This window comes from Vibrio sp. 1F263 (genome assembly GCF_041439035.1).
Taxonomy (GTDB): Bacteria; Pseudomonadota; Gammaproteobacteria; order Enterobacterales; family Vibrionaceae; genus Vibrio; species Vibrio tasmaniensis_A.
The window spans coordinates 1-89,962 of record NZ_JBGONI010000017.1; the positions used below are offsets into that span (position 1 = coordinate 1).

The 89,962-nt window shown below is 45.1% G+C and carries 91 protein-coding genes and 1 riboswitch; of the genes, 47 read left to right on the forward strand and 44 right to left on the reverse strand.

Annotated elements, in window-relative coordinates; all coding sequences use genetic code 11:
- The first annotated feature begins 108 nt into the window (after positions 1–108).
- Positions 109–654 (forward strand): gamma carbonic anhydrase family protein, encoded by a 546-nt coding sequence (locus tag ACED25_RS12310; protein WP_012605080.1) that lies wholly within the window; start codon positions 109–111, stop codon positions 652–654.
- On the opposite strand, the gene ACED25_RS12315 is transcribed toward ACED25_RS12310, so the two are convergent.
- The 4 genes from ACED25_RS12315 to ACED25_RS12330 all read right to left on the reverse strand — a co-directional run bounded on the left by ACED25_RS12315 (position 651) and on the right by ACED25_RS12330 (position 3,340).
- Positions 651–920: a DUF1488 domain-containing protein gene (locus ACED25_RS12315; protein ID WP_017109651.1), complete on the reverse strand. Its 270-nt coding sequence runs from the start codon at positions 918–920 to the stop codon at positions 651–653. The genes ACED25_RS12310 and ACED25_RS12315 overlap by 4 nt on opposite strands.
- Positions 921–937: 17 nt before the next feature.
- Positions 938–1,768, reverse strand: a complete 831-nt coding sequence (gene aroE, locus ACED25_RS12320; RefSeq protein WP_371695387.1) for a shikimate dehydrogenase — start codon at positions 1,766–1,768, stop codon at positions 938–940.
- 77 nt (positions 1,769–1,845) lie between these two features.
- Positions 1,846–2,763 (reverse strand): oxygen-dependent coproporphyrinogen oxidase, encoded by a 918-nt coding sequence (hemF, locus tag ACED25_RS12325; protein ID WP_269337194.1) that lies wholly within the window; start codon positions 2,761–2,763, stop codon positions 1,846–1,848.
- A 19-nt stretch (positions 2,764–2,782) separates the two neighbouring features.
- On the reverse strand, positions 2,783–3,340 hold the full coding sequence (locus tag ACED25_RS12330; RefSeq protein WP_029223376.1) for an L-threonylcarbamoyladenylate synthase: 558 nt from the start codon (positions 3,338–3,340) through the stop codon (positions 2,783–2,785).
- 195 nt (positions 3,341–3,535) lie between these two features.
- Here ACED25_RS12330 and purE point away from each other — a divergent pair, with 195 nt between their 5' ends.
- Positions 3,536–4,021, forward strand: a complete 486-nt coding sequence (purE, locus tag ACED25_RS12335; protein WP_004735777.1) for a 5-(carboxyamino)imidazole ribonucleotide mutase — start codon at positions 3,536–3,538, stop codon at positions 4,019–4,021.
- A gap of 5 nt (positions 4,022–4,026) precedes the next feature.
- Positions 4,027–5,157: a 5-(carboxyamino)imidazole ribonucleotide synthase gene (locus tag ACED25_RS12340; RefSeq protein ID WP_371695388.1), complete on the forward strand. Its 1,131-nt coding sequence runs from the start codon at positions 4,027–4,029 to the stop codon at positions 5,155–5,157.
- 87 nt (positions 5,158–5,244) lie between these two features.
- Here the strand turns inward: ACED25_RS12340 and ACED25_RS12345 are convergent, their stop codons facing one another.
- From ACED25_RS12345 to ACED25_RS12360, 4 genes are read right to left on the reverse strand one after another with little or no spacing between them, the layout of a single operon-like run.
- Positions 5,245–5,814, reverse strand: coding sequence for a type I DNA topoisomerase (locus tag ACED25_RS12345; RefSeq protein WP_371695389.1), 570 nt, complete (start codon positions 5,812–5,814; stop codon positions 5,245–5,247).
- Between the two features lie 12 nt (positions 5,815–5,826).
- A complete protein-coding gene (locus ACED25_RS12350; protein ID WP_059022081.1) occupies positions 5,827–6,303 on the reverse strand; it encodes a DUF494 family protein in 477 nt (158 codons plus the stop codon).
- Positions 6,304–6,306: 3 nt separating this feature from the next.
- Positions 6,307–7,419 (reverse strand): DNA-processing protein DprA, encoded by a 1,113-nt coding sequence (gene dprA, locus ACED25_RS12355; protein WP_004735773.1) that lies wholly within the window; start codon positions 7,417–7,419, stop codon positions 6,307–6,309.
- Complete coding sequence (locus tag ACED25_RS12360) at positions 7,416–8,507, reverse strand: LysM peptidoglycan-binding domain-containing protein (protein ID WP_371695390.1); 1,092 nt, start codon at positions 8,505–8,507, stop codon at positions 7,416–7,418. Before ACED25_RS12360 ends, dprA begins: the two co-directional genes overlap by 4 nt.
- A gap of 140 nt (positions 8,508–8,647) precedes the next feature.
- Here ACED25_RS12360 and def point away from each other — a divergent pair, with 140 nt between their 5' ends.
- The 6 genes from def (at position 8,648) to ACED25_RS12390 (ending at position 15,158) form a co-directional block, all read left to right on the forward strand.
- Positions 8,648–9,160 (forward strand): peptide deformylase, encoded by a 513-nt coding sequence (def, locus tag ACED25_RS12365; RefSeq protein ID WP_004735769.1) that lies wholly within the window; start codon positions 8,648–8,650, stop codon positions 9,158–9,160.
- 38 nt (positions 9,161–9,198) lie between these two features.
- The gene (gene fmt / locus ACED25_RS12370; RefSeq protein WP_017103142.1) at positions 9,199–10,164 is read left to right on the forward strand and encodes a methionyl-tRNA formyltransferase; all 966 of its coding nucleotides are present in this window, start codon (positions 9,199–9,201) and stop codon (positions 10,162–10,164) included.
- A gap of 119 nt (positions 10,165–10,283) precedes the next feature.
- On the forward strand, positions 10,284–11,564 hold the full coding sequence (gene rsmB / locus ACED25_RS12375; RefSeq protein ID WP_371695391.1) for a 16S rRNA (cytosine(967)-C(5))-methyltransferase RsmB: 1,281 nt from the start codon (positions 10,284–10,286) through the stop codon (positions 11,562–11,564).
- 80 nt (positions 11,565–11,644) lie between these two features.
- Positions 11,645–13,051, forward strand: coding sequence for a Trk system potassium transporter TrkA (trkA, locus tag ACED25_RS12380; RefSeq protein WP_371695413.1), 1,407 nt, complete (start codon positions 11,645–11,647; stop codon positions 13,049–13,051).
- Positions 13,052–13,131: 80 nt separating this feature from the next.
- Positions 13,132–14,577, forward strand: a complete 1,446-nt coding sequence (locus ACED25_RS12385; protein WP_009848099.1) for a TrkH family potassium uptake protein — start codon at positions 13,132–13,134, stop codon at positions 14,575–14,577.
- Between the two features lie 26 nt (positions 14,578–14,603).
- Positions 14,604–15,158, forward strand: a complete 555-nt coding sequence (locus ACED25_RS12390; RefSeq protein ID WP_009848100.1) for a DUF3157 family protein — start codon at positions 14,604–14,606, stop codon at positions 15,156–15,158.
- A gap of 22 nt (positions 15,159–15,180) precedes the next feature.
- Here ACED25_RS12390 and ACED25_RS12395 read toward each other — a convergent pair whose 3' ends face one another.
- Both ACED25_RS12395 and ACED25_RS12400 read right to left on the reverse strand, forming a co-directional pair.
- Positions 15,181–15,834, reverse strand: a complete 654-nt coding sequence (locus ACED25_RS12395; protein WP_371695392.1) for a hemolysin III family protein — start codon at positions 15,832–15,834, stop codon at positions 15,181–15,183.
- A gap of 173 nt (positions 15,835–16,007) precedes the next feature.
- Positions 16,008–16,799, reverse strand: a complete 792-nt coding sequence (locus ACED25_RS12400; protein ID WP_009848102.1) for a sporulation protein — start codon at positions 16,797–16,799, stop codon at positions 16,008–16,010.
- Positions 16,800–17,082: 283 nt separating this feature from the next.
- Here ACED25_RS12400 and ACED25_RS12405 point away from each other — a divergent pair, with 283 nt between their 5' ends.
- The 6 genes from ACED25_RS12405 (at position 17,083) to ACED25_RS12430 (ending at position 22,197) form a co-directional block, all read left to right on the forward strand.
- Positions 17,083–17,250, forward strand: a complete 168-nt coding sequence (locus ACED25_RS12405) for a hypothetical protein (RefSeq protein WP_009848103.1) — start codon at positions 17,083–17,085, stop codon at positions 17,248–17,250.
- A gap of 131 nt (positions 17,251–17,381) precedes the next feature.
- Positions 17,382–17,645, forward strand: a complete 264-nt coding sequence (locus ACED25_RS12410) for a YihD family protein (RefSeq protein WP_371695393.1) — start codon at positions 17,382–17,384, stop codon at positions 17,643–17,645.
- A gap of 326 nt (positions 17,646–17,971) precedes the next feature.
- Positions 17,972–19,390, forward strand: a complete 1,419-nt coding sequence (gene ccoG, locus ACED25_RS12415) for a cytochrome c oxidase accessory protein CcoG (RefSeq protein ID WP_017098109.1) — start codon at positions 17,972–17,974, stop codon at positions 19,388–19,390.
- 74 nt (positions 19,391–19,464) lie between these two features.
- Positions 19,465–20,451, forward strand: coding sequence for a serine/threonine protein kinase (locus tag ACED25_RS12420; RefSeq protein WP_009848107.1), 987 nt, complete (start codon positions 19,465–19,467; stop codon positions 20,449–20,451).
- Positions 20,452–20,504: 53 nt separating this feature from the next.
- On the forward strand, positions 20,505–21,104 hold the full coding sequence (locus ACED25_RS12425; protein WP_012605095.1) for a thiol:disulfide interchange protein DsbA/DsbL: 600 nt from the start codon (positions 20,505–20,507) through the stop codon (positions 21,102–21,104).
- A 139-nt stretch (positions 21,105–21,243) separates the two neighbouring features.
- Positions 21,244–22,197: a DUF2860 domain-containing protein gene (locus tag ACED25_RS12430; protein ID WP_371695394.1), complete on the forward strand. Its 954-nt coding sequence runs from the start codon at positions 21,244–21,246 to the stop codon at positions 22,195–22,197.
- A 141-nt stretch (positions 22,198–22,338) separates the two neighbouring features.
- Here ACED25_RS12430 and ACED25_RS12435 read toward each other — a convergent pair whose 3' ends face one another.
- Entirely contained in the window at positions 22,339–23,862 is a 1,524-nt protein-coding gene (locus ACED25_RS12435; protein ID WP_371695395.1) for a YifB family Mg chelatase-like AAA ATPase, read from the reverse strand.
- A 471-nt stretch (positions 23,863–24,333) separates the two neighbouring features.
- On the opposite strand from ACED25_RS12435, the gene ilvG reads away from it, so the two are divergent.
- From ilvG to ilvA, 5 genes are read left to right on the forward strand one after another with little or no spacing between them, the layout of a single operon-like run.
- Entirely contained in the window at positions 24,334–25,980 is a 1,647-nt protein-coding gene (gene ilvG / locus ACED25_RS12440; protein ID WP_012605098.1) for an acetolactate synthase 2 catalytic subunit, read from the forward strand.
- 1 nt (position 25,981) lies between these two features.
- Positions 25,982–26,266: an acetolactate synthase 2 small subunit gene (gene ilvM / locus ACED25_RS12445; protein WP_009848112.1), complete on the forward strand. Its 285-nt coding sequence runs from the start codon at positions 25,982–25,984 to the stop codon at positions 26,264–26,266.
- A 12-nt stretch (positions 26,267–26,278) separates the two neighbouring features.
- Positions 26,279–27,247: a branched-chain amino acid transaminase gene (locus ACED25_RS12450; RefSeq protein WP_371695396.1), complete on the forward strand. Its 969-nt coding sequence runs from the start codon at positions 26,279–26,281 to the stop codon at positions 27,245–27,247.
- Positions 27,248–27,280: 33 nt separating this feature from the next.
- The gene (gene ilvD, locus ACED25_RS12455) at positions 27,281–29,122 is read left to right on the forward strand and encodes a dihydroxy-acid dehydratase (protein ID WP_102558253.1); all 1,842 of its coding nucleotides are present in this window, start codon (positions 27,281–27,283) and stop codon (positions 29,120–29,122) included.
- A gap of 2 nt (positions 29,123–29,124) precedes the next feature.
- A complete protein-coding gene (ilvA, locus tag ACED25_RS12460) occupies positions 29,125–30,669 on the forward strand; it encodes a threonine ammonia-lyase, biosynthetic (RefSeq protein ID WP_371695397.1) in 1,545 nt (514 codons plus the stop codon).
- Between the two features lie 96 nt (positions 30,670–30,765).
- Here ilvA and punR read toward each other — a convergent pair whose 3' ends face one another.
- Positions 30,766–31,680 (reverse strand): DNA-binding transcriptional activator PunR, encoded by a 915-nt coding sequence (gene punR, locus ACED25_RS12465; protein WP_012605101.1) that lies wholly within the window; start codon positions 31,678–31,680, stop codon positions 30,766–30,768.
- A 163-nt stretch (positions 31,681–31,843) separates the two neighbouring features.
- On the opposite strand from punR, the gene punC reads away from it, so the two are divergent.
- The gene (gene punC, locus ACED25_RS12470; RefSeq protein ID WP_017099678.1) at positions 31,844–33,055 is read left to right on the forward strand and encodes a purine nucleoside transporter PunC; all 1,212 of its coding nucleotides are present in this window, start codon (positions 31,844–31,846) and stop codon (positions 33,053–33,055) included.
- 123 nt (positions 33,056–33,178) lie between these two features.
- On the opposite strand, the gene glmU is transcribed toward punC, so the two are convergent.
- The 23 genes from glmU to ACED25_RS12585 all read right to left on the reverse strand — a co-directional run bounded on the left by glmU (position 33,179) and on the right by ACED25_RS12585 (position 53,368).
- Positions 33,179–34,540, reverse strand: coding sequence for a bifunctional UDP-N-acetylglucosamine diphosphorylase/glucosamine-1-phosphate N-acetyltransferase GlmU (gene glmU, locus ACED25_RS12475; protein ID WP_029222948.1), 1,362 nt, complete (start codon positions 34,538–34,540; stop codon positions 33,179–33,181).
- Positions 34,541–34,722: 182 nt separating this feature from the next.
- Positions 34,723–35,145, reverse strand: a complete 423-nt coding sequence (locus ACED25_RS12480) for a F0F1 ATP synthase subunit epsilon (RefSeq protein ID WP_004735742.1) — start codon at positions 35,143–35,145, stop codon at positions 34,723–34,725.
- Positions 35,146–35,163: 18 nt separating this feature from the next.
- Complete coding sequence (atpD, locus tag ACED25_RS12485) at positions 35,164–36,567, reverse strand: F0F1 ATP synthase subunit beta (protein WP_009848119.1); 1,404 nt, start codon at positions 36,565–36,567, stop codon at positions 35,164–35,166.
- Positions 36,568–36,601: 34 nt separating this feature from the next.
- Positions 36,602–37,468 carry a F0F1 ATP synthase subunit gamma gene (gene atpG / locus ACED25_RS12490; RefSeq protein WP_009848120.1) on the reverse strand — a complete coding sequence of 289 codons (867 nt, stop codon included), beginning with the start codon at positions 37,466–37,468 and terminating at the stop codon, positions 36,602–36,604.
- A gap of 48 nt (positions 37,469–37,516) precedes the next feature.
- Positions 37,517–39,058 carry a F0F1 ATP synthase subunit alpha gene (gene atpA / locus ACED25_RS12495; protein ID WP_009848121.1) on the reverse strand — a complete coding sequence of 514 codons (1,542 nt, stop codon included), beginning with the start codon at positions 39,056–39,058 and terminating at the stop codon, positions 37,517–37,519.
- A gap of 13 nt (positions 39,059–39,071) precedes the next feature.
- Positions 39,072–39,605 carry a F0F1 ATP synthase subunit delta gene (gene atpH, locus ACED25_RS12500; protein WP_009848122.1) on the reverse strand — a complete coding sequence of 178 codons (534 nt, stop codon included), beginning with the start codon at positions 39,603–39,605 and terminating at the stop codon, positions 39,072–39,074.
- Between the two features lie 15 nt (positions 39,606–39,620).
- Positions 39,621–40,091, reverse strand: coding sequence for a F0F1 ATP synthase subunit B (gene atpF, locus ACED25_RS12505; RefSeq protein ID WP_010433231.1), 471 nt, complete (start codon positions 40,089–40,091; stop codon positions 39,621–39,623).
- Between the two features lie 59 nt (positions 40,092–40,150).
- A complete protein-coding gene (gene atpE / locus ACED25_RS12510) occupies positions 40,151–40,408 on the reverse strand; it encodes a F0F1 ATP synthase subunit C (RefSeq protein ID WP_004411110.1) in 258 nt (85 codons plus the stop codon).
- A gap of 49 nt (positions 40,409–40,457) precedes the next feature.
- Positions 40,458–41,255 (reverse strand): F0F1 ATP synthase subunit A, encoded by a 798-nt coding sequence (atpB, locus tag ACED25_RS12515; protein WP_009848124.1) that lies wholly within the window; start codon positions 41,253–41,255, stop codon positions 40,458–40,460.
- Between the two features lie 8 nt (positions 41,256–41,263).
- Positions 41,264–41,653 carry a F0F1 ATP synthase subunit I gene (locus ACED25_RS12520; RefSeq protein WP_008221392.1) on the reverse strand — a complete coding sequence of 130 codons (390 nt, stop codon included), beginning with the start codon at positions 41,651–41,653 and terminating at the stop codon, positions 41,264–41,266.
- 192 nt (positions 41,654–41,845) lie between these two features.
- Complete coding sequence (locus ACED25_RS12525) at positions 41,846–42,727, reverse strand: ParB/RepB/Spo0J family partition protein (protein WP_012605105.1); 882 nt, start codon at positions 42,725–42,727, stop codon at positions 41,846–41,848.
- Between the two features lie 23 nt (positions 42,728–42,750).
- Positions 42,751–43,524 (reverse strand): ParA family protein, encoded by a 774-nt coding sequence (locus tag ACED25_RS12530; protein WP_009848126.1) that lies wholly within the window; start codon positions 43,522–43,524, stop codon positions 42,751–42,753.
- Between the two features lie 14 nt (positions 43,525–43,538).
- Positions 43,539–44,171 carry a 16S rRNA (guanine(527)-N(7))-methyltransferase RsmG gene (rsmG, locus tag ACED25_RS12535; RefSeq protein ID WP_009848127.1) on the reverse strand — a complete coding sequence of 211 codons (633 nt, stop codon included), beginning with the start codon at positions 44,169–44,171 and terminating at the stop codon, positions 43,539–43,541.
- A complete protein-coding gene (gene mnmG, locus ACED25_RS12540; protein WP_012605106.1) occupies positions 44,171–46,066 on the reverse strand; it encodes a tRNA uridine-5-carboxymethylaminomethyl(34) synthesis enzyme MnmG in 1,896 nt (631 codons plus the stop codon). Before mnmG ends, rsmG begins: the two co-directional genes overlap by 1 nt.
- Positions 46,067–46,546: 480 nt before the next feature.
- On the reverse strand, positions 46,547–46,981 hold the full coding sequence (mioC, locus tag ACED25_RS12545) for an FMN-binding protein MioC (protein ID WP_371695398.1): 435 nt from the start codon (positions 46,979–46,981) through the stop codon (positions 46,547–46,549).
- Between the two features lie 50 nt (positions 46,982–47,031).
- Complete coding sequence (gene mnmE, locus ACED25_RS12550) at positions 47,032–48,393, reverse strand: tRNA uridine-5-carboxymethylaminomethyl(34) synthesis GTPase MnmE (protein WP_371695399.1); 1,362 nt, start codon at positions 48,391–48,393, stop codon at positions 47,032–47,034.
- Positions 48,394–48,522: 129 nt separating this feature from the next.
- Positions 48,523–50,142: a membrane protein insertase YidC gene (gene yidC / locus ACED25_RS12555; RefSeq protein WP_009848131.1), complete on the reverse strand. Its 1,620-nt coding sequence runs from the start codon at positions 50,140–50,142 to the stop codon at positions 48,523–48,525.
- 2 nt (positions 50,143–50,144) lie between these two features.
- Entirely contained in the window at positions 50,145–50,402 is a 258-nt protein-coding gene (gene yidD, locus ACED25_RS12560; RefSeq protein WP_004735802.1) for a membrane protein insertion efficiency factor YidD, read from the reverse strand.
- Positions 50,369–50,692, reverse strand: a complete 324-nt coding sequence (rnpA, locus tag ACED25_RS12565; protein WP_029223763.1) for a ribonuclease P protein component — start codon at positions 50,690–50,692, stop codon at positions 50,369–50,371. The genes yidD and rnpA overlap by 34 nt, the downstream gene beginning before the upstream one ends.
- A 45-nt stretch (positions 50,693–50,737) precedes the next feature.
- Complete coding sequence (gene rpmH, locus ACED25_RS12570; RefSeq protein WP_004735800.1) at positions 50,738–50,872, reverse strand: 50S ribosomal protein L34; 135 nt, start codon at positions 50,870–50,872, stop codon at positions 50,738–50,740.
- A gap of 206 nt (positions 50,873–51,078) precedes the next feature.
- Positions 51,079–51,816 carry an amino acid ABC transporter ATP-binding protein gene (locus tag ACED25_RS12575; protein WP_009848133.1) on the reverse strand — a complete coding sequence of 246 codons (738 nt, stop codon included), beginning with the start codon at positions 51,814–51,816 and terminating at the stop codon, positions 51,079–51,081.
- On the reverse strand, positions 51,813–52,484 hold the full coding sequence (locus ACED25_RS12580; protein ID WP_009848134.1) for an amino acid ABC transporter permease: 672 nt from the start codon (positions 52,482–52,484) through the stop codon (positions 51,813–51,815). Before ACED25_RS12580 ends, ACED25_RS12575 begins: the two co-directional genes overlap by 4 nt.
- A 134-nt stretch (positions 52,485–52,618) precedes the next feature.
- Positions 52,619–53,368 (reverse strand): amino acid ABC transporter substrate-binding protein, encoded by a 750-nt coding sequence (locus tag ACED25_RS12585; protein WP_029223762.1) that lies wholly within the window; start codon positions 53,366–53,368, stop codon positions 52,619–52,621.
- 309 nt (positions 53,369–53,677) lie between these two features.
- Here ACED25_RS12585 and dnaA point away from each other — a divergent pair, with 309 nt between their 5' ends.
- From dnaA to ACED25_RS12610, 5 genes are all read left to right on the forward strand, one after another.
- Positions 53,678–55,099, forward strand: a complete 1,422-nt coding sequence (dnaA, locus tag ACED25_RS12590) for a chromosomal replication initiator protein DnaA (protein ID WP_009848136.1) — start codon at positions 53,678–53,680, stop codon at positions 55,097–55,099.
- A gap of 81 nt (positions 55,100–55,180) precedes the next feature.
- Entirely contained in the window at positions 55,181–56,281 is a 1,101-nt protein-coding gene (dnaN, locus tag ACED25_RS12595; RefSeq protein ID WP_010433159.1) for a DNA polymerase III subunit beta, read from the forward strand.
- A gap of 74 nt (positions 56,282–56,355) precedes the next feature.
- Positions 56,356–57,435 (forward strand): DNA replication/repair protein RecF, encoded by a 1,080-nt coding sequence (gene recF / locus ACED25_RS12600; RefSeq protein ID WP_371695400.1) that lies wholly within the window; start codon positions 56,356–56,358, stop codon positions 57,433–57,435.
- Positions 57,436–57,452: 17 nt separating this feature from the next.
- The gene (gene gyrB / locus ACED25_RS12605; protein WP_009848139.1) at positions 57,453–59,870 is read left to right on the forward strand and encodes a DNA topoisomerase (ATP-hydrolyzing) subunit B; all 2,418 of its coding nucleotides are present in this window, start codon (positions 57,453–57,455) and stop codon (positions 59,868–59,870) included.
- A gap of 504 nt (positions 59,871–60,374) precedes the next feature.
- Positions 60,375–60,809, forward strand: coding sequence for an Hsp20 family protein (locus ACED25_RS12610; RefSeq protein ID WP_009848140.1), 435 nt, complete (start codon positions 60,375–60,377; stop codon positions 60,807–60,809).
- Positions 60,810–60,928: 119 nt separating this feature from the next.
- Here ACED25_RS12610 and ACED25_RS12615 read toward each other — a convergent pair whose 3' ends face one another.
- Positions 60,929–62,179, reverse strand: coding sequence for a valine--pyruvate transaminase (locus tag ACED25_RS12615; protein WP_371695401.1), 1,251 nt, complete (start codon positions 62,177–62,179; stop codon positions 60,929–60,931).
- Positions 62,180–62,510: 331 nt separating this feature from the next.
- Between ACED25_RS12615 and ACED25_RS12620 the strand changes: the two genes are divergently transcribed.
- The 14 genes from ACED25_RS12620 to ACED25_RS12685 are packed head-to-tail and all read left to right on the forward strand — an operon-like array spanning position 62,511 to position 74,002.
- On the forward strand, positions 62,511–62,729 hold the full coding sequence (locus tag ACED25_RS12620) for a Flp family type IVb pilin (protein ID WP_009848142.1): 219 nt from the start codon (positions 62,511–62,513) through the stop codon (positions 62,727–62,729).
- Between the two features lie 3 nt (positions 62,730–62,732).
- Positions 62,733–63,170 carry a prepilin peptidase gene (locus ACED25_RS12625; protein WP_017099669.1) on the forward strand — a complete coding sequence of 146 codons (438 nt, stop codon included), beginning with the start codon at positions 62,733–62,735 and terminating at the stop codon, positions 63,168–63,170.
- A gap of 7 nt (positions 63,171–63,177) precedes the next feature.
- Positions 63,178–63,966, forward strand: coding sequence for an RcpC/CpaB family pilus assembly protein (locus ACED25_RS12630; protein ID WP_371695402.1), 789 nt, complete (start codon positions 63,178–63,180; stop codon positions 63,964–63,966).
- Positions 63,967–63,976: 10 nt separating this feature from the next.
- Positions 63,977–65,296 (forward strand): type II and III secretion system protein family protein, encoded by a 1,320-nt coding sequence (locus ACED25_RS12635; protein WP_009848145.1) that lies wholly within the window; start codon positions 63,977–63,979, stop codon positions 65,294–65,296.
- The gene (locus tag ACED25_RS12640; protein ID WP_371695403.1) at positions 65,293–65,811 is read left to right on the forward strand and encodes a hypothetical protein; all 519 of its coding nucleotides are present in this window, start codon (positions 65,293–65,295) and stop codon (positions 65,809–65,811) included. Before ACED25_RS12635 ends, ACED25_RS12640 begins: the two co-directional genes overlap by 4 nt.
- A gap of 24 nt (positions 65,812–65,835) precedes the next feature.
- Entirely contained in the window at positions 65,836–67,059 is a 1,224-nt protein-coding gene (locus ACED25_RS12645) for a P-loop NTPase (RefSeq protein WP_371695404.1), read from the forward strand.
- Between the two features lie 9 nt (positions 67,060–67,068).
- The gene (locus ACED25_RS12650) at positions 67,069–68,352 is read left to right on the forward strand and encodes a CpaF family protein (protein ID WP_135382196.1); all 1,284 of its coding nucleotides are present in this window, start codon (positions 67,069–67,071) and stop codon (positions 68,350–68,352) included.
- Positions 68,353–68,361: 9 nt separating this feature from the next.
- On the forward strand, positions 68,362–69,282 hold the full coding sequence (locus tag ACED25_RS12655) for a type II secretion system F family protein (protein WP_371695405.1): 921 nt from the start codon (positions 68,362–68,364) through the stop codon (positions 69,280–69,282).
- Positions 69,282–70,187 carry a type II secretion system F family protein gene (locus ACED25_RS12660; RefSeq protein WP_371695406.1) on the forward strand — a complete coding sequence of 302 codons (906 nt, stop codon included), beginning with the start codon at positions 69,282–69,284 and terminating at the stop codon, positions 70,185–70,187. Before ACED25_RS12655 ends, ACED25_RS12660 begins: the two co-directional genes overlap by 1 nt.
- The gene (locus tag ACED25_RS12665; protein ID WP_371695407.1) at positions 70,180–70,959 is read left to right on the forward strand and encodes a tetratricopeptide repeat protein; all 780 of its coding nucleotides are present in this window, start codon (positions 70,180–70,182) and stop codon (positions 70,957–70,959) included. Before ACED25_RS12660 ends, ACED25_RS12665 begins: the two co-directional genes overlap by 8 nt.
- Positions 70,949–71,434, forward strand: a complete 486-nt coding sequence (locus tag ACED25_RS12670; protein ID WP_371695408.1) for a TadE/TadG family type IV pilus assembly protein — start codon at positions 70,949–70,951, stop codon at positions 71,432–71,434. Before ACED25_RS12665 ends, ACED25_RS12670 begins: the two co-directional genes overlap by 11 nt.
- Positions 71,409–71,987 (forward strand): tight adherence pilus pseudopilin TadF, encoded by a 579-nt coding sequence (gene tadF, locus ACED25_RS12675; protein WP_009848153.1) that lies wholly within the window; start codon positions 71,409–71,411, stop codon positions 71,985–71,987. Before ACED25_RS12670 ends, tadF begins: the two co-directional genes overlap by 26 nt.
- Positions 71,988–72,003: 16 nt before the next feature.
- Positions 72,004–73,311 (forward strand): hypothetical protein, encoded by a 1,308-nt coding sequence (locus ACED25_RS12680; RefSeq protein WP_371695409.1) that lies wholly within the window; start codon positions 72,004–72,006, stop codon positions 73,309–73,311.
- Between the two features lie 49 nt (positions 73,312–73,360).
- A complete protein-coding gene (locus ACED25_RS12685) occupies positions 73,361–74,002 on the forward strand; it encodes an OmpA family protein (RefSeq protein WP_371695410.1) in 642 nt (213 codons plus the stop codon).
- A gap of 15 nt (positions 74,003–74,017) precedes the next feature.
- Here ACED25_RS12685 and ACED25_RS12690 read toward each other — a convergent pair whose 3' ends face one another.
- The 4 genes from ACED25_RS12690 to glyQ form a co-directional block, all read right to left on the reverse strand.
- Positions 74,018–75,400 carry an ATP-binding protein gene (locus ACED25_RS12690; protein WP_371695411.1) on the reverse strand — a complete coding sequence of 461 codons (1,383 nt, stop codon included), beginning with the start codon at positions 75,398–75,400 and terminating at the stop codon, positions 74,018–74,020.
- A gap of 1 nt (position 75,401) precedes the next feature.
- Positions 75,402–76,082: a response regulator transcription factor gene (locus ACED25_RS12695; protein WP_009848157.1), complete on the reverse strand. Its 681-nt coding sequence runs from the start codon at positions 76,080–76,082 to the stop codon at positions 75,402–75,404.
- 110 nt (positions 76,083–76,192) lie between these two features.
- Positions 76,193–78,259 (reverse strand): glycine--tRNA ligase subunit beta, encoded by a 2,067-nt coding sequence (gene glyS / locus ACED25_RS12700; RefSeq protein ID WP_017111755.1) that lies wholly within the window; start codon positions 78,257–78,259, stop codon positions 76,193–76,195.
- 2 nt (positions 78,260–78,261) lie between these two features.
- On the reverse strand, positions 78,262–79,176 hold the full coding sequence (gene glyQ / locus ACED25_RS12705) for a glycine--tRNA ligase subunit alpha (protein WP_009848159.1): 915 nt from the start codon (positions 79,174–79,176) through the stop codon (positions 78,262–78,264).
- 210 nt (positions 79,177–79,386) lie between these two features.
- A riboswitch (yybP-ykoY riboswitch) is annotated at positions 79,387–79,562 on the forward strand.
- A gap of 34 nt (positions 79,563–79,596) precedes the next feature.
- Between glyQ and ACED25_RS12710 the strand changes: the two genes are divergently transcribed.
- Together ACED25_RS12710 and ACED25_RS12715 are read left to right on the forward strand one after the other, a co-directional pair.
- Positions 79,597–80,151, forward strand: coding sequence for a TMEM165/GDT1 family protein (locus ACED25_RS12710; RefSeq protein ID WP_009848160.1), 555 nt, complete (start codon positions 79,597–79,599; stop codon positions 80,149–80,151).
- Positions 80,152–80,302: 151 nt separating this feature from the next.
- Positions 80,303–80,557: a hypothetical protein gene (locus ACED25_RS12715; protein WP_009848161.1), complete on the forward strand. Its 255-nt coding sequence runs from the start codon at positions 80,303–80,305 to the stop codon at positions 80,555–80,557.
- Positions 80,558–80,640: 83 nt separating this feature from the next.
- Here the strand turns inward: ACED25_RS12715 and tusA are convergent, their stop codons facing one another.
- The gene (gene tusA, locus ACED25_RS12720) at positions 80,641–80,892 is read right to left on the reverse strand and encodes a sulfurtransferase TusA (RefSeq protein WP_004736675.1); all 252 of its coding nucleotides are present in this window, start codon (positions 80,890–80,892) and stop codon (positions 80,641–80,643) included.
- A gap of 149 nt (positions 80,893–81,041) precedes the next feature.
- Here tusA and ACED25_RS12725 point away from each other — a divergent pair, with 149 nt between their 5' ends.
- Together ACED25_RS12725 and ACED25_RS12730 are read left to right on the forward strand one after the other, a co-directional pair.
- Entirely contained in the window at positions 81,042–81,227 is a 186-nt protein-coding gene (locus ACED25_RS12725; RefSeq protein ID WP_004736674.1) for a hypothetical protein, read from the forward strand.
- Between the two features lie 156 nt (positions 81,228–81,383).
- Complete coding sequence (locus ACED25_RS12730) at positions 81,384–82,325, forward strand: LysR family transcriptional regulator (RefSeq protein ID WP_012602956.1); 942 nt, start codon at positions 81,384–81,386, stop codon at positions 82,323–82,325.
- 103 nt (positions 82,326–82,428) lie between these two features.
- On the opposite strand, the gene ACED25_RS12735 is transcribed toward ACED25_RS12730, so the two are convergent.
- From ACED25_RS12735 to fadB, 3 genes are all read right to left on the reverse strand, one after another.
- Positions 82,429–83,409: an MDR family oxidoreductase gene (locus ACED25_RS12735; protein ID WP_371695412.1), complete on the reverse strand. Its 981-nt coding sequence runs from the start codon at positions 83,407–83,409 to the stop codon at positions 82,429–82,431.
- Between the two features lie 243 nt (positions 83,410–83,652).
- Positions 83,653–84,816, reverse strand: a complete 1,164-nt coding sequence (fadA, locus tag ACED25_RS12740; RefSeq protein WP_061025197.1) for an acetyl-CoA C-acyltransferase FadA — start codon at positions 84,814–84,816, stop codon at positions 83,653–83,655.
- A gap of 26 nt (positions 84,817–84,842) precedes the next feature.
- Positions 84,843–87,014, reverse strand: a complete 2,172-nt coding sequence (gene fadB / locus ACED25_RS12745; protein ID WP_102451428.1) for a fatty acid oxidation complex subunit alpha FadB — start codon at positions 87,012–87,014, stop codon at positions 84,843–84,845.
- Between the two features lie 228 nt (positions 87,015–87,242).
- On the opposite strand from fadB, the gene ACED25_RS12750 reads away from it, so the two are divergent.
- From ACED25_RS12750 to hemG, 3 genes are read left to right on the forward strand one after another with little or no spacing between them, the layout of a single operon-like run.
- The gene (locus ACED25_RS12750) at positions 87,243–87,866 is read left to right on the forward strand and encodes a YigZ family protein (protein ID WP_016767552.1); all 624 of its coding nucleotides are present in this window, start codon (positions 87,243–87,245) and stop codon (positions 87,864–87,866) included.
- A gap of 34 nt (positions 87,867–87,900) precedes the next feature.
- Positions 87,901–89,358 carry a TrkH family potassium uptake protein gene (locus tag ACED25_RS12755; protein WP_010433127.1) on the forward strand — a complete coding sequence of 486 codons (1,458 nt, stop codon included), beginning with the start codon at positions 87,901–87,903 and terminating at the stop codon, positions 89,356–89,358.
- 9 nt (positions 89,359–89,367) lie between these two features.
- On the forward strand, positions 89,368–89,895 hold the full coding sequence (hemG, locus tag ACED25_RS12760) for a menaquinone-dependent protoporphyrinogen IX dehydrogenase (RefSeq protein ID WP_017103118.1): 528 nt from the start codon (positions 89,368–89,370) through the stop codon (positions 89,893–89,895).
- The last annotated feature ends 67 nt before the right edge of the window (positions 89,896–89,962 follow it).

Consider the following 89,962-nt stretch of genomic DNA (forward strand, 5'->3'; position numbering starts at 1 on the left):
ATTTTTCTTACTTTTTTGATTGTTCGAGCGTTTTTTGTTCAAAACACCCCATTTTCACTAGTATTCCCCTTAATTAAAGGCTTAAGGTGCCTATATAAAGGAGGATTTATGAGTTCAATACGCAGTTATAAAGGAATATCCCCTCAGATTGGACAAGGTGTTTATATAGATACAAGTTCTGTGCTGGTTGGTGATATCAAAATCGGTGACGACTCTAGTGTGTGGCCTTTAGTTGCTGCTCGAGGAGATGTGAACCACATTCATATTGGAGATAGAACAAATATCCAAGACGGCAGCGTTTTGCACGTCACCCATAAGAATGCAGAAAACCCAGAGGGTTATCCTCTACTAATAGGTAATGATGTCACTATCGGGCATAAAGTAATGCTGCATGGCTGCACCATTGAAGATCGTGTACTTGTTGGTATGGGAGCTATCGTGCTCGATGGCGTGGTTATTAAAGAAGATGTGATGATTGGTGCTGGTAGCTTGGTTCCGCCTAATAAGGTACTTGAAAGCGGTTATCTCTATGTAGGAAGCCCAGTAAAACAAGCACGCCCATTAAATGATAAAGAGCGTGCCTTTTTACAGAAGTCAGCTGACAACTATGTTCAGAATAAAAACGACTACCTAGACTCTGTGTTGCCAGTCTAAAGCACTTTGATCTGAATCCGATTAGAGGAGTCATACTCCTCTTCTTCTATTAACTCTTCAGCTAGATCTTCAATATCAAAACGTAACTCTGAAAAGATAACTAAAGCTTGATCGCCTTCTTCTATATCTCTACCTGCCAATCGAGACAGCTCTTCAATAGACATAACACACTCAATCAGTGCGCCAGACTGCTGTGCTGGGAAGATGATTGATTGACTTTCTTCATCCCAATCTTGGATATCAGGAAATAGAATTGATTGATTCATTTTTTATAAATACCTCATTACATCTCTAGGTTTTTACGTAGTTCTCTTAAAATCTGCTTTGTTCCCGGACGAAGGCCACGCCAAAGCATAAAGCTCTCTGCTGCCTGCCCCACTAACATACCCAAGCCATCATAAGCAGCATGAACACCATTATCTAATGCCCACTGATTGAATACCGTGGTGCCCGATCCGTAAACCATGTCATAAACGGCGCTATTCGAATTGAAGATAATCTCAGAAACTTCAGGAAGTTGACCACTTAGACCAGACGAGGTCGAGTTAATGATGACATCAAACCCTTCATTAACATCGCTTAACCCCATTCCTTTGATGTTTCCATGTGAAGAAAACATCTCGGCCAGAAGTTCAGCCTTTGAACTGGTTCGATTAGCGACTACCAACTGTTGTGGCTTTTGGTCGAGAAGAGGTTGAATTACTCCTCGAGCAGCACCACCAGCGCCAAGCAGAAGAACGCGAACCCCTTCGAGCATAACTTGATGTTGAAGAAGGTCTTGAACTAAACCCTCACCATCGGTGTTATCACCAATGATGTCTCCATCATCGAGCTTCTTAAGTGTGTTTACAGCACCGGCTAGTTCAGCTCTTTCAGTCAGGCGATTAGCGAACTGATAAGCATCTTCTTTAAATGGCGCTGTGATATTACACCCTCTACCACCTTCATTAAAAAAAGCTTGAGCAGCAGTGATGAATTCACCTTGTTCTGGCTGGAGTGCTGTATAGGTAAGTTGTTGGCTGGTTTGGCGAGCAAATAATGTGTGAATGAATGGCGATTTGCTCTGCCCAATAGGGTTACCGAAAACGGCATAACGATCTACTTGCTGTGTCATATCCTTACCTAACAGAAATAATAAAAAGGGTCATCTATATAGATGACCCTATCACTATCCCTATAAGGAAGGAAGAACTACCAAACTCGAGGTTTTAGGTAGTCACTATAAAGCAGAGCTTCTGGTGAGCCTGCTTGTGGCTCGTAGCGATATTCCCAACGAGCCAACGGCGGCATAGACATCAATATAGACTCTGTACGCCCACCGCTTTGTAGACCAAATAGGGTGCCACGGTCGTACACTAAGTTAAATTCAACATAGCGACCACGACGATAAAGTTGGAAGTCACGCTCACGCTCACCATAAGACGTCTCTTTGCGTCGTTCTACAATGGGTAAATAAGCGGCTGCAAAACCTTCACCGACCGCCTGCATATAAGCAAAGCTCTTATCGAAACCCCACTCATTCAGATCATCAAAGAACAGACCACCCACACCACGTGTTTCATCTCTATGTGGAAGATAGAAGTACTTATCACACCATTCTTTGTGCTCTTGATAAACATCGTCACCAAATGGCGCACAAAGATCTTTGGCTGTTTGATGCCAAGATTGGCAGTCTTCGTCGACAGGATAAAATGGCGTTAAGTCAAAACCACCACCAAACCACCAAATCGGATCTTCCCCTTCTTTTTCTGCTATGAAGAATCGAACATTCGCGTGTGAGGTAGGGATATATGGGTTTTTAGGGTGGATAACTAATGAAACCCCCATCGCCTCAAACTTACGTCCGGCTAATTCAGGGCGATGAGCTGTAGCTGAGGCAGGCATAGCCTTACCCGCTACGTGAGAGAAGTTAACCCCACCTTGCTCAAAGACCGCACCGTTGGTCATCACGCGAGTTCGACCACCGCCACCAAGGCGTTCGCCAGATTCACGCTCCCATGCATCTTCTTCAAACAGTGCTGTGCCATCAGCTTGCTCAAGCTGTTGGCAAATCGAATCTTGTAGGCTCAGTAAAAACTGTTTTACTGCTTCTTTATCAATTGCTGACATCTTTCTTCCTTTGCAGGGTTTAACCCTGTCTTAATATTTTCGACGTTTTTGCATCTCTAATTTCGCTTGGCTTCTCACGACCACCCGTTTGACCTTCGAGAATGGCCACCAAATGTTGACCCAGTTGCTGTTGAACTTCTTCAGTCGTCATACAAGGTGGTTCACCTGTCAGGTTAGCACTGGTCGAGGTTAACGGCTTACCGAATTCATTACACATTCTTTGAACCAAAGGGTGATCCGTCACTCGTACCGCGATAGAATCGAACTGGCCGCTGACCCAGTCAGTCACTTTGCTGCTGGTTGGCATGATCCAAGTGACTGGACCTGGCCATGTTGCTTTTACAGTCGCTAACTGCGCTTCCGTCAACTGGCTTTCGTCAATATAGGGCAGCAACTGCTCGTAACTCGCAGCAATTAGGATCAACCCTTTCTCCATCGGTCGCTGTTTTAAATCGAGCAATTTCTTGATGGCTTGTGGATTATCGGGATCACAACCGACCCCAAAAACGCCTTCTGTCGGGTAAGCAATGACTTCACCTTGTTGTAATGCCTGCAAAGTATGTTGAAAGTTATCCAAGGGTTGCCTCATTAATTCTGTTATCGAACTCACTAAGTGTACAAATTATCATTCACTGTGACTAAAGCTATTTGTTTATAAAATGTATCAATTAACAACTTAGACTGACGCAAACGTTTTCCTTGGGCAGTTTTACCCGTATAATGCGCGCAAAATATCTAATCACTAATTAAATCGTACCTGAAGGAGTTTGAGATGACTGTCGGTATTATCATGGGTTCTAAATCTGATTGGCCAACAATGAAGCTAGCTGCAGAAATGTTGGATCAGTTTGGCGTGGCGTACGAAACAAAAGTGGTTTCTGCTCACCGCACACCTCAGTTGCTTGCTGACTACGCAACCAGTGCGAAAGAGCGCGGTATTAAAGTGATTATTGCTGGTGCTGGCGGTGCTGCGCATCTTCCGGGCATGGCTGCAGCTTTCACAAGCGTACCTGTTTTAGGTGTTCCTGTTCAGTCTAAAGCACTGAAAGGCATGGACTCACTGCTTTCTATCGTACAAATGCCAAAAGGTATCGCGGTAGGTACTCTGGCTATCGGTGAAGCTGGTGCTGCTAACGCTGGCATCCTAGCCGCTCAAATCATTGGTACACACAATGAAGAAGTGATGGCGAAAGTAGAAGCGTTCCGCTCTGAGCAAACAGAAACGGTTCTTGCTAATCCAAACCCTGCAGAGGACTAATTCCCATGCATGTTCTTGTGTTAGGCGCAGGCCAACTTGCTCGCATGATGTCCCTAGCTGGGGCACCGCTGAATATTGAAATTTCTGCTTTTGATGTTGGCAGCAAAAATATTGTTCACCCATTAACGCAAGCGATTCTAGGCAGCGGCTTAGACAATGCGATTGAGCGTGCGGACGTCATTACTGCTGAATTCGAGCATATCCCTCATGATGTACTTGAGGTGTGTGAGCGCAGCGGTAAGTTCTTACCGACAACAGAAGCAATCAAAGCTGGCGGTGACCGTCGCCTCGAAAAAGCCCTATTAGGCGAAGCAAGCGTGAAAAATGCTAAGTACTACGTGATTAACTCTCACGAAGACTTTGACGCTGCGATTGCTCACGTAGGCTTGCCAATGGTCTTGAAGAGCACACTTGGCGGCTACGATGGCAAAGGTCAATGGCGCTTAAAGACATTAGACAATGTTGATGCGACTTGGACAGAAATGGCCGAGTGCATTGCCGCAACAGACAACCAAGCCATTGTGGCTGAAGAATTCGTTCCGTTTGACCGCGAAGTATCACTGGTTGGTGCTCGTGGTACCAATGGCGAGATTCAAGTGTATCCACTGGCTGAGAATGTTCACACCGACGGCGTGTTGAGCTTATCAACAGCCATTGATGACATTGAACTGCAAGAGCAAGCGAAAACCATGTTCACCGCTGTTGCAGAACGTTTGGATTACGTTGGCGTGCTAGCGTTAGAGTTCTTTGATGTTAAAGGTTCACTGCTGGTTAACGAAATTGCACCACGTGTTCATAACTCTGGCCACTGGACACAGCAAGGCGCTGAAACTTGTCAGTTTGAGAACCACCTACGTGCTGTGTGCGGTATGCCACTAGGCAGTACTAAACTGATTCGCCCAACCGCAATGATCAACATTCTTGGTGAAGATACCCTACCTGAGGCTATTCTGGCTCAAGGTGGCTGTCATGTTCATTGGTATGGCAAAGAGAAGCGTGCAGGTCGTAAGATGGGCCACATTAACGTGAGCGCTGACTACAACGCAGAGCTGCAAAGAGCGTTATGCTCACTGGCAGACATTCTCGATAAGCAAGCCTACCCTGCTGTGCATGAGTTTGCTGAGCAAATGCAGTAAGCCTACATTGGCTTATTGATATAAAAAGTTCATTGGATATAAAAATGGCGCTCAGTGAGCGCCGTTTTTTTTGTCTATAACATCAGGTTATTGAGATTGAATGTGATGACACTTGCGATCAGCACATTGCTTCTTAGTGCCACTGGCCGTTTTCTTCTCCAGCAACAGCGGGAACTGACACTGTTCACAACGACCAATAACAGGTGGCTGATTAACGGCGAACTTACACTTAGGATAGTTATCGCACGCATAAAAGGTTTTGCCATAGCGAGATTTACGCTCAACCAAATGGCCTCTGCCACACTCAGGGCAAGCAACAAGTGGCTGCTCTTCAGGTTGTTCTTTTGGTTGGTCCAAAGATTCGATGTGATTACACTTTGGGTAGCTACTACAACCAATGAACATCCCAAAGCGACCTTGCCTTAATACCAGTTCGTTTTGGCATTTAGGACACGGCACACCCAGCTCTTTCACTACGTGGCCATCGTTCTGATGCAGAGGCTTGATGTAATCACAGCTAGGATACTGCTTACAGCCTAAAAATGGGCCGTGCTTACCATGGCGAAGCTGAAGCTCTCCACCGCACTGTGGACATGGTTCATGCTCTAATGCATGTCCATGTGCTGAAAAAAGCTGATTATCAATCTTACTACTCATGACAAGCCTGTATTAATGCAAGATACCTTGCTCTTTGGTGTACAACAGCTCTTCCATTTGCGTGTAAGCACTTTCATTACCCGGCACATTAAATAGCACCATTAAGATAATCCATTTCAGATCATCCAATTCAAATTCGTTTGTCTCAAGCCCCATCACACGATCAATCACCATTTCACGAATCTCTGTCGTGAGTACGTTGATCTGTTCAAGGAACAATAAGAAACCTCGGCATTCCATATTAATACGTGAAATCTCTCGACTGGTATAAATACGCATCGAGGTATTGGAACACATAGTAATTGCCGCTTGGTTCTCGGTATCTTGCAATGCCGCAAGATCTTCTAACCAATGGAGGGCCTTATAAATATCATCTTGGTGAAACCCTGCTCGAAGAAGCTCATCTTCCAGCTCATCTTGATCCACCTGCAATTCAGAATCGCTATGGATGTAGGTTTCAAACAAGTACATCAGTATGTCCATCATCATAGCTTAGCCTCTCCCCTTTCGAATATAGCCACCGGAAACTGCAACAACATGCCCTGAGAGCTCAAGCTCTAAAAGCTGCATCATGACCTCATGCACAGGTATATGGGTTCTCTGTGCCAAAATATCAACGGGTGTCGCCTCTAACCCTACGTTAGCTAACAGCTGTGGAAATGGCAATTGTTCATTTTCCCCCATACTGGGCGTAGGTTCGAACAAGCTGGGTTGCTGATCGATAGACCAGTCTAACAGACTCTTTATTTCAATCAGAACATCTTGTGCACTCTGTACCAAGCATGCTCCAGCTTTGATTAAGCTATTACCTCCACGGCTGGTTGGGTTATGAATAGAGCCAGGAAGCGCAAACACCTCTCGGCCTTGCTCCATGGCATAGCGAGCTGTAATCAAAGAACCACTCTTCTCAGCCGCTTCAACCACCAAGGTTCCGAGCGATAACCCACTTATAATACGGTTACGGCGAGGGAAATGTTCAGGTCGTGGTTTGGCACTTGGGCGAAACTCTGAAATCAATGCGCCATTTTCACAGATCCTATCGGCTAAATTTCTGTGTCGCGCAGGATAAATGGAATCCAATCCAGAACCCAATACAGCAAAAGTTTCCCCTCCTTTATCTAGAGCACCATCATGAGCATAGCCATCGATACCGAGCGCTAAGCCACTGGTGACAATCAAACCGTTTTGGACGAACTCTTTGGCGAACGACTTCGCGGTTTGCAACCCTTCGAGACTGGCATTGCGACTGCCGACCATAGCGATTTGAGGCTCAATCAGTTTTTCAACGTGACCTTTAACGAAAAGCACGCTTGGCGCGGAGGCGGTCTCATTCAGCAGTTTGGGATAATGCGAGCAATTCGGGGTAATGATGTGATGGTTGGGTTGTCTTGCTTGCCACTCTAGGCAAGCCTCCACTTCTCTTGGGGCTTGCTCTCTTAGATAGGCAATTTGCTTGGCAGACAAACCAAGCGCTTGCAGTTGCTGACTTGAGTAACCAACAATATTCGAAGGGGAATCAATACTCAGCAGTCGAGAAAGGCGCTTGCCACCCAATTGCGGAACAAAACTTAGAGTTAACCAAGCACTCAGTTGTTGCTCATTCACTCGGTGCCCTTAGCTTCTTCCTTCAAAGCCAGATCCAAAGGCGATACCGCCAGAATATCATTACTAACCGGTTTTGAGCTCTGAGTGATCAAGGCCAAGCTAAAATACTCATAAGGACGAATGACCATCAAACTACCAAGTGAGGTACTTGGCAACTGCACCTTATCGCTCGCAGCAGACTCTTTGTAGCTGTATTCGCCTTGCTTACCAAACACCACAGCGCCGCTTTCACTGAGCGTAAACATAGAGCCTTGGCGAAGATTGTCCTGTGAGCCTCTATTAATAACGACCACTTGATTCTTTGCACTGTATTGGCTGCCATCTAATGAACCCAAGATATTAGCAAACTGCCCCGCAGCACTAGGCGCTGGATAAAATGTGGTTGAGAGCTTCACCTGAGCAACGCCAAGTTCTGGTAACACGAGGTCATTAAGTAACACCTCTTGCAGTTGAGTCTCTATCTGTAAACTACTGAACTCAGCATCCACCTCTTTCAAGCGCGCCGTGGCGACCAAACGCAAAGAGGTAATACTCGCTTGATGTTGTTGCCTTTGATAAGTCTCGACGGCACGGTAGATACCCCATTTTTGATGCTGCTGGTTTCCCGAAATAAACAATCGGTCTTCACCCGATAAGAAGCGTTTGCCATCACTGGTCCCTAACACTCGTTGCGCTGACTGGATATCTTGCTGCTCAACCAAGCGGTCAGATTGTAGATACGGTAGAACAAGCCCCTCATTCACGGTAGGTACTGCTTTCTTCTCTGATACACGAATCTTAGGGCTTAGCTTTATGACGGGTTTGAGGCTCAACACAGGCTCGCCATTAATCCAAACTAGAGACAATTTATCTCCAGGGTAAATAAGGTGAGGGTTTTCTATTTCAGGGTTTACCTGCCATAGCCTTGGCCACAACCAAGGGCTATCGAGATACATCGCGGAAATATCCCATAAGGTATCCCCCTTAACCACCACATATGCCTCGGGTGCGCCTTGTTTAATGGTTAAAGGTTGCTCACTATTTTTAGCCATAACGGCGAACGAAAGCGAGGCACAAATAAGAGAAAAAGTGGGAGAAAAATGACGCATGACCTAGGTTCCTTGGTCTGAATATATGACATCTGATTAGAGAATTAACTTCAGGATGCTGTCATTTGACCTCTAAAATGTCTAGAATTGAGCCAACAAGGTTTAAGCTGTTTCGGCACAGTTCAATATTTCGAGTGTATATGTCTGTATTACAAGTATTAACATTACCAGATGATCGTCTACGTACCGTGGCGAAACCGGTAAAAGAAGTTACCCCAGAGATTCAAAAGTTCGTTGATGACATGATTGAAACCATGTACGACGAAGAAGGTATCGGCCTTGCTGCAACGCAAGTAGATTTCCACCAGCGCATCGTTGTTATCGATATTTCAGAAACACGTGACGAGCCTATGGTTCTGATCAACCCTGAAATTACCGACAAACGTGGCGAAGATGGTATCGAAGAAGGCTGTCTATCTGTACCAGGCGCTCGAGCTCTAGTCCCTCGCGCTGCAGAAGTAACGGTTAAAGCATTAGACCGTGAAGGCAACGAATTCACATTCGACGCTGACGACCTTCTGGCTATCTGTGTTCAGCACGAACTTGACCACCTAGAAGGCAAGTTGTTTGTTGATTACCTATCGCCACTAAAGCGCAAACGTATTCAAGATAAGCTAGCGAAGATTAAACGTTTCAACGAGAAACAAGGTTAATAACCGCTGCTATTACTAAATTAAGAAGGAAGTCTACCTTGGGTCAATCTTTAAGAATTGTCTTCGCAGGTACTCCGGATTTCGCCGCCCGTCACTTGGCGGCGTTGTTGTCTTCGGAGCATGAAGTTATTGCTGTTTACACACAGCCAGATCGTCCAGCAGGCCGCGGTAAAAAACTGACTGCGAGCCCAGTAAAAAACATCGCACTTGAAAACAATATTCCGGTTTACCAACCAGAAAACTTCAAGTCAGATGAAGCTAAGCAAGAGCTAGCAGATTTGAATGCTGACATCATGGTTGTTGTCGCTTACGGCTTGCTTCTTCCACAAGCTGTATTAGATACGCCTCGCTTGGGTTGTATCAACGTGCATGGTTCTATCCTACCGCGCTGGCGTGGTGCTGCTCCGATCCAACGCTCTATCTGGGCGGGCGATAAAGAGACTGGCGTAACGATCATGCAGATGGATATCGGCCTAGATACCGGGGATATGCTAAGCATCGCAACGCTACCAATCGAATCTACAGATACCAGTGCGTCAATGTACGAAAAGTTAGCTGGTCTTGGTCCTGATGCGCTTGTTGAGTGTTTAGCTGACATCGCTTCTGGTAAGGCTGTTGCTGAGAAGCAAGACGACGAACTTGCTAACTACGCGAAGAAGCTGAGCAAAGAAGAAGCTAAAATTGATTGGAATGACAGTGCAGAACACATCGAACGTTGTGTGCGCGCTTTCAACCCGTGGCCAATGAGTCACTTTGCGATTGTTGATAGCAGCTCTAATGATGAAAAAAGCATTAAAGTTTGGCAGACGCGTGTTGATGAAGAATCGACATCTGCGCCAGCTGGCTCAATCATCAAAGCAGATAAGACTGGTATTTATGTTGCGACTGGCGACAAAGTACTAGTATTGGAACAGCTACAAGTTCCAGGCAAAAAAGCTATGTCAGTTCAAGACATCTTGAACTCACGTGCAAGCTGGTTTGAAGTTGGTACTCAACTCTCTTAACCGCTTTAAAGCTACTCAATAGGCACTTAAAAACGTGTAGCTTGTAAAAACACAGTTTAGAAAACCTTTACGAGGGCAGAGATGCCCTCATGTATTCAAATAAATATTCGGTACCCCTCATGAATGTTCGCGCTGCTGCTGCAAATGTCCTATTCCAAGTTGTCGATAAAGGCCACTCTCTTTCACACGCTCTCCCTGCGGCTCAAAAAACGATCCGTCCGCGAGACCATGCTCTACTGCAAGAGATTTGCTACGGCGCACTTCGTTACCTGCCTCGCTTGGAGTCAATCGCTAACGAACTGATGGAAAACTCGCTTAAAGGTAAAAAGCGCGTATTCCACCACCTGATCTTAGTAGGCATTTACCAGTTGAGCTTTATGCGCATTCCTTCGCATGCTGCCGTTGCTGAAACAGTTGAAGCAACCAAAACACTGCGCGGCCCAAGCCTGAGTGGTTTGATCAACGCAGTGCTTCGCAGCTACCTGCGCGATCAAGAAGAGCTAGATGAGAAAGCCGTTAGCCACAATGCGGGCAAATACAGCCATCCAAGCTGGATCCTAAAAATGCTTCAAGAAAGCTACCCAGATCAGTGGGAGCAATTGGTTGAAGCAAACAACAGCAAGGCACCAATGTGGCTGCGCGTAAACCGCCAACACCACACTCGTGACGAGTATATTGAACTGCTTAAAAACGAAAACATTGAATACACACTGCACCCTGAAGCAGCTGATGCCATAAAATTAGCCTCACCTTGTGACGTTACTTTGCTTCCTGGCTTCGACAGAGGCTGGGTATCGGTGCAAGATGCTGCAGCTCAGCTTTCCGTTGATTTCCTAACACCAAAAGATGGTGAGCTAATCCTAGATTGCTGCGCAGCACCTGGTGGCAAAACTGCACACATTCTTGAACATACTCAAGACACTGAAGTGGTTGCAATCGACAGTGATATTAAACGCCTAGACCGCGTTTACGATAACCTTGAACGCCTACAACTGCGTGCCGACGTAATCTGTGGTGATGCTCGCTACCCTGAAGAGTGGTGGACAGGCAGTCAGTTTGACCGCATCCTACTTGATGCTCCGTGTTCAGCGACGGGTGTAATCCGCCGTCACCCTGACATTAAGTGGCTACGCCGTGCCTCTGATATCGATGCACTAGCAGAGCTGCAAAGTGAGATTTTGGATGCAATGTGGCGCCAGCTAAAAGAAGGCGGCACCATGGTTTATGCGACATGTTCTATCACGCCGCAAGAAAACGTGCTGCAAGTGAAAGCATTCTTAGAGCGCACCGAGAACGCAACGCTAGTTGGGTCTGATATCGAAAAACCGGGTCGTCAAATACTACCTGGTGAAGAAGATATGGATGGCTTCTACTACGCAGTTCTAGTAAAACAGGCATAACAACTAACAGCGGCTAAGAATTTATTTCTTAGCCGCTGTTTCTTTCTAGTGCATTATCAAAGCGAAATGAGAGCACTAGAATTACAACGGCAAAAAATAAGAGAAAGGCTATGAAGATCATTATTCTAGGTGCTGGACAAGTTGGCGGTACCCTTGCTGAAAACCTAGTGGGTGAAAACAATGACATCACGATCGTCGACCGTAATGCCGACCGACTGCGTGAACTTCAAGACAAATACGACCTTAGGGTTGTAAACGGTTATGCCAGCCACCCGAACACACTACGTGAAGCGGGCGCGCAAGATGCCGACATGTTGGTTGCCGTAACCAACATGGATGAAACCAACATGGCCGCATGTCAGGTTGCCTTCTCTCTGTTTAATACGCCAAACCGAATTGCACGTATTCGTTCTCCAGAATATCTGGAAGAGAAAGAAGCGCTCTTCAAATCAGGCGCTATTCCTGTCGATCACCTGATTGCACCCGAAGAACTCGTAACCAGTTACATCGAGCGTCTGATTCAATATCCAGGTGCATTGCAGGTTGTGAGCTTTGCTGAACAGAAGGTTAGCCTAGTAGCAGTAAAAGCTTACTACGGTGGCCCACTGGTCGGTAACGCACTGTCTGCTTTGCGTGAGCACATGCCGCACATTGATACTCGTGTAGCCGCTATCTTTCGTCAAGGTCGCCCTATTCGCCCACAAGGCACGACCATCATTGAAGCCGATGATGAGGTTTTCTTTGTGGCTGCGAGTAACCATATCCGCTCAGTGATGAGTGAGCTTCAGCGCTTAGAGAAACCGTATCGTCGCATCATGATTGTTGGTGGTGGTAACATTGGTGCAAGCTTGGCAAAACGCCTTGAACAGAGCTACAGCATTAAACTTATCGAGCGCAGCTACACTCGCGCCGAGAAGCTATCTGAAGAATTAGAAAACACCATCGTATTCTGTGGTGATGCAGCCGACCAAGAGCTGCTGACCGAAGAGAACATCGATCAAGTAGACGTATTCATTGCCCTAACCAATGAAGATGAAACCAACATCATGTCAGCCATGCTGGCGAAGCGAATGGGTGCCAAGAAAGTAATGGTGCTGATTCAACGTGGCGCTTATGTCGACCTTGTTCAGGGTGGCGTGATTGATATTGCGATATCTCCACAGCAAGCGACGATTTCTGCGCTACTTACTCACGTTCGTCGTGCTGATATTGTTAACGTATCCTCTCTACGTCGCGGCGCTGCAGAGGCGATTGAAGCCATTGCTCACGGTGACGAGACCACCTCTAAAGTCGTTGGCCGAGCGATTGGCGACATCAAACTGCCACCGGGCACCACTATTGGTGCGATTGTTCGCGGAGAAGAGGTGCTTATCGCGCACGATAGAACCGTAATCGAACAGGATGACCACGTAGTGATGTTCCTAGTGGACAAGAAATACGTACCGGATGTTGAGTCTCTATTCCAACCGAGCCCGTTCTTCTTATAGCCTTGTTCTCGTAAGCTTCTTCTCGCAGCTTTCTTCTTGTGAGAACGACGCTCCGGCTCAAAGCGATGGTCAATTAAGCTATGGTCAACTTTCGTCCGATATTATTAGTGATAGGGTTAGTGTTATCAAAACTCGCCCTTTTCATGTACATCCCTACATTGGTTGCCTTTTTCACAGGCACCGGTGGCTTCCTCGAGTTTGGTCAATCGGTAGTGATCACGCACATTGTGGCGTTCATCTGCTTGAGCTTGGGCCGCTCCGCTAAGTTCCGACTTGGGGTGCGGGACATGTTCCTTATCACCTCTTTGGTTTGGACAATTGCCAGCGCCTTTGCCGCCCTGCCATTTGTCTTCATTAACCACATCAGCTTTACAGATGCCTACTTCGAAACCATGTCAGGTATCACCACGACAGGCTCAACCGTATTAAGCGGCTTAGACAGCATGGCACCAAGTATTCTGTTGTGGCGTTCTATACTGCAATGGTTAGGCGGTATCGGCTTTATCGTGATGGCGGTAGCGGTTCTACCAATGCTCAACGTTGGTGGTATGCGCCTGTTCCAAACTGAATCATCCGATTGGTCAGATAAAAGTAGCCCACGAGCGAAAACAGTCGCGAAAAACATCGTGGCGGTTTATTTGGTTCTGACTGGCTTATGCATCATTAGCTATCTGTTTGCAGGCATGGGCATCTTTGATGCGATCAATCACGCGTTCACAACACTGTCGACGGGGGGGTACTCAACATCAGATGGATCAATGAACCACTTCTCCAACAGTGCTCACTGGGTAGGAACACTGTTCATGTTCCTTGGCGGCCTGCCGTTCTTACTGTTTGTTAGCGCACTACGAGGCCGAAAGCTCTCAATACTCTACAAAGATGCGCAAGTAAGAGGTTTTACATACCTATTCTTGGTCACCAGCGCCGTAATATCGACATGGCTGGTGGTTAGAGATGGCTACACTGTTATGGATGCGATGCGTGTTTCGATGTTCAACATCGTATCAGTCGTCACCACAACCGGTTTTGGCTTAGAAGACTTCACCGCGTGGGGTGCACTGCCAACCACCTTGTTTGCATTCCTAATGATGGCAGGCGCTTGCTCGGGTTCAACCTCTGGCGGTATCAAAATCTTCCGCTTCCAGATCGCGATGACCATGCTCCACAAACAAATGATGAAGCTAATTCACCCATCGGGCGTCTTTGTTCAACGCTACAATCAGCGACCTGTGAATGACGACATTGTGCGTTCACTCGTGGCATTTGGTTTGATGTTCTTTATCACGATTATCTTAATTGCTGGTGGTTTGAGTGCGATGGGGTTAGACCCAATAACAAGCATCTCAGGCGCTATCACAGCCGTTGCCAACGTGGGCCCGGGAATGGGGAGCGTGATCGGTCCAACCGGGAACTTTGCTCCACTGCCAGACGCCGCTAAATGGTTGCTAAGTTTAGGCATGCTAATGGGACGACTCGAGATACTGACGCTCATTGTTCTATTTTTCCCAGCCTTTTGGCGACGCTAATTCCGCGAATATTTAAGGAAACACAGATGAAATCATACGTACTTCTCGCTAGCGCATTGCTCGCAAACTCAGTATTCGTAAGTTCTGCCTTTGCTGATCAAATGGTCACATTGTCTGATGGTAAGCAAGTGTTACTAAAAGACGATTTTACTTGGCAGTATGTGAGTAACGCATCATCGAATGCAGAGTCAGCATTGACGAGTATTCCTGTAGCCAAAAACACACGCGGTACCACAATCAAGATTGGAGACACCAAGCCAAGCTTGCAGCTTTCCAAATCAGGTGTGGACGTTTTGATTGGGGCAGGACTCTACGAGAATGAACAGCTAATCTTACCAATTTCAGTCACTAACCAAAGCACAGAAGCCGTCGTGCTAGTGACGCTAAATATCACTGTCTACTCACCAACGGGTGAGCTGCTGCATCAAGGCAGTATCAACACTTGGCAATCCATTAAGCGCCTTGCTGATACCTACCTTCGACCACAAACTTCGGCAGAAGGTAAATACTTAGCGATCGATGTTGATAAGTATCCTGAATATAAAATAGACGTGGAGATCACTGACGTTTCTACCCGTTAGGGGCATACCGGTTCAATCAAAACTAAACCGGTGTCACAAACAGATAGATAGCGAAGAAATGGCAAGCGCAGCCCGCCAATACAAACAAGTGCCAGATGGCATGGTTATAAGGGATGCGTTTTGCCACATAGAAAATCACACCCAGCGAGTAAATCACTCCGCCAACTGCCAGTAACACCAAACCACCTATATCGATATTCATCGCTAATTGATAAACAACTATCAAAGATAGCCAACCCATCGCTAGGTAAATGAACAGCGATAAACGCTTGAATCGATAAACGAAGGCTATCTTCATGATGATGCCCACTAGCGCAATCCCCCAGATCACCACCATCAAGCCCATCGCTAATGGAGTTCTTAAGCCCACTAAGAGAAACGGCGTGTAACTGCCCGCAATCAACAAATAAATAGCACAGTGGTCAAGGGTTTTGAGTAAGCGCTTGGTTTTCTCAGTGGTGATAGAGTGGTACAACGTGGAGGCGAGAAAGAGCAGAATAATACTGCTGCCATACACCGCCATACTAGCAACAGTTAGCATGTCGGCTTGGTAATCAAACGCACGAATAAGCAGCAAGATCAGACCAACCACGCCGAGCACAACGCCCAAGCCATGGGTTATTGCATTAGCGCGTTCTTCGATGTCACTGTATTCGCTGGCTGATGATGCAGACATGAATATCCTACTAGAGTAAATGTTCGATTGACCCAGTATTGCACATTAAGCTTACACGTGTAAGCTTAAATTTTTATGACACCTTTTATGACATTAATGGCGCCTGAAATATGTAATGAGGCTAAAAGATCCAAAACTAAATAACCAAAGAGTTAATTAAAGGGTTATAGGAACTAAGAGGCGTTATCTAGATATTCAAGTACCATCTTGCCAGCATCTTGTGGTGAGGTATCCAGTGGCACACTCAATTGACGCTGTAGCTTACCAACGCCTAGCAAGCTAGCTAACATGCCTTTTGCACCATCGCGATTTCTATCAATCTCGAACCACAACTTCAGCTCTGTTTCATCACGATGAGCCACCACTTCCAATTCACGCCAACGGCCATGATAAGGACCCGTCGTCGGCACAAACTCAAACTCTTGTACAAACGGCAGTTCAAAGCCTTTGACCGCTTCACATTCCACTTGACGAATACGCAGGCCTTGAGCTTCAAGCTCGTTAAAAATACCATCGAGCAGTGGGTCGGGACGAACCGTTAAGGTGTCTTTATCCGATGGGTCAATCGCCATCGCAATATCCAACCCGGTTTCCAGCCATACCTTTGAATCACCAATCGTAACCGGTGTGTTCAGTGGCACATCAAACTCACATTCAAAGTCACGGGTTTCACCCGGTTGAATCACAAAGGCATACGGCAAGCTCCATTTTGCCAGCGAGTATGTCTGGTGCATTCGGCGTTTATGACCGCCCTCTTGCCCTTGCGAGTTCGCGGTAACTTCTTTGACGTAGCGACAGCATAAGTTGAGATCAATGTTATCGATCTCCTGCGGCTGAGCACCTCCGTAGACATGTACAATAATGCTCGCCTTCTTACCTGGATAAAGCACTTCCTGTTGCAATACAGAATCCACCTTGGCAGATCCAATTCCAAAACTTGCTAACGTTTTCTTTAAGAACGACATATGCACCTCCTTTAAAACATCATCTTAAGCCTGAAAGAGGTTCAAACTCAAATATACTGCTCACACTATTTTAGCTCTAATATCGTTTAATTATCACTCAGGCGTCGATCGATAACTTAGATAGTGATAATCTAACCCTTGATATGCATGCATATCATTATCCTGATTTATTTTTCGGATTGGCGAAAGCCAGACGAGTGACGCTTCAAGCAATTGAGGCGGAGCTCATGATAAATCAGGCCATTAGATTGGCAATGGATATGCCTGACCGTTAGGTAAATTAATGCGCCCAACAGCTGTCAGGTTCTCGCACACCAACCGTAGTGCGATGCGTCGTCGTAGTGGCTTTGTTGCTGCTCCAACGGCTAAGAAATTGGCTCCTACAATGACTCTCGTTGAGAAGGCTGCTTTATTAGCACCGACTGCAACAAAAGTAATTAAAGCCGCTTAACAAAAAGCGCAGTTTTTACTGCGCTTTTTTCTTGCCCGCTCCCATCTTGAAATGTGTTTACACATTGGTATTCCCTACCCGATTTGATACCTTAGCCACAAATCATTATAAAATTTGTGGAGAAATAAAGTATGAAGTGTCACCGCATTGAAGAACTGCTTGAGCTGATGGAACCTGAGTGGCAGAAAGATCAAGAGCTTAACCTGTTAGAATTCATCATTAAGCTATCAAAAGAAGCGGGCTACCAAGGTAAGCTTGAAGATCTAACTGACGATGTTCTTATCTACCATCTAAAAATGCGTAATAGCGAAAAAGATGAAATGATCCCAGGTCTTAAAAAAGACCAAGAAGATGATTTCAAAACCGCAATTCTAAAAGCGCGTGGCCTTCTTTAGTCGCCTATTTATTTAGGGCTCAATTGCCGTATAGATAAAACACTCAATGTTTAAAAGCGACCACTCGGTCGCTTTTTTGTTTCTGTTCGCTATTTTTTCGTCACAACTGTTATGACTTTTGTTGTTAAAGGTTGATAGCGTTAAAGAAATGAGAACAAGATTGTCGCTATAATCGCCATCCATAAGAATCTTCTAAAATAATAAGAGTGAGTGCGATACCAACAAATGCACCAAGCTCAATTTCTACAGGTTCTCTAAACCATACTTTCAAGTAATGTCGTCATGCTCGAGTTAACCGGGCAAACAAGCCACAAAAAGGATAGTCCATGAGTCAGGATAAAATCGATATCAAAGATGTGACTCCTAAAACCTTTAACCCAAAAACACATAAAGGTAATGGAGATCGATTTAACCCAAGTAACCGAATCTATGTTCGAGAAAGCAAAGGTAAATTCCAACAACTTCGTCGTTACGGCGGTTGGTTCTTACTTTTACTTTTTGCGCTTATCCCATGGATTCCATTCGGTGAACGACAAGCGATCTTGCTCGATATCGGCAGTCAACAGTTCAACTTCTTTGGTACAACCCTATACCCACAAGATCTAACGCTACTCGCTATCCTCTTCATGATTGCGGCGTTTGGCTTGTTCTTCATAACCACCTTCTTAGGGCGAGTCTGGTGTGGTTATTTATGCCCGCAAACCGTCTGGACCTTCATGTACATCTGGTTCGAAGAGAAACTGGAAGGTGCTGCCAATAAGCGAAGAAAACAAGACTCAGGCAAACTGACGAGCAATTTAATTCTCAGAAAAACTATCAAGCACATCGCGTGGTGGGCGATTGCGATTGCGACGGGCTTAACCTTTGTCGGTTATTTCATCCCAATCAAAGAGCTGGTGGTTGGCTTCTTTACCTTTAACTCGACTTTCTGGCCAGTGTTTTGGGTATTGTTCTTTGCTGGGTGTACTTATGCGAATGCCGGATGGATGCGTTCTATTGTTTGTCTGCACATGTGTCCTTACGCGCGTTTCCAATCAGCAATGTTCGATAAAGATACCTTCATCGTGGGTTACGACACTGAACGAGGTGAAAGCCGCGGCCCTCGCTCTCGTAAAGCCGATCCAAAAGAACTTGGTCTAGGCGACTGTATTGACTGTAATTTATGCGTTCAAGTGTGCCCAACGGGTATCGATATTCGTGACGGTCTGCAATACGAGTGTATTAACTGTGGCGCGTGTATTGATGCTTGTGACAACACCATGGAACGTATGGGTTATGAGAAAGGTCTGATCAACTACACCACCGAACATAGGCTTGAGGGGCACTCAACCAAGGTGATGCGTCCTAAGCTCTTGGGCTATGGCGTAATACTAATCGTTATGTTGGGACTGTTTTTCGCACAAATCGCGAGTGTTGATCCTGCAGGCTTAAGCGTTCTGCGCGATAGAAACCAACTATTTAGAATCAATAGCCAAGGGCTTGTCGAAAATACTTACAACTTGAAAGTCATCAACAAGACTCAGCAAGAGCAAGAGTACAAACTTGATGTCAGCGGGCTGCCGGATTCTATCTGGTACGGCAAACAAACGATTACCGTAGACCCAGGTGAGGTTTTAAACCTTCCTATCAGTTTAGGCGTCGATCCAGAAAAACTGAGCTCACCAGTTTCGACAATTCAGTTTATACTCTCGGATAATGAAGAGTTTACGATGAAAGTCGAAAGCCGCTTTATCAAAAAGCTCTGATACCAGTCACCTTAGTGCTAGGTACAACAACCCAATAAATGGAAAAAGGCTCAGTAATGAGCCTTTTTTATTCTATGACGATGCAAGCCTTTAACTTTGATAACCTGACTCCTGACTTCATGTGGTACGCACTGGAGAGTATTGGAGTCCGTGCTGAATCCGGGCTTCTCGCTCTCAACAGTTACGAAAATCGAGTGTATCAATTCACCGATGAAGACCGTAAACGCTACGTCGTTAAATTTTATCGTCCGCAGCGCTGGAACAAAGCACAGATCCAAGAAGAGCATGACTTCGCACTCGAGCTTATCGAACAAGAGATGCCAGTTGCACCTCCAATGCGAATCAATGGCGCAACCTTACATGAATATCAAGGCTACCTATTTGCCTTATTTGAAAGTGTTGGTGGCAGACAGTACGAAGTCGACAATCTAGACCAATTGGAAGGCGTTGGGCGTTTTCTTGGGCGTATTCATAAAGCCAGCGCAGGAAGAACATTCCAGCATCGCCCGACCATCAGCTTAGACGAATACCTTTATCAACCACGTAAAATTCTAGAGAACTCTCAGTTTATCCCGACACACCTAGAGAACGCGTTCTTCAATGATGTCGACCTTCTGATCAAAGAGCTAGAGAGCCAGTGGCCAAGCAATATTGAAAATATCCGCCTGCATGGTGACTGCCACCCTGGCAATATCTTATGGCGTGACGGGCCAATGTTCGTCGATCTTGATGACGCACGTAACGGCCCTGCGATACAAGATTTGTGGATGCTGCTTAACGGCGAGCGTCAAGATAAGCTAATGCAACTGGATATTCTGCTAGAGAGCTATCAAGAATTTTGCGATTTTAATACCGCGCAACTGAAACTAATCGAACCACTACGCGGTCTACGTATGGTGCATTACATGGCATGGTTGGCGAAACGATGGAACGATCCTGCATTTCCTCTAGCCTTCCCATGGTTTAATGATCCAAAATATTGGGAGCAACAAGTACTTGCTTGTAAAGAGCAAATTGCTACCCTGCAAGAGCCACCACTTTCGTTAATGCCTCAGTGGTAACAGCAATCGCAACACAACTAGATAAAAATTCAAACATAATGGAGATTGGATAAATGAAAAAGCTATTCGCATTTTTCTCATTGATCATGTTGAGCCTTTCAGCTCACGCTGCGAAATTTAACGAAGGTGAACACTACAAAGTTCTCGATCTAGAAGCATCAAAAAAACCAATGGTGACAGAGTTCTTCTCTTTCTACTGCCCACACTGTAATAGCTTTGAACCAATCATCCAGCAGCTAAAACAACAGCTACCAAAAGACGCTAAGCTACAGAAGAACCATGTTTCATTCATGGGTGGCAACATGGGGCTGCCAATGAGCAAAGCTTACGCAACCATGATTGCCCTGAAAGTTGAAGATAAAATGGTGCCAGTGATGTTTAACCGCATCCACACCATGAACAAGCCACCACGCGATGAAGCAGAATTGCGTCAAATCTTCCTAGACGAAGGCGTTGATGCTAAGAAATTCGATGCGGCATACAACGGCTTTGCAGTCGACTCTATGGTTCGCCGCTTCGACAAAGCATTCAAAGACAGCGGTCTTTCTGGTGTTCCTGCGGTCGTCGTTAACAACCGCTATCTAGTCGACGCTCAAGGTATCAGCTCTCTCGATGAGTACTTCGAGCTCGTTAACTTCCTACTTAAGAAGTAACGTATTGATTAAAGGAAGCTTCGGCTTCCTTTTTTGCACTAGTTCAAAAATATTCATAGATAAACAATCATCCTGAAAACGTTGTGCTTTACTGATATTAATATCCAGTCCTAAGAACTGGTAGGCAAGGAGCCTTTGAATGAAAATAAAAATAACGCTTTTGGCACTGAGCATTGCAACCTCTCCTGCTTTTGCCAAGCTTGCAGACGAACAAGGTTTCAGTGGTGAAATTTCTATTAATACAGGGGTTACCTCTTCCACCTCAAACTTTAATACCGATGCTGATAGCACCATTTCGTCAAAGACACAGAAAGCCTCATCTGAGAGCTCATTTCTTGTCGCACCTTTAGGCAGTGTCGCTTACACCTTTGGTGAGAAGCTAAATCACCAGGTGTACACAGGTACCGCTCGTGATGATGTGGCAACCGGTACTGTTGTACTGGAGGTTGGCTATAAATACCAACTAGAGTCAGGCATGACCATCGACGCTTCACTTCTGCCGACTATCATGTCTGGTGAGACTTGGGCCGATCCGTACAACACCACTTCAGGTCGCACCAAAACGGATGAAACAGGCAATGCCTTTCGTTTGAAACTAAGTAGCATTGCGGGCTCAGCTTTCTCGTTAGACATGGCCTACGCCACCAAAGATGTAGAAGATGATCGAGTTAGAGAAGAACTACAGCGTGATGCCAATACTTTCTACCTGAAAGGTCAGTACCGTCAGCCAATCAATCGTACCATGATGTTAGTGCCATCATTGATTTACCAATCAAGTTCTGCGGATGGCAAAGCTGCTTCTTATGAGCAGTTCGGTGGTGAAGTCAGCTTATTCGGCGGTATGGGTCGTCACCAATACGCACTAACAGCGGGCTATAACCAACGCTCTTACGATGCAAGCAACCCTATCTACGACAAGAAGCGCAGCGACGACAACATCAACCTGTTTGCCGCGTATGAATATGATCAATTCATGGACTGGGAAAACTGGTCGTTTGTTTCGCTTGCGGGCTATGGCACCAGCGACTCAAACATTACCTTCTACGATGAATCACAATACATCGTCTCAGTTGGCCTGAACTACAAGTTCTAGTTAGGCATCACTGCTCGCTAATAACCATTAGTTCATAACAATTGGTTCATAACAACGAAAGCCTACGTAAAAAGCAGGCTTTCTTGTTTCTATACCAATCACAGTAAATAAATGACCCGTTGTTTACTACGATTGGTATGACTACACCGCTTGAGCCGTAAGTTGCTTCAACAATCGATCCATTGCTCGATAACCAAGTGCCTCTGATAAATGCTTCTTTTCAATCTGCGCATTACCCTCTAGGTCCGCAATAGTTCGCGCTACCTTGATGATTCGATGATAAGCACGAATCGATAAGCCCAGTCGATGCAGTGCCGTTTCTAAAAACTCCGCATCCTCGCGTCGCAATGGGCAATACTTTTCAATTTCTCGGCTACCTAACAGTGCGTTCGACTTATGGTTTCGAGATAACATCAACTGACGCGCTTGTTTAACTCGTTGCTTCACGACTTGAGTGGTTTCACCACGGTCACCTCCTTCGGCTAACATCCCTTTGGGCAATAGAGGGATCTCCAATGACATATCGAACCGATCAAGCAGTGGCCCCGATAATCGATTGAGATAGCGCAATATGATCTGAGGATTAGCGCGTGCTTGATTGCCTTCGTAATAACCAGTCGGGCTTGGGTTCAAGGCTCCGACCAACTGAAAGCGTGCAGGAAAACGAGTCTTGCCTGCCACGCGTGAAATAATGATCTCACCTGACTCTAGAGGCTCTCGTAATGAATCGAGCACCTTGCGCTCAAACTCAGGCATCTCATCGAGAAACAATAATCCGTTATGCGCCAAAGAGATCTCTCCGGGGCGAGGTATCGAGCCACCACCGACCAATGCTGCCATCGAACTCGAATGGTGTGGGGAACGGAAAGGTCGTTGCTTCCAGTTGTATTGATTGATCTCTTGCTGCGTTAAAGAGGCTACCGACGCGGTTTCCATCGCCTCGCCGTCACTCATTTCGGGCAACAAATCGCGCAATCGAGACGCCAACATGGTTTTTCCAGTTCCGGGCGGGCCGAGAAAAAGCAGGTTATGGTTGCCCGCTGCGGCGATCTCCAGTGCTCGCTTACCTTGTTGCTGGCCAATAATATCTTGTAAGTCACGATTATCAGACACATCTACATGATGATGCTCGGTTCGATATAAACCAAGCTGAGCCTGGCCACACATATCAGCGCAAACCTCCAACAAGGTTTGTGCAGATTTATGCGCTCCCTTGCCAACTAAGGCCGCCTGATCACCGTTATGGTGCGGAACCACTAAGCATCGTTCAACGCTATCGGCGGCTAACGTCGCTGGCAACACGCCCTTTACTGAACGCAACTCTCCGGACAACGCCAACTCACCGATAAATTCATGTTGAACTATTTTTGATGTCGGAAGCTGATCGGACGCCACCAAAATCCCAAGCGCAATTGGCAGATCGAAACGTCCTCCCTCTTTGGGTAAATCTGCAGGTGCAAGGTTGACCGTGATTCTTTTCGATGGAAATTCAAAGCGAGAATTGATGATGGCACTCCTTACTCGATCTTTAGATTCCTTAACCGTCGTTTCAGGTAGACCCACCAGCGTAAAACCGGGCATTCCGTTGCTAATATGCACTTCCACAGTCACTTCTGGTGCCTCTACACCCACACTAGCTCGGCTATGAATTATTGCGAGTCCCATAACTTTCCTTTGTCTTTGATTTAAAAGTATTCACTCTGGATATTCATTGCTCACCAAAGCCATAAGGTTGTTATATAGCGTGGTGGAATGGTGTTTTAATGTGAAAAAAGAATGACATTTTCCTTGTCATGCAGCAGATTTGTGTGATAACACTAGAGATGTAGACATTTACTTAAGACAATAAACGAGAAAACTCGAACTTTATGACATTTAACGCTCGCATTTACGCACTGATTAACCTGATTATCGTAGTCATTATTGAGACTGCGCGGGGGCGAGTGGGAAAAAAGTAACCACGAATTAGAAAAAACCCCCGCACTGAAAAGTCCGGGGGTTTTTTCTAATTTAGACATTCGATTTTATATTTTGAAACATTTTCGGCTTTGCCGATTTACAGGAAGAATGGGAGCACAAGATGTGCAGAGACAATGGAAACAATTACCAAAACAAAGGTAATACGGAGGAATTACGATGAAAGGCGCAGAACTGGTCGTATCCGCACTCAAGCAACAAGGCATTGAGACCGTATTTGGTTACCCTGGCGGTGCCATCATGCCAATCTACGATGCACTCTATGACGGCGGGGTTGAACATATCCTATGTCGCCATGAGCAAGGCGCTGCAATGGCCGCTATCGGTATGGCTCGAGCAACGCAAGACGTCGCTGTTTGTATGGCAACCTCAGGCCCGGGTGCAACTAACCTAGTCACAGGTCTTGCTGATGCTTTTATGGATTCCATCCCACTCGTAGCGATCACAGGTCAAGTTGCTAGTTCCCACATTGGTACCGATGCATTCCAAGAAATGGATGTGATTGGTATGTCTCTGTCATGTACTAAACACAGCTACCTTGTTACCGATATTGAAGATCTTGCGCCGACATTGGCTGAAGCATTTATCGTTGCAAAAGCAGGGCGTCCCGGTCCGGTTATTGTCGATATCGCTAAAGATGTTCAACTAGCAGAGTCCCCTGTAAAAACTCTTCCTGAATTTACACCACCCGCAATTCCTGTAGTGACAACGGATGCTATTGAGCAAGCTCAGTACTTCTTGTCTCAAGCGACTCGTCCTGTTTTATACGTAGGTGGTGGCGTTCAACTGGCGAAAGCAACCGATGCTGTTCGTGAGTTTTTACGTCTAAACCCAATGCCTGCAGTAAGCACACTAAAAGGCTTAGGCACCATTGAACGTGACGACCCACACTACTTGGGTATGCTGGGTATGCACGGCACCAAAGCCGCTAACCTAGTGGTTCAAGAAAGTGACCTGTTGATTGTTGTTGGCGCTCGTTTTGATGACCGAGTAACCGGCAAGCTCGACACCTTTGCACCGCACGCTAAAGTTATCCATATTGATATCGATGCGGCAGAGTTCAGTAAACTACGTCTTGCCGATGCACCAATTCGTGGTGACATCAACAAGATCATGCCTCAACTGGAGCTAAGCCAAGACATCTCTTCTTGGGTTCATCACTCCGAAGGCCTTCGTAGCTCATTCAAATGGCGTTACGACCACCCTGGCGACCTTATCTTCGCACCTCTGTTGTTGAAACAACTGTCAGACATGATGCCTGCGAGTTCTATGGTTTCGACCGATGTTGGCCAACATCAGATGTGGGCAGCTCAACACATTCAGCCACGCGATCCACAAAACTTCATCACTTCAGCGGGCTTAGGCACTATGGGCTTTGGCCTACCTGCAGCCATGGGTGCATCGGTTGGTCGTCCTAATGACCAATCTATACTTATCTCTGGTGACGGCTCGTTCATGATGAACATTCAAGAGCTTGGTACGCTGAAGCGTCGCCAAATCCCAGTAAAAATGGTGCTGCTTAACAACTCGCGCTTAGGCATGGTTCGCCAATGGCAATCGCTGTTCTTTGATGGCCGACACAGTGAAACCATCTTGGATGACAACCCGGATTTCGTCATGCTAGCGAAAGCATTTGATATCCCGGGCAAAACCATCACGCGTAAAGAAGAAGTAGAACCAGCACTGAAAGAGATGCTAGAGAGCAAAACCGCTTACCTACTTCATGTTCTTATCGATGAAGAAGAGAACGTATGGCCACTAGTACCGCCAGGTGCTTCAAACAGTGAGATGTTGGAGAACACATAACATGAAAAGATACCTATTAGACATCAAAGCCGATGATAAGCCTGTACTACTAGAGCGTGTTCTTCGTGTTATCCGCCACCGTGGCTTTATTGTTAAGCAAGTAGCTGGCACTCAAAACCACGAAAGCAAAGTGGCGAGTGTTGAGATCATTGTCGACAGTGAGCGTCCGATCTCTTTCTTGGTAAACCAAATCGAAAAGCTGTGGGATGTGCGTACCGTTGACGTTATCTCGATAAGCCGTAATGAATTGCCAAACAACAACTTACAACAAAAGATAAACGCATAAGGAACCGCTAACATGACAGCTAAAACAGCAGACTATATTTGGTTTAACGGTGAAATGGTTCCTTGGGCAGAGGCGAACGTTCACGTCCTGACTCACGCAATGCACTACGGTACTTCGGTGTTTGAAGGTGTTCGTTGTTACAACACGCCAAAGGGTCCGGTTATCTTCCGTCACCCAGAGCATGCAAGACGCCTAAAAGACTCAGCGAAAATCTACCGCTTCCCAATTCCTTACACAGAGGAAGAAATTATGGAAGCGACTCGCGAAACGCTACGCCAAAATAAGCTACAGTCTGCGTACATCCGCCCTCTAGGTTTCGTTGGTAACGTTGGTTTGGGTGTCTGCCCGCCAGAAAACACTGAGATGGATCTGATCATCGCTGCTTTCCCTTGGGGTTCTTACCTAGGCGAAGAAGCGCTAGAAAATGGCGTAGATGCGATGATATCAAGCTGGAATCGTGCAGCGCCAAATACCATCCCAACCGCAGCAAAAGCCGGTGGTAACTACCTATCTTCACTACTGGTTGGTGGTGAAGCTCGTCGTCATGGTTACGATGAAGGTATCGCACTGAGTGTCGATGGTTACCTTTCAGAAGGTGCGGGCGAGAACATCTTCGTGATTCGTAATGGCGTGCTATCAACACCACCAGCAACCAGCGCAATTCTGCCGGGTATTACTCGTGATTCGATCATGACGCTAGCAAAAGACATGGGTTACGAAATCCGTGAAGAGAACATTGCTCGTGAAGCGCTATACCTTGCCGATGAAGTATTCATGACAGGCACAGCAGCAGAAATCGTTCCAGTTCGCAGCGTAGACAAAATTACAGTAGGTGAAGGCAAACGCGGTCCTATCACTGAAAAAGTTCAAGCAGCTTACTTTGGTTTATTCAATGGAACCACTGAAGATAAATGGGGCTGGTTAGATTATGTTTACCCAGAACACCAAACTTCAGCAAACCAAACGCAAACAACTAAGTAAGCAACAGCCAAATATTTTATAAGGATTTAAGCAATGCCAATCTATCGTTCAGCAACGACTACCCACGGACGCAACATGGCTGGTGCGCGCGCTTTATGGCGTGCAACTGGCGTTAAAGATGATGATTTCGGTAAGCCAATCATCGCGGTTGTAAACTCTTTCACTCAATTTGTACCAGGCCATGTTCATCTTAAAGACATGGGTCAGCTGGTTGCGGGTGAAATCGAGAAAGCGGGCGGTATCGCTAAAGAATTCAACACCATCGCTGTGGATGATGGTATCGCAATGGGTCACGGCGGTATGCTGTACTCACTACCATCACGTGAGCTTATCGCAGACTCGGTAGAGTACATGGTCAATGCACACTGTGCAGATGCGATGGTGTGTATCTCTAACTGTGACAAAATCACTCCGGGAATGATGATGGCCGCAATGCGCCTTAACATCCCAGTGATCTTTGTATCAGGCGGCCCAATGGAAGCGGGTAAAACCAAGCTTTCAGATCAAATCATCAAGCTCGACCTTGTTGACGCGATGATTCAGGGTGCCGATCCAACGATTTCAGATGAGCAAAGTGAGCAAGTAGAACGTTCTGCATGTCCAACCTGTGGTTCATGTTCAGGTATGTTCACAGCAAACTCAATGAACTGTCTAACAGAAGCACTGGGTCTATCTCAGCCTGGTAACGGTTCTATGCTGGCGACACACGCTGATCGTGAAGAGCTGTTCATCAATGCAGGTAAACGTATCGTTGATCTCACTAAGCGTTACTACGAGCAAGACGACGAATCAGCACTGCCACGCAACATCGCTAACCGCGCAGCCTTTGATAATGCAATGGCACTAGATATCGCGATGGGTGGTTCAAGTAACACCGTTCTTCACCTTTTAGCGGCAGCTCAAGAAGGTGAGATTGATTTTGATATGGGTGATATCGACGAGATGTCTCGCCGCGTTCCACACCTATGTAAGGTTGCGCCTTCAACACCTAAATACCATATGGAAGACGTTCACCGTGCTGGTGGCGTAATGGCTATCCTAGGTGAGCTTGATCGTGCAGGTCTACTCAATAACCAAACTCGCACCGTGCTTGGTCTAAGCATGCAAGAGCAACTTGCTCAGTACGACATCATGCAGACAGAAGACGAAGCGGTGCTTAAGTTCTTCCGTGCTGGCCCTGCGGGCATCCGAACAACCAAAGCATTCTCACAAGATTGCCGTTGGGATCGTCTTGATGACGACCGTAAAGAAGGTTGTATTCGTACCAAAGAAAACGCATTCAGCCAAGAAGGTGGCCTAGCGGTACTTTCAGGTAACATCGCCGTTGATGGTTGTATCGTTAAGACCGCGGGTGTTGATGAAGAAAACCTTAAATTCCAAGGCCCTGCAATCGTATTTGAAAGCCAAGATACGGCAGTAGACGGCATCTTAGCGGGTAAAGTAAAAGCCGGCGAAGTGGTTGTTATTCGTTACGAAGGTCCTAAAGGTGGTCCGGGCATGCAAGAGATGCTTTACCCAACGACTTACCTAAAATCGATGGGGCTAGGAAAGTCGTGTGCGCTTCTAACTGACGGACGTTTCTCTGGTGGTACATCAGGTCTATCTATCGGTCACGCTTCTCCAGAAGCAGCAAGTGGCGGTGTGATTGGTCTAGTGAACACTGGCGATATTATCACTATCGACATCCCTAGCCGCTCAATCACACTTGATGTGCCAGAAGCAGAGCTTGAAGCACGTCGCGTTAAACAAGATGCACTAGGCTGGAAACCAGAAAACCGTCAGCGTGAAGTGTCTTTCGCACTGAAAGCTTATGCAAGCATGGCGACCAGTGCCGACAAAGGCGCTGTACGTGATAAGTCTAAACTTGAGGGCTAACTATGAGTGATGACACCTCCAGCCCCCAAAAACAAAGTGGCGCAGATTATCTGCGTCAGATCCTGAGAGCACCGGTTTACGAAGCAGCTATCGTGACACCTCTGCAGGATATGCCACGTTTAAGCGCGCGCATTGGTAATCAGGTTCAGCTTAAACGAGAAGACCGTCAGCCGGTGCACTCGTTCAAGCTACGTGGTGCCTACAACATGGTATCAAGCCTTTCTGAGCAGCAAAAAACCGCAGGTGTGATTGCGGCATCGGCGGGTAATCATGCTCAAGGTATGGCACTGTCTGGCTCTAAGTTGGGTATTCAAACCACGATCGTGATGCCAAAAACGACGCCGGATATCAAGGTTGATGCGGTACGCGGATTTGGTGGTAATGTGGTTCTGCACGGCAGTAATTTCGATGAAGCAAAAGCGGAAGCGGAACGCCTATCGGCTGAACATGGCTTCACCTTTGTTCCTCCTTTCGATCACCCACTGGTGATTGCAGGGCAAGGTACTATGGGCATGGAGATGCTGCAGCAAAACGGTCACATGGATTATATCTTTGTGCCAGTTGGTGGTGGTGGCTTAGCCGCTGGTGTTGCAGTGCTTATCAAACAACTGATGCCAGAGATTAAAGTGATTGCGGTAGAGCCTGAAGACTCAGCTTGCTTGAAAGCAGCACTGGATGCGGGTGAACCAGTGGTACTGGATCAGGTCAGCATGTTTGCTGATGGTGTTGCGGTTAAACGCATTGGTGAAGAAACCTTCCGTCTTTGCCAACAGTACATTGATGGTCATATTACAGTCTCTAGCGATGAAATCTGCTCTGCGGTAAAGGACATCTTTGAAGACACCCGTGCAATTGCTGAGCCTTCAGGAGCGCTTGCTCTGGCAGGCCTTAAGAAGTTTTCAGAACAAAACCAACTGCAAAATAAGCAACTAGCAACGGTATTGTCTGGTGCGAACACCAACTTCCACGGTCTGCGTTATGTCTCTGAACGTTGTGAATTGGGTGAGAAGCGAGAAGGTCTACTTGCGGTGACTATTCCAGAGCGACAAGGTGCGTTCCTAGAGTTCTGTAACATTATTGGTGGTCGAGCGGTGACTGAGTTTAACTACCGCCACAACGACGAAAGCCTGGCGAATATCTTCGTTGGTGTACGTCTACAAGGTGGACAAGAAGAACTCGAACACATCATCAATGACCTACGTGAGGGCGGCTACCCAGTTGTCGACTTGTCTGATGACGAGATGGCAAAGCTGCACATTCGTTACATGATTGGCGGTAAACCATCGAAGCCATTGAAAGAACGTCTGTACAGCTTTGAGTTCCCTGAATACCCTGGGGCATTGATTAAATTCCTTGATACCTTAGGGACTCACTGGAATATCAGCTTGTTCAACTATCGTAACCATGGTGCTGATTACGGTCGCGTGCTGTGTGGTTTTGAGCTTGGTGATGACGATTTGGCTCAGTTCTCTACGCACTTAGAAGAACTCGGCTACCAATGCAAAGATGAAACCGATAACCCTTCCTACAAGTTCTTCTTGTCATAAGAGTTAACGACCGAATCAAAAAGAGCGAGTATTTACTCGCTCTTTTTATGGGCGAGACTAAAACCTAACCCGAATGATCTTCAACGGATCACATCATTAGATCGCTTTGCGATGATCCAACCAATCTTGGTGAAGCTGTTCACTCGATCCTAAATACTTAACCATCCACTCGATCAACTTATGGTTGTCGTCTTTACGCCACACTAAGCAGCAATGACTCTGCGGGCTTGGCTCAGGTAATATTTTTTCTACCAGCAAACCTTGCTCAATAATAGGTGCGGCGATATGCCTTGGCATGTAACCCACCCCTACACCATTTTTAAGGCATTCTATTGCGCTGTACCAATTAGGCAATAGTAGACGTCTCTGACTTGCATAATGGCCAGTGTGACGCTTAGGCAGCACGCTGGAGGTATCATCCAAACATATTGCTGGGTATTGACTGACAAAGGCTTCATTAAGGTTTTGCTCTCGCACACACGGGTGACTGGGTGACATCACAAATGCCCAATCTAACCGCCCCATATCCTTAACTTCAAAGTCACCACCAACCGGAATCGCCGAGGTTGCACCAATCACGACATCCGCCCTGCCCTGTGCAATGGCTTCCCAAGAGCCGTTAAACACTTCCATGTTAATCTGCAGCTCAGCGAACTCAAAGGTTTGATAAAACTCTTCAATCATAGGCTTCATCTTGTCGAGCTTAACCACGTTATCAAGCGTTAGGCGCAAGGTTTTCTTCCAACCACGCGCTGCTCGGCGAGTCTGGGCACTGAGTTCTTCCATCTGTCTCAGCAGTTGACGAGCCTCTTCAATAAACAGCTCTCCTGCAGGTGTCAGCTCTACTTTTCTTGGTAAGCGTCTGAAAAGTAGAACATCAAGCTCTTGCTCTACCTGCCTAACCCCATAGCTGATCGCTGAGGGCACTTTGTGCAACTGTTCAGCAGCTGCGGTAAAACTACCCAAGCGCGCCACAGTGTCGAGCATTTCTAACGAGGATTTAGAGAACATAAGCCTTCAAATTTTTTGATTGATAACCACATATTTTAGCGTTTTATTTTATCAGGTCTGAAAAATAGAATGTCAGCATAAATAAACAGGGGCTTTCACTTCTGTATATCAAACAATTTTTTTGATGATAAAAACATCATTACCTTTAGTTTAATGGCATCTTATGAATATTTCTAAATTTCAATTAGTCTACCTTGCAGTTCTTTCAATGCTTGGCTTTATTGCGACTGATATGTACCTTCCTGCATTTAAGGCAATGGAAGTTGATTTCGCAACTGGCCCAGAGCAAATTGCTCTGTCTCTAACTGTATTCCTTGGTGGTATGGCACTAGGTCAGCTTCTTTGGGGTCTCGCAAGTGACAAGTATGGTCACCGCAACACGCTGGCAGTCGGTCTAGTAATATTCACCGCAGCTTCATTTGGCTTAGCATTCAGTACCGAAGTATGGCATCTACTGACACTGCGCTTCATTCAAGCGATCGGTGTATGTGCGCCTGCGGTAATTTGGCAAGCCATGGTTATCAAGCGTTACTCTCAGAGCAGTAGCCAGCAAATTTTTGCTACTATCATGCCTCTAGTAGCGCTATCTCCAGCACTAGCACCTCAACTGGGTGTGTTGCTAGCAGACAGCTTTGGCTGGCACAGTATCTTCATTACATTGACTTTGATGGGCGCACTACTAATTGCAACAACAATGGCTCAACCAAAAGAAGCGCCTGAAGTAAAACAGACATCGATTAAGACAGACATCAAGATGTTGATAAAATCAAAACCTTACATGGGTAATGTTTTAATGTTTGCTTCGGCATCTGCAGCGTTCTTCGCTTACCTAACCGGTATGCCAGAGATCATGGCTCAACTGGGTTATGAAGCAAAAGACATCGGCTTGAGCTTTATTCCACAGACAATTGCATTCATGGCGGGTGGTTACTTCGGTAAGCAAGCGGTGAAGAAATATGGGGATGGCGTTGTACTAAGAAATCTTATCGGTTTGTTCAGCGTTGCAGCGATGCTTATCTTCATTGCATCACAGTGGGAACTGACGTCAATCTGGCCTCTGCTTGCGCCTTTCTGTTTGATTGCTGTAGCAAACGGTGCACTTTACCCAATCGTAGTAAACCGTGCTCTATCAAGTGCTAAGCAAAGCCCAGCAACAGCTGCTGGCCTACAAAACAGCCTGCAAATCAGTATCAGTGGCCTATCAAGTGCATTGGTCGCGGCAATGGCTAGCCAAGCACTAAGCGCAACGGGTATCGCGGTTGTGATTTGTTTGGGTGCATTGTGGGTTGGCTATATTGTTTCGAACAAAGAGCTTTCTGAACACTTCGCGACACCAGACAACTCTCGAGTGGTCGCTGACGAGAAACAAGACTAGTTTCTAGGTTAAATAAAACAAAAAAGAGCGATATTAGTCGCTCTTTTTTTATATCTAGATATCTAAGAAAAACCAGTAGCAGTGCTATTAGCTCTATCGCAGTCATCTGATTTATAGTTGAGACTACTTTTTCTTAGTCGGACGCTGCCAGTTGGCAATCTTGCGCTCTTTCGCACGGCTGATAACTAGCTCATTTTCAGAAACATCGCGCGTTACTGTAGAGCCAGCACCAACGGTAGCACCATTACCAATCGTAACAGGCGCTATTAATTGGCTGTCTGAGCCAACAAATACGTCATCGCCAATGATGGTCTTAAACTTGTTCGCACCATCGTAGTTACAAGTGATAGCACCCGCACCCACATTTACACGTTGACCGATCTCAGCATCACCTAGGTAAGTAAGGTGATTAGCTTTAGAACCCTCACCAAGACGAGTGTTCTTCACTTCAACAAAGTTACCTACATGCGAATTGTTACGCATGTCAGCTCCAGGACGTAAGCGAGTGAAAGGACCAACCGTACAGTCTTCACCAATTGTCGCACCTTCGATTACGCTGTATGGGCGAACGATAGTGTTGTCATCAATCTCACAGTCTTTCAATACACAACCGGTGCCGATAACCACGTTATCACCAATGCTTACGCTGCCTTCAATAATTACGTTGGTATCAATCTCAACATCCATACCACATTGAAGCTCACCACGTAGGTCGAAGCGGCTTGGGTCACGTAACATTACGCCTTGCTTTAATAACTTGTCTGCTTGTTCAGCTTGGTAAGCGCGCTCTAGACGAGCCAGTTGAGAGCGGTCGTTCACGCCTTCAACTTCAATTGGGCTTACTGGATGTACAGCCTCAACCGCACGACCTTCATCGTGAGCCGCTGCAATAACGTCAGTCAGGTAGTATTCACCTTGTGCGTTATCGTTGCTTAAGCCAGACAACCAACGCTTCAGATCGCCACCAGTAGCCACCATAACGCCAGTATTAATCTCTTTGATAAGCTTCTGCTCATCGGTTGCATCTTTTTGCTCAACGATAGCGACAACCGGGCCATTGCGACGAATGATACGACCGTAGCCCATCGGGTTGTCTAACACGACCGTTAGTAGTGCGATACCACCGTTTGGTTGAGCGTCTAATAGGTTCTCAATGGTTTCAGGAGAGATTAGTGGGACATCACCGTATAGCACCAATACTTTTTCATCATCAGCGAAATGTGCAGATGCTTGATCCACAGCGTGGCCAGTACCCAACTGCTCAGCTTGCAGTGCCCAATTTACAGATTCTTCAGCTAGAGTAGCCTTCATCTGATCACCACCGTGGCCGTAAACCAGGTTGATATTTTGAGCGCCTAAACCATTACATGTATCGATAACATGCTTCACCATTGGCTTACCCGCAAGCGTGTGCAGAACCTTTGGTGTGTTTGAATACATGCGAGTGCCTTTGCCCGCCGCGAGAATCACTGCGCTAAACTTCATTGTAAACCTATCCAACAGTATTTTTATTAAGCCGATATTGTAACCGTTTTTGGCCAAAAAATTAAATCACAATAACCATTTAACCAGTAGTGGTGCTTAAAAGGTGTATTTTTCAGAACCTAAAAATGCAAAAAGGCGACCCTTAGGTCGCCTTTATCTCAGAGTCTATAATCTTAAAAAGATTAACGACGCTGCTTTGTCAGTTCGATAACTCGTAACTGAGCAATGGCTTTAGCCAGTTCACCGGCCGCTTGTGCGAAGTCTATATCGCCATGCTGATTTTGGATATTCTCCACAGCCTTGCGTTTAGCTTCTTCCGCCTTTGCTGCGTCTAGCTCTTCACCACGGATAGCTGTATCAGCCAGTACAGTCGCTGTACCAGGCTGAACTTCTACCATACCACCAGAAACATAAATAATTTCTTCGTGGCCGTGCTGCTTAACAATACGCACCATACCAGGCTTGATAGCGGTCAGCAGTGGAGTGTGACCATGGAAAATACCAAGCTCACCCTCACTACCGGTCACCTGAAACGTCTCAACAAGACCAGAGAAAATTTGTTTCTCGGCACTTACAACGTCTAGGTGAAAGGTTATTGCTGCCATATCGCCTCCTAGTTAGCCTTATAGCTTCTTAGCATTCTCGATAGCTTCGTCAATTGCACCACAGTACATGAACGCTTGCTCTGGAATGTCATCGTATTCACCAGATAGAAGACCTTGGAAGCCACGTAGAGTCTCTTTAAGAGGTACGTAAACGCCTGGGTCACCTGTAAATACTTCCGCTACGTGGTAAGGCTGAGTTAGGAACTTCTCAATCTTACGAGCACGAGATACAACTTGCTTATCTTCTTCAGATAGCTCGTCCATACCTAGGATAGCAATGATATCTTTCAGCTCTTTATAGCGCTGAAGAGTAGACTGAACGCCACGAGCGATGTCGTAGTGTTCTTGTCCAACTACCAATGGATCCAGTTGACGTGAAGTAGAATCTAGCGGGTCGATCGCTGGGTATAGACCCATAGATGCGATGTTACGGTTAAGTACAACCGTTGCATCCAAGTGAGCGAACGTTGTTGCTGGAGACGGGTCAGTCAAGTCATCCGCAGGTACGTATACCGCCTGTACAGACGTGATAGAACCAGCTTTAGTTGACGTGATACGCTCTTGTAGAACACCCATTTCTTCAGCTAGTGTAGGTTGGTAACCTACCGCAGAAGGCATACGACCTAGAAGTGCTGATACTTCAGTACCTGCTAGTGTGTAACGGTAGATGTTATCAACGAACAGTAGAACGTCACGACCTTCGTCACGGAAACGCTCTGCCATTGTTAGACCAGTCAGTGCAACACGTAGACGGTTACCTGGTGGCTCGTTCATCTGGCCGTAAACCATCGCTACTTTTGATTCTTCAGGTTTTTCGATGTTTACAACACCTGCTTCCTGCATCTCAAAGTAGAAATCGTTACCTTCACGAGTACGCTCACCTACACCTGCAAATACAGATAGGCCTGAGTGTTGAAGTGCGATGTTGTTGATAAGTTCCATCATGTTAACGGTCTTACCTACACCAGCACCACCGAATAGACCGATTTTACCACCCTTAGCGAATGGACAAATCAAGTCGATTACTTTAACACCAGTTTCTAGAAGAGCTGTCTCGTTAGACTGCTCTTCGTAGCTTGGAGCTTCACGGTGAATGGCGTAATGCTCTTCAGCACCAATCTCGCCACACTCATCAATCGCGTCACCTAGGACATTCATGATACGACCCAATGTCTTAGTACCTACTGGTACTGAGATTGGAGCGCCAGTATTTTCAACTGTCAAACCACGACGTAAACCATCAGAGCTACCCATTACGATTGCGCGAACTACGCCACCGCCAAGTTGTTGCTGAACTTCAAGAACTAGACGCTCTTTCACTTCATTAACATTCAGAGCATCGTATACACGAGGTACTTCGCCCTGTGGGAACTCTACGTCGACTACCGCACCGATGATCTGTACGATCTTACCTGTAGCCATCGTTAATCCTCTAACTATTTAGTTTTACCTAAGCTTAAACCGCAGCTGCGCCTGAAACGATCTCAGAAAGTTCTTGTGTAATCGCCGATTGACGGGCTTTGTTATACACAAGTTCTAAGTCATCAATAATGTCACCAGCATTATCTGTTGCTGATTTCATTGCAATCATTCGAGCCGCTTGCTCACAAGCAAGGTTCTCGACCACACCTTGGTACACTTGAGATTCGACATAGCGAACCAATAGTGCATCTAGTAGTGGCTTTGGCTCGGGCTCATAAATGTAGTCCCAAGAATGACTGCGTTTCATTTCTTCGCTGTCTGATTTAGGCAAAGGAAGTAATTGATCGATCGTTGGTTCTTGAACCATAGTGTTTTCAAACTTGTTGAACACTACGAACAGGCGATCTAGTTCGCCTTCATCATATTTCTTCAGCATAACGCTCACAGAGCCAATCAAGTCTTCAAGGCTTGGACGATCGCCCAGACCAGAAACTTGAGCTGCTACTTTCGCGCCGCTGTTGTTGAAAAATGCTGTTGCTTTAGAGCCTACAATTGCAAGCTCAACATCAGCACCTTTCTCAGACCAATCTTTCATGTCGTTCATGGCTTTCTTGAACAAGTTAATGTTCAAACCACCACAAAGACCACGGTCTGTAGAAACGATGATGTAACCAACACGTTTGGCTTCACGTTCCTCAAGATAAGGATGCTTATACTCGAGGCTACCATTAGCCAAATGACCGATCACTTTACGCATTGTTTCTGCATATGGACGAGTAGCTTCCATTGCGTCTTGAGAACGACGCATTTTTGAAGCTGCTACCATTTCCATTGCTTTCGTAATCTTCTGTGTGCTTTTAACACTACCGATTTTATTACGTATCTCTTTTGCGCCGGCCATCGTTACTCTCCGTTAATGGTATGAGGTGGCCCTAAGACCACCTACCAATTACCAGGTCTGGGTTGCCTTGAAATCGTCAACAAGCTTCTTCAGCTCAGCTTCGATTTCTTTGTTGAAAGCACCCGTTGCGTCGATCTGTGTTACTAGATCAGCGTATTGACCACGAGCAAACGACAGTAAAGCAGCTTCAAAGTCTAGAACTTTAGAAAGTTCAACGTCTTGAAGGTATCCACGCTCTGCAGCGAAGATTACTAGAGCTTGGTCAAATACAGACATAGGAGCGTATTGCTTCTGCTTCATCAGTTCTGTAACTTTTTGACCGTGGTCTAGCTGCTTCTTAGTCGCTTCATCAAGATCCGAAGAGAACTGAGCAAATGCTGCAAGTTCACGGTATTGAGCTAGAGCAGTACGGATACCGCCAGATAGCTTCTTGATGATTTTAGTCTGCGCCGAACCACCTACACGAGAAACTGAGATACCTGGGTCAACAGCTGGACGTACGCCCGCGTTGAACAGCTCAGTTTGTAGGAAGATCTGACCATCAGTAATCGAGATTACGTTCGTTGGTACGAATGCAGATACGTCACCAGCTTGCGTTTCGATGATAGGAAGAGCTGTTAAAGAACCAGTCTTGCCTGTCACTTCACCGTTAGTGAATTTTTCTACGTATGCTTCGCTTACACGAGCTGCACGCTCTAGTAGACGAGAGTGAAGGTAGAAAACATCACCTGGGAACGCTTCACGACCTGGTGGACGCTTAAGTAGTAGCGAGATTTGACGGTAAGCGACAGCTTGCTTAGATAGATCATCATAAACAATCAGTGCATCTTCACCGCGATCACGGAAGTATTCGCCCATCGCACAACCAGCATACGGTGCAAGGTATTGCAGCGCTGCAGATTCAGAAGCAGATGCAACAACAACAACAGTGTTTGCTAGTGCGCCGTGCTCTTCTAGTTTGCGAACTACGTTAGCAATAGTCGACGCTTTTTGGCCGATAGCTACGTAGATAGAGAAAATACCAGAATCTTTTTGGTTAATAATCGCATCGATCGCCATTGCTGTTTTACCAGTCTGACGGTCACCGATTACTAGTTCACGTTGACCACGACCGATAGGGATCATTGAGTCAACAGACTTGTAACCAGTTTGAACAGGTTGATCTACCGATTTACGGTCGATTACACCTGGTGCGATAATTTCTACAGGCGAAGTCAATTTAGCTTCGATTGGACCTTTACCATCAATTGGCTCACCTAGCGTGTTTACAACACGACCAAGCATTTCAGGACCTACTGGTACTTCTAGAATACGACCAGTACCTGTAACTTTCATGCCTTCCTGTAGGTCAGCATACGGGCCCATTACAACAGCACCAACCGAATCACGGTTCAAGTTTAGTGCTAGAGCGTAACGGCCACCCGGTAGTTCGATCATTTCACCTTGCATCACGTCCGCTAGGCCGTGGATGCTAAGGATGCCATCGCTTACAGAAACGATAGTACCTTCATTGCGAGCTTCACTAACAACGTCGAAAGATTCAATACGTTGTTTAATTAGATCGCTAATTTCAGTGGAATTAAGTTGCATGCTCCAATCCCCATTAAGACTGCAATGCATCGCTCAGGCGGTCTAAACGACTGCGCGCTGAGTTATCGATGACTAGGTCTCCGGCTCGAATAATAACTCCACTAAGTAGAGTCTCATCTATACTGCAATTCAGCTGAACTTTGCGCGCTAAGCGCTGTTCCAATTTGCTGCTGATTTCTGCACGTTGTTCTTCAGAAAGTTCTACCGCTGAAGTTACTTCAACGTCGATCTCTTTCTCATACTCTTTTTTGAGTATAAAGAACTCTTTACAAACATCAGGAAAAGCCATTAAGCGGCCATTCTCTGCCATCACTTTAATTAAGTTCTGACCGAATTCATCAAATTGTTCGCCACAAATTACAATGAATACTTCAGCTAATTTTTCAGCAGTCATAGAACCGCTTAATAAATTGTGAACATCATCATTTTGTGCCACTTCGGCAGCAAAAGTAAGCATTTGACCCCATTGGTCTAGCTCACCTTTATCTACCGCAAAGTCAAACGCTGCTTTAGCATAGGGGCGTGCGATTGTAGTCAAATCAGACATATACAGCCCCTTGCTTTAAAGTTTTGCAGTAATGTTGTTAAGAAGATCATCGTGTACATCTTTATCGATTGTACGTTCAAGGATTTTCTCAGCACCAGCTATAGCCAGAGTTGCGACTTGTTTGCGCAGGTCATCACGGGCACGTGTACGCTCTGCTTCAATTTCTGCTTCAGCTTGCGCTAAGATCTTCTGGCGTTCTGCCTGAGCCTCTTCGCGTGCTTCATCAATAATTTGAGCTTTACGTTTGTTTGCCTGATCAATAACCTCAGTTGCAGTGCGCTTTGCTTCTTTCATTTGCTCAGAAGCGTTGGCTTGTGCCAGGTTCAAGTCTTTAGCAGCGCGTTCAGCGGCTACCAGACCGTCAGCAATTTTTTTCTGACGTTCTTCAATTGCTTGCATGATTGGTGGCCATACATATTTCATGCAGAACCAAACAAACAGTGAAAAAGCAATTGCTTGACCTAGCAGAGTTGCGTTCATATTCACAACAGCTACCCCTCGTTAAGAATCAACTACAAAAATTTAATTAACTATTTAGAAGTTAATTAGCCTGCTAGTTGACCAACAAATGGGTTAGCAAACGTGAATAGTAGTGCGATTACGATACCGATCATTGGAACAGCATCCAATAGACCAGCGATGATGAACATCTTAACTTGTAGCATTGGAGCCATTTCAGGTTGACGCGCAGCGCCTTCTAGGAATTTACCACCAAGAATAGCAAAACCAATTGCAGTACCTACGGCACAAAGACCAACAATGATAGCAACAGCGATTGCTGAAAAACTTAGTACAGTTTCCATTTACGTTCTCCGATTAACATTAATAGTTAGAATAAAGCTTAAAAATTTTTTAGTGATCACTATCTTCATGAGCCATTGATAAGTAAACGATTGTCAACATCATGAAAACAAACGCTTGAATCAAAATAACCAAGATATGGAAGATAGCCCAAGGTAGTGCACCTACCCATTGTAAGTACCACGGTAGCATTGCCGCGATAAGAATAAACACCACCTCACCCGCAAACATATTACCAAATAAACGCATACCTAGAGATAGTGGCTTCGCTAATAACGAAATTACCTCAAGTACCAAGTTAAATGGAATCATGATTGGGTGATTAAATGGATGCAGTGCCAATTCTTTAGCAAATCCGCCTAGACCTTTCACTTTGATGCTGTAGTAGATCATCAGAGCAAAAACACCTAAAGCCATTGCCATTGTTATATTAACATCAGCTGTAGGAACCACTTTCAAGTAAGGGATACCTAGCCAATGCTCTGCAGGATATGGTAAGAAATCGATAGGCACTAAGTCCATCAAGTTCATAATGATAATCCAGCAGAATATAGTCAGTGCTAGTGGGGCAATCAGAGGGTTGCGGCCATGGAAAGTTTCTTTAACGTTGTCACCAACGAATTCCACTACCATTTCAACAAAACACTGAAGCTTACCAGGTACACCTACTGTTGCTTTCTTAGCGACTGAGCGAAAAACCCAAAGGAATAACATCCCTGTCAACACCGAAAAAAACAGACTGTCTATATGTACGTTCCAGAAACTTGTCTCCTCTACAAGACCAAACTTAGCTAAAGAAAGGTTTTGTAAATGGTGTTCAATGTATCCGGATGCTGTTGGCGCAGCCATAACTCATCCTATTTTTTATTGTTAATGAAAAGCACTGGCGCAAAGATATTAATACCTAGAACCAGTAAATAGGTCAGTTTGAGGGGAATTAATTCCACCTGCATATACATGTAGACGATAGAGAATAGTAGAACTGTGATTAAGATTTTGAGCGCTTCACCTGCATAGAACGACGCCGCAACTAACTTAGTTGCGCGAGCTCCACAAAATAGAAAAGCACACACACAAAAAACTACATTCGCGATGACAAAAATACCGCCACCGATTAATGCAGCAAAACCCCAATCAGGATTAACAGCTAAACCTAACCCTATCGCCACTAATATAACCGCGCTAAGCTCGATCAATAACATTTGCTTTGCAAGCACTCGTCCTGGTCTTGCTAACGCCGCTACCATGTATTCGTTCCTCTTTTAAGCCTACTTTGATACTCGCTTAAAAGCGTGCTGATAAATTGGCGAAAATTATACGTTCAGCCAAATTGATTGCAATAAGAATGCAGCAATCATTTACATTTTTGTATACAAACCGACAACTTTTGTACGAAATCACTTGTTCATTACATAATTGACCTAAATCAATTATCTCACTTAGTACTCTAATTTAGCAATAAGTTGATCTAATTTGTGAGGCTCATCAAGAGTAATTGTCACTTTTGACTTCCCACTAACAGAACGAGTAACTGAAACGTTTGCTTGCAATTTTTCCGTGAGTCTTCGTGAAAGTTCGATAGCTTCAGTGTCTTCTTGCTTCGATTCTGATTCAACGTCTGGCTTTAAGCACTTTTTAACAAGCTGCTCAGTTTGACGCACGGTCATTTTTTTGGTTGCCGCAGTGTTTGCTGCCTCAACCTGGGTATCGCCTTCGAGCGCAAGCAATGCTCTAGCATGCCCCATTTCCAGGTGTTTGTTAGAAACTAAACCTTTTACTTCATTTTCGAGCTGATTTAGACGTAATAAGTTACTAACCGTTGCTCTCGATTTACCGATCACTTCAGCAACTTGTTGATGTGTCAGCTCAAATTCGTTCTGCAAGCGCTCTAACGCTTGTGCTTCTTCGATAGCATTCAAGTCTTCACGCTGAATGTTCTCGATCAATGCCATCGCAATCGCGGCCTTGTCTTCGACTCTCTTAATTAGACATGGCACTTGCTTAAGGCCAGCTTGACGAGCAGCTCTCCAACGACGTTCGCCAGCAATAATCTCAAACTGGTCGTGTGCTAAGGGGCGTACAACGATTGGCTGAATAATACCTTGAGATTGGATTGATGCTGCCAGCTCTTCTAGCGCTTCCGGCGCAATATCCTTACGCGGTTGATATACACCTGGCTTTAAGCAACCAACAGCCAATTCGATAAGCTCACCATCAGCCGACAACGCCTGACTATAAGAAGCAACTTGCTGCTTTTCACGAGCTAATGAGCTAGTTGCAAGCAATGCATCTAGCCCCTTTCCTAAACCACGCTTAGACATTGAGCGAATTCCTTTGGTTGGACCTATACTGGGACTTCTTCACGACGTAACATTTCGCCAGCAAGAGCAAGATATGCCTTAGCTCCTGCAGAATATTTGTCGTAGTACATTGCTGGCTTGCCATGACTCGGCGCTTCTGCCAGACGCACATTTCTAGGGATCACAGTTCGATAGACTTTGCTACCGAAGTGCTTTTTGAGTTGATCAGATACTTCGTTCGATAAGCGGTTACGAGGATCGTACATAGTACGCAGAAGACCTTCAATCTTCAGGTTCTCATTTACCACCGCAGCGAGCTTGCTAATGGTATCCATCAACGCAGTCAAACCTTCCAGAGCAAAGTATTCACATTGCATAGGAACCAATACGGAATCGGCCGCAGCCATCGCATTAATTGTAAGAAGATTTAATGACGGTGGGCAATCGATAAAGATGAAATCATAGTTATTACGAATGGATGCCAACGCGTTCTTTAGGCGAACTTCACGAGCAAACACTTCCATCAATTTGATTTCTGCCGCTGTAACATCACCATTTGCGGCGATAAGGTCATAGTTGCCAGATGTACTTCGGCAAACTACCTCATCAAATGGGGTGTCTTCAACCAACAAATCGTAAGCAGTTGCTTCAACCTGATACTTGTCAACACCGCTCGCCATCGTGGCATTACCTTGAGGATCGAGGTCAACAACCAATATCTTGCGCTTTGTTGCCGCCATTGATGCTGCCAAGTTAATGCAAGTTGTTGTTTTTCCTACGCCACCCTTCTGGTTGGCAATTGCTACGATTTTACCCACTATGGCCTCGCTGATTATCCCTGACGCGATAAAGTAACTAGATGACGCTCTCCATCAAGCTCTGGCACTTGCAAAGCTTTAATGTCTGTCACTGAACACCATTCAGGTAACAGGTCGATTTCGTCTCTAGGATGTTGTCCCTTAAGAGCCAAAAATACACCGGATTGCTCTTTAGGTAAATGATGACACCACTCTACCATGTCTGTCATTGATGCAAATGCGCGACTGAGCACGGCATCAAACTTTTCTTCTGGTTGAAATTCTTCAACACGACTTTGAATCGGCACCACGTTGTCGATACCCAGCTCATGAATCACTTGCTTGATAAAACGAATACGCTTACCCAAGCTGTCTAGCAAGTAAAACTCGCAGTCAGGATTCATGATTGAGAGCGGAATCCCAGGAAGACCTGGGCCTGTGCCAACGTCAATAAAGCGCTTGCCTTGTAAGTGAGTGCTAACAATGATGCTATCTAAGATATGTTTCACCATCATTTCTTGCGGATCACGAACTGACGTCAGATTGTATGCTTTGTTCCACTTGTTTAGTAACTCAACGTAGCCAACCAATTGGCTGCGTTGCTTTTCAGATACTTCAAGTTCAGTCTGGCCAATCAGGTGATCCAGTTTTTCGCGTAATGCGCTCATTATGCTTCCTCACCTTTTTTCAACAGGCCGTGTTTTTTCAAGTAAACCAACAGAATTGAAATTGCAGCAGGTGTGATACCTGAGATTCGCGATGCAATACCAATTGAGTCTGGTTTAGCGGTAGTTAGTTTTAGAACCACTTCGTTAGAAAGCCCTTTTACCTTACTGTAATCGATGTCAGCCGGCAGTTTGGTGTTTTCATGACGCAGTGATTTTTCAATTTCATCTTGTTGACGTTGGATATAGCCATCGTACTTCACTTGGATCTCAACTTGCTCAGACGCTTGTTGATCTTCGAGTGCTGGACCAAAACGATCCAACGACGTTAGCTGTGAATAAGTCATTTCAGGACGACGAAGAAGATCTTCACCACTCGCTTCACGAGACATTGGTGTTTTCAGGATCTGGTTCAATTGATCAATATCTTCAGATTTTGGATTAATCCATGTTTCTTTAAGACGTTGACGCTCTTTCTCCATGTTTTCCATCTTCTCGTTGAATCGCGTCCAACGAGCATCGTCGACCAAGCCAAGTTCACGTGACTTTTCAGTCAAACGGATATCAGCGTTGTCTTCACGAAGCAACAAGCGGTATTCCGCGCGAGATGTAAACATGCGGTACGGTTCTTTGGTACCCATTGTCGACAAGTCATCGATAAGTACACCCATGTAAGCTTGATCGCGGCGTGGGCTCCAGCCCTCTTTGCCTTGCGTAAACAAACTCGCATTCAAACCGGCCATTAAGCCTTGTGCTGCAGCTTCTTCGTAGCCGGTGGTGCCATTGATTTGCCCCGCAAAGAACAGACCCTTAATAAACTTGGTCTCGTAAGTCAGTTTAAGATCGCGGGGGTCAAAGAAGTCGTACTCAATCGCGTAGCCAGGACGGACGATGTGTGCGTTCTCAAAACCTTTCATTGAGTGAACGATTTTTACCTGAACATCAAACGGCAAACTGGTTGAAATACCATTCGGGTATAACTCGTGCGTCGTTAGGCCTTCAGGCTCAATGAAAATTTGGTGACTGTTTTTATCAGCAAAGCGCATCACTTTATCTTCAATCGACGGACAGTAACGAGGGCCAATACCTTCAATCACACCTGCGTACATCGGGCTGCGATCGAGGTTGGCACGAATAACGTCATGCGTATTTTCGTTAGTGTGCGTGATGTAACATGGAATCTGACGCGGCTGCTGAGCTCGGTTACCCATGAATGAGAAAACCGGAGTCGGATTATCGCCGTGTTGAACCTCAAGCTCAGAAAAATCAACGCTGCGTGCATCGATGCGAGGAGGTGTACCCGTTTTCAGGCGATCAACACGAAATGGAAGATCACGAAGACGGTCAGCGAGCGCGATCGATGGTGGATCACCCGCACGTCCACCCGATGAACTTTCCATACCAATATGAATCTTACCGCCTAGGAATGTGCCTACCGTTAAGACCACAGCATTAGCGCGGAATTTGAGGCCCATTTGCGTAACCACACCCACCACTTGATCTTGTTCAACGATCAAGTCATCAACCGACTGTTGGAACAGAGTTAGGTTTGGTGTGTTTTCAAGAACATTACGGACAAAGGCTTTGTAAAGTGCGCGGTCAGCTTGTGCACGAGTTGCACGTACCGCAGGGCCTTTTGATGCGTTTAATGTTCTGAACTGAATACCTGCATGATCAATAGCTTGCGCCATTAATCCACCCATAGCATCGACCTCTTTTACCAAGTGGCCCTTACCGATCCCGCCAATGGCTGGGTTACAAGACATCTGTCCCAACGTATCGATATTATGAGTTAGTAATAACGTACTTTGACCAGTACGTGCAGATGCGAGTGCGGCTTCCGTTCCTGCATGGCCACCACCAACAACGATGACGTCAAATTTTTCGTGATAAAGCATGAACCGACCTCAGGTACTCAAACGTTTCTAGATTGATAAAAAGGAGCGATATTCTACCTGTTTTCATAGCTTGAGAAAACGTTTTTGGAATTTTTCGAAAAAGCTGTTTTTAATTAATATAGATAAGATCTTTAGAGAGATCTTTTATTAGATCTATTATTAGGATCGAGGGTGTCTGTGGATAAGTAGAAAATGATCAACAAGATCATGGATCTTTTTTGGATCAAAGGGTGTGATCTAACTTTGATCATAATGAGGATTAGCTGGGATCAAAATGGCTACTTATGCACAAGGGGAAATTACCTAGAAAGTTGTTATTTGGATAACTATAGGTTGATCACCGTATATGTATGATCTTATCCACAGAGAAAATTGAAAAAAAGGACATGTATTTCGATTTATTTTCAAAAAAGTTATTCACAATCACGATTTTCAGAGACAAAAAAAGCGGCATAAGCCGCTTTTTAGAAGATTGAGGTGTTAAAACTGGTCACTATGATCGTTAAACCATTCCTCTGCAGCATCTTCTGGGACCGGTGTTTCAAGAACATCGATGGTAAAACAGCCAGAAATAGCTTGAGCACCGAGCTCGTTTAGTTGGCTGTGGACTAATTTACCTGCCAAACAGAAGGTATCGTAGCTCGAATCTCCAAGCGCCACTACAGCAAAGCGAACCCGGCTTAAATCTGGAGATTGCTGGGTCAATGCGTCGATAAACGGCTTAATATTATCTGGAAATTCACCGGCACCATGAGTTGAAGTGACCAACAACCAAAAGCCTTGTTGGGGGATATCATCGTATTCAGGTTGATTATGAAGGGTTATTTCATGACCTTGCTCTTCAAGAAGATCATTAAGGTGATCGCCAACGTACTCTGCACCACCTAAGGTGCTACCTGTAATAATGTGGATCATTAAGCTGTCCTTACTAAAGAAGAAGGCCAGCATGAGCCGGCCTTTTAAGGTTATTTACCAATACAGAATGAAGAGAAGATGCGACCTAAAAGATCGTCTGAACTGAACTCACCCGTGATCTCATTGAGGTGCTGTTGGGTGATACGAAGCTCTTCCGCTAATATCTCTCCGGCCATGTAGCCTTCAAGCTGCTGTTGCCCAATATCAAGGTGTTCCGATGCGCGTTCTAGTGCATCCAAGTGGCGGCGGCGCGCCATAAAGCCACCTTCATGACCACCAGCAAAGCCCATGCAATCCTTGAGGTGGCTACGCAGAGCGTCGACACCTTGGCCTGTTTTGGCTGATAAGCGAATCAGGGTTGGATCGTTAACATGACAAATGCCTAACTCTTCACTGGTTTGATCCGCTTTATTACGAATTACCGTCATTCCGATGTTGTCTGGTAGACGATCAACGAAATCTGGCCAGATATCTTTCGGGTCGGTTGCGTCTGTTGTTGTGCCATCAACCATAAATAAAACTCGGTCTGCCTGAGCTATTTCTTCCCAAGCACGTTCAATACCTATCTTTTCTACTTCATCAGAGGCCTCACGTAGGCCTGCGGTATCAATAATATGCAGTGGCATGCCATCAATATGGATATGTTCACGCAGTACATCACGCGTAGTGCCGGCAATATCAGTCACAATGGCAGATTCTTTGCCTGACAATGCATTTAATAGGCTCGATTTACCCGCATTTGGGCGACCTGCAATCACGACTTTCATACCTTCACGCATGATGGCACCTTGATTGGCTTCTTGGCGCACAGCTTCGAGATTGTCGATGATAGCCTGTAAGTCAGTACTTACTTTACCGTCAGCAAGGAAATCAATTTCTTCTTCAGGGAAGTCGATAGCCGCTTCAACGTAGATTCTTAGGTAAATCAGGGAATCTACCAGTGTATTAATACGCTTTGAGAATTCACCTTGCAGGGATTGTAGTGCAGATTTCGCCGCTTCTTCTGAGCTTGCGTCAATCAGGTCAGCAATCGCTTCGGCTTGAGTTAAATCCATCTTGTCGTTTAAGAAGGCACGCTCTGAAAACTCACCTGGACGCGCAGCACGCACGCCTGAGATCGCGAGGATTCGTTTGATTAGCATATCCATCACCACCGGACCGCCGTGGCCTTGCAGCTCTAACACGTCTTCGCCAGTAAACGAATGTGGGTTAGGGAAGAAAAGCGCGATACCTTGGTCGAGTTCGATGCCATCGTGAGATTTAAACGGCAGGTACTCAGCGTAGCGAGGCTTAAGTGTTTTTCCTGTTACTTCTAGGGCAACCTGAGTCGCCAATGGGCCGGAAACGCGGATAATACCGACGCCACCACGGCCTGGCGCGGTCGCTTGAGCAACAATCGTATCTGTAGTCATAGGTGTGCCTGCTAGCATGTGAAAGCCAAAGAGGGCATTCACGATTAATCAATTAGCTGAATTGTAATCAGCTAAAAACAAAAAGGCGACCTTTTGGTCGCCTTTCTTTATCTCTTTCTATTATCGAACTTACTTAGAATGTAAGCCTTTCTTTTCCAGTGCGCGGTAGATAAGCGTTTGCTGAATTAGAGTTACGATGTTCGATACTAGCCAGTAAAGAACCAGACCTGAAGGGAAGAACAGGAAGAAGAATGTGAACATAACCGGCATAAAGGTCATGATCTTCTGCTGCATTGGATCCGTTACAGTTGTCGGGCTCATCTTCTGGATTAGGAACATTGAAGCACCCATCAGAAGTGGCAAGATGTAGTATGGGTCTTGTGCTGAAAGGTCAGTAATCCAACCGAAGAACGGTGAGTGACGCAGTTCAACAGACTCCATTAGTGCCCAGTATAGCGAAATGAAGATAGGCATTTGAAGAAGGATAGGTAAACAGCCACCTAGTGGGTTTACTTTCTCTTTCTTGTAAAGCTCCATCATTTCTTGGCTCATGCGTTGACGGTCGTCGCCAATACGCTCACGCATTGCAGTCAGCTTAGGCTGAAGCATACGCATTTTCGCCATAGACGTGTACTGAGCTTTCGTTAGTGGGTACATAGCACCACGAACGATGAAAGTTAGACAGATGATTGCCAGACCCCAGTTCACAACGATGCCTTGAATAAATGAAAGCAGAGTATGAAGTGGTTTAGCAATGAACCATAACCAACCGTAGTCAACTACTAGGTCTAGGTTTGGTGCAACAGCAGCCATTTGGTCTTGAAGTTTAGGACCAACCCAAAGCGTTGCTTTGAAGCTTGCTTCGTCGCCAGTAGCGATGGTTTTGTTCGGCATGCGAACACCGATGTCGCCAAGGTTACCAATTACACGAGTGTAAAGGTTGCTGCCTGCTTCGTCGCGTGGAATCCAAGCACTTGCAAAGTAGTGTTGAATCATCGCTGCCCAACCTTGACCGTTTGCTAGGTTAAGAGAAAGGTTGCGATCTTGCATGTCGTCGAAGCTGTATTTTTTGTAACGCGTATCTTCCGTAGAGTAAGCACCACCACGGTAAGTTGGCATTGTTAGGCTACCACCGTCATCCATAACGTTTTGACGTAGGTGAGCGTACATGCCGAATGTTGCGTTATTGCCAGAGTTGTTGACTACATCGTATTCAACGTCAATCGCGTAGCTGCCGCGCTTAAGGACGAATGTTTTTGTGTAATCCAGGCCGTTCGCTTGGTAAGTCATTGGGATGCGTAGTTCATCTTGACCTTCAGCCAACGTGAAGCTGTCTGCTGAAACCGTGTAGCTAGGGCGGTTAGTGCTGCTTAAATCGATACCTTGAGGACCCACTAGACCGCTTTGAGCGATAAATTGGTGACCAGGCTCGTTTTTAAGAAGAACAAAAGTATCTTCAGAATCGAACTCAGCAGAGTAATCGTTTAGGTTTGCTGTAACGACATCACCACCAACCGTATCAATTGACAGAGTCAGAACATCAGTTGTTACTGTGATAGTTTTAGCAGAAGCAACTTGACCAGGAGCCGGGTCTAGATCATCTGCATAAGATGGCGCTGGTAGGGTGCTGCCAGATTGTGCCTGCTCAACCGCTTGTGGAGCTGGGTTCTGAGCTACGTTCCATTGTTGGAACAGTAGGAAAGAAACCAAAGCCAATGCGATTAACAGGATATTACGTTGAGAATCCATCGTTATTTATCTCTGTCTTGTTTTTGGACTGGTGGAACGGGGTCAAAGCCCCCTTCGTTCAAAGGATGGCATTTTAATAGACGTTTGCCTGATAACCAACACCCTTTTACAAAACCGTGAGCTTTCAACGCTTCTATCGCATATAAAGAGCAGGTTGGAGTAAATCGGCAGCGTGGGCCGATGAGTGGACTAATAAACCATCTATAAAAATAGATGGGTATTAGCGCTATCCACGCGAAGGGCGAGACAGGCGAAGCCATAATTTGTCGAGTAGCTTGAACATTTCTTCATTGCTTAAATCTTGCGCGCTCTTCTTAGCGATTACAACATAATCTTTGTTAGGAAGTTTGTGTTGAGTGTTACGAAAGCTTTCACGAGTAAGACGCTTGAATCGATTACGACCCACGGCGGTTTTAATCTGCTTTTTCGGAACAGCTAATCCAAGGCGAGGATTTGAAAGAGAGTTATTTCGGGCAATGATGGTGAAATGAGGGGAGCCTGCTCGATGAGCTTGCTTGAAGACATTCTGATAATGTTCGGGAGTTAACAAGCGTAACTCCCGACCGAAGGCTAGCTTATTCAAAATAATCAAAGATTACTTAGAAAGACGCTTACGGCCTTTTGCACGACGTGCATTGATTGTTGCGCGACCGTTCTTAGTAGCCATGCGAGCACGGAAACCGTGTGTACGCTTACGCTTTAGAACTGTAGGTTGAAAAGTGCGTTTCATTGTAATTACCTTACTGATCAGTAGTTTTAGGTTTTTGTTAAACCCGGCGTGGGCATTTTTTCTCTTCTTTATATAAGAAAGGAAAACCGACGCCTCTCAACAAAGAGGCGGAATTGTAATCACTGTCACAAAAAGTGTCAATGATTGGGTTAACTAAAATTCCGGTCGGGGGATTATACGTAGAATAACTAAAATCACAAGGATCCTTATTCGATCCCGACCTTATTTAAGAATTTCTTTAATTTAGGATCCTGTGGATTACCAAAAATATCCTGTGGAGATCCCTGTTCGACAATGTGGCCATCAGCCATGAAGATCACTCGGTCTGCGACCTCTCTAGCGAACTGCATTTCGTGAGTAACCACCAGCATGGTTTGATGCTGATTTGCTAGTTTTTTCATTAGGTTAAGCACTTCGCCAACCCATTCAGGATCAAGCGCTGAAGTCGGCTCATCAAACAGTAAAAGCTCTGGTTGTAGAGCCATTGCACGGCCAATACCAACCCGTTGCTGCTGGCCACCAGAGAGCGCGGCTGGGTAGCTATCAGCTTTCTCTCCTAAGCCAATGTCGTCGAGTATTTGTTGTGCTTTTTCATGGGCTTGCTTCTTTTTCCAACCACGAACGGTAATCAAACCTTCAGCGATATTCTGTCTCGCGGTTTGGTGAGCAAATAGTGCATAGTTTTGGAATACAAAACCAGTCTTACGACGCAGTGCAAGCACCTCTGCTTTGGTGTGTTTCTGAGCATCAACCTTAATATCATCAATCGAAATAATACCTTGATCGGCTTGCTCTAGAAAATTCACACAACGCAGCAGGGTAGACTTACCCGTACCACTCGAACCTATGATGACAATTATCTCACCTTGTTTGATTTCTAGGTCGATCCCTTTCAAAACTTCGGTGTCACCAAACTGCTTGTGGATATTTTGTAATTTGATCATCGTACATACGCCTTATTCAGTTTCACTTCGGCCCAAATTTGAATACGAGTGAGGATAACCACTACGCCCCAGTAAATCAGCGCGACTGCTAAGAAAGCCTCGAAGAAGCGGAAACTTGAAGAAGCTTCCATCTGAGCTTTAGCCATGATTTCGGCTACACCTAAGGTGAATGCAAGTGAAGTCGACTTGATCATGTCGATGAAATAGTTCATTAAAGAAGGCAGTGCTACGCGGGTTGCTTGCGGCAAGATCACTCGGCGCATCGCTTGACTGGTTGTCATACCGACTGAGAGGCTGGCTTCCATCTGGCTACGATCAATACCGATAATCGCGGCACGAATACTTTCTGCCATATACGCGGCAAAGTGCAGGGTTAAGCCAATTACAGCGGCGCTGAAAGCATCCAACCCAACCATCCACGGGAATACTTGTGGTAAGCCGTAATAAAGGAGGAAAAGCTGTACCAACAGTGGTGTGCCTCGAAAGAAGCTAATGTACAGCTGGCTCAGTTGGTCGAGTACTGGGATTTTGAATACACGAATATTCGCCAGTATCAGAGACAGGATCAGAGCAAAGAACAAGCCCCAAGTCGCCATCTCCATCGTGGTGCCTAAATACTTCAGTAGTATTGGCAACAGCTCTAGCATGTAATTAAAGTCAAATCCCATAATCTATCTCGTATTAGTATTGGAAGTGTTGTTCTATTTGGAAATACTGTTCTATCAGGCTTTTAATCAGTGCACAAAAGCAAAAAGCCCACCGCCGTGTAAAGCAGTGGGCCTCGAATGGAGATAGTGAGTGATTACTTCTGAGTAATGTCCGCACCAAACCATTTCTGAGAGATACTTTCTAGCGTACCATCTGCGCGCATTGCTGCTAATGCTTGGTTTACTTCTGCTTGCAGTTTTTTACCGTTGTCGTTGTCCACGAAAGGCCAAGCGTTTTCAATGGTTTCGAATGGCTGCCCCGCTAGCTGTAATGGTAGCCCCGTCTTCTTGATAAGCTCTAGTGCTGATAGGCGATCCATTACGAATGCATCGGCACGACCAAGAGCGACATCATGCTCAATACCTGTATCGTAGGTTTTAACATTGATCTTGCCATCTTTATCGTAGCTGCGCAGCAGTTGTTCAAAGTTTGAACCTAGGTTTACCGCAACCGTCTTGCCATCAAGGTCTTCGATACCCTTAATGCTGTCATTACCTTTACGAACGGTAATTTGTGCACCGTCTACTACGTATGGGTCTGCGAATAGGTATTTCGCTTTACGTGCATCCGTCATTGTAATTTGGTTTGAAATGGTATCGATACGACCCGTTTCAAGAAGACCAAACAGACCAGAGAAGTTTGCCGTTACGTATTCAACCTTGTAATCGTTACGCTTACCGATCTCATCCCATAAATCCACTTCAAAACCTTGTAGTTGGTCTTGTTTAACGAACGTAAACGGGAAGTAGCGACCAGACATGCCGACTTTAACTTCAGTCGCGGCTTGAACAGTAGCAGCAGAGAGTGCGATAGCCGCAATTGCAGCCTTAATCCAGTTATTCATTTGGTAACTCCTTATATTTATAGGGTTGGATGTTACTGGGAAAATGCTCAATAGAATAAATAACCAGATGTTATTAACCATAACCAGATCGCATTCTCGATTTGGGGATAACTAGTAAGGATCCGGGCATAAGTGGATCATTGTGTGAGTAAATTAGGGGCAAGATGTGTGGATCCACCGATTATTTACAAATTTATTGTGAATAACTTGGATCTTATTCACTGGATCTGTGATCAATTGCTGGTGATCTGACTTATCAACAGGTAAAATTAACGGTCATTTCATATAACTTAAATAGAGTGGGGCACCGTGTCATCTTCGCTTTGGTTGCAATGCTTGCAACAGCTTCAAGAAGAGTTACCAGCTACAGAATTCAGTATGTGGGTACGTCCGTTACAAGCGGAGCTCAATGGTAATACTCTAACTCTATTTGCACCAAACCGATTTGTACTCGATTGGGTGCGCGATAAGTACCTAAATAGCATTAACCGTTTGCTACAAGAATATTGTGGTAATGATATCCCGCATCTTCATTTTGAAATTGGGAACAAACGAGTTACTGCTCCAAAATCTGAGACTATCGCCCCAGCTCGTACCCGTACAGCCGCTGATGTGGCCGCTGAATCGTCAGCACCTGCGCAGTTACAAGCTCGTAAGCCTGTTCACAATATCTGGCGTGATGAAGAGCCTGTAGCGGTTGATCTTAACCACCGTTCAAACGTAAACCCAAAACATAAGTTCAATAACTTTGTTGAGGGTAAATCAAACCAATTGGGTTTGGCGGCGGCACGTCAGGTTTCTGATAATCCAGGAACAGCTTATAACCCGTTGTTTTTATACGGTGGCACCGGTTTAGGTAAGACACACTTGTTGCATGCGGTGGGTAATGCCATTGTTGATAATAAGCCGAATGCGAAAGTGGTTTACATGCATTCTGAGCGTTTTGTTCAGGATATGGTGAAGGCGTTACAAAATAACGCGATTGAAGAATTTAAGCGCTACTACCGTAGTGTTGATGCTTTGCTTATCGATGATATCCAATTTTTCGCGAATAAAGAGCGCTCTCAAGAAGAGTTTTTCCATACCTTTAATGCGCTGCTTGAAGGCAACCAACAGATCATTCTAACCTCTGACCGTTATCCAAAAGAGATCAACGGGGTAGAGGATCGTCTTAAATCTCGCTTCGGCTGGGGTTTGACGGTAGCGATTGAGCCTCCTGAGCTTGAGACTCGTGTTGCGATCTTAATGAAGAAAGCCGAAGACCACCAAATTCACCTTGCGGATGAAGTGGCATTCTTTATTGCTAAGCGTTTACGATCTAACGTTCGTGAGCTTGAAGGCGCATTGAACCGTGTTATTGCGAATGCAAACTTCACTGGCCGTCCGATCACGATCGATTTCGTGCGTGAAGCACTGCGTGACTTACTTGCCCTGCAAGAAAAACTCGTCACCATTGATAACATTCAAAAGACAGTCGCTGAATACTACAAAATCAAAGTTGCTGATCTATTATCTAAACGTCGTTCTCGTTCTGTTGCTCGTCCACGCCAACTGGCGATGGCACTGGCTAAAGAGTTAACCAACCACAGCTTGCCTGAGATTGGCGATGCATTCGGTGGCCGTGACCACACGACCGTACTGCATGCTTGTCGTAAGATTGCTCAGTTGCGTGAAGAGAGCCACGACATTAAAGAAGATTATTCGAACTTGATTCGTACCCTTTCTTCTTAATACACAGTATTCTTAACCTTAATAAGCAGAATCTTGGCCACGTACTATTACGCAGTGCCATTTAGACCGTAAGAGCAAGATATGAAATTTACCATTGAACGTAGTCACCTGATTAAGCCATTACAACAAGTATCTGGCGCACTCGGTGGCAGGCCAACGCTTCCAATTCTAGGAAATCTACTGATTAAAGTAGAAGATAACGTGTTGTCGATGACAGCAACGGATCTAGAAGTTGAACTGATCAGCCGTGTAACGCTTGAAGGTGATTTCGAAGCGGGCAGCATTACTGTACCTTCACGTAAATTCCTAGATATCTGTCGTGGCTTGCCAGACAGCTCAGTGATCACTGTGGTATTGGATGGCGATCGTATTCAGGTTCGTTCTGGTCGTAGCCGCTTCTCATTAGCAACATTACCTGCGGCAGATTTTCCAAACATTGAAGACTGGAGCAGTGAAGTTGAAGTGTCAGTGACACAAGCTGAGCTACGCGGTCTTATCGAGAAAACCCAATTCTCAATGGCGAACCAAGATGTTCGTTACTACCTCAACGGTATGTTGTTTGAGATTGAAGGTTCGATCCTACGAAGTGTCGCAACTGATGGTCACCGTATGGCGGTATCTCAAGCACAATTGGGTGCCGATTTTGCTCAGAAGCAGATCATTGTTCCTCGTAAAGGTGTGCAAGAGTTAGTGAAGCTACTGGATGCACCAGAGCAACCGGTAACGCTGCAGATTGGTAACTCTAATGTGCGTGCTGAAGTGAACAACTATGTCTTCACTTCTAAGCTGGTTGATGGTCGTTTCCCTGATTATCGCCGCGTAATGCCGCAAAATACTACCAAGACACTTGAAGCTGGTTGTGATGAATTACGTTCAGCATTTTCTCGTGCTGCGATTCTGTCGAACGAAAAATTCCGTGGTGTTCGCGTTAATCTTGTAGATAGCGAGATGCGCATTACCGCGAACAACCCAGAACAAGAAGAAGCGGAAGAAGTGTTAGATGTTAACTTCGACGGTGACGCGCTAGAGATTGGCTTCAACGTAAGCTACGTATTGGATGTTCTGAACACACTACGTTGTGAGCAAGTTCGCATCTCAATGTCAGACGCCAATGCGAGTGCTCTTATCGAGAACGCACAAGACGACAGCGCGATGTACGTTGTTATGCCTATTCGCTTATAAGCGTTGTTTGTGATGTTTACTGATCAACAACGTTTACCTATCGAGTCGTGATTGAAGATTAATATGAAGACGTTATGCCTTTATCGCGCTTAATCGTTAAGCAGTTTAGAAATATAGAAGCCTGTGACATTCAACCGTCATCAGGCTTTAACTTTCTTATAGGGGCTAACGGGAGCGGAAAAACCAGTGTCCTTGAAGCGGTATATCTGCTCGGACATGGTCGCTCATTTAAGAGTTCACTCACCGGCCGTATCATACAAAACGAGTGCAGTGAGCTGTTTGTACATGGCCGTTTTATGACCTCGGATCAATTTGAGCTGCCAATTGGCATTAATAAGCAGCGCGATGGCACAACAGAGGTTAAAATAAGCGGTCAAACTGGGCAAAAATTGGCTCAGTTAGCACAGGTTTTACCTTTGCAGTTGATTCACCCGGAAGGGTTTGATTTACTAACCGATGGACCTAAGCATCGCCGCGCATTTATTGATTGGGGAGTCTTCCACAGTGAGTCCGGCTTTTATGATGCATGGGGGAGGGTAAAGCGCCTCAATAAGCAACGAAACGCCTTATTGAAAACGGCAACAAACTATCGAGAACTGAGCTATTGGGACCAAGAATTGGCCCGTTTAGCTGAAAGTATCAGCCAGTGGCGTGCCACTTACGTTGAGCAGCTTAAAGAAGTCGCCGAAGAAATCTGTGCGACCTTCCTTCCTGAGTTTGAGATAAAGATTAACTATTATCGTGGTTGGGACAAGGACACCCCATATGCCGATATTTTAGAAAAGAATTTTGAAAGGGATCAGCAGCTTGGTTACACCTTTGGTGGGCCAAACAAAGCGGATCTGAAGATAAAAGTGAACGGCACTCCAGTGGAAGATGTCTTGTCACGAGGTCAATTGAAGTTGATGGTGTGCGCGCTGCGAGTAGCACAAGGGCAGCACCTCACTCAAATGACAGGTAAGCAGTGCATCTATTTGATAGATGACTTTGCTTCCGAATTAGATAGCCAACGCCGAGCACGTCTTGCTGAGTGTTTAAAGGCGACCCAGGCTCAAGTTTTTGTAAGCTCTATTACCGCTGATCAGATTGCAGATATGCATGACGAAAATAGCAGGATGTTTCATGTGGAACATGGCAAAATAGAGCAAGGATAATTAGTCAGAGAGTAACTATGTCAGATAATTACGATTCATCGAGTATTAAAGTACTGAAGGGTCTGGATGCGGTACGTAAGCGTCCTGGAATGTACATTGGCGACACGGATGATGGTACCGGTCTGCACCACATGGTTTTTGAGGTGGTAGATAACTCTATTGATGAAGCGCTAGCTGGTCACTGTAATGACATCATTGTAACTATCCATGAAGATAGCTCAGTGTCTGTAAGCGATGACGGCCGTGGTATTCCAACAGAATTGCACCCAGAAGAAAAAGTATCAGCAGCAGAAGTAATCATGACGGTTCTTCACGCTGGTGGTAAGTTCGATGATAACTCGTACAAGGTATCTGGTGGTCTGCACGGTGTTGGTGTTTCAGTAGTTAACGCACTTTCTAAGCAAGTTACTCTTACTATCCACCGCGGTGGCAAAATCCACACTCAAACCTACAGCCACGGTGAGCCTCAAGCGCCACTAGCGGTTATCGGTGACACGGATAAAACAGGTACAGAGATTCGTTTCTGGCCGAGTGAAGAAACCTTCACTAACATCGAGTTCCATTACGACATTTTAGCTAAGCGTCTACGTGAGCTATCATTCTTGAACTCAGGTGTATCAATTAAGCTAATTGATAAGCGTGAAGAAGACAAAATGGATCACTTCGAATACGAAGGCGGTATCCAAGCGTTTGTTGAACACCTTAATACCAACAAAACACCAATCATCCAAAAGATTTTCCACTTTGATTCAGAGCGTGATGACGGCATTACCGTTGAAGTTGCAATGCAGTGGAACGATGGTTACCAAGAGAACATCTACTGTTTCACCAACAACATCCCTCAACGCGATGGTGGTGCTCACTTAGCGGGTTTCCGTGCTGCACTAACGCGTACCTTGAACAGCTTCATGGATAAAGAAGGCTTCTCGAAGAAAGCGAAGACTTCAACATCAGGTGATGATGCTCGTGAAGGTTTGACTGCGATTGTTTCGGTGAAAGTGCCAGATCCTAAGTTCTCAAGCCAAACGAAAGACAAGCTGGTTTCTTCAGAAGTGAAGTCTGCCGTTGAGTCTACGATGGGTGAGAAGTTATCTGAGTTCCTAATTGAGAACCCAGGTGAAGCGAAAATCGTTTGTTCTAAAATTATCGATGCAGCGCGTGCTCGTGATGCAGCGCGTAAAGCTCGTGAGATGACTCGTCGTAAAGGCGCATTAGATTTAGCGGGTCTTCCAGGTAAACTAGCTGACTGTCAGGAAAAAGATCCTGCACAGTCTGAACTATATATTGTGGAAGGAGACTCTGCTGGCGGATCAGCTAAGCAGGGGCGTAACCGTAAGAACCAAGCAATCCTACCGCTTAAAGGTAAAATCCTTAACGTAGAGAAAGCGCGTTTCGATAAAATGCTGTCTTCTCAAGAAGTCGCAACGCTAATCACAGCCCTTGGTTGTGGTATTGGTCGTGATGAATACAACCCAGATAAACTGCGTTACCATAACATCATCATCATGACCGATGCCGATGTCGATGGTTCTCACATCCGTACTCTGCTACTGACGTTCTTCTACCGTCAAATGCCTGAGCTGATTGAACGTGGTTACATCTACATTGCTCAACCGCCACTTTACAAAGTGAAGAAGGGTAAGCAAGAGCAGTACATCAAAGATGAAGATGCGATGAACCAGTATCAAGTATCTTTGGCTTTAGACAATGCAGAACTGCACGTAAATCCTGAAGCACCTGCGTTTGCCGGTGAAGGCTTAGAGAAGCTTGTTCAGCAATACAATGCAGGCATCAAGCTGGTTGATCGTATGAGCCGCCGCTACCCACGCGCATTGGTTCACGAACTGATTTACGTTCCTCGCCTAACCGCTGAGCAGTGTCATGATGACGCGGTGGTTGAAGCTTGGGGTAAGCAGCTAGTAGAGCAGCTAAACGGTAAAGAAGCGGGTGCAAGCCAATACAGCCTTGAAGTTGAAAAACACGAAGAGCTAGGTTTAAGCGTGCCTAAGATTGTGGTTCGTACTCATGGTGTAACTCATGAACACGTACTGAGCATTGATCTGATTAACTCGAAAGAGTTTGGCAAGCTAGCGGATCTTTCTGAAGCACTTGATGGCCTGATTGAAGAAGGTGCTTACATTAAGCGTGGCGAGCGTACTCAAGAAGTTTCTAGCTTCGTTGAAGCTCTGAACTGGTTAGTGAAAGAGTCTCGTCGTGGCCTGAGCCTACAACGATACAAAGGTCTAGGTGAGATGAACCCTGATCAACTTTGGGAAACGACAATGGATCCTGAAACTCGTCGTATGATGCAAGTAACGATTGAAGATGCTGTTGGTGCTGACCTGTTGTTTACAACGTTGATGGGCGACCAAGTAGAACCGCGTCGTAATTTCATCGAAGAAAACGCACTTAAAGTAGCTAACCTAGACGTTTAGTATCTTTGATACTTCGCTCTTTCGCTTAATTTCTGTGTTAGAGGTGCTCACATACATTCGTATGCTCCGCGCCTCTTCCTTGAACTAAAACGAAATAGCTTCGTCTCAAAAAACTCAATATCTTATTGAAAAGACTGTCAGAAATGACGGTCTTTTTTGTTTTTAAGTGATTGAAAAATATTGGATTGGAAAAATAATTGAAAATAAGCGCTTGAAACTGATTTGCTCAATCCACATATCTAGTTGTGAAGAGGATGACTGTCTTGCTCTACAAGAGAAGAAACAGAACCTTCATAATCGTTGCTAGAGTATCGCTCAATAGAGGATAACTTTGGCAGCACACAATTTAAAAATTGATTCATTGCCATGTCCCAGTGTTGTCGCCAAACGAGGTGAAACCCGTGGAATGCGAACTGAATCCCTTAGCTGTTTACTGGATCATTCACAGGTTCGATCTCAGTAAAATTCACGGCTAAGACTATTGCTTACTAAAAGGATAGCATTATGAGAACTGTAGATTTCACTCCACTTTACCGCAACGCAATCGGCTTCGATCGTCTATTCAACATGATGGAAGCGAACACATCGAAGAACTCTTCTGGCGGTTACCCTCCATACAACATCGAGCAAAAAGACGAGAACAACTACCGTATTACTATGGCCGTTGCTGGTTTTGCTGATGACCAATTAGATCTTACTCAGAAAGAGAACATGCTAATTGTTAAAGGTGAGCGTAAAGCAGAAGCAGAGAAAACCTTCGTATACCAAGGTATCGCAGAGCGTGATTTCGAGCGTAAATTCCAACTGGCAGACTACGTAAAAGTGGTGGGCGCAAGCATGGAAAATGGTCTTCTTCACATCGACCTAGAACGCGAAATCCCAGAAGCGATGCAACCACGTAAGATTGCTATTAATGGTAATAGTCTTCTAGAAGGTTAAGCGTTATTAGCTCATTTAAGCTAATAAATCTCGGGAAGTAGAAGTGAAAGAGCACCAGTACCTTGAAGAAGGTCGGTGCTCTTTTTTGCATTTGGTCTACGGTAAGCTAAAAGCTCTGATTACTGCTCTGAGTAAGCTTTTTTCACTTCTTCAGCAATGATAGCAATACCTTTTTGCATCGCCTCATCATCTTGTACGTAGTTCATGCGTAAGCACTGGTGAGCGTGATCCCACTCGTCTTCTTGGCCGATAAAGAAGTATTCACCCGGAACAATCAATACGCCACGAGCTTTCAGGCGGTCGTACAGCTCCATGGTGGTAATCGGCAGCTCATCAAACCATAGCCATAAGAAAATAGCGCCTTCAGGCTTGTGGATACGGAAGCGAGGGTCATCGATCGCTTCTTGTAAAAGCTCAACCGCACGTAGAGATTTCTCTTTATAGAAAGGTTTGATTACTTCACTGCTCAAACGCAATAAATCGCCTTTTTCAATCATATGATTGGCAATTGCCGGCCCAACACTGCTCGGCGCTAAGCTGATAATGCCATTCATGTTAGTCAGAGCTTGTGTTACTTCTTCGCTCGCAATCACGATACCGCAACGTACACCCGGTAAACCAAGCTTAGATAAGCTCATGCACAGAATCGTATTTTCATTCCAGAACGGTTCCACATATTCAAAGATGATGTTTGGAAACGGCAGGCCGTAAGCATTATCGATCAGTAGTGGGATGTTGTTTTCGCGCGCCAGTTTATCCAGTTTACGCACTTCTTCGTCGGTCAGTACGTTACCGGTTGGGTTGGTTGGGCGAGAAGCACAGATAGCGGCAACCGAGTCATCAACCTTTAGCTGTTCAAAATCAACGTGGTATTTGAACTGCCTGTTTTCAAGCAGTTCGATCTCTGGGTGGTAAGAGATAAAAATATCGTCATCAATGCCCGCATCGCCGTAGCCGATGTATTCCGGTGCGATCGGCAACAAAATTTTCTTGTGAGAACCGTCTGGCTGTTGACCCGCTAATAGGTTGAATAGGTAAAAGAAGCCACTCTGACTGCCATTAGTCAGGCTGATGTTCTTCTCGCTGATGTCCCAACCATAGGTCTCTTTCAGCATTGCCGCTAACGATTTGATGAAGCTGTCTTTGCCCTGCGGACCATCGTAGTTGGCGAGGGCGGCGATGAGTTCTCCACTGGCGAGCATGTCGGCACTGGCTTGGTTAAAGTAATCGAGCATGACTGGGATAGCGGCTGGGTTACCACCACCGAGCATGATTGCACCAGGCGTGCGCAGGCCATCATTTAAATCATCCATTAAACGAGTGATTCCAGAGTATCGATTAAACTTTTCACCAAACTTTGAGAATTGCATTGCTTCGTATACCTAATTCATTGTGATTATTATTCGTAGATTATGATCAATCTTATGAACCCGAGCGTGGCGGGTTACAGTGGGTAATCTTTGAACATACCGCAATGTTTTTGCGGCGCAAAGCACGAATTGCCCTCACACGGAAAAAACTTCTCTTCTCACCACTCCCGTTTAATCACTTTTTTCACTTTAAACTGAACTCAAACTGAATAGAACGACGGCAAATGTCAGAGCAATGTGAGGAAGGTCACTCTTGGATTGCTCAAAAATAGCGCACTGAATATTATTTCCTCCGAAGAAAAAACAACCTATCTATCTTTTGGAGAAACGAATGTTAACTAATTTATTTGTTAGAACTCAGCTATTTATTCAATCTTTTAATAATGATCAACGTGGTGTTACAGCGATTGAATACGCAATCCTAGGTGTGTGTATGTCAGCAATCGTATTGGCTGTATTTAACGACTCTCTTCGTGAAGCTTTAGAAGGTGCTATCACAACCATCACTAATAATATTGAAGCCGCTAATTCGTCGCCAAGTGTAGGTTAATTAATGCCTCATAAACTGTGGTGGTTAATTCCCTTAGCCACCATGGCTGCAATCGTCAGTTATCAAGATATCCGATACCGAAAAATACCTAATGGAGTGGTGGTAGCTGTTGCTCTCTTGGGTGTTTTTTATATCTGTCAAACCGAAAAGTTTGAGCAGTTTTATAACTTTTTCATAGTGTTAGCCGTCGGCGCAGTTTTATTTCATTTCAATGTTATAGCTGCTGGAGACAGTAAATTATTGGCTGCATTCAGTTTAATGGTATCGCCCAATATGATGTTGTTGGCGGTTAATGTAATTTTATTTGCAGGTGGAACCCTAGCGATTACTCAGTGGGTATTAGGAAAAACAACCGGTAATTCTGAGTGGATAAACAGAGGTGTTCCTTATGGGGTACCTATTTGTATAGGAAGCCTACTAGGTATAGCTGCATCGTTATAGGTGAATCATGAACTCCAAAATCATTCTTGGCTTAGCGTTCCTCGCTATATCTATAGGCCTCTATGGTGTGGTGAATGTACCGATAGATACTTTCCCCGTTCAGCCTGAAGAACCCATTATAGAAGTGACTTTTAAGGTATGGAAACTCACTCACCCGGCAGTGAAAGGTCAGCAGCTGAAGCGTAGCGACTTCGTTATAGAGTACTTGCCTGAAGCTCGTGCAGCGCTATTGGGAATCGATCGAAACATTGAGTTAGATTGGAATGCTCCTCAATTCGCAGTGCATGACATTGCCGCATATGAGCTGGTGGACTCTAATATGTTGACATCTCCCGGAGACAGTCAGTACTTACAGGCGGTGATCCGCCCTGGATTTGTGCCTTATAACGTTACGGTACCGGGAAGAGATGTACTAGGTGGCACCATCGCAGTCGGAGATTTAGTCGATATATCTGTTCTTTCAACGCCGGATCAGAACTTATCAAGTGAGGATACGGTGTCAGATATTCAACATCTCACTATGGTGCCATTACTGGCCCAAATACCGGTTTTGGACATGGTGACGTCAGAAAAAGCAGTGAGCACGTTAACGTTGGAAAAAGAGACTCAGGTGACATTGATCTTACAAGTGACTAATCAACAACTGGCACAACTCACGGTGGCACAGCGGATTGCAGAAGTGGCCGTGCACAAGTCATTGGGTAAGGAATTTTCTGATGATCTAGAAGCTGATTCTTCAGACATCATTCCAAGCAGTGGCGGCACTGGTGGAATTCGTGAATACCGTTTTGAGTAGGGCGTTAACCATGAAAACAACAATGTTGACTTTAGTATTGGTTCTGCTGCTTCCATTCGAGGTTTTGGCTCAAGGCTCGACTAATTTAGCTCAGGGAGAAGCTAAAACCTTTTCGATTCGAGGGGAAATCGCTTCTGTTTTTATCTCAGGGAAGAATATTGCAGATTACCAAGTGATTGATAGTAATAAGGTCGTGGTGTTTGGGAAGAATATAGGATCTGCCTCGTTTATCGCATTTGATGCGAAAGGACGTGAATTATTTAACCGCTTATTGTTGGTGAATAAAAGTTATCGCGAAATAGAGCAACAAATTGATGTGCTGTTTCCCGATGCGGAAGTGTTTGTAGCAGGCATCGGTGAGAACGTTGTTCTGAGTGGTGTCGTCGCTAATGAACAGGAAAAGGATAACATTCACCAGTTGGTGGGTGAGCTTTTGGGGAAAACAGCGAACTCAACCTCTTTTCAAATGAGTGATGAAGAGAGTGACGACATTGATGTGGGTTTTATGACTCAACTTAATTACGCAGGCGTCGTGAATAATATCGAAATATCAGCGACTAAGCAGGTGAACGTTAAGTTGACCATTGCAGAGGTATCGCACTCTTTTATGCAAGACTTCGGCATCAAGATGGGCAGCAATGGTACGCCCGGCATATTTGTGGATCAACTTACTCATTTTAGTGCTAGCGATATTGTCTCTGTTATTTCAGCTTTAGGTACCGATAGCGTTGGTCAAGTTCTAGCTGAACCTAATTTGTCGGTGATTTCAGGTGAGAAAGCGAGTTTCTTAGTGGGTGGAGAACTGCCCGTTGTGACGGTTATAGATGGTGCAACCAACGTTGAATATAAGGAATTCGGTGTGCGACTGGAATTACTGGCTAAGGTGCTTCGAGATGACAAAATTAAGCTAGCACTGACACCAGAGGTTAGCTCCCTAGATGGTAGTTACAGCAGTGACAACTTTGATTTACCAGCATTAAGAACACGACGCGCCCAGACAACCGTGGAACTGGGGGATGGACAAAGCTTCGTTCTTGGTGGGTTGCTTAACAGTGAAGAGAAAGAGTCACTGACTCGAATTCCCTACATTGGTGATATACCTATTATCGGTGCTTTGTTTCGCCATACAGGAACCGAACGTAGTAAAACTGAGTTAGTCATTGTAGCGACCGTTAATTTAGTTCAACCAGTCAAAGCGGAGCAGATCCAATTACCGACGATGAAAAAGACTAGCACGCTCAAGCGCTTTTTTGGACTAGGCAGTGGCTATGAACAATCACAACAAAAGTGGGCTGATGAAGTTTTGTCTGCTGGAGGGTTTAGCCAATGAAATCATTGATGGTTACTTTGTTTACCGCCGTCATTATTACAGGGTGTGTTGACCGTATATCGGAGCCTCGCGGAACGGAAGTTGAAGTTTTTCCTGTGACTTATCAGCTTAAACTTCGCTCTGACCAACCCCAGTTGATGACCAGAAAAGTGAGTGAGTTTATCTTGGGTTACCCTAAAAATGTAAAGGTGGCGCAATGGAAAATACGCACCAAAGGGAGCGGGAATCAGGCGCTTTATAAAGAGGTTGTGAGCCAGTTAATCCAAGCTGGTGTGATGTCGAGTCAGATTGAATACAGTCAAATAGGTTATAGCTCAAATGAGCATAACTCAAACGCATCAGATCCGTTGCCACTAGAGAGTCGCTTTGACTTAAGTCTTTCAGTCACAACATATAAGACCAAACTAGAAATTTGCCGCCAGGAACGGGTCGGCGAGTATGGGAATGGAAGCTTAGGGTGCAATGTGGACACGAGCCGTTGGCAGTCAATGGTCAACCCGCACAAAGCAATCTAATTACTAACTGTTAGAGAATTTCAGATGTTTGATTTAGTGAATAAACTAAACAGTGCGGAACCTAAAAAATCGGAGAAACAGAATCGTTGTGCGATGCTTTTCCAAACCGAGATATGCCGCGACTTCATCCAAAAATCGTTCAGATTTGAAGGGTTGATTGAGCCTAGCTCGTTCGCCAGCCAAGACACAAATGTGACTAGATTAGAGCAATACCCAGATGTTGAAGTGGTATTTGTTGAATTAAATCAAAGCCAAGATATTGTCGCTGATGCTCAGTTATTGACTCATACCTTACCTCCTCATGTGTCAGTGATCATTATTGGCAGTGAAGATACCATATCCATCATTCGAGCCTTAAGACAGTTGGGTTTATATTACTTGTTTTGGCCAGCGGGTGAAGCGGAAACGATCGATTTTTATCACAACGTTTCCCGTAACCACGCAGCACAACAAGGCGTGAGTACAAATCGTAAAGCCAAGCAAATAGCAGTCATGGGCGTGAAAGGTGGGGTCGGTACTTCACTTGTAGCGTGTGAGATATCTCGCCGTTTGGCCAAGCATCAAAATGCGAGTACTTTGCTAGTCGACTATACCTACACTGGCAGCAATATTGACGTGATGTTAGGGCTTAAGAAGTTTACTAAGCGCAGTGTTCAAAAAGGCACCCTTACTACAGGAGTGGATAATGATATCGCGACAAGCTTGGTACAAAATATTGAAAAAAATTTGTCACTTCTTGCGGTGGAATCAGATGAGTTTGGCCGTGATGAGTTATTCCAATACACCCAGTCTTTAAAGAAGCAGATGATTTCAAGTCATGCTTTTGTCGTGGAAGACTATTCTCACACTGCGACAACCAATGAAGAGTTTAGACAAGCGGTGGGGAAACTAGATGCTTTAGTCTTGGTATTTGATGCAACAGTATCGTCATTAAGAGAGCTGAATCGAATTCGTTCTGAAATCGACGTGCATTATCCCAACCTTGTCGTACTGACGGTAATGAACCGCTCTCGACCACATAACGCAGCGTCAATTAGTGAGGCGGATGTAGTTAAGTATTTTGGTCGAGAGGCAGACGCGAATTTAGTGTTTGATTTCAAAGCTAATCAATACCTACTTCAAGGTGAGTTGCTTAGTGAATCACGTTCTGAAATGAAATACGGACTGCAAACGTTAGTTGCCTTATTGATGGGAGAGAAAGTTGCGGAAAAAACAGCATTTTCATTCTTCCAGTGGTTAAAACGGTAAGGGGACGATATGGAACATGCACAGCGCATTTATTTACAACTGCGTAAGCAGATCTTTGATGCACTTGATGCCAGTGTTATTGAAAGCTTACCGCGTCTAGAGTTAGAAGCTCAGTTAGCTAGCGCAGTTGATATGCTAGTGAGTCGAGATCAGTTATCTATTTCATCACTGGCAAAATCAGAATATGTCACCAGCATGGTACATGAGTTAGTTGGCCTCGGGCCTTTGCAGGTGTTGATGGATGATGACTCGATCACCGACATCATGATCAATGGCCCACAACAGGTTTATATTGAGCGTCATGGCTTAGTCGAGAAAGCACCTGTTCGATTTATCGATGAGAAGCAGTTGCTTGATATTGCTAAGCGCATCGCTAGTCGTGTTGGGCGCAGGGTCGATGAGTCTTCTCCTACTTGTGATGCCCGGTTAGATGATGGTAGCCGTGTGAATATTGTCATTCCTCCTATCACATTGGAAGGGACGTCAATCTCGATTCGTAAGTTTCAAAAACAAAGTATTGGTTTTGAAGAATTAGTTGAATTTGGGTCTCTTACTTCCGAGATGGCAGGTTTACTTCAATTAGCTGCACGTTGCCGACTCAATATTCTTGTATCTGGTGGCACGGGATCGGGAAAAACAACGTTACTTAATGCTTTATCACAGCATATATCAGAGGGTGAGCGAACCGTCACTATTGAAGATACCGCTGAGTTAAGGCTTCAGCAGTCACATGTTGTTCGAATGGAAACTCGTCATGAGGGCATTGAAGGGACGGGGGCTATTACCGCTCGAGATTTAGTGATTAATTCACTGCGAATGCGCCCAGACCGAATTATTGTGGGTGAATGCCGTGGTGGTGAAGCGTTTGAAATGCTGCAAGCCATGAATACTGGGCACGATGGTTCAATGTCTACGTTGCACGCCAATACACCACGAGATGCTTTGGCTCGTGTCGAATCAATGGTGATGATGGCGACCAATAATTTGCCCTTAGAAGCGATCCGCCGCTCAATTGTAAGCGCGGTCGATTTAGTCGTTCAGGTCAGCCGATTGCATGATGGTTCTCGAAAGATCATGAATATCACTGAAGTGGTCGGTATTGAGGGAAGCAACGTGGTGTTAGAAGAGTTGTTCTCTTTCCAAACTTCACCTCACAGCCCTGATGGTCGCATTCGAGGTAGTTATGTGACATCTGGTGTTATGGCTCGTTCTGCGCTTTATGAAAAAGCCCGTTTCTTTGGTGTAGAGCAGAAGTTAACTCAAGTGATTGAGTCTATGACACTCAATCAATAGGAGTGAGACATGTATTGGTTGATTATTTTGGGTGGGGCAATACTCATGATTGTTGCGCTTAAGCCGAATAGAGCTCCTTCTGTTGATGAGTATTTATCACAGCAAGCGAAAGGTAATCTGAAAAGCGATCTGAGTTTTACGCAACAAGCGGTTAATTTTGCCAGTCTTTCTGATCGTAACTTCAAACAGAAACTTCGTGTGCGTTGGGATAACTTACAGCGCCAACTTGGAAAAATGGCATTAGGTAAGGTCGTCATTTTTTCTGTTGTAGCACTGCTTGCGATCGGCATTCTTAATCAAATGTCACTGCGCTTACCTTGGTTTGAAATTTTGCCTTTGACTCTCATTATCGCTTGGTTTTTTGGTTATCTCCATTTACAGAAACGAGAGAAAAAACGCTTTGAAGAAACCTTCCCTGATGCGTTGAACATGCTGGCAAGTTCCCTTAGTGCGGGTGAAAGCATAGGGCGAGGCATTGGGTATGTAGGGAAGAAACTTGAAGGTGAGGTAGGTAAAGAGTTTAAGCTGATGAGCGAGCGCCTCAATTTAGGAGAGCCGATTGATGATGTGTTTCGTAAATCTTGTCGTCGCTTGCCGTATCCGTCGTTTCATTTTTTTGTCATTACCTTGCGAGCTAACATGCAAAGAGGGGGGCAATTAAAAGAGGTGATGTCACGTCTGAATCGACAAATGTTCGAAGCGAGAGCTGTAGAAAGAAAAAAGTTTGCTCTTACTTCAGAGGCTCGTATCTCCGCAAAAATTGTAGGAGCAACACCATTCTTCTTTCTGTTTATTTTGCAGTTTCTTAGTCCTGAAAATTTTGAGTTCGTAATGCACCACCCAGAAGGGAGACCGATTCTTTACTACCTCATCACAAGTGAAAGTATCGGCATGCTGATCATCTGGGCGTTAATGAAAAAGGTGAAGTAATGGCTTCTTCAATAAACTTCTCGAACGTTGGGCTATTTTTCGCCTGGGCCGGCGTAGCATTTGGCTTGTTGCTCATATTTTATTGGTTAGTCGTGTGTACTCAGAAAAAACACCGTATCGCAGCCTTAGCGAAACATCATCGATTGGCCGATCAGTCAAAAGAGGCAGAAATAAAACTGAATCGTTGGTTGACGCCCATGTCGACTATTTTCGTCACCTCCGAAAGTGATATTGCAGTGCGCTTTGCTAATGCAGGCGTGAGTGACATCCGGTGGGCTCAATGGTTTATGCCACTGAAGTACAGTGCGTTGTTTATCGGGCAAGTGGTTGTTGCAGGCGTGTGTTGGTTTTTTGAGGTTTCGTCTGAATCATGGATCGCGATAGCTGCGGGGTGGGCTATGGTGGTTATTGTGATGCCTGACCTAGTCTTGAGCTCGATGGCTAAAAACCGTCAACGTCGAATCTCTCGTCAAATGCCGTACCTGATTGACCTAATGGCGATTTGCGTCCAAACCGGCATGACAATCGAAGCATCAATGAAATACCTCTCCATTGAAATGAAAAGCTTTGATAAAGAGCTTTCTAGCTTGTTGGAGGTGACAAACCAACGGGCTCGTTTGGTCGGAATGGAAAATGCCTTAGAGGAGTTGTATCGCAAGCTTCCATCACCAGAAGTTCGTAGTTTTGTGATGACGCTGACGCAGAGCATTCAACATGGATCCTCGATTTATAACGTGTTAACGACGTTGGCAGGCGATATTCGAGAAGTGCAAATGCTAGAGCTGGAAGAAGAAATAGGGAAGTTAGCTGCCAAGATGTCGATTCCACTGATCGTGTTTATCTTGATCCCAATTGTATTCGTAATTGCCGCTCCGGGGGTAATGAGGATGATGCTTAATGTTTAAGAAAATAATCGCGCTAACGTTAGTTTTAATGTTGGCGGCATGCAGTTCAACTCAAGCGAGTTGGCAGAAAGATGAGTCAAAAGAGGCGATCTATCAAAAAACACATAATTACGTTCAGTTAACCCGTTTGTATAAAAATCAGCTGCAGCAATACGACGCTGATGAAGTGAGAGAAAAACTCTCGAATACATATTTAGCTATGGGCGATGCTGAGTCGGCTCTGTTTTACATTGCGCCTGTTACTCAAAAATCACAACCCAGTGTGAATAGTTTATTGATGCAAGCGAAAGCATACGGTGAATTAGGTCAGTACCCAGCAGCGATCAGTAGTGCTAAACAAGTATTAGAGGAAAATGCTACACATGCGGCAGCCGAGAATTTACTGGGAACGTTTTATGGTTACAGCTATCAGTTTAATCTATCTCGTCGGTATTTTGAACGCGCGCGCGAGCATTTTTATGACTCGGTATCCGTGAATAATAATTTGGCTGTGCTCGATATTACGCAAGAGCATTATCAAGCAGCTATGGAGCGTTTATTACCATTGTATAAGCGCGGTCAGATGAACGAACAGATGATGGCAAACTTGACGTTGAGTATGGCTAAGTTGGGCCACTACCCGTTTGTCGAAAGTGTGTTGAGTGAAAGATACAGCAAGCACCAAATCCAAAAAATTTATCAGGCGTTGCGCCACCACACTCCTTATTCATTAGAGAGCCAAACGCTGGCAGTCAGTGGTCTTTCGTTATCGGAGGCGGGTAATGCGATATAAGCAAAAGGGTGTCGCGAGCATAGAGTTTGCGGTGGGCTTTTTTGCTTTTTGGTTGATGTGTATGGCGTGGGTTGAGATGAGCTATATCTCGTACATTTCGGCGATCAACGATTTAGCGATTTCAGAAGTGGCTCGCACAGCTAAAAAGGGCTCAGGAAATTATCTCGATACGGTAGATAAGGTTTTGCACCGAGAAGGCAGTATCTGGAATCAGGTTGTTAATGGCGACAATTTTCAAGTCACGATTCACTACTCTAAAAACCTGAGTGAGTTAGCTAGTATTACAGACCAATGCAGTATTTCTGGTAGTCAAAAATTTAAAGAGTGTGGTGATGCTGATAACTCAGCGCTTGCCATTTATCGAATTAACTACCGTTTTTCACCTATCTTTAGCTACTTCTTCACGACTCAGAATTTAATGAGCAGAGAGATGATTGTTGTGCAGGAATATGAAAGGTCAAAATTTGAAATTTAGAACCCTAAAGCATGGGAATTTGAAGAGTAAGCAGCAGGGGGTTTTTAGTATTGAGTTTGCCATGGTCGCTGTATTTTTCAGCTTATTGATTGCTTTCAGTGGTGACGTGATCATCAAGCTTTCATTGAAAGGAAAACTCGATCGACTCTCTTATTCACTGGTCAATGTACTTAAAGAGAGAACCCAACTTTATGATACTGATTATCAGCTTACAACTAAAGAAGTCGATGATATCGATATCATTGCTCAGCATTCCTTACTGCGTACCTTTGGTCATTTTGAACGGGAACACTATGGGTTGTTGGTGGAAGAGTTGAGCTTCAAACAAGTGGGTACACCCAACCCCGCGATCAGTGAAAAACGCGGTGTTGTTGCCTGCAGAATAAAGCAAACCATTGATTCATTAGAGTCCATGACGGTAGTGACTAACCGAGGTCGAGAAATGCCCCTGTACCGAGTGACGGTTTGTTATGAATCGGATAATTGGATTGGTGGTATTTTGGGGCGTGAGTTTACTCACGTGATGTCTGATTCTGTCGTGATCGGCAGGTAGAGCGAAGAGAAAGGTTATGAGACACGCTATGCGTAAGCAGTCTGGCCATGCAGCTATGCTGTTTGCCATGATGATCCCAGCTTTGTTTGGAGTGTTTATGCTTGGTTCTGATGGTGCCCGCGCATTACAAACCAAAGCTCGATTAGAGGAAGCTTCAGAAGCGGCTGTTCTAGCGGTATCAGCAAAAGATGAGCAAGACCACCAATTGGCGGAGCGCTATATTCAGCATTATCTATATGACATGGACTCGATCCTAGATATTGAAGTTAAGAAGCTAGGGTGTGATGAGATACCTGAATGTGTTGCTGCTACGGAAAGAGGCGAAGCACGCTACTTTGAATATCGTGTTGCGGGTCAAACACTGCACAAGTCCTGGTTTCCTGGTAACGATGTGATTTCTGGCTTTGGTGATAGCTTCAATGTGACGGGATCATCGAAAGCACGACGCTATCAAAGCCAGCCGATAGACATTACTTTTATCGTCGATTTTTCAGAATCTATGAATGACTCGTGGAGTGGTGGTCGGCATTCTAAGCTAAATGATCTGAAAGACATTATTGAAGATGTGGCTGATGAACTCGGCGCGTATAACGATCTATATCCAGAGCACCCTCATCGGGTTGCACTTACCGGTTTTAATCGCCGAACCATCAATAAAGATAAGAATGATAACTTAGTGGTTCGTGATCAGCGGGTAGTTTCAAGAGAAGGTGAATACGATAAAGACGATACGGTGAATTTTAACAAAACGATAGCTCAACAATTTATCGTTAAAGGAGAAGCCTCGCGTGTGCCTAATGGCGATGATGATGCACGGTTCTACGACCTCTATTTTACCACCGATTTTTCATCCTTCACTAAAACGGTCAAGAAATTCAAAGCTGGGGGAGGCACTGCTTCACTGCAAGGCATTATTCGTGCAGGGCAAATTGTGACTTCAATGTCGAAGAACCAAAAGCAGCTGATCATTATTCTGTCTGATGGGGAAGATTGGAATCACTACGCAGGGCAAACCAATAAGCTTGTGTCGAAAGGTATGTGTAGCAACATTCTTAATATGGTCAACGGCGGCAAAGTTTCGGCAGATAATACGCATGATGACATAGAGGTAATTGGCGGGGTAAGCCAAGGAATGATGACACCTGATGGTGAACGAATGAACGCGCGCATGGCTGTGATTGGTTTCGATTATGAACTTAATAAAAACGTGGGTCTGCGTAATTGCGTTGGCCGAAATAATGTTTATAAGGCTGAAAACAAGGAAGACATTCTCAATAAAATTTTGGGATTAATTACGGAAGAAGTGGGTCACTTAGCGCAATAGAGATATGTGACATCCTTTTTATTAACTGAATATTATTAAGAGAGCAAAAATGAAAACGCTTATATCTGTTATGTCTTTATTTACTCTGTCGTTTTCTATACTGGCAGCCCCTTTAAAACCAGATACTAACGAACTACTTTATCATTACTGCCATATGAGCGACTCTGAACTTGAGAAGACGGTAACGATCGGTCAGGGGAAGAAAGTGATGTATCACCAAGGCCCGTTCATGCAAGTGAACACAAGCACAGCTAATCAAGCGATTAAAAATCTGATTCAAGATAAGTTAACTCAAGTATCAGAAAGTGCTGATTGCGCACAATACTTACTGAGTCGAACTAAATTTGTAGAAGGTAAGTTGGCTCGTGAGGTGTTGGCTCGCGTGACTTTTGATTTCGATGACGATGAACTGAATCAAAAATCTCGTTATTTATTGTTAAACCTTATAGCTAAACTTGAACATCAAACTCCCGAATTTATCGTCACGGGGAATACCGACTCAAAAGGTAGTGATAGTTACAACTTAAGCTTAGGCTTGCAGCGCTCGAATGCTGTTGTTGGGTATTTGAAAGAGCAAGGCGTAAATATTGAAGACCTGACAGTGAGTTCACAAGGTGAGGCGAACCCAGTGCAGAGTAACGAGACTGAATTCGGTCGCCATAACAATCGCAGGGTTGATATTCACTCTTAACCCTGCCCTACAAATTTAACTTGTTGGGAGCAGTATTTTTAAAACGACACCCACGGATGGGTTATCTGATTGCTCAAACCAGATTGTCCCTTTGTAGCTATGGAGTATCTCATCACATAGCGCCAAACCTAATCCTGTACCATGGGTCTTCTGATCGGCTCTTACGCCACGTTGAAATAAGGTTTGGCTGATCGAGTTATCTATTACTGGCCCATCATTATAGATCTCAATCAGGATCTGCTGTTCGCTTTGAGTGGCTTTGAATTCGATAGAGGTTTGTGCGAACCGATAAGTATTTTCTAATAGGTTACCGAGCACTTCCATAAGATCATCTTTATTAAGAGGCACGGTCTGTTGGTCGTCAAACTGAGTGATGAATTGGATCTTTTTGTCGGCATGGATTTTCGTAAACATGCCTACTAGGCTGTCGAGGATTGGTTTTATCGGTGTCGATGAAGTCGTTATACCTTTAACGCCTAGCGAAGCCCTTTTGAGTTGTGCCTGAATTAAGCTATCCATTTCTAACAGTTGTTGGTTGATTTGGTCATTCTTTGTTTTGGATGAGTCTTCATCAAGCAATGCTTGAGAAACTGTCACGCGAGTCTTCAAACTATGGGCGAGATCATTGAGAGAACGCTTATAACGCTCCTGATTTTCTTTTTGTTGGTATAGCAATTCGTTCAATGCACTGGTGACGCTATGTAAATCTTCAGGGTATGACTGGGTTAATTGGTTTTGTTTACCCTGCTTTATGTCATTCAGTTCATTCTCTAGTCGAGTAAACGGCGCAAAACTAATACGATAAAAAACCAAAAGTAGAGCACTGATCAAAGCAAGCGCAACTACTAACACTCCAACCGCGGTGTATTTTAACTGATGTATGGGTTCTATTTTCTCTTCGACCCTTTGGGTAAAGATAACTCTGCCATCTTTCTTTTCCTGGAAACCTTTCCAGAGAATTGTGTGGACAATAAAAGCGGCGCCATTCGGTCTTTCAACCAAACGAATAGTATCTATGGGGAAATTTAGATCACGACAGAGCTCGCTAACTTGAGATTGGCTGACGCCTATCTCTGATAGCAGCTTAGCTCGTCTTTCAATATTTACTGATGTCCATACTTGTTGATTGTTGTGATCACATAGAGTGACGCTAGTGTTGGGAGACTCTTTCGCATAGAACCTATCCCACTCCGTCAATGGCGGTATTTCCCCAGAAGACAGCAGTTCATTGATTACAGCAGGCAATTCTCGAAGGGTATTTTTCGAGTAGTACTCAAAAAGTTGGTGTTTTTGACTGTTGTAGTAGAACCAGGCGCTAGTGAGTACCATTGAAATCATAATGGAAGCAGCAACGGCGAACGTTCGACGCCTAAATTGGGTTTTGTACAGTCTTTTCATACTACTTAGCTTCTAGTTCAAAGCGATAACCTTGCCCGCGAATGGTGCTGATCAGCTTAGCTTGAGTGTATTGCGTTAACTTTTTACGTAAGCGTGAAACGATAACCTCAATATTGTTTAGCTGAACATTTTCACCCTGCGCATAAAGGGAATCTGCGATTTGTTGCTTAGATACGATTTGTAAGCAATGGCGAATTAAGTACTCGAATATTTGAAATTCTAAGGCTGTAAGTTCAATCAGAGCATCATCGTAACTGATACGTTTGGCTTGAGTGTCTAAGGTGAGCGATTGCGCTTTGATTTGGGAAGCGGAAAACCCTTGATTGCGACGAACAAGCGCCTCAAGGCGAGCGTGTAGCTCTTCAAATTGGAAGGGCTTGGTAAGGTAATCATCAGCCCCGGAGTTAAGCCCTTCTACTTTATCTTGCCAGTTGCCACGTGCGGTTAAGATTAATATTGGGACTGCAATTTCTTTACGACGTATTTGCTTGATCAGCGTAATGCCATCAAAGTCAGGGAGGCCAAGGTCAATGATCATCACATCTGTATTGGACTGTTTTTGAATCGTTTGTAAACATGCAGAAGCTGTTCTATCTGCATGGACAGTATGTCCTTGCTCACTGAGCTGAGAAGATAGGTGGTGATTCAATATTTCATTATCTTCAACCAAAACAACCAGCATGTAATATCCCTATCTACAATAATATTCAACCAGATAGAGCTTACACTAGCTTTGGATAAAAAAAAGGGAGAAGCCAAAGCTTCCCCCTTAATATTTATTCCAAATTGGTTTTACTTCTGTAGTAAAGAAATATCAGCAATCTGTAGGAACAGGTTACGTAGGTTGTTCAGTAGCGTTAGACGGTTCTTCTTAAGCGCTTCATCATCAGCCATAACCATTACGTTATCGAAGAATGCATCAACGGGTTCACGTAGATCAGCAAGCTTGCTTAGGGCTTCTTGGTAGTTGCCTGTTGCGAATGCTGGTTCTAGTGCTTCTGTCATTACTTCAACGTTCTCAGCCAGAGCTTTCTCTGCGTCTTCTTGAAGAAGAGTTAGGTCGATTTCTGCTGGTAGTTCGCCATCGAATTTCGCAAGGATGTTACCTACACGTTTGTTCGCTGCTGCTAGAGCTTCTGCTGCTTCCAGTTCACGGAAGTGAGAAACCGCTTTAACACGTTGGTCAAAGTCAGCTGGCTTAGTTGGACGACGTGCTAGTACCGCTTGGATGATATCAACGCTGAAACCAGCATCTTGGTACCATGCGCGGAAACGACCTAGCATGAAGTCGATAACGTCAGCTTCAACATTGTCGTTAGTTAGCTTGTCGCCTAGTAGCTCTTTCGCTTTACCGATTAGATCGGTTAGGTCTAGGTTGTAGCCGTTTTCAACGATGATACGTAGCACACCTAGTGATGCACGACGTAGAGCGAATGGGTCAGAACCTTTTGGAGCTTGGCCAATACCGAAGATACCTACAATAGTGTCTAGCTTGTCTGCCATTGCTACTGCTGATGAAATACCAGTGCTTGGTAGTGTGTCACCCGCGAAACGAGGCATGTACTGCTCGTAAAGTGCTAGTGCTACTTGCTCGTCTTCACCATCGTGAGTCGCGTAGTGCATGCCCATCACACCTTGAGTATCCGTAAACTCGAATACCATAGATGTCATTAGGTCACACTTAGCCAGTAGGCCAGCACGCTTAGACTTTTCAACGTCAGCATCGATTTGCTCAGCAATGTAGCCAGCAAGCTCTGTGATGCGATCGGTTTTGTCTTTGATAGTACCTAATTGCTTCTGGAAGATAGCTTGGTCTAGTTCAGCAAGACGGTCGATCAGCGGACGTTTGCGGTCTGTGTTGAAGAAGAATTCAGCATCAGCAAGACGTGGACGTACAACCTTCTCGTTACCTTCGATTACGTGACGAGGCTCTTTAGACTCGATGTTCGAAACGAAGATGAAGTTTGGCAGAAGATTTTTATCAGCGTCATACACTGGGAAGTACTTCTGGTCGCCTTTCATGGTGTAAACCAAAGCTTCAGAAGGCACTTTTAGGAACTCTTGCTCAAACTTAGCAGTAAGCACCACTGGCCATTCAACCAAAGAAGTAACTTCTTCAACAAGGTCATCTTCTAGGTCTGCAATACCACCAACTGCGTCAGCTGCTTTTTTAGCATCAGCAAGAATGATCGCTTTACGCGCATCGTAATCTGCCATTACTTTACCGCGCTCTTCTAAGATCGCAGGGTATTGGTCAGCAGAGTCGATTGTGAACTCTTGTTCGCCCATGAAACGGTGGCCACGGATAGTACGAGCAGAAGCTACGCCTAGGATTTTGCCTTCAACAAGCTCATCACCTAGTAGTACTGTCAGTGTTTTCACTGGACGGATAAATTGAATGTCTGAGTTACCCCAGCGCATTGCTTTAGGAATTGGTAGGCCAGCGAGAGCTTTCGCAGCGATGTCCATCACCAATTCTTGAACAGGTTTGCCAGCCACTTCTTGTTTGAAAAGAAGCCACTCGCCTTTGTCTGTTTTCAGGCGGTCAGCTTGCTCAACAGTAATACCGTTACCACGAGCCCAACCTTGTGCAGCTTTAGTCGCGTTGCCTTCCGCATCGAATGCGACAGAAATTGCAGGACCGCGCTTCTCAACGACTTTGTCTGCTTGGCCTTCAGCCAGTGCAGTCACTTTAAGTGCTAGACGACGAGGTGCTGCGTACCACTTGATGCCTTCGTGAGAAAGCTCAGCCGTTTTAAGACCCGCTTCAAAGTTAGAAGCAAAGGCTTCTGCTAGAGAACGAAGTGCTGTTGGTGGAAGCTCTTCCGTACCCAGTTCAATTAGAAAATTCTTCGCCATGATTATTTATCCTTCTTACACATTGGGAAGCCAAGCGCTTCACGTGACGCGTAGTACGCCTCTGCAACAGCTTTAGTCAGGTTGCGGATACGAAGGATGTAACGTTGACGCTCTGTTACAGAGATAGCTTTACGCGCATCAAGGATGTTGAATGCGTGACCTGCTTTCAGAATGCGCTCGTAAGCTGGAAGCGGCAGTGGCTTCTCAAGCTCAAGTAGCTCTTTACACTCTTTTTCGCACTGGTCGAAGAAAGTGAATAGGAAATCTACGTCTGCGTGCTCGAAGTTGTATGTTGATTGCTCAACTTCATTTTGGTGGAAGATATCACCGTAAGTCACGTTAGAACCGTCTGGTGCTACGTTCCATACAAGGTCGTAAACAGAGTCTACTTCTTGGATGTACATTGCTAGACGCTCGATACCGTAAGTGATCTCGCCCGTTACAGGCTTACACTCAAGACCGCCAACTTGTTGGAAGTAAGTGAATTGAGTCACTTCCATACCGTTTAGCCATACTTCCCAACCAAGACCCCATGCGCCTAACGTTGGGTTTTCCCAGTTGTCTTCTACGAAGCGAATATCGTGAACAAGTGGGTCGACACCAAGAACTTCAAGCGAGCCTAAGTACAACTCCTGGATGTTATCTGGAGAAGGTTTTAGAGCTACTTGGAATTGATAGTAGTGCTGCAGGCGGTTCGGGTTTTCACCGTAACGACCATCAGTCGGACGACGAGAAGGTTGAACGTATGCCGTAGACATTGGCTCTGGGCCAAGTGCACGTAGACATGTCATTGGGTGAGAGGTGCCAGCACCTACTTCCATATCTAGTGGTTGAACAATGGTACAACCGTTTTGTGCCCAGTAATCCTGCAGCGCGAGGATCATTCCCTGGAAGGTTTTGATATCGTATTTTTGCATAGTCAGGTTCGCGCGATTCTTTTAAATGAATGATAAAAATAACCTCTGAGTATACCGAGATATTGGTAAAGCGAGTAGGGGTAATCTTGTTTAATTAGTGGTCTAAAATGTCGTTTAGTGGATTTTTTTGCCTTTAATGTTTGTTTTTCGGCACAAGTGGATATTTTGATAACTTTGACTCTTGTGTTTGAAAGCGTGGGTGATTAAAATCTCGCGGTCTTTGGGGAGTAGCTTACTTATTCATATCCTATTGAATGAGTTCGTTCGTCAACATAATTGATGCAAAATCATCATGGCGTTCGAGGCAACCACCACCTTGGTGGCGCTTAGCAAGACCTTAGACAAGCATCGTGAACCGGGATGGGGCGCGAGGTTTGTCTTTGGTTAAATATAATAATCCTCATCCCAAATGAGCATGTCGTGAGCGTTTTAGCAATTTCAATTACAACTGTCGCCTTAGCCGAGATCGGTGATAAGACTCAGTTGTTATCCCTTTTATTAGCCAGCCGATATCGAAAACCGCTACCTATTATTGCGGCTATTTTCTTTGCCACCATTGCCAACCATGCCCTTGCTGCGTGGCTAGGTGTTGTGGTCGCTGATTATTTATCTCCTGAAGTACTTAAGTGGGTGCTGGTGGTCAGTTTCATTGCGATGGCAGGCTGGATTCTGATTCCGGATAAATTAGATGACGATGAACAGATCTCGAACCGAGGGCCGTTTGTCGCCAGTTTTATCGCTTTCTTCATTGCTGAGATCGGTGATAAGACTCAGATTGCGACATCGATTCTAGGGGCTCAATATTCGGATGCATTAACGTGGGTCATTCTCGGTACTACCATTGGTATGTTGCTGGCGAATGTGCCTGTGGTGATCATTGGTAAGCTATCGGCAGATAAGATGCCACTTGACCTGATTCGCAAGATCACAGCCTTGTTGTTCGTGGGTTTGGCTATCGCAGCAGCGTTCTATTAAGCGGTAGTATTGAGTCTTATTATACTCAATCAGTAGAGTAATGTGTTGTAGGTCATACTCTTACAGTATTGTGGGGTTTATCGAGCGAATGGACATATAACTGTCATACTTGTCATGATATTTTAATCTTGTGAGTTAAGAACACGAGGGCATGATTATGTTGACGCGTTATATGGGTATTACTCCACAAAGCCAAAGTTATCTATTTACCTTTGGTCTTGCACTTACACTACTAGGCATGGTGTTGACGGACATGTGGCTACCAATGGTGGCTGGTTCGATGATCATGACCGGGCTTGCGGTAGAAGCTTGGATTCGGGTTGCGCATATTATTCCTATGCGAAAAGATATCCGAGAAATTCAGCATCAGCTTGAGCATCTGCAAAACAAGTCTAGAAGCGAATAAACAAAAAGCCGCTCGTACTCTGAGTTCTGTTGAAGAACATAAGGTACGAGCGGCTTTTTTGATACTTGATAGTCGGTGGGGCGTTACGCCTCCAATCCCTTTCTGATCAAATACTGGTAAGGCAACGTTTCTGTCGCTTGGCCTACCAACTGGTGATCCATGAATCGACAAAAGCTCGGAATATCACGAGTTGTCGAAGGATCGTCAGCTTTTACCAGTAACACATCGCCATCCTGCATGTTTCTAATTGTCTTCCTGACCATCATTACTGGCTCTGGGCAACGCAGGCCTTCAGCTTCTAAAGTGTGGGTTGCCAGTTCAGGTTTGAATGTCATGGTTTGTATCTCTATATCTATCTAACGAGTGAATAATACGTCTGCAGAAAAAATATGCAATAAGTGCTTGGCAAACGGAACCATTTCCTATAACTTAATTAACAAGTTGATAACAACTTAAATCAAAGGCAACTAGCTAAGGAGTGGCGATGTTGACAGGATTAGATAGATTAACAATTTATTCAGTTCTCTGTTTTATTTCTTTTTGTGCGTTAGTACTACGCTCATCGACAGAGACCTCTCTAATGCCAATTTTTGGCATAGTAGCAACGATTATTGGTATTTGGGTAGAGATGCGCCGTTGGCAAGGCATAGCCGAGGAGCAAGAGCACTAACCTGAATACAGCAAGCAAATTCCAATACGACAACATTCCGACACTATCCCCAGATTTTCTTGGGCTTCCCCGCGTAATTGCGGGATTTTTTTTATCTAAAGCATGCTATAAACAACTTAGTGACCAATGATAATTGTATACAGCTAGGTAAGTGGCGTGGAATTAGAAGACATCTATCGTAGAGACCTGAATTTACTGGTCGCCTTAAAGGTATTGATTGAAGAGGGCAGTGTTAGTCAAGCTGCGCTTCGTCTTAACCTAAGCCAGTCGGCAACCAGCCGAGTATTAGGCCGCTTAAGAGAACTACTCAATGATCCCCTGTTTACACGCCAAGGTCAGCACCTTATTCCCACTAAGAAAGCTCTCGAGATCAGCCAGCGCATTGATCAGCCTTTAGAATCATTCCGTCAGTTGCTTAGTCCGAGTGATTTCGATCCTTACTATTGCAGTGAGCGTTTTTTAATTGCGACCACTGACTACGCGATGCAAACTATCTTGCCTTATGCTCTGCCGAAGATTTATGAGCAAGCGCCGAACATCTCTTTGGAGTTTGCACCATTGCAGCATGAGCATTTGTTTAAACAGCTCAGCACCGAACGTGTCGATATGGCGATTTGTCGCCCGAGTGGCAGCATTGCACCACTTCATCAAGAGGTATTGGGGCCGGTCGGTGTGTCGTGTCTGTTATCTAAGAATCACCCATTAGCCGATAAGCCTTTAAGCCTTGAAGACTATGTATCACTCCCGCACGCGATGATTGCGATCAGTGATGGTGTTAAGGCTTTATTAGACAACGCGTTAGCCAATCAACAGCCTCGTAAAATGGTGTTGCGTGCTTATCACCTTGAAGCGGCATTGGCGATTGTCGATAGAATGCCGTTGGTGATTACTGTGCCTGCTGATTTGGCTTATTTGGTGGCGGAGCGTTATGACTTGGTTGTTAAGCCATTACCATTTGAATTTATGCCGTTTGATTACTCACTGATCTGGCACTCGCGTTGCGATTCTTCTGCCTCGCAACAATGGTTAAGAAGAGTAGTAAAAGAAGAATGTGGTGAGCTGATTCAGAAGCGTATTGCGGATGTAGGTTTGGGTTAACTGAGATCTCGCTTTAGTTTACTCGATCCAAATGACAAAAACGCAAAAGGGCTGATTACTATCAGCCCTTTGTTATTCTGGGTTACGGAAGTTTAATTTTCAATTACAGTTTAATAACTACGCGACCAGTGATTTGACCGTTAGTGATGTCTTCCGCAGCTTGAATTGCGCCATCTAAAGACACTTCTTTAGTCGCTTGGCCGTAGAAAGACTCAGGTAGTAATTCAGCCAGTTGTTCCCACGCTTTAATACGTTTTTCACGAGGGCACATTACTGAATCCACACCTTGTAGACGAACGTTACGTAGAATGAATGGCATTACCGTAGTTGGTAAGTCAAAGCCGCCGGCTAGGCCACACATTGCAACCGCGCCGTTGTAATCAATTTGCGCCAATACTTTAGCAAGTACCTTGCTACCTACTGTATCGATAGCACCAGCCCACAGTTGTTTCTCAAGTGGTTTCGCTGGTTCTTCTAATTCAGCACGCTCTACAATGCGTGTTGCACCTAGTGATTTTAGAAGCTCGCCATTTTCTGAAGCTCGGCCAGTAACCGCTGCTACTTTGTAGCCTAGTTGGTTTAGTAGCGTAATAGACACGCTGCCTACGCCGCCACTAGCACCCGTTACTAGGATTTCACCGTCTTCTGGTTTGATGCCTGCATCTACGATAGCTTGCACACAAAGCATAGCGGTGAAGCCAGCTGTACCAATCGCCATGACTTTCTTGGCGTCAAGACCTGCAGGCATTGGTACTAACCAGTCACCATTTAGGCTCGCTTTCTCAGCCATACCGCCCCAGTGGCCTTCACCAACACGCCAACCCGTCAGAACAACTTCGTCGCCTGCTTTGTAGCGCGGGTCATCAGATTGTGAAACCACGCCAGAAAGGTCGATACCAGGAACCATAGGGAAGTTGCGAACAATGCGCCCTTTACCTGTTATCGCCAAACCATCTTTGTAGTTCAAAGAAGAGTAGCTCACATCAACTTTCACGTTACCTTCTGGTAATTGAGACTCATCAATTTGAGAAACTGATGCGATAGTTTTTTTGTCTTCTTGGTTTAGTACAAGTGCTTTAAACATGATCTGCTCCGTAGGAGGAATATTAGGAAACTGAAGTAACTTTAGTTGAATCATCCGAGAAAAAATAATGAAACATCAACATTGAATCTATGCGTTTTGTGCATAGATATCAGTGTTGGTTTTTCTCTCGCTGAGTTCGCTGAACGCAATCGATGCATTGTTGGATGCCAAGTAATAAAAAGTGCAGCTATATAAATATAGCTGCACAAAAGATTACCCTACAAGTATTACAACCAGTGATCGCTATGGGCGTTCAAATACCGTTGCAATACCTTGGCCTAAACCAATACACATGGTCGCCAAGCCGTATTTCACGTCTTGCGCTTCCATCAGGTTGATTAGGGTCGTCGAGATACGAGAACCAGAACAACCCAGTGGGTGACCGAGTGCAATCGCACCGCCGTTAAGGTTAACTTTCTCGTCAACTACATCCAATAGACCGAGATCTTTAGCACATGGCAGAGATTGAGCAGCGAACGCTTCGTTGAGCTCAATAACGCCCATGTCTTCAATGTTCAGACCTGCACGTTTTAACGCTTTTTGAGTCGCAGGTACTGGACCGTAACCCATGATTGAAGGATCGCAGCCAGCGATAGCCATCGACTTCACGCGAGCGCGAATCTTCAGGCCAAGTGCGTTAGCTTTCTCTTCGCTCATGATAAGCATTGCAGAAGCGCCATCAGACAGAGCTGATGAAGTACCTGCTGTTACTGTACCGTTTGCTGGGTCGAATACAGGACGCAGCTGAGATAGACCTTCAACTGTTGTTTCTGGGCGAATAACTTCATCGTAATCCAGAGTGAACAGTGAACCGTCTGCTGCGTGAGCTTCGGTTGGTAGGATTTCGTTCTTGAAACGACCTTCTACTGTTGCTGCTTGTGCTCTAGCATGTGAACGAGCGGCGAAGGCATCTTGGTCTTCACGGCTAATACCGTGCATTTTGCCTAGCATCTCAGCGGTTAGGCCCATCATACCTGCCGCTTTTGCTACGTGTTTAGACATGCCAGGGTGAAAATCAACACCATGGTTCATTGGTACGTGACCCATATGTTCGACACCACCGATCAGGCAGATTTCAGCATCACCAACCATGATAGAGCGGGTTGCATCATGCAGAGCTTGCATAGATGAGCCACATAAACGGTTGACCGTTACCGCACCAATCTCAATCGGTAGACCAGCAAGCAAAGCAGCGTTACGTGCAACGTTGAAGCCTTGCTCTAGCGTTTGTTGTACACAACCCCAGTAAATGTCTTCAATCTCGACAGGGTTTACTTCTGGGTTGCGCTCTAAAATGCCTTTCATCAAATGAGCAGACAGATCTTCAGCACGAGTGTGACGGAAAGCTCCACCTTTGGAACGTCCCATTGGGGTACGAAGGCAATCAACAACAACTACATTATTCATTTTGCTATTCCTTTTCCAAATGTGGGTTACAGAGAACTGGCTTGTTGGCCGTCGTAAAAGCTTTCGCCTTTCGCTGCCATATCAAGCAATAGTTGAGGAACTTGGTACATTGCACCTAAGTCTTGGTAGCCTTTCGCCATTTCAACGAAGTTACCAATACCCACACTGTCTAAGTAGCGGAATACGCCGCCTCTGAATGGAGGGAAGCCTAAACCGTAAACCAGTGCCATATCCGCTTCTTGCGGTGTCGCGATAATGCCTTCTTCTAGACAAAGCACCACTTCGTTGATCATAGGAATCATCACACGTTGGATAATGGTCTGGTCATCAAAGTCTTGTGGCTGTTGGCATACGTCAGCCAGAATAGGAAGAATGTCTTCAGAGAAGGTCTTCTTAGGGCGACCGCGCTTGTCTACGCTGTATGTGTAGAAACCGCTGCCGTTCTTCTGGCCGTATTTTTCAGCGACATAAAGCGCGTCAATCGCATCACGTTCTTCTTTACCCATACGCTCAGGGAAACCTTGCGCCATCACAGCTTGTGCGTGGTGTGCTGTATCTAGGCCCACAACGTCTAATAGGTACGCAGGGCCCATTGGCCAACCGAACTTGCGCTCCATGACTTTATCGATCTTAGTGAAGTCAGCACCGTCGCGTAGCAACATGCTGAAACCGCCAAAGTAAGGGAAAAGTACGCGGTTTACGAAGAAACCAGGGCAGTCATTAACAACGATAGGGGATTTGCCCATTTTCGCTGCGTAAGCAACCACGCGATTAATAGTTTCTTCTGAAGTATGCTCGCCACGGATGATCTCAACCAAAGGCATGCGGTGTACTGGGTTAAAGAAGTGCATGCCACAGAAGTTTTCTGGGCGTTTTAGAGATTTTGCTAGCAGGTTAATAGGAATCGTTGAGGTGTTTGATGTAAGAACTGTGTCTTCGCCCACTAGACCTTCCACTTCACTCAGCACTGCTGCTTTTACTTTAGGGTTTTCTACAACGGCTTCCACAATCACATCTGATTGCTCAACACCTGCATAATGAAGACTTGGAGTAATAGAAGACAGAATGCCTGCCATCTTGAATCCATCTAGGCGACCGCGTGATAAGCGTTTATTCAACAGCTTAGAAGCTTCGTTCATACCAAGATCAAGAGACGCCTGTGCGATGTCTTTCATCATCACTGGCACGCCCTTCAATGCTGACTGGTAAGCAATACCGCCGCCCATGATGCCAGCACCAAGTACCGCAGCACGTTCAGTCGCTTTGTTGGCAGATTTACCAGCCTGTTTTGCTAAGCCTTTAATGTATTGGTCATTTAAGAATAGGCCAACCAGTGCTTTCGCTTCTTCAGATTTTGCTAGCTTAACGAAGTGTTTACGTTCGATGTCTAGTGCTGCATCGCGATCGCTACGTGCTGCTTCTTCAATCGCAATCACAGAAGTAATCGGAGCTGGGTAGTGAGGCCCTGCTTTTTGAGCCACTAAGCCCTTCGCCATGGTAAAGCTCATCATCGCTTCGAGTTTGCTTAGTGAAAGCGCTGATGTTTTTTGTTTACGGCGTAATTGCCAATCTAATTTTTCATTAGCAGCCAGAGAAACGGTGTTGATTGCCGATTCTAGTAACTGGTCTGTTTCAACAATTGCATCTAACAAGCCAACTTTAAGCGCTTCATCTGCACGGCATGCTTTGCCTTGCGTGATAATTTCCATTGCGCTGTCAGCACCGATAACACGAGGTAGGCGCACACAACCACCAAAACCAGGCATGATGCCAAGTTTGGTTTCAGGTAGGCCAATGCTGGTGGTCTTGTCACCGATACGGAAATCAGTAGCGAGTACACATTCACAACCGCCGCCAAGAGCATGGCCACGCATCATTGAAAGAGTTGGGACAGGAAGGTCTTCGAGCTTGCTGAAGATTGAATTAGCGAATCTTAACCATTCATCAAGTTCTGCTTCTGGCTTAGCAAATAGGCCAAGAAATTCAGTGATGTCTGCGCCTACAATGAACGCGTCTTTGTTTGAAGTTAAGATTAAACCACGTAATCCTGCGTGAGCATTAAGAGCATCTAACGCTTTGTCTAGTGATTCTAAAGTAGCAAGGTCGAGTTTGTTTACAGAGGCTGGTGCACAGAAGCTTAATTCCGCAATACCATCTTGTAATTCCTTTACCTGTAAGGTGTTAGCTTGGTAAATCATTGTCTATCTCCATGACATACAATCCACGATTGTTTGAGAGAATCTTGTTATCTTTCTATTATTGTAGAATACCTGGTAAGACCAGCTATGTTTAGTCTGTACCTCTGCTTGATTAATTTCAATACATTTTTTAAACAATTGTTTAACATTGTGCGATAGCACAGATCCTCTAACCGTTATTATTCACGCGTGATACACTTCGCTGCTCTTATTAATTAAGTTAGCGATATGAATGAACAGCCTTATTTAATACCGTCAGCATCGGCTCTGTTTGAAGAAGAGATAAAGAAGAGCGTTTTCATTACTCAGCTTGCTCATACACCAAGTGTAGAAGCTGCTAAACAGTTCGTAGAACAGGTAAAAAAAGAGCATTCTTCAGCTCGACATAATTGTTGGGGATTTGTTGCAGGGCGACCTGAAGACTCGATGAAGTGGGGCTTTAGTGATGATGGTGAACCTTCTGGTACTGCTGGAAAGCCTATCTTGGCGCAACTGTCTGGTTCGGGTGTTGGCGAGTTAACAGCTGTTGTGACTCGTTATTCTGGCGGAATAAAACTCGGAACGGGTGGTTTGGTTAAGGCATACGGTGGAGGGGTACAGCAAGCTCTCAAGCTGCTTCAAACTATCGAGAAAAAAATAACCACAAAATTACGGCTAGAGTTAGACTATGGTTTCGTGCCAATTGCACAATCTATTATGGCTCAGCATCAGGCTGTTGAGGTCCAAGCGGATTATGGTGTTCAAGTTGAGTTTATCATTGAGATAGAGCTCCTGCAGGTAGATTCGTTTACTCAGACCATGATCAATAAAAGCGGTGCCAAGGCACTGGTAACGAAAGTTAAAGACAACTAGGAAGTTTGAAGCATTTAGCTTCGTTCAATAGCTCATGCAATTTCGCTCAATTATTCGAATCGTCGGATTATTATTAGCACTTTTTAGTGTATCAATGCTCGCACCTGCGCTCGTCGCACTTATCTATAGAGATGGTGCGGGTGTACCATTTGTGACGACTTTTTTCGTTCTATTATTCTGTGGGGCAACTTGCTGGTTTCCAAACCGACGCTATAAGCATGAATTGAAAGCGCGTGATGGCTTTTTGATTGTAGTTCTGTTTTGGACGGTAATCGGTAGTGCTGGTGCGCTGCCGTTTTTGATCGCCGATAACCCCAATGTGTCGGTAACCGATGCTTTCTTCGAATCCTTCTCTGCATTAACTACGACAGGTGCGACCGTAATTGTCGGCCTCGATGATCTGCCTAAGGCGATTCTTTTTTATCGTCAGTTCCTACAATGGTTTGGTGGTATGGGTATCATCGTATTGGCGGTAGCTATCCTCCCTGTTCTGGGTATCGGTGGTATGCAGCTATATCGTGCTGAAATCCCGGGTCCAGTAAAAGATAGCAAGATGACTCCGCGTATTGCTGAAACGGCAAAAGCGCTTTGGTACATCTACCTGAGCTTAACCATTGCTTGTGCAGTAGCTTTTTGGCTTGCTGGGATGAGTTTCTTTGATGCCATCAGTCATAGCTTCTCTACTATTGCGATTGGTGGCTTCTCGACTCACGATGCGAGCATGGGGTATTTCAATAGCCCTGCGATCAACATGATTACAGTCGTGTTCCTTCTTATCTCTGCGTGTAACTATTCGCTTCACTTTGCTGCGTTTGCTTCTGGTGGTGTGCATCCTAAGTATTACTGGAAAGATCCTGAATTCCGCGCCTTTATCTTTATTCAAGTCGTCCTGTTCTTAGTTTGTTTCTTATTACTGCTTAATCACCACTCTTATGACTCGTATTACGATGCCTTCGATCAAGCCTTGTTCCAAACTGTATCTATATCTACAACAGCAGGCTTCACTACTACTGGTTTCTCCGAGTGGCCATTGTTCTTACCCGTGCTACTTTTGTTCTCTTCTTTTATAGGGGGCTGTGCAGGTTCAACGGGTGGCGGTATGAAAGTCATTCGAATATTACTACTTACTCTACAGGGTGCTCGTGAAATGAAGCGTCTTGTCCACCCGCGTGCTGTCTATACCATCAAGGTTGGTGGTTCGGCTCTACCACAACGTGTCGTTGATGCGGTTTGGGGCTTCTTCTCTGCATACGCATTGGTTTTTGTGGTTTGTATGTTGGCTCTTATTGCTACGGGGATGGATGAGCTGAGTGCTTTCTCTGCTGTAGCGGCAACATTGAATAACCTTGGTCCAGGCTTAGGTGAAGTGGCAATGCACTTCGGCGATGTGAATGACAAGGCTAAATGGGTGTTGATCGTATCCATGCTGTTTGGCCGTTTAGAGATATTCACCTTATTAATTTTATTGACCCCTACGTTTTGGCGTAGCTAAGGACATATTGTGGCAAAAGCTCTATTTTTGTATTCAAGCCGTGAAGGGCAGACCAAGAAAATCTTGAACTATATAAAAGAAGAAATGAATGAGTTCGAATGTGAGCTTCAAGATCTGCACACCATTGGTAATGTCGACTTTGCTCAATACGACCGAGTTTTGATTGGCGCATCTATTCGCTATGGGCACCTCAATAAGAAGCTATATCAGTTCATTGATGCCAACCTTGCTCAGCTGCGATCAAATAAGGTTGCTTTCTTTTGCGTTAACTTAACGGCTCGTAAAGAAGACCAAGGCAAAGATACTCCTGAAGGTAGCGCCTATATTAAGAAGTTCCTTCTTAAGTCCCCGTGGCAACCCACTTTGATCGGTGTGTTTGCTGGAGCCCTCTATTATCCTCGTTATAACTGGTTCGATAAAACCATGATTCGATTCATTATGAATATGACAGGTGGAGAAACGGATACAACCAAGGAAGTTGAGTACACGAACTGGAAAAAAGTCTCTTTATTCTCTAAGAAACTGCAAGAGATGTAAGAGAAAAGCCTACTTTTGAGGCGTTTTGAGTTCTTTTTAATCGAACGAATAAAAAAATGAGAAAAAC

What these genes read in the sequence shown, in the direction of transcription:
- ACED25_RS12310 (WP_012605080.1), top strand. Translation starts at nt 109, where the DNA reads ATGAGTTCAATACGCAGTTATAAAGGAATATCCCCTCAGATTGGACAA.
- ACED25_RS12315 (WP_017109651.1), bottom strand. Translation starts at nt 920, where the DNA reads ATGAATCAATCAATTCTATTTCCTGATATCCAAGATTGGGATGAAGAA.
- aroE (WP_371695387.1), bottom strand. Translation starts at nt 1,768, where the DNA reads ATGACACAGCAAGTAGATCGTTATGCCGTTTTCGGTAACCCTATTGGG.
- hemF (WP_269337194.1), bottom strand. Translation starts at nt 2,763, where the DNA reads ATGTCAGCAATTGATAAAGAAGCAGTAAAACAGTTTTTACTGAGCCTA.
- purE (WP_004735777.1), top strand. Translation starts at nt 3,536, where the DNA reads ATGACTGTCGGTATTATCATGGGTTCTAAATCTGATTGGCCAACAATG.
- ACED25_RS12340 (WP_371695388.1), top strand. Translation starts at nt 4,027, where the DNA reads ATGCATGTTCTTGTGTTAGGCGCAGGCCAACTTGCTCGCATGATGTCC.
- ACED25_RS12345 (WP_371695389.1), bottom strand. Translation starts at nt 5,814, where the DNA reads ATGAGTAGTAAGATTGATAATCAGCTTTTTTCAGCACATGGACATGCA.
- ACED25_RS12350 (WP_059022081.1), bottom strand. Translation starts at nt 6,303, where the DNA reads ATGATGATGGACATACTGATGTACTTGTTTGAAACCTACATCCATAGC.
- ACED25_RS12360 (WP_371695390.1), bottom strand. Translation starts at nt 8,507, where the DNA reads ATGCGTCATTTTTCTCCCACTTTTTCTCTTATTTGTGCCTCGCTTTCG.
- def (WP_004735769.1), top strand. Translation starts at nt 8,648, where the DNA reads ATGTCTGTATTACAAGTATTAACATTACCAGATGATCGTCTACGTACC.
- rsmB (WP_371695391.1), top strand. Translation starts at nt 10,284, where the DNA reads ATGAATGTTCGCGCTGCTGCTGCAAATGTCCTATTCCAAGTTGTCGAT.
- ACED25_RS12385 (WP_009848099.1), top strand. Translation starts at nt 13,132, where the DNA reads ATGGTCAACTTTCGTCCGATATTATTAGTGATAGGGTTAGTGTTATCA.
- ACED25_RS12390 (WP_009848100.1), top strand. Translation starts at nt 14,604, where the DNA reads ATGAAATCATACGTACTTCTCGCTAGCGCATTGCTCGCAAACTCAGTA.
- ACED25_RS12395 (WP_371695392.1), bottom strand. Translation starts at nt 15,834, where the DNA reads ATGTCTGCATCATCAGCCAGCGAATACAGTGACATCGAAGAACGCGCT.
- ACED25_RS12400 (WP_009848102.1), bottom strand. Translation starts at nt 16,799, where the DNA reads ATGTCGTTCTTAAAGAAAACGTTAGCAAGTTTTGGAATTGGATCTGCC.
- ACED25_RS12405 (WP_009848103.1), top strand. Translation starts at nt 17,083, where the DNA reads ATGCGCCCAACAGCTGTCAGGTTCTCGCACACCAACCGTAGTGCGATG.
- ACED25_RS12410 (WP_371695393.1), top strand. Translation starts at nt 17,382, where the DNA reads ATGAAGTGTCACCGCATTGAAGAACTGCTTGAGCTGATGGAACCTGAG.
- ccoG (WP_017098109.1), top strand. Translation starts at nt 17,972, where the DNA reads ATGAGTCAGGATAAAATCGATATCAAAGATGTGACTCCTAAAACCTTT.
- ACED25_RS12420 (WP_009848107.1), top strand. Translation starts at nt 19,465, where the DNA reads ATGACGATGCAAGCCTTTAACTTTGATAACCTGACTCCTGACTTCATG.
- ACED25_RS12425 (WP_012605095.1), top strand. Translation starts at nt 20,505, where the DNA reads ATGAAAAAGCTATTCGCATTTTTCTCATTGATCATGTTGAGCCTTTCA.
- ACED25_RS12430 (WP_371695394.1), top strand. Translation starts at nt 21,244, where the DNA reads ATGAAAATAAAAATAACGCTTTTGGCACTGAGCATTGCAACCTCTCCT.
- ACED25_RS12435 (WP_371695395.1), bottom strand. Translation starts at nt 23,862, where the DNA reads ATGGGACTCGCAATAATTCATAGCCGAGCTAGTGTGGGTGTAGAGGCA.
- ilvG (WP_012605098.1), top strand. Translation starts at nt 24,334, where the DNA reads ATGAAAGGCGCAGAACTGGTCGTATCCGCACTCAAGCAACAAGGCATT.
- ilvM (WP_009848112.1), top strand. Translation starts at nt 25,982, where the DNA reads ATGAAAAGATACCTATTAGACATCAAAGCCGATGATAAGCCTGTACTA.
- ACED25_RS12450 (WP_371695396.1), top strand. Translation starts at nt 26,279, where the DNA reads ATGACAGCTAAAACAGCAGACTATATTTGGTTTAACGGTGAAATGGTT.
- ilvD (WP_102558253.1), top strand. Translation starts at nt 27,281, where the DNA reads ATGCCAATCTATCGTTCAGCAACGACTACCCACGGACGCAACATGGCT.
- ilvA (WP_371695397.1), top strand. Translation starts at nt 29,125, where the DNA reads ATGAGTGATGACACCTCCAGCCCCCAAAAACAAAGTGGCGCAGATTAT.
- punR (WP_012605101.1), bottom strand. Translation starts at nt 31,680, where the DNA reads ATGTTCTCTAAATCCTCGTTAGAAATGCTCGACACTGTGGCGCGCTTG.
- punC (WP_017099678.1), top strand. Translation starts at nt 31,844, where the DNA reads ATGAATATTTCTAAATTTCAATTAGTCTACCTTGCAGTTCTTTCAATG.
- glmU (WP_029222948.1), bottom strand. Translation starts at nt 34,540, where the DNA reads ATGAAGTTTAGCGCAGTGATTCTCGCGGCGGGCAAAGGCACTCGCATG.
- ACED25_RS12480 (WP_004735742.1), bottom strand. Translation starts at nt 35,145, where the DNA reads ATGGCAGCAATAACCTTTCACCTAGACGTTGTAAGTGCCGAGAAACAA.
- atpD (WP_009848119.1), bottom strand. Translation starts at nt 36,567, where the DNA reads ATGGCTACAGGTAAGATCGTACAGATCATCGGTGCGGTAGTCGACGTA.
- atpG (WP_009848120.1), bottom strand. Translation starts at nt 37,468, where the DNA reads ATGGCCGGCGCAAAAGAGATACGTAATAAAATCGGTAGTGTTAAAAGC.
- atpA (WP_009848121.1), bottom strand. Translation starts at nt 39,058, where the DNA reads ATGCAACTTAATTCCACTGAAATTAGCGATCTAATTAAACAACGTATT.
- atpH (WP_009848122.1), bottom strand. Translation starts at nt 39,605, where the DNA reads ATGTCTGATTTGACTACAATCGCACGCCCCTATGCTAAAGCAGCGTTT.
- atpE (WP_004411110.1), bottom strand. Translation starts at nt 40,408, where the DNA reads ATGGAAACTGTACTAAGTTTTTCAGCAATCGCTGTTGCTATCATTGTT.
- atpB (WP_009848124.1), bottom strand. Translation starts at nt 41,255, where the DNA reads ATGGCTGCGCCAACAGCATCCGGATACATTGAACACCATTTACAAAAC.
- ACED25_RS12520 (WP_008221392.1), bottom strand. Translation starts at nt 41,653, where the DNA reads ATGGTAGCGGCGTTAGCAAGACCAGGACGAGTGCTTGCAAAGCAAATG.
- ACED25_RS12525 (WP_012605105.1), bottom strand. Translation starts at nt 42,727, where the DNA reads ATGTCTAAGCGTGGTTTAGGAAAGGGGCTAGATGCATTGCTTGCAACT.
- rsmG (WP_009848127.1), bottom strand. Translation starts at nt 44,171, where the DNA reads ATGAGCGCATTACGCGAAAAACTGGATCACCTGATTGGCCAGACTGAA.
- mnmG (WP_012605106.1), bottom strand. Translation starts at nt 46,066, where the DNA reads ATGCTTTATCACGAAAAATTTGACGTCATCGTTGTTGGTGGTGGCCAT.
- mioC (WP_371695398.1), bottom strand. Translation starts at nt 46,981, where the DNA reads ATGATCCACATTATTACAGGTAGCACCTTAGGTGGTGCAGAGTACGTT.
- mnmE (WP_371695399.1), bottom strand. Translation starts at nt 48,393, where the DNA reads ATGACTACAGATACGATTGTTGCTCAAGCGACCGCGCCAGGCCGTGGT.
- yidC (WP_009848131.1), bottom strand. Translation starts at nt 50,142, where the DNA reads ATGGATTCTCAACGTAATATCCTGTTAATCGCATTGGCTTTGGTTTCT.
- yidD (WP_004735802.1), bottom strand. Translation starts at nt 50,402, where the DNA reads ATGGCTTCGCCTGTCTCGCCCTTCGCGTGGATAGCGCTAATACCCATC.
- rpmH (WP_004735800.1), bottom strand. Translation starts at nt 50,872, where the DNA reads ATGAAACGCACTTTTCAACCTACAGTTCTAAAGCGTAAGCGTACACAC.
- ACED25_RS12575 (WP_009848133.1), bottom strand. Translation starts at nt 51,816, where the DNA reads ATGATCAAATTACAAAATATCCACAAGCAGTTTGGTGACACCGAAGTT.
- ACED25_RS12580 (WP_009848134.1), bottom strand. Translation starts at nt 52,484, where the DNA reads ATGGGATTTGACTTTAATTACATGCTAGAGCTGTTGCCAATACTACTG.
- ACED25_RS12585 (WP_029223762.1), bottom strand. Translation starts at nt 53,368, where the DNA reads ATGAATAACTGGATTAAGGCTGCAATTGCGGCTATCGCACTCTCTGCT.
- dnaN (WP_010433159.1), top strand. Translation starts at nt 55,181, where the DNA reads ATGAAATTTACCATTGAACGTAGTCACCTGATTAAGCCATTACAACAA.
- recF (WP_371695400.1), top strand. Translation starts at nt 56,356, where the DNA reads ATGCCTTTATCGCGCTTAATCGTTAAGCAGTTTAGAAATATAGAAGCC.
- gyrB (WP_009848139.1), top strand. Translation starts at nt 57,453, where the DNA reads ATGTCAGATAATTACGATTCATCGAGTATTAAAGTACTGAAGGGTCTG.
- ACED25_RS12610 (WP_009848140.1), top strand. Translation starts at nt 60,375, where the DNA reads ATGAGAACTGTAGATTTCACTCCACTTTACCGCAACGCAATCGGCTTC.
- ACED25_RS12615 (WP_371695401.1), bottom strand. Translation starts at nt 62,179, where the DNA reads ATGCAATTCTCAAAGTTTGGTGAAAAGTTTAATCGATACTCTGGAATC.
- ACED25_RS12620 (WP_009848142.1), top strand. Translation starts at nt 62,511, where the DNA reads ATGTTAACTAATTTATTTGTTAGAACTCAGCTATTTATTCAATCTTTT.
- ACED25_RS12625 (WP_017099669.1), top strand. Translation starts at nt 62,733, where the DNA reads ATGCCTCATAAACTGTGGTGGTTAATTCCCTTAGCCACCATGGCTGCA.
- ACED25_RS12630 (WP_371695402.1), top strand. Translation starts at nt 63,178, where the DNA reads ATGAACTCCAAAATCATTCTTGGCTTAGCGTTCCTCGCTATATCTATA.
- ACED25_RS12635 (WP_009848145.1), top strand. Translation starts at nt 63,977, where the DNA reads ATGAAAACAACAATGTTGACTTTAGTATTGGTTCTGCTGCTTCCATTC.
- ACED25_RS12640 (WP_371695403.1), top strand. Translation starts at nt 65,293, where the DNA reads ATGAAATCATTGATGGTTACTTTGTTTACCGCCGTCATTATTACAGGG.
- ACED25_RS12645 (WP_371695404.1), top strand. Translation starts at nt 65,836, where the DNA reads ATGTTTGATTTAGTGAATAAACTAAACAGTGCGGAACCTAAAAAATCG.
- ACED25_RS12650 (WP_135382196.1), top strand. Translation starts at nt 67,069, where the DNA reads ATGGAACATGCACAGCGCATTTATTTACAACTGCGTAAGCAGATCTTT.
- ACED25_RS12655 (WP_371695405.1), top strand. Translation starts at nt 68,362, where the DNA reads ATGTATTGGTTGATTATTTTGGGTGGGGCAATACTCATGATTGTTGCG.
- ACED25_RS12660 (WP_371695406.1), top strand. Translation starts at nt 69,282, where the DNA reads ATGGCTTCTTCAATAAACTTCTCGAACGTTGGGCTATTTTTCGCCTGG.
- ACED25_RS12665 (WP_371695407.1), top strand. Translation starts at nt 70,180, where the DNA reads ATGTTTAAGAAAATAATCGCGCTAACGTTAGTTTTAATGTTGGCGGCA.
- ACED25_RS12670 (WP_371695408.1), top strand. Translation starts at nt 70,949, where the DNA reads ATGCGATATAAGCAAAAGGGTGTCGCGAGCATAGAGTTTGCGGTGGGC.
- tadF (WP_009848153.1), top strand. Translation starts at nt 71,409, where the DNA reads ATGAAAGGTCAAAATTTGAAATTTAGAACCCTAAAGCATGGGAATTTG.
- ACED25_RS12680 (WP_371695409.1), top strand. Translation starts at nt 72,004, where the DNA reads ATGAGACACGCTATGCGTAAGCAGTCTGGCCATGCAGCTATGCTGTTT.
- ACED25_RS12685 (WP_371695410.1), top strand. Translation starts at nt 73,361, where the DNA reads ATGAAAACGCTTATATCTGTTATGTCTTTATTTACTCTGTCGTTTTCT.
- ACED25_RS12690 (WP_371695411.1), bottom strand. Translation starts at nt 75,400, where the DNA reads ATGAAAAGACTGTACAAAACCCAATTTAGGCGTCGAACGTTCGCCGTT.
- ACED25_RS12695 (WP_009848157.1), bottom strand. Translation starts at nt 76,082, where the DNA reads ATGCTGGTTGTTTTGGTTGAAGATAATGAAATATTGAATCACCACCTA.
- glyS (WP_017111755.1), bottom strand. Translation starts at nt 78,259, where the DNA reads ATGGCGAAGAATTTTCTAATTGAACTGGGTACGGAAGAGCTTCCACCA.
- glyQ (WP_009848159.1), bottom strand. Translation starts at nt 79,176, where the DNA reads ATGCAAAAATACGATATCAAAACCTTCCAGGGAATGATCCTCGCGCTG.
- ACED25_RS12715 (WP_009848161.1), top strand. Translation starts at nt 80,303, where the DNA reads ATGATTATGTTGACGCGTTATATGGGTATTACTCCACAAAGCCAAAGT.
- tusA (WP_004736675.1), bottom strand. Translation starts at nt 80,892, where the DNA reads ATGACATTCAAACCTGAACTGGCAACCCACACTTTAGAAGCTGAAGGC.
- ACED25_RS12725 (WP_004736674.1), top strand. Translation starts at nt 81,042, where the DNA reads ATGTTGACAGGATTAGATAGATTAACAATTTATTCAGTTCTCTGTTTT.
- ACED25_RS12735 (WP_371695412.1), bottom strand. Translation starts at nt 83,409, where the DNA reads ATGTTTAAAGCACTTGTACTAAACCAAGAAGACAAAAAAACTATCGCA.
- fadA (WP_061025197.1), bottom strand. Translation starts at nt 84,816, where the DNA reads ATGAATAATGTAGTTGTTGTTGATTGCCTTCGTACCCCAATGGGACGT.
- fadB (WP_102451428.1), bottom strand. Translation starts at nt 87,014, where the DNA reads ATGATTTACCAAGCTAACACCTTACAGGTAAAGGAATTACAAGATGGT.
- ACED25_RS12750 (WP_016767552.1), top strand. Translation starts at nt 87,243, where the DNA reads ATGAATGAACAGCCTTATTTAATACCGTCAGCATCGGCTCTGTTTGAA.
- ACED25_RS12755 (WP_010433127.1), top strand. Translation starts at nt 87,901, where the DNA reads ATGCAATTTCGCTCAATTATTCGAATCGTCGGATTATTATTAGCACTT.